We start from the raw sequence: 115,343 nt of genomic DNA on the forward strand, positions 1-115,343 counted from the left end.
TGCCTTGTTTATGCCGATTTGGGCAGCGTCGTGGGTTTTACCGGCTGGGCTGAAAGGCGCGCGTGACGCACGTTACACGATGTACGTCTCTATGTTTAGTATGTGGTGTGCAAGGGTCGTGGCTGGCTATTTGCTGGGCATTGAACTGGGAATGGGCGTCATCGGCGTCTGGCTTGGCATGTTCCTCGACTGGACAGTGAGAGGGCTGTTTTTCTGGGGAAGGTTCACCAGCGGTAAATGGCTGAATAATTACCGTAAAATGATCGCGAAAGCCGGGCCATCCTAATTCCTTTTCCTGATTTGTTATCTCTGTCGCCGCTTTAACCCGGGTGGCGACGATAAATACTGCCATTCAATGCCTGAGTGATTTCAGCCCATACCGCTGTTCACATCGGGCCATTGGCACGTCCTGCGCTTGTGCAATCCACCGCGGCTTAGTCTCTGGCTGTATTAAAATCACTCACATTGCCTTTTATTGATCCAGCTTGCGGCTAAAACCAACACTGCTCCCCGATATATTACTTAAGATAATTCTTAATTTAGCAATACTTAAAATATTTAACTTTTTGTATTTATTGGTTTTTTAATAAATGACACGCTTCGTGTTTTCTAAAAATTTGACTTAATTACGATCTCAGACTTAAGAAAATCAGCTTCAGGGCGCTTCGCTGGCCGTTTTATCCCTTTTTACCATGATTAAATATTCATACTACTAATGTTTAATTATCTAAACGAAGCGGCTGACAGGGCTAAATCGCGGTTTTTTATCGCCTCGATAGCATTTGGTTAACAAGTGCCTGAAGTTTGAGATAATACTATACATTAATATTTTTACTATTTAAGCTCGCTCGGGGCTGTGTTGAATTTTTTAAGGCATTATGTAAAGCTGTGTAAGATGTTAAGAAATGGAAAAGAACTTTACACAGGCGAGCAGGATGTTGAGGCTCGTGCGGTAGCTATGGTGCTGCAGTTTAATTTGTAAGCCATTGATTTATTGCTATTTGTGTGAGATCGACTGGAATTTAAGCAGGATGTTGCCATTCTCCCCACACTTATAACGATTAATCAGCCTTATTAAACTTAACGATTCAGCTTTATGAATCGGTTTTGCGCAACGCTTAACCAGGCTGCCTTAATGACGTTTGCGTTTAGGAATTTGTCAGTTTGCTGAATGTTTAACCGCGAATTCAGCCGTCTTGTTCCGGTCATCAGGTTTCATGGGCAGTTTCACACCTGCTCACTCTCATCGAATAGAAAATTTTAAACTCACTACCTCATCTCATTCAGGCAAATTGTGTTGTTAATCAGTGTATTGGCTCCAGATGGCAGCCAGCATCGCTCGTTCTGCAACAGGGTTTGCTTAACACCGGCCAATGGCCACTTGTTTGGGTATTAATGGAACTAAATATGAAGAAAATGGTGAACTTTCGAATTGCATTAAGCCTGATGTTTGTCTTTGCTGTTGCAGGCTGTAAAACACCGCCAAAAATGACTGATGACACAATGGTGAGCAGCACCGTTGATGGCACAACCCTGATCCATCGTCATGCCGTTGCTGCGCCGGCGCAGTTCTCCGCATTAAATGAATCCTATCGCGCTTTATATCCTGCATCGGTGATGACGCGTCCGGACTTCGGCGGCAAAGTCGTCGAAACCCTGAAAACAGGTGAAACCTACACCGTTGTGGGTCAGGTTGAAAATAACTGGCTGGCATTAGGTGAAGAAGCGCAGGCTGAAGCGCCACCAGCAGCCAGCGATGCCAAAGCCACTGACAGCAAAGCGGCACCGGCTCAGGCCACAACCAGCGCGATAAAAGTTGTTGGTTATGTGCCTTTCCGCGCCGTGGTGAAAAGCGATTTGTACGATCAGACCGTTAAAGCCGATCAGCCGAAACGTCGTGCGCGTGCCGCCGCCAAGAAAAAAACCTGTGTTTCTGTAGATGGAAACAGCCAGGCGTGCCAGAACAAGAATAACGGTACCTGGATCATTAACTAAGTCAGGGGCAGGGAGGGACAGAAATGGCACAAACTTACTTTCGCGTTGGCCTGGCAAAATGGATCTGGCCCTTCCTGCTGCTTCTGCTAACGGCATGCAGTAGCAGTAAGCCTGATATTGCGCGATACAACCTGCACTTCCAGGCACATCCTTCCATCAATTCGGGCGCACCTCTCAAAGTCCGGGTGATGTTGCTGACGTCTGATGCAGAATTTATGTCCGCCGACTTCTTCACTCTGCAGAATCAACCCGCTACCGCACTGGGAAATACGCTGCTCAACAATCAGCAGTTTTTCCTGATGTCCGGTCAGCTCAGTAAAACGCTGAGTGCCAAAAGCCTCCCCGACGCGCGCTTTATCGGCATCATGGCGGAATATCAAAAGCTGGATGGCAAGGTGTGGCGACTTGCGCTGCCTTTCCCAGACAGTGACAGCAGCTCGTTCTGGCAGTTCTGGAAAAGCAATGATGGTGAGTTAAACGCCAACATTATCGTTGACGATGCCGGCATGCGTCCCGTTAAGCAATAAAACCGTCTTCAAAGGATGATTATGAACAGAGCCGAAAAGGTTGTTTGGGCGGAAGGGATGTTTTTACGTCCTCACCATTTCCAGCAGGCAGAAAACTTTCTGCAAAGCTCGCTGCGTGAATGGGGCCAGTCGCAACGCCCTTATGTTTGGGGATTTTTCGATCTCGAATTTGATGAAGCGCTGTTGCGGCAGGGTAAACTGGCACTGAGCGCCGCCAGTGGATGCCTGCCGGATGGAACGTTTTTTGCCTTCAGTCAGCCACAACACGGCCCTGCGCCGCTGGACGTTCCCAGCAATACCGACCGCGCCAAAGTGGTTTTGGCCATTCCCGCTCGCCGCAATGGTCGCGAGGCGGTGACGTTTCAGGACGCGCCTGATTCGCTGGCTCGCTATCTGGCCTGGGAAGCGGAAGTTGAAGATGACAATGCGCAGGCTGTCGGAACGGCCACCGTTCAGTTTGGCAAGCTGCGCCTCCGCTTGATGCTGGAGCAGGATCTCACGGCGGAATGGACGGCGATGGGCGTTGCTCAGATCGTTGAAAAGCGCAGCGACAACCATATCCGTTTAGACAATGATTATATCCCTCCCACGTTAACCCTTGCTGGCAGTCGTCCGCTTCAGAGCATGATGACCGACCTGCACGGCATGATTCAACAACGTAGCCAGCAGCTGAGCCAGCGCGCACCCGGAACGGGCCGCTTTAACAGCGCGGATATGGTTGATTTTATGCTGCTGGCGTTGCTTAACCGCCAGTTGGGCCTTCATGCGCATCTGCAGCATCTGCCGCTATTACATCCTGAAACCCTCTACAGCCACTGGCTGCAGCTGGCTGCTGAGCTGGCAACGTGGACAGAGGCGCGCACGCCGGATGCTTTCCCTCTCTATGACCACGACGACCTGCAGGGCTGCTTCTCGCGCCTGACGCTATTGCTCCGTCAAGGCCTGTCGCAGGTGATGGAAGAGAGTGCCATTCAGTTGCCGCTGACGCAACGCTCACACGGCCTGAATGTGGCGACCGTGCCGGATAACAGCATGGTGCGTGAATTCGGTTTTGTGCTGGCCGTAAAAGCAAACGTCCCGGCCGACGCGCTGAAAACGCATTTCCCGGCGCAGATGAAAGTCGCCCCCGTCACCAAAATTCGCGATCTCGTCCAACTGCAGCTACCGGGCCTTGCCCTGAAAGCCATGCCGGGTGCGCCACCGCAGATCCCATGGCACGCAGGATACAGCTATTTTGAGCTGGATAAGAACAGCGAGCTATGGCAGGAGATGGAGCGATCGGGTGCCTTCGCGCTGCACCTTGCCGGTGAGTTTCCGGGCCTGAACATGGAGTTCTGGGCCATTCGCAGTCAGTCAGAATAATTCAAACTGAGCAGGCATGATGCAGGAACAAAATAAACCGAACAGTGATGCTTTTCAGCAGGATCTTAGCCACCAGAATAGTTTGGTGGCTGCAGCGAATCCGCTGATTAACGCGATTCCACAGATTCGTCACTCCGTCTCCCATGACGATCCCGCACGTTTACGTCAACAGCTGATTGACCAGATCCGCCGTTTCGAGCTGGCCTGCCAGCAGTCCGGACTGAGCTATGAGGTGATCGTTGGCGCGCGCTATTGTCTGTGTACGGCGCTTGATGAAGCCGCAGCACTGACGCCCTGGGGAAGCCGTGGCGTGTGGACCAGTAATGGCTTACTGGTAACCTTCCACAACGAAACCTGGGGCGGGGAGAAATTCTTCCAACTGCTGGCGAAACTGTCGCAAAACCCGCGTCAGCACATCCTGTTACTGGAGCTGATCTATTTCTGCTTACTGCTTGGTTTTGAAGGGCGCTATCGGGTTCTGGATAATGGACGCTCGCAACTGGATACGATTAAACAGCGTCTGTTGCAGATGATCAGGAGCGTCAGGGGCAGCTTTGCCGCCGCCTTGTCGCCGCATCCGACCGATCAGCCGGTTCTGCGTAAACTCTGGCGCCCCATGATTCCGCTGTGGGCCTGTGCGGCTCTGGCGGGCCTGGCTGCCTGCCTGTTCTATATCGTGCTGAACTGGCGTCTGGGGGATTACACCTCGCCCGTGCTGGCCAAAATCTACCAAACGACGCTGCCAGAAGTGCAGATTCGTAATCCGGCACCGCCGCCGCCGCCGTCACTGAACCTGAAGTCATTCCTGAAACCTGAAATCGACGAAGGCCTGGTGGCCGTGCGCGATGAGGCAGATCAAAGTGTGGTGACGCTGAAAGGCGATGGCTTGTTCGCATCCGGTTCGACAGAGGTTCGCGGACGTTATGATGCCGTTATCCAGCGTGTAGCTGAAGCCATGAATAACGTCAGCGGGAAAATCCTGGTGGTGGGCTACAGCGATAACGTACCGATTCGCAGTGCCCGATTTGCCTCCAACTATGAGCTGTCTCTGGCCCGTGCCCAGTCTGTTCAGACGCTGTTACAAAAACAGCTGGCAAAACCATCACGCGTTAAAGCGGAAGGGCGGGGTGAAACGCATCCGTTGGTGCCGAATACCAGTGCAGAAAATCGCGCGCGTAATCGTCGTGTTGAAATTACGCTGCAGGTTGCACCTGATACGACGCAAGCTGAAGTTAACGGCCTGGCGAGAGGGAACTAATCCATGCTGAATGTACTATTTGCGGTACTGACCAGCCGTCTGGCCTGGGGCTTTGTCGGTATCACCGCACTTTCGTTTATTATCTGGGTCATTGGCCCGGTGTTCTCGATTGTGGACTCCCGTCCGTTGGAGTCAGAACAGAACCGCGTAATCAGTATTGCGCTGCTCTATGTTGTCTGGGGCCTGAGCCAGGCGATTCCGCGTGTCTATAACTACTGGCTCAACCGTAAGCTGATGTCCAGCCTGGAAACCAGCAAATCGGATACGCCGGAAGAAGACCGCAAGCGACTGACCAGTGAAGATCAGGTGCTGGCCAGCCGCTTCTCTGAAGCGACTGAGATGCTGAAAAAAGCACACTTCCAGCGGCAGAGCAGCAAAGGTGCGCCTTTCTGGGCGCAGCGCTTCAGTCATCAATATCTCTATCAACTGCCCTGGTACATGATCATCGGCGCGCCAGGTGCCGGTAAAACCACCGCTCTGGTGAATTCTGGCTTGCAGTTCCCACTGGCGGACAAGTTCGGTAAGGCTGCGCTACGTGGGATCGGCGGGACGCGTAACTGTGACTGGTGGTTTACTAACGAAGCCGTGCTGCTGGATACGGCGGGGCGCTATACCACGCAGGAGAGCCAGCAGGAGCGCGATGCCGGCGAATGGCATCAGTTTCTCGACCTCCTGCGTAAATACCGTGGCCGTCAGCCGGTTAACGGCGTCATCGTCACCTTGAGCGTGGCAGACCTGTTATCACAGTCGCCCGAGGCCATGCGCAATCAGGCCGTGGCGCTGCGCCAGCGTCTGATGGAGTTACACGATCGGCTCGGTATTCGCTTTCCGGTGTATGTCCTGGTCACCAAAACCGACCTGTTAAAGGGGTTCCGCAGCTATTTTGCCAGCCTGGATAAGGCACAGCGCGAGCAGATTTGGGGTTTTACCTTTCCGTGGGCCAAAGCATCAACGGCTGAATTTGAACTCAGCAGCCAGTTTCAGCAGGAATATTCGCTGCTGCAACAGCGCCTGGATGCCGGACTGGCCGATGTGCTGCTGGCGGAAAGTGATGCCCAGGCACGTGCCGAAAGCTATCTGTTTCCACAGGAGTTTGCGGCATTGCGTCCTCAGTTGGCTGAGGCACTGGATATTCTGTTTGCGCGTTCCGATTTCGAAACGCAGTTCGCCCCGCGCGGCATCTACTTTGCCAGCGGTACGCAGGAAGGCTTACCCTTTGACCGCGTAATGGGTGAACTGACGCGCGCCCTGCATCTGCCAGGCCAGCAGCAGAGTGAGTCGGGCAGTTGGGACAAAGTGGACAAAGACGCGCCGATCCCTCAAAACAAAGGCCAGAGCTTTTTCCTTAAGGGCGTGCTGGAAAATGTCATCTTCCAGGAGTCCGGTCTGGCCGGCAGTAACCGCTGGTGGGAGCTACGTAACCGCGTGGGCCTGTGGTCGGGTTATCTGGCGTTACTGGTTATCGTACTCATTGCCGGTGCACTGTGGCTGGTGAGCTATAACAAAAACAAAACCTACCTGCAGGAGATGGCGGCGAAAAGCCCCCAGGTTGAGCAGCTCGGTGACAAGTTACAAAAAGAGGTGAACGGCAACCTCTTTGCACTGGTGCCTTACCTCAATACGCTGCTGCACCTGCCTGAAAGCGCCTCCTTTTCTCTTGAGCATCCGCCGCTCACGCGCCGGATGGGGCTGTATCGCGGAACGGAAGTCAGTGATGCGACCCAGGCCTTGTACGAAAGGGCGCTGAAACAGCTGCTGATGCCGCAGGTTGCGCAGAATATCACCCGCTGGTTACGCAATGATACGGGAAGTGACGCTGACTACAGCTATGAGGCGCTTAAGGCTTATCAGATGCTGTACCAGCCAAAACACTATGACGGTAAGTTTCTTCAGGCGTGGATGATGTTAAACATCTCACGTGAATTGCCGCAGGACGTGACTCAGGCTGAGGTGAAACAGCTGGCGTGGCACCTGCAACAGCTACTGGAAACGCAGATTCAGTCCTCGCCCTATGCGAAGGATGATGCGCTGGTAAAGCGCGAGCAGGCGCTGATTAGTCAGATGCCGCTGTCACAGCGCGTTTACGGACGCCTGAAACGCCTGCTGGAACGTGATGGCTCAATGTCACCGGTTACCTTGTCCGCGCTGGGTGGACCGCAAAGTGAACTGGTGTTTTCTCGTAAAAGCGGTAAGTCTGTCAATGAAGGTGTTTCCGGGCTCTTTACGCCAGACGGCTACTGGAACCATGTGGATAAACAGATCGCGCCGGTCACGGATGCGCTCTACAAAGACGATATCTGGGTGCTGGGTGCAGAGACGGCCCATGAAGACAGCAAACAAACCGACCTTGCGGTGCGCCAGCTCTATATTCAGGATTACATCCGCCAGTGGGAGCAGTTTCTCAGCGATATTCAACTCAACAGCAGCGCCGATTTGACCCAACGTATTAATACGGCGCGCCTGCTGTCAGGGAATCATTCGCCGCTGCGGCAGTTAGTGATTAACCTGAGCAAACAGCTCACGCTCACCCGGGCGCAGCCTGAAGACAAGAATGCCAAAGATACGGCCGCGTCATCGGATAACAGCGCCACACGAACGCTGCAGGCACTGTTTACCTCGCCGCGCGCAAACGGCGAGCAGGCGGTGGTGCAGCAAACGCCTGAGCAGGCGGTGACCGCGCACTTTGCACCTGTCATCGAGCTGGCACAGCCGTTACAGCAGGGCAGTAAGGTCCTGGCCGTTGATGATTTTCTTAAGCAGATCGACGATCTCTATCGCTATCTCACCGCCGTGCAGGATGCCGCGAATAGCGGTATGCCACCGCCGGCGAGTGATGCCATTAGCCGTTTGCAGGCCAGCGCCGGACGCTTGCCCGGTTCACTGCAAAATATGGTGTCAGGCATGGCAGTGGGCGCCAGCAGCGATGCACAGCGTCGCGACATGGATAACGTTCGCAAGCGCATCACCATGGAAGTCGGCAGCTTCTGCCGTCAGGCGATAGCAGGCCGTTACCCGCTGGTCCGGAATGCACGCAGCGAAGTCACGCCTGATGACCTGGCGCGCATGTTTGCGCCGGGAACCGGACTGATGGACAGCTTCTTCCGCGATAATCTGGCCAGCAAAGTGGACACCACGCGCGCGGCATGGCGTTTCACGCCCGGCATTGATGGCAAAACCTTGCCAGGCGGCGAAGCCTTGCTGCGTCCTTTCCAGCAGGCGCAGTCGATTCGCGACGCCTTCTTTGCCAATGGGGCCACTACGCCATCCTTCCGCGTCACGTTACGGACGGTGAAGATGGATAACGATATCCTGAATATGACGCTGGATGTCGATGGACAGATTTTGCGCTACAGTCATGGACCACAGGCAGTGCAGTTAGTGAGTTGGCCCGGACCAGGTGGAACCAGTCAGGTGCGCATGCAACTGGGGCTAACGAACGGCACGACCTCAACCCTGACCACCAGCGGCCCATGGGCGCTTAATCGCTTCTTTGATCGCGCACGGGTGACGTCGGTAGGTGGACTGACTCGCGAAGCCAGCTTTAGTGTTGACGGCCATAATGTGACGCTGTCATTCACGCCAGGCAGCATTCGTAATCCTTTCCAGCTACCCGCATTTAGCTGTCCCTGAAACAGGACCTGACTATGACCCATTACGCAGCACCTGGCTGGTACGGCAAACTGCCTAGTTCGGGTGATTTTGTTAAACGACGCTTTCCCGATACCTTGCAGCGCCAGTGGTCTAACTGGTTTCAGGTGGGATTGCACCACTGGAAGAGCAGTGCTGAAGGCGAAAATGCGCCTTCTCGGGCTTTTCTTAAAGCCCCGGTGTGGAATTTTGTGGTACCACCGATGTTGGGTACGCAGCTGATTCAAATGGGCTGTCTGACGGCCGCACGCGATAGCGTGGGTCGCCATTATCCCCTCTGTGCCCTCCGCTATTTTACCCCAGCGGAGTGGATGCCTTTGTTGCTGACGCGTTCAGGCGACTGGTATCACCAGATGGGAAATACCTTATTGCGGGCGGTTCAGGATGGCGGTACGCCCGAACAGTTTGATCAGGCGTTGTTGAGCATTCCACTGCCGCAGCCTCAGCAGGATGAGGCGTCATCAGATATTCTGGCGGTGATCGGCAACGGTGAACAGGATTCAACACTGAGCTGGCATCTGCCGTCTCAAAGCTTTGATCCGCAGTTCCAGACCAGTTTCTGGTGGACGAATCAGAGCGACGGTTTTCCGCTTTATACCCATGTCCACAGTGGAAACTTAACCGCGCAGTTATTTTCCCTGTTGTTTGATCCGGCAGGCGGTGCAAAGCCGGGACGAAACGGACTTTATCCCCCGATGTTTGAATCCTGAGGCGAAGCGGATGAGTATTGATATTGACACGTTGCTGATACCGGTAAGCCATGATAATCCGTGCGGTGAAAACCTGGAGTACGACGCGGACTTTCAGGCGATGGAGCAGGCCAGCGTGGGAAAAGCCGAACAGCAGTTCGGTAACACCATTATTCCGGCTGAGCCAGCGGACTGGAACAAAGTTGAAAAGCTTGCACTGGAACTGATGAGCCGCAGCAAAGACCTGCGTGTCATGCTGACCCTGACACATGCCTGGACGCGCCTGAAAGGGTTACCGGGCTATGCACAGGGCCTGCAACTGATTGAACAGGCGATGTTGCAGTTCTGGGAACCGCTCTGGCCTCGCCTTGAAGAAGACGGTGAGCACGACCCGTTTTACCGCATCAACGCGCTGGCTGTGCTGGGCGACCAGTCGGCACTCACGGCCGCCGTTCGTCAGTCATGGCTCATGCGCTATGCGTCCGACGGTATTACGCTGCGTGATGCTTCGGCGCTGTGTGACGGCAGTAAAACAGAGGTGCCAGATTATCCGGGTGGACTGCCGCGTCTGAATGACGAACTTGCACGAGGGGAACAACCGGGCATCGCAGCGATTCAAAACATTGCTGAGCGTTTGCAAAATATTCGCCGCATCGTGATTGAAAAGCTGGATGAAACGGCCTTGCCGGATATGAGTCAGCTGCAACGCAGCATGGCAATGCTGAATGAGCGCTGTCAGGCCACGGATATGGAATCGTTACACTCCCTGGCGGCGGCGATGCAATCCGCACCCGCAACGGAGCAGCAGCCCAGCGTCGCTGCACCACGTGCGGCTACCGACTGGCGCAGTGCCCAACTGAATTCGCGGGCAGAAGCCCAACTTATGCTGGAAAAGGTCAAACAGTACTTTAGTCAGCATGAGCCGAGCCACCCGGCACCGCTGATGATTGACAGGGTACAGCGCCTTATCGAACTCGATTTTATGGACATCATTCGCGATCTCGCGCCCGATGGTGTGCATCAGTTAGAAAACATTTTTGGACGCCGCGACTAAGCTAACAGTCAAGCCTTTACGCAGCGAGACCTGCGCGCCTCCTGCGAGCCTATACCCGCGCATTATTTATGGAGAGAACCATGCCAACAATGAAGTCCAGTGGGCAGAAATTTATCGCCCGCAATCGCGCGCCACGCGTTCAGATTGAATATGACGTGGAAGTCTATGGCGCAGAACGTAAAATTCAGCTGCCATTCATCATGGGTGTTTTGGCCGATTTAGCCGGTAAACCGCTGGAGCCGCAGGCCAGCGTTGACGACCGTAAATTCATGGAAATCGACATCGACAATTTCGATGAGCGTATGAAAGCCATGAAGCCACGTGCGGCATTCCAGGTAGACAATACGTTGAACGGTGACGGCAAACTGAACATCGATCTGACCTTCGAAAGCATGGACGATTTTTCTCCTGATGCCATTGCCCGCAAAGTCGATCCACTTAACAGCCTGCTTGAAGCACGTACCCAGCTCTCCAACCTGCTGACCTATATGGACGGCAAAAACGGCGCCGAAGAGCTGATCGGCAAGATTTTACAGGATCCGACACTGCTGCAGGCCCTGTCACACGTGCCTAAGCAAACGGATGCCCCTGAAGGTAAGGAGGAGCAGTAATGAACCAGACTTCTCAACAACCACAATCGCAGGGCGGCGCCAGCTTTAGTCAGGATGAGTTCAGCGCGTTACTGAACAAAGAATTCCGTCCTAAAAGCGACCAGGCACGCGAAGCTGTAGAAAGCGCGGTAAAAACCCTGGCGCAGCAGGCGCTGGAAAACACCGTGACCATGTCCAGCGATGCCTACCGCACCATTCAGGCGCTGATCGCTGAGATTGACGAAAAGCTGTCTCAGCAGGTTAACCAGATCATCCACCATGATGACTTTCAGAAGCTGGAAAGCGCCTGGCGTGGTCTGAGCTATCTGGTGAATAACACCGAAACTGATGAGATGCTCAAGATTCGCTTTATGAGCATCTCCAAGCAGGAACTGAGCCGCACTCTGAAACGCTATAAAGGCGTGGGCTGGGATCAGAGCCCGCTGTTCAAGAAAATCTACGAGCAGGAATATGGCCAGTTTGGTGGTGAACCTTTTGGCTGCCTGGTGGGCGACTACTATTTCGATCACAGCCCGCAGGACGTTGAGCTGCTGGGCGAGATGGCGCGTATCGGTGCTGCAGCACACTGTCCGTTTATCACCGGTACTGCACCAAGCGTGATGCAGATGGAATCCTGGCAGGAACTGGCAAACCCACGCGATCTGACCAAAATCTTCCAGAATACCGAATATGCTGCCTGGCGTAGCCTGCGCGAGTCTGAAGACGCGCGCTATCTGGGCCTGGTGATGCCGCGCTTCCTGTCTCGTCTGCCTTACGGTATTCGCACCAACCCCGTGGACAGCTTTGATTTTGAAGAGCAGACCGACGGTTCCGACCACAGCAACTACAGCTGGACCAACGCGGCTTATGCCATGGCGACTAACATCAACCGTTCCTTCAAGGAGTACGGCTGGTGTACATCTATTCGCGGCGTGGAGTCGGGTGGGGCCGTTGAAGATCTGCCTTGCCACACGTTCCCAAGCGATGACGGCGGCGTAGACATGAAATGCCCAACGGAAATCGCCATCAGCGATCGCCGCGAAGCCGAGCTCGCGAAGAATGGCTTTATGCCGTTAGTTCACCGCAAAAACTCTGACTTTGCCGCCTTTATCGGCGCCCAGTCGCTGCAAAAACCTGCGGAGTACCACGATGCTGACGCCACCGCCAATGCGCGTCTGGCAGCGCGGCTGCCTTATCTGTTCGCCTGCTGCCGTTTCGCTCACTATCTGAAGTGTATTGTGCGCGACAAGATTGGTTCCTTCCGCGAGCGCGACGAAATGGAACGCTGGTTGAACGACTGGGTGATGAACTATGTCGATGGTGACCCGGCTAACTCTTCTCAGGAAACCAAGTCTCGTAAGCCGCTGGCTGCTGCAGAAGTGAATGTGGAAGAGCAGGAGGACAACCCAGGCTACTATGCTGCAAAATTCTTCCTGCGTCCGCATTACCAGTTGGAAGGGTTAACCGTTTCGCTGCGTCTGGTATCGAAACTGCCTTCGCTGAAGTCGAACGAAAACTAATCGTTGAAACGCTAAGCACGCTCTTCGGAGCGTGCTTCTTGCGAGCAAATGCACTAAAGCATGAAAACATGCCGTATATAAAACAATGGCTGATGTATGTCGTCCCTCATACTTTGATTATGCTGATGAAGCGGAATAAACCTTTTCCTAAAGTGATGTCTTTGGCGAATGGCTTGAAGCTTTCATCATAGATTTATCAGTATAATGATCGACCTGTGTTTAAAATATAAAAACGTCGACTTTGGCGAGCTGAAAATTATTTGGTCTTCTTTAATCGTTTTTTTTTTGACTTTGTTCCAGCAGAGTAATTTTCTTGAAACAAAGTGCGCAACATAATCGGGTTGCCCCATAATTGTCGTGGCTTTTTGCACAATGACATTAATTTGAAATACGAATACAGCAAAAAAATCTCCTGCTATAGCGGTTAATTGTGGTGGGATACTTCGGAGAGCCTGTAGCAACCTCCCGAGTCGAGGCAAAAGTAAAATATGGACTGTTTTATTCAGCCCCATGCTTTTCTCTTTGCCATATAGATGCTTTTTCGAAAGCGACAACTTTTTCCATAACGAAGAGTAAATATTATGGCTATTGATATGTATTTGAAGGTAGACGGTATTACTGGTGAATCTAAAGATTCAAACCATACCGGCTGGATTGATATTACCTCTTTCTCCTGGGGCGCTAATCAGCCGGGTAATATGAGCGTGGGCGGCGGCGGCGGTGCTGGTAAAGTAAACTTCAACGACCTGCACATTAATGCCAAAATCGACAAGGCTGTCACTGCGCTGTTGAAAAACTGTGCCAGTGGTAAGCACGTCACTAAGGTTGAAGTTTCAGTTTGCAAGGCTGGCGGTACGCAAATCGAGTACACCCGCATCACCCTGGAAGACGTGCTGGTCACCAACGTACAGTTCGTGGGCTCTGAGCACGATGATACGCTGGGCGTAACCTATGCATTCCAGGCTGCGAAAGTGAAACAGCAGTACTGGGAGCAGAGCTCTTCTGGCGGTAAAGGCGCAGAAAGCAGCGCTGGCTGGAATATCAAAGAGAATAAAGAAGCGTAATGGAATGCGCCTCCATCTGGAGGCGCACTTTCATATGATCTGTTAAGGCTGGATCAAGAGGGATTTTACGTGACTACAATACAGATAAGCCAAGGTGTTGGCATAAGACAACCGAATAAACCACAAGATGTTAAAACCGTTCAATCATTACTAAACGCCAATAAGGCTATTACCTCTCCTGGTAATGAATTAAAAGTTGATGGTTTCATGGGCGAAAAAACCATTGCTAAAATAAAAGTTTTTCAGGAGAAGGTTGTTGGACTCCGTAACCCTGACGGTATTATTTCTCCCCAGGGTCCTACGATGCGTAGACTGCACGGAAATATCACTCCAGCCAGCAATATTAAGTTAAATCTTGACACCACGGCATCTGCAGTGACTGATGAAATGTATATCAGTATGGCGAAAGCATTAAATTGTGAGCCAGCAGCAATAAAAGCCGTGGTGATGTCGGAGACGAAGCAAAGTCCATTCGATTCATCTGGTCGGCCGACCATTTTATATGAAAGACATTATTTCAGCAGATTGACCAATAACAAATATGATGCAACTCACCCTGATATATCGGGGAAAAGATATGATCACTACGGTAAATTTAGCGAGCAATACGATAAGTTAAATAAAGCCATAGCACTTGATCGTGCAGCTGCACTTCAGTCAGCCTCTTGGGGAGCATTCCAAATTATGGGAAGTAACTATGTTACTTCAGGTTATGCGAATATTGAAGAGTTTGTTAAGGGAATGAATACTATTCCGGGGCAAGTATACGCTTTTGTAAATCATGTTTCTCATACACCTACGCTCTTGAATGCAATCCGTACTAAAAACTGGGCAAGTTTTGCAAGATATTATAATGGTAGTGATTATAAAAAGAATAACTATGATGTTCACTTATCACAAAATTATGACCGGGCTCTACATAATTAATTAAGGGTTTTATAAAAAATGAAAATTATCAATTTAGTTCTGTCATTACTTGTTATCAGTCCTTTAGCAAATGCTTCAGTAACCCTTTCTAAACCTCATTCCAGTGATTACGAAAAAAGTATTGTTCAAGAGGCTCAGCATGCAGGCCTTGAGCGAGTTGAATTAGATAAAGCTCAAACCTTCGATTTAGTAAAAGATGGCAAAGTATTAGGCACTCTTGTGCAAGGCAAAGGATGGATAAGACAAGTTCAACCTGTGTGTTTTATTGCCTGGACTAAGGATAGCAAAAAATCTGATCAATTTATTCAGACAATCGGTCAGGGGGATTGGGAAACTGTGGGTTGCCATAAAGTTGATTCAGTTGGTCTGATTTCAAAAAAAGACGATCCTGCTACAAAAATCGCGGTTATTTATACAACCGAAGCTCCTGATCACTATGGTAATGATTACTACATCTTGGGATTAAAAGATGATAGTGACAGCGTATACTACGACCAAGGTGCTACTGAGAAGTTTCAAAATTCATATATTAAAAATCTCTCTCAACTTCGTAAGGCTTATCAGAAGTAGATTTTTTAATGAAGCCTCTTTAGCAAACAGAAGGAGGCTTTATACTTATTTAAATGAAGAGGTAAAAAAGAATCTACAAGCTAAAAAAGTTTCTTACAGCCAATTATGAATTTAAAAATAAATGTCTTTTCTGTATCTCACTCTCAGGCGTCCATCATGCAGAGAACCGGCTTTTTTTTACTTTTTATCGCTTCGCTGGTTATGCCGTTACTGTGTTCTGCTGAACAGGGACGTGTTTTAAAACTTGATGGTAATTGGAAAGTTGAACATGTTTATGTTAACGAAGATTCCACTTCTACAAACCTGATGGCACTAATTTCTGATGACCCGACGCTGAGAGAACGTATTTTTGAATTCACTCCGGATATAATAAAAACGTCAATACCAACAGCTAGTCACTGCGACTTGCCAGATTATGATTCCATGGACGCGACATCAATAAACTCTTTGATGAGCAGGACGACAGAAGGGCAGCTCTCCGATCCGTCTAAAAGCTATGCTCTTCCCATCAAAGGAACGTTAGAAATTCGTCCTTATCGCATTCATTGTCAGAATGGAAAAATCACCCTGTCGGGTGAAAATAGCGAACGCTGGCTTGTAAAACTTGATGAAGAGTCAATATTCCTGAACTGGGATAACCAGTCTTATCTTTTACTAAAAAAACTCGCTAACAATGCCAAATTACAACCTTCGTTCGCCTGCGCAAGAGCTACAAACGACAGTGAAAAAACCATCTGTCATGATTCGGATCTGTCCTCCTGGGATGTAAGCGTGGCCGAGGCATACAATGTGGCGTTAAAGCAAATTGTGAATACAGGGGTTGATGTCAAATCACGTTCAGTCGAGCTCCGTCAAACACAGAAACGCTGGCTTGACGAAAGAAATGCGTGTTCTGTTAATCCAGCATGTCTTAAGAAAAAAATGCAAGATCGTGTTGATGAACTCGTTGAGTTGGCAAAGCAATGAAATGATCAGTGCCTGTTTAAGTGAGTCTTTTAAGATAAGCGAGCGCGCTTTCTTTACCTTAATACGCTTGTTGATGAGATGAGATCTGTAACTTTCGGAGTCGAGTGAGTAATGAAAATTTACGCAGCGTTTTTCGTGGCTTCAATCGCTGTTTTTTCAGCTTCCTGCTTCGCAGAAACACCGTGTTCTAAAACAAGTAATGATGTCGAGCTATATCAATGTTCTGTTAAATACAAAAGCCAGGCTGAAAAAGAGTTAAATCACGAATAGGGTCTTGCAAGAGAGCGCATTGTAAAAATGTACGGCTCTCAAAAAAAACTGGGTGAGCAGTATGCCGGGATTGTGGTTGATACGCAGCGTAATTGGCTTAAATTCAGGGATGGTCAATGTCATCTTGAAGCTTTTGCTGCAGAAGAAGGCAGTAATCCATATGCTGTCACAACGAATCTCTGCATTTATCGAATGGATACTGAGCGTACGGCCGTACTTAAACTGCTGCCATACTGATTTTTTAACAGGCTGATATGACGTTATAGTGGTGCAATGATATTTTCACCATTCAAGTGGTCATTACGTCAATGGATACATAAAATATTATGCGCTATGTACTAATGTTTTTATCGCTGTTAACCCCTTTTCACGTATTGGCTGCGCTTTCCCTTGCTCCTATAGCGGATGCGCCCTATCAGAAAAGTATTTATAAATTATCGTCTGATAAAGGCATTCAGGGCGGTTCTCCAGTTCCACACCAAAGTTTTCATCTGGTTAATGAAGGCAAAGTTCTGGGCAGTTTTATTGCCGGGCAGGGTTTCGACTCACAAGATAAGGACGTGTGTTTTGTCGCCTGGTCAAACAACGCTCATCAGGCAGAGCGTGTTTTACCAACAATTGGATTCGGTGACTGGGAAGCGGAAACATGTCATGCGACTCGCTCTGTCGGCATGCTCGATGAAAAAGATAATAAAGTCATCATCGCGGTGATATATGACGTTGCGTCTCCCAATACGACAGCACAGGAAGCCATCATCGTTTCTGTCGACCTGACCAATCACTCGATCACTATCAATGAGCCGCTGACGAGGAAAATTGGAGCTTCAGGAGCAAAATCGATCAAGGAACTGCGAACCCTTTACAGGACAATGCCCTGAGTTGCGCCTTGCCCTGATAGGCGAGTTCCTCACCGTAGTCTGACATCAGTTAAACAATGCGCTTTTACATCTGTAAAACAGGTCAATATAAAAAATGAAGATATCTTTTTTGGGATGTGCGACTTTTATCATGTTTGGTTTTTCTTCCGCCGTTTACGCCCTTGATGACTGCGCTAAAAAGACCAGTGATGCCGATGTGTTTAGCTGTGCCGAGAATAACCGGGCACATGCAGAAGACGATTTAAATCAGGCCTACGGGGCGACGAAAAAACGTATCGAACATGTTTTTCAAAGTGAACCTCAAGCTAAAAAGAACTACCAGAACCTGTTTATTCAATCCCAGCGTCACTGGTTAGCCTACCGTGACGAGCAGTGCCAGTTATATGCGCATCCCGCAGATAAAGGCAGCAATGCGCACACCGTATTTAATAACGAGTGCGTCGCCAGGCTTGATGAGTTACGCACGAAAGAATTATCAGAAATGCCCTACGATTAACTTTCACGGATGGCTATCTGCAACATTAGGGTTGCGTTTATCTTCCGTACCATTGACTACGCTTCTATATCCCGCCTTTCTCCCCGAGAGACGCGCGATATAGATGTCGAACAGCTAACCGCAGGAATCCGTGATGCGCTTTACGATAATAACCGCTAAACCCGGCCATGAACCGCCGCAAATCAGTTTCGATTTTCTTCCTCCAGGCGGCACTATCGGTCGAGGCGTGGATAATAATCTGATATTGCCCGACGACGATCGCACTATTTCTCGCCTGCAGGCTATCGTGCATATTACTGCAGAGGGCGAATGTCGCCTGACCAACCGCGGTAACGTTACGCGCGTGCTGCTGAATGACATCCCGCTTGAGCGTGGACGTCAGGTGGAGTTGCAGGACGGAGATATTCTCGGCATCGACGACTATCGCCTGCTGGTTAACGATCTTAATGGCGAGCAGCAATCGCAGCAGCCTCCGTTGACCGCTGCAGCCGCACCTAAGCCGCAGCCCGTACCCAATGCGGTCCCTGTACAGGCGCCGGCTGCCAGCACGGCTGCCATTCCCAGCGAGATCTGGGACAGCCTTGCCAAAGAGTTTTCAATTTCTGATGACTTATCGAAACGTAAAAGTGCTGCGCCAGAAATGCCGGAGGCAAATCCGTTAACCTCTACAGCGGCAAACCGTAATCCCGAAGATCCGCTGGCTCAGTTAATGAGCGATAAACCGCTGGATATCGGTCAGCAACCTAAGACAAGCAGCCTGTTTGATGAAGAGGATGCGCTGTTTGCTCAGGAAAGCATTTTTGATGACCGCACGCCCAGCACCTTGTCGGCAAAACAAAATGCGCAAGGGCAGCCCAAAATAGAGGAAACCTCCACGGACGTGGACCCGTTAAATCTGTTTGGCAGCCAGGCCACGCCGGACCCGCGTCATCATGACGATCCGCTGGGGTTAATGATGAGCGGTGCAGTGCCGCTGGCTCAGCCAGATATGCCGGTTTCGCAACCTATGGCTGCGCCATCGCAGCCGAAAGAAAACCATCAGTCTGCACCCTTGCAGCAGAAAGAGCTCCATCAAGCGGCGCCATTACAGCCGCAAGAAAATCACCAGCCGATGCCAGATATCCTGGATACTGCACCGGTTGAGTTGGCTGATTTAAGCAGTTCACCGCTGTTTGATCACACTGAAACACAGGCCACTCACGATCCCGCTTTCGATCCTCAACCGCAGCCTGCCCAGCCTGAAGGAGCGCAAAGCCCGATTGATTACGGCGGCATTACCTTGCCAACACCGCAGGCGGTGCAACGCACGCCTTCGCCCACGCCAAAAGGGCGGCTGCGCATCGATCCGGTTGCCTCGCACAATAACAGCGGTGGGACCGAGCAGAGTGGCAATGCCAGTAGCGGTGATGCCTTAAAGGGCGAGTTACTGGATGCACTGCTGGAAGGTATGGGCCTGCAGGATCTGCAACCGACACCGCAGTTCGATCGCGAGCAGATGCGGCAGTTCGGCCAGATGCTCAGCATGTTCTCGCAGGGAACGGTGGCACTGCTGTCTTCCCGGTCGATTTTAAAACGCGGTGTAAAAGCCGACATGACCGTGATCCTGGATGATGCTAACAACCCTTTTAAGCTGCTGCCGTCAGGTAAAACCGTATTGATGCAGATGTTTGGCAGCCGTATGCCAGGTTTTATGCCGCCACGCCAGGCCGTGCGTGACGCACTGATTGACCTCCAGGCGCACCAGTTAGGGATGATTGCCGGTATTCGCGCCATTATTGCTTCCATGCTGCAGTCCTTTAACCCCGATCAGCTCGAAGAAGAAGCGCGTCAAAACGGTTCCGTATCGCGCATTGGACTACCCGGCAGCCGTAAAGCCGCGCTGTGGGAGCATTTTATCCAGCGCTATGGCGAAACTGCCGGTGAAATTGAAGATGACTTCCATACCTTGTTTGGCGAAGCCTTCTTGCACGCGTACGACATGGAAGTAAATCAGTATAAAGACTCACAAACCCACACGGATGACGCATGAATATCTCTACTGCTTCCACGTCGAATCAGGGCGACCGCGCCAGCAATCAGGATCAAACCGGTGAGAGCATCGGCGAGCGTTCGGCTTGCTTTGTGGTGTGTGATGGTGTGGCAGGGTTTCCCGGCGGTGACGTGGCAGCAAAAATTGCACGCAGTAGCCTGATGGAAGCCTTTGATGGCAATGCGCATCTCGATGCGCAAACCATTCGCGATTACGTGAATTATGCCAATGGCGCCATTCGGCAACAGCAAAAGGCAAACAGTCAGCACAGCCGCATGGGCACCACGCTGGTGAGTTTGTTTATCGACAGAGACTATGAACTGGCCTACTGGGCGCATGCAGGCGACAGTCGGCTTTACCTGTTTCGTCGGGGCTATCTCTACCACGTGACCACCGACCACAGCCTGATTCAGCAAATGAAAGATGCCGGGCACCAGACAGAAGGCATTAACAGTAACCTGCTCTATTTTGCATTAGGCATGGGCGATGAACAGCGGGATGCCAGTTACAGCGATGTGGTGCCTATTGAGGATGGGGATGCTTTTTTGCTGTGTACGGATGGTTTCTGGCATGGCGTGACGCTGGAACAAATGCAGCAATCATTGCATATGGTGAATACGCCAGAAGAGTGGCTGACCCTGATGCAACAAATTATCAAAAACAGCCAACCGCAGGGGGGTCAACAGGACAACTTCAGCGCCATGGCTGTGTGGGTAGGTTCACCAGAAGACACCACCTTATTGCACTCGCTGTCTGATGCGGCGCAGTTTTTCCCTCTTCGAGATTGAGAACGCCAACATGAAATATGGATTAGTGGGCCTGACTGCATTGCTGTTGAGTACACATGCCTTTGCAGAGAACTATCGCATTGTGCAGTCGCCAACTCAGAAACTGGATGTCTGGATTGATGATGTAAAAGATAACCAGCTGTCGAGCTGGTGTAAGAGCACCGTAAACCTGCGCATTGTGACGCATGGCGATAAAGATGCGTCGGTGCTGAGTGATTTCCTGCCGCGCGTTGCGGGCTTGATGGCCTCACAATGTAAGCCGTTACAGCAGCTGCACTGGCAATTAACCGATACCGAGGGCGCCGCACTGGCCAATGGTACGGCCGCGAAAGCGCAGCAGTGGAAATCGGTGGTGACTCCGCCTGCCGCTGCACAGCCCGTTCAATCGGTTCAGCCCGCCCAACAGGCGCCGGTGCAGCAGGCGCCCGTCAGCCCGCCCGCCGCGCCTGTCGTGCTGAATTCGCCAGCGGCGGATACCACACCGTGGCTCCAGTTTAGCTTGCTGGACGGTTGCCATTTCCGCACCTGGTGGCATCAGCCCTCGCAGGCCAGCGCCCTGTTTGTGCCGGCTAAGCAGGGCGTCACCTGCGGGAAAGATGGTTGGTTAAGCGGGCACAGCACGCTGACCCAGACGGGCAAAGACGCGACCAAATCCGTTGCCGTGAGTTTTCTGCAGGGGTTCCCGGTAGCGGGCCTGAACGATAAACAGCAGGTTGATGAACTGACCATTACCACGGTTAACAGCGAACGCATGGTGCTGAGTGATGAAAAGTCACCCGACAGCTGGCTGGTGTTGCCATTTAGCCAGCAGTTTAACGGCTGGCAGGCGATAAACCAGGTGGTGGTTGAGATGCCCGCCAGTGAAGCGGCAGACGAAAATGCGCTGCGTGCGCGCCTGCAGGAAGTGCGTAAGATCTGGTCACCCTGGTTAAGTAGCCCTGCATCCATTAAGGTGCAGTTGGTGGAAAAACTGCATCCGGAACTCAAAGATCCGGCCGCAGCCGTGTATCGCACCATCAACTAAGGCATAAGGAGTTTGAATGGACTCATTACAACAGCGACTGGCCAATGCCACCCTGGCGGAAAACCTATCCAGCATCACTGCACAAATCCAGGCGAATCCGGCTGATGCGGATTTACGGGCGGCATTTGTGCAACTCCTGTGCCTTGACGGTAACTGGATCAGGGCGCAGACACAGCTGAAATCCTGGCTGGCCATGCTGCCTCAGGCGCAGCCCACCGTGACCTTGCTGCAACAGGCCATTGAGGGCGAACAGAAACGTGCAGCGGTTTTGCGCGGTGAAGCCGAGCCGCAACTGCCAGGAAGCGCCTGGCCGTGGTGCCAGGTCTTACTGGCCGCGCTGAAAGCGGACATAGCGGGCGACAAGGCCGTCGGTGCGGCATTGCGTGCTCAGGCGTTGGAAAGCGCAGAGGCGAGCGCCGGTACGGCCACAACCCAGGAGGGGGAAAGCCAGTTCGCCTGGATAATGGACGGTGACAGTCGCTTCGGACCGGTCTGTGAGGCCATCGCCAATGGACATTATTACTGGATCCCGTTTGCTGCCATCAGTGAAATAGAGTTTCAGGCTCCGGCAAGCGTCACGGATCTGGTCTGGCGCCATACTCGCCTGCAGTTGGTGGACGGAAGTGAGCAAATTTGTCAGATTCCGGTGCGCTACCCGCTTCAGGACAAGGCTGATGAACGCTTCCTGCGGGCAAGCGTAACGGAGTGGCAGGAATCAGGCAGCGATGACGGTCAGTTTATCGGTCACGGGCAAAAGATGTGGCTCAGCGATGAAGCAGATTATCCCTTACTGACGCTGCAGCAGCTTATTTTCAACGAAACTGAGTTACCTCATGAGTCGTAATGACAATTCGTCCGGTGACGGCTATTCGCAGCTGCATGGCGGCTATCGTGCGCGCAAAAATCGCGACACGCTGACGGCGCGTGACAAACTGCAGTCGTCCCTGCTGGACAGGCTGACAGACGACGCGCCAGATAAAACCACCGAGTCAGGCAACAGTTCGATTATTACCCACAGTACGCTGCGACGTAATGTTCTGCGCGATCTCCAGTGGTTATTCAACACCATCAATAACGAGGCGCAGCACGATCTGAGCGACCTGACGGAGGTCCAGCGTTCCGTGCTGAATTTTGGCGTGGCCCCCCTGGCCGGACAGAATATCTCGGACATCGAATGGCAGGATATGCAACGGAAAATGACCGATGCCATTCTGCACTTTGAGCCACGCATTCTACCCCAGGGCTTACAGGTTCGCTGCGTAAGCGACCTGACCTCTCTGAGTCTGCACAACGTACTATCGATTGAGATTAAAGGCCGGTTATGGTGCGTGCCGTACCCGCTGGAGTTTCTGTTCCGCACTCAGGTTGATTTAGAGAGCGGCCATTTTGAACTACAGGATGCAGGTTAATCATGGACAGCAAGCTGCTTGATTACTACAACCGTGAACTGGCCTATCTGCGCGAGATGGGCGCGGAGTTTGCTGCCCAGTATCCCAAGGTCGCCGGGCGGCTTGGTATGCGCGGCATTGACGTCGCCGATCCTTACGTCGAGAGACTTATGGAGGGTTTCGCGTTTCTGACGTCACGCGTGCAGTTAAAGATGGATGCCGAGTTTCCACGCTTTTCTCAGCGGATGCTGGAAATGGTGGCACCGGGCTACCTTTCACCTACGCCGTCGATGGCCATCGCCCAGCTCACGCCGGACAGCCGCAAAGGCGATATCAGCAATGGTTTCTTAGTGCCGCGCGGCACAATGATGGAAAGCCAGAACCTGAAAAAAACGGGCGTCACCTGCAGCTATACCACCGCGCACGATGTGATGTTACAGCCCCTGCGTATCAGCGATGTGTCGTTAGGTGGCGTGCCAGCGGATATCCCGTTAGGCGAGTTGAAAGCGGGCGGCTCGACGGCGGCGTCCAGCGCCCTCCGTATCCGCATCACCTGCGAAGGCATTTCATCGTTAAGCCAGCTCAGTCTCGATGACGTGATGTTTTTCCTGAGCGGACCCGATATCCAGGCCCTGAAACTGATGGAGCTGCTGATGCAGCATCGTGTCGGAATCATCCTGCAGTCCGTGGAAGCAAAACCGCAACGTCAGGTTCTGCCGGATGACGCGCTTCAACAGGAAGGCTTTTCGACCGAGCAGGCCCTGCTGCCCGACGATCTGCGTAATTTTGACGGCTACCGCCTGCTGCAGGAGTATTTTGCATTCCCGGCACGCTTCCAGTTTATCAGCCTGCGTCAGCTGGCGCCTTTCCTGCAGCGCTGCGATAACGCCCTGTCGTTTGACATCGTCATCCTGCTGGATAAGGCCGATGCGGCGCTGGAAAGCGTTGTCGACAGCGCCCATCTGGCCCTGCACTGCACGCCGGTCATTAACCTGTTCCCGAAAACCGCCGAGCGGCTTAAGGTCAGTGACAGTCAGCACGAGTATCACCTGGTGGTCGATAACATTCGTCCGCTGGACTATGAGATCCATTCGGTGAAGCGCTTGTTTGCCTCTGTCGAAGGACAGCGCGAAGAGCAGATCTTCCGGCCGTTCTGGAGCACCTTCAGCCATGACGGCGGGGATTATGGCGCGTATTTCTCCCTGCGTCGTGAACAGCGCACGCTCTCTGAGCACGCGTTGCGCTATGGCACCCGAACAGGCTATATCGGTTCTGAAGTGTTTCTCTCCCTGGTGGATCAAAATCATACACCGTGGAACAGCGATATCCGCTACTTGTCTGCGGAAGTGATGTGCACCAGCCGTGACCTGCCTTTAATGCTGCTACAGCAAGAGCAGGCCAACTTTGTAATGCCGGATTCCATTCCTGTCGGGCAACTTAAATTGTGCAAAGGCCCGACGCCACCGCGTCCGGCGCTGGCTGAAGGGCTTTCAGCATGGCGACTCATCAGTCATCTGCAGATGAACTATCTGAGCCTGATGGACAGCAGCGATGGCGAAGGGGCTGCGGCACTGCGCCAGATGCTGAGCCTGTATGCCAGCCTGGCCGAAACGCCGCTAACGCGTCAGATTGACGGAATTCGGCACTGCAACCTCAAAGCCGTTCACCGCCGGGTGCCCGAGCCGGGCCCCGTGGTGTTTGCGCGCGGGGTCAGCATTGCGCTTGAGGTGGATGAGCAGGCGTTTTCGGGTGCCAGCCCCTGGCTGTTCGGCAGCGTGCTGGAGCGGGTCTTTTCTCGCCTTGTAGCGCTTAACAGCTTTACCGAATTCACCCTGAGCAGCCAGCAGCGCGGCGAAGTGGGCTACTGGCCGCCGCGCATGGGCAAAAAGGCGCTGCTATGAGTGAGACGGCGCACGTTATTCCCCTACAGCGGGCGGTGCGTCTGCCTGACGGTTTCTGGCAGGCCGTGATGGCCGCGCCCTGGCGCTATGATCTGTTTCAGCTGCTACGCAAGCTGGACGCCCAGAGTGGGCAGCGTTATGCCTTAGGTAAAGCGCCACTGCCCAAATTTGAAGCCGTGCGTCTTGGGCAAAAGCCATCCCTGGCCTTTGCACCATCGACCGTGTCACAGGTTAAAGCGCGTGAGCAGGACGAACGCTACGACGTCTCCATTTACAGCTTTGGGCTGTTTGGTCCCAACGGTCCTCTCCCTACGCACCTGACGGAATATGTACGCGGACGTATCGATCACCATCAGGATAACAGCCTGAGCGCTTTCGCCGATCTGTTTCATCATCGTGCCACGCTGCTGTTCTACCGTGCCTGGGCTAATTCACAGCCAACCAGCTCCCTGGATCGCCGCGACGATCGGCGGTTTCAGGATTATCTGGCCTGCGTGGCCGGTATTGGGTTACCGGCCCAGCAGAAAGCCAGTTCGCTGAGTCTGCATGCGCGCCTCATGCTGTCAGGGCATCTCAGCCGCCACGGTCACGATGCCGAAGGGCTGGTACGCATTTTGCGTCACTACTTTGCCGTTCCGGTTAAGCTGCAACAGAACGTGCCGCAGTGGTTATCCCTGGACAGCCGCGATCAGGCCCGTCTGTCGGCCGGTCGCCATATGCCGCGCCTGGGTGAATCGGCCTTTCTCGGTGTGGCCGTTCGTGATGTCCAGCATCGTTTTCGTCTGCGTATCGGTCCACTGAGCGCCGAGCAGTACGAACGTTTTTTACCCAACGCGCAGGGCGCTTGCGAAGTGCGTGACTGGGTGCGCCACTATCTGGGTATTGAGATGCAGTGGGATCTCAGCCTGATTCTGGCAGCCGATGCCGTTAAGGGCGTAACCCTTGGCGGTCAGGCGCGGCTGGGCTACACCAGTTGGCTTGGACAGCAACCGCAGCCTGTCGATCGTGAAGATTTTGCCTTTGAGGTTGAAGCTACGCCGTCATAGCCCAACCGCTTTCCCCGATAGTTAGCCCGCTTCTTTCAATAAAGAGAACCGATATGTCAGAGATCAGCCGTGCCGTGCTATTCGGCAAACTGGATACGCTGTTATTTACCTCGCTTGAGAGTGCGACCGCCTTTTGTAAACTGCGTGGCAACCCCTATGTTGAACTGGTGCACTGGTTGCATCAGCTCATGCAGCAGCAGGATGGCGATCTTCAGCAGGTGATTAAGCATTTTTCACTGGATGAAAACGCGCTGACGCGGGATATCGTCGCTGCACTGGACCGCCTGCCGCGCGGTGCGGGTGCGGTGTCCGATCTCGCAGAACACATCGACAGCGCCGTTGAGCGCGCCTGGGTTTATGCATCACTCAAATACGGTGCTACCCGTATTCGCGGTGGTCACCTGCTGATAGGTATGCTGAAGACCTTTACGCTCGCCAGCGTCCTGAAAGGCATTTCACCCCAGTTTTCACGCGTGAACGCCGATGCTTTACTGGAGCAGTTCGATACCTTGCTGGCGAACAGTAAAGAAGTTCAGCAGGCGCTGGTTCAGCCCGCAGGCGATGCTGCCGCCCCTCCGGCGGCGGGCGACAGCACGTTAGCGCAGTATGCGCAGGATCTGACCGCGCGAGCGCGCGACGGAAAAATCGACCCGGTTGCGGGCCGTGATGAAGAGATCCGCCAGATGGTGGATATCCTGATGCGCCGTCGCCAGAACAATCCATTACTCACCGGTGAAGCTGGCGTGGGTAAAACGGCGGTGGTAGAAGGGCTGGCGCTGCGCATTGCCGCCGGTGATGTACCGGCACCGCTTCGTGACGTGCAACTGTGGCTGCTGGATATTGGCATGTTGCAGGCAGGCGCCGGCATGAAAGGCGAATTCGAAGCGCGTTTACAGGCCCTGATTAACGAAGTGCAATCCAGCCCTACGCCGATTGTGTTATTCATTGATGAAATTCATACCCTGGTCGGTGCAGGCGGTCAGCAGGGCACAGGCGATGCCGCCAACCTGTTAAAGCCGGCCCTGGCGCGCGGGCAGTTGCGCACGATTGGCGCAACGACCTGGGCGGAATACAAGAAATACATCGAAAAAGATCCTGCATTGACCCGCCGCTTCCAGACCGTTCAGGTGCAGGAGCCGGATGAAGCAAAAGCGATCCTGATGCTGCGCAGCACCGTGAGTGCGCTGGAAAAACACCATCAGGTGCTGTTACTGGATGAAGCCGTCAGCGCCGCCGTTAAGCTCTCTCACCGTTACATTCCTGCCCGCCAGCTGCCGGATAAAGCCGTAGCCTTACTGGATACCGCCTGTGCACGCGTTGCCGTCAGCCAGGGCGCACAGCCTGCCGCGCTGGAAGACTGCCTGCACCGTCTGGCCGCGCTGGAAATCGAAGCGGAGATCGCCGAACGTGAAGCCAAAGTGGGGCTGGGTGATGAAACCCGCCAGGCCACGATTGCCGCCCAGCGCGCTGCCCTGGAAGCAGAGCGCGATGCGCTGGACGCCCGCTGGCAGCAGGAGCGTGAGCTGGTCGAACAGCTGATTGCCCTGCGCGCGCGTTGCGTGACCGAAGGCGAAACTTCCCTGCGCGAGCAGCTCGATGAAACCCGACAGAAGTTGCATGCGGTTCAGGGTGAAGCCCCGTTACTGTTTGCTGCCGTTGACGCCAGCGTCGTTGCCGCAGTGGTATCCGACTGGACCGGCATTCCGCTGGGCCGGATGGTGAAAAACGAAATTGACGCCGTGCTTAACCTCGCGGACACGCTGAATCAGCGCGTAATTGGGCAGCGTCATGGGCTGGATCTGATTGCCAAACGCGTTCGCACCTCACGCGCCCGACTGGACAATCCCAATAAACCGGTCGGTGTGTTTATGCTCTGTGGCCCGTCAGGCGTCGGGAAAACCGAAACCGCGCTAGCGCTGGCCGAATCGCTTTATGGTGGAGAGCAAAACATCATCACCATCAACATGAGCGAGTTCCAGGAAGCGCACACCGTTTCAACGCTGAAAGGTGCCCCTCCAGGCTATGTAGGTTACGGTGAAGGCGGTGTGCTGACGGAGGCCGTGCGTCGTCGTCCTTACAGCGTCGTGCTGCTGGATGAGATTGAAAAAGCGCATCCTGATGTGCATGAGCTGTTTTTCCAGGTGTTCGACAAAGGCTGGATGGAAGATGGCGAAGGGCGCCACATTGATTTCCGCAATACCATTATCATCCTCACCTCTAACGTCGGTACGCAACTGATCAGTGCGCTCTGTGCCGATCCGGAGCTCATGCCGGATCCTGACGCGCTCAGCACCGCTTTACGTAAACCCTTACTGGAGGTGTTCCCGCCTGCACTGCTGGGCCGTCTGCTGGTGGTGCCTTACTATCCCCTCAGTGACGAGATGCTGGCAGAGATTGTTAAGCTGCAACTGGGGCGCATTGTTCGCCGCCTGGAAGAGAACCACGGTATTGAAGCCATTATTGACGATTCGGTCGTCAGCCAGATCGTGCAGCGTTGTACGGAAGTGGAGTCAGGAGGTCGCATGGTCGATGCCATCCTGACAAATACCCTGTTGCCGCAGATGAGCCAGATACTGCTCAGCGCCCATGCTCGTGATGAACGTTATCGTCGTGTGCAGGTCAGCTGTGATCAGGGCGAGTTTGTTTGCCAGTTTGCTGTCTAAAGCCGTTTGTTATCAGAGAGCTTTCGAATATGTCGGAAAATGATAATCACCAGAATGTACCCAATGCCCTCCCGATTGGTTACCGGTTTAATGAGTTTGAAATCAAAGATGTCATCGGCGGTGGCGGTTTCGGCATTGTCTATCGTGCCTGGGATCACCAACTGGAGCGCGATATCGCGATTAAAGAGTTTATGCCCGCGTCGCTGGCCGTGCGCAGCGACGACCTGAACCTGGTATTGCGGAGTGAGCGATTCAGTAAAACTTTCCATGCGGGCCTGAACAGCTTTATTCAGGAAGCCCGTCTGTTGGCACGTTTTAATCATCCGAACCTGCTTCACGTTCTGCGCTTTTGGGTGCAAAACGATACGGCCTATATGGGCACGGTGTTTTACAGCGGCACCACGCTGTCTAACATGCGTGAACGCCATCCCCATCTGATTGATGAGAACTGGATCCGTCGCCTGCTGCCACCGCTGCTGGGTGCCATCAAGACCATTCATGATGCAGGCTATCTGCACCGCGACATCTCGCTGGATAATATTCAAATCCAGAGCAATGGCGATCCGGTATTACTGGATTTCGGCTCCGCGCGCAAAACCATCGGTAACCTTTCTGATGAAAGTGAAACCATGCTGCGTCCGGGCTACGCGCCGATTGAACAGTACAGCGATAACGATGAAAGCGAGCAGGGCGCGTGGACGGACATTTACGCGCTGGGGGCCGTGTTGCACACGTTAATCACCGGCGCACCGCCGCCGGTCAGCGTGGTGCGCAGCATCGAAGATAACTATCAACCCTTGGTTCAGCGTGCACCGGCCGGCTACAGCCAGACCTTACTGGCGGCCGTTGATCGCGCGCTGGCGCTGAAGCCGGAAGATCGTCCACAGAGCATTGATGCCTTCGCGGCCTCAATGGTGCTGCCAGAGAAAGCACCCGAACCGCTGCCTGAAGTGAAGCACAGTGGGCCGGGTACCATGCTGGTACCGGTTCAGGAAGAGGATGAGGCGGCTGCCACTCCGGCAACACCGCTGAAAAAGCTGATGCGTAACCGCTTTGCTCTGCCGGGTCTGGTCGCTGCAGGTGTGCTGGTGGGGGTTTGCGTCGGTGTCCTGATGGCGGGCGGCGACAAAGAAGGTGATGCACCTGCCAATGTCGCACAGACCGAAACGGCCCCAGCCACTCAGGCACCGGCTGAACAACCTGCTGCAACGCCTGTGCAAACCCAGACAGCCCAGGCCGAGCCGGAAAAACCTCAGGAGCCGGTGGCACCACCGCCTGAACCTGTGGCGCAGGTTTATATTAAGCTCCAGCCCGGCGAGCGTGTTCAGGTGAATGGCAAGCCTCAGGCAGTGGTTCCGGCTGCCAATGGCTTTGCGGCGCTGCAGCTGGCACCCGGCAACTACACGTTTTCTGTAACAGGTCAGGGTGGCGAACGTGAACAAACGTTAACCATTAATCAGCAAGGCGTCTGGTTACTTGATCCCCATATTTAACAGGTATGTCTATGTTCTCACGTATTACTGTACAACTTCCCGCACAAGGACTGCTGTTCCGACGTCTGAGAGGCAGCGAAGCGCTGTCCCAGTCGTTCGTGCTGCAAGCGGAGCTGCTCTCCACCGACGCGCGCATTGATCGTAAGTCGTTGCTGGGCAAGCCGGTCACTTTCACGCTGCCGACGGATGGTCTGCTGAGCGCGGTGAATCCGCGCTACATCAACGGCAAAATTACTCAGATAGGCGTGCGCAGCGAGGAGCTGGGCGGCGTGCGCTACGCCGTTTACGGGCTGACGGTGGAGTCGGATCTGTGGCCGATGAAGCGCGACCGCAACCTGCGCATCTTCCAGAGCCAGACGGTGCCGCAGATTGTGCAGACGCTGCTGAAGGAGTACGGAGTGAACGTGGAAACGCGCCTGGCGGGAAGCTACCGGGTGTGGGAATACTGCGTGCAGTATCAGGAGAGCAGCTTCGACTTTATCAGCCGGCTGATGGAGCTGGAGGGGATGTACTACTTCTTCCGTCACGAGGCGGACAAGCACACGCTGGTGCTGTGCGACGCCCCGGACCAGCACCAGGCGTTCCCGGGCTACGAAACGATAGCCTACCACGTGACGCCGTCGGGCGGCAGCGTGACGGAAGAGGGCGTGAGCCAGTGGGCGCTGTCGGAAAGCGTGACGCCGGGGATGTACAGCACGGACGACTACGACTTCCGCAAGCCGAACGCGTGGATGCTGCAGGCGCGGCAGAACCCGGTGTCGCCGACCCCGGGCTCGGTGGACGTTTACGACTGGCCGGGTCGCTTCGTGGAGCACGGTCACGGCGAATACTACGCGCGTATCCGCCAGGAGGTGTGGCAGGTCGAGCACCACATGGTGAGCGGGAGCGGCACGGCGACGGGCATCGCGCCGGGGTACACCTTTTCGCTGCTGAACGCGCCGCACTTCAGCGACAACGGCAAATACCTGGTGACGTCGGCGCACTACGACTTTGAAGAGAACAGCTACGCGAGCGGCGACGCGGGCGCCACGCGGCACAACATCGACTTCACGGTGCTGCCGGCGGCGGTTACTTACCGTGCGAAGCCGGAGACGCCGTGGCCGAGGACGCACGGCCCGCAGACGGCGAAGGTGGTGGGGCCGAAAGGCGAGAGCATCTGGACGGACAAATACGGCCGGGTGAAGGTGAAGTTCCACTGGGACCGTCTGGCGAAGGGTGACGACACCAGTTCGTGCTGGGTGCGCGTATCGAGTGCCTGGGCGGGTCAGGGCTTCGGCGGGGTGCAGATCCCGCGCGTGGGCGATGAAGTCGTCGTCGATTTTATCAACGGCGATCCAGACCGGCCAATTATTACTGGCCGTGTCTACAACGAAGCCAGCATGCCACCCTGGGATCTCCCCGGCGATGCTACACGAATGGGCTTTATGACACGGAGTAAAGACGGACATCAGGCCAATGCCAGCTATCTGTTCTTTGAAGATAAGCCGGGCGGTGAACTGCTGAATATGCATGCTGAGAAAGACATGAATATTTCGGTGGAGAATGATAAGAACGTTAATATTGATGGCAATCGTAATACTATTATAGGTAAAGAACAGAAACATGAAGTTAAAGGTGATGCATCTTTCCACTACAAGCAAAAAAGGACAACAGTGGTAGACGGATCTGAGACTAAGAACTTCAACGATGGCGAGTTTTCCAAGGTAACTAATGGTCGTAGCATGGATATTGTCAGTGGTGGGGAGAAAATAAAAATAAAAGGTGATCAAGATATTAGAATCGCTGGTGATAAAAATTACAATCAAATCGGCAATCAAAATTCCACAGTTGAAGGTAATGTCAAGGAAGATGTTCATGGTAGTTGGGAGAAGAATGTTTTAGGAGGTAAGATTAATATTTTTAGCCCCAATGAAATCAGTATAAAAAGTAATACAAAGGTAAGCATTGAAGCCCCTTCAAGTTGGGTGAAAACTGCAGTTCATTCCTTTTCTATCACTGCATTCAATGAAAGTGTCACAGGGAATAATGCTTCTATTACCGGGAATAGTGTGACGGGTACTGGTATGAGTACTGCATTCACAACAGTAAGTAATAGCCTGACCGCATTGAGTAATACAAGTACACTAGTTAGTTACTCTACTAAAACTATTGATAATAAGCGTTCTCTAACGAAAATTGAGAACTCTCTCCAAAATTTAGTAATTAGTGCAATTCATTTATTTATATGAAGGTGAAAATGGGATTTCTAACTGAGGCGCCATTCATAATTGGCATTGTCGTTACAATCTGTGCTGTTGTTTTTTCTCTATCTATGTTAAAACCCAATAAAGCTCAATTAACCGGGATTAAAGACTGGACTACTCGTGATAGTTGGGCAGGGGAAGTAATAGTTGTTCCAGTAGAAAGTTGGTATCAAAATGATTCAAAATATGGGAATGATTATTTTTATGATTTTTGTTTTTATGCAAAAATCAACGGTGTTGAAAAGAAATATTGCGCGAAAGGTGTTGTGAGGCCTGATGATATACATAAAATAAAAAAAGGAATTAACGTGGCTGTAAAATATAGCAAAGATACACCACCTAAAATGGCCGTACTGAGTATAAGTATTTAGAGAGAAATATGTTATCCCCTTTCTATTAAGTGATTACCTCGGGAGCGCTACACTGGAAATCTAAAGCACTTACCTTATTTCTTTAATTAAGAGATTGATAATGGATTTTTTAACCAGTAAGTGGTTTTATATTTCTCTCACAATATCCGTTGTGGTCTTTTTCGCTATTGCCAAAAATTTCAGCAATAACTTTCTTCCGCTTATAAAAGATGTTTTTTCAAAGTGCTGTTTTAAAAAATGGTATTGCAGTCAATGCTGATATTGTTTCAGCCCAGCAGACTACCATGTGGGGGGGTAATAAACCGATTTATAAAATGACTTCCAGGTTTAAAACACAACAGAATCAAGAAGTAGAAGCCAGTATTCTGAAAGATCTTAGTTTTGAGGAAATTGAACGTTTTAAACCACGGAATGGAGCAATAATTAAGTACGACCCTAAAGATCCTCAGCGTATTACTTTGTATGACAACCCCCTCATTCTGGAACGATAATGTTTTTTTATTGGCTCACCTTTGTTTATCGGTGTCATTCTATCTTAAATAGCTGCGATAACAGCTTTTCCATGTTTAAAGGCTTAACAAGAATGGGGAACTATCAATAAATCGTGAGCCCGGTGCCGCTATTGGTCTGCTTTACATGTTTATAAAAAGAGATTTTTGAGAATGATTCCTGATAATTTGTCTTTGTTAGCCATTGGTGTGACTGTGTTGCTTATTGTTGTCTCACTAAAGGGAATTAAAGGGCAAAAAGAAGATTCTTTAGAAGTTAAATACTGGTTGTCCAGAAATTCATGGCAAGGAGAGTTAGAGAAAGGAACATTACAGTCATGGAGACAGACATCTATAGTTAATAACTATGATCATTATTATTTGCTTGCTTTTGAAGCTGATATCGGTGGGTCTCAAGGAATTTACAAGGCTGCTACTGTATTAAACGCATCAGAGGTAAGTCAATTGAGAAAAGGTCTCAGTTTGACTTTTAAGTACCAAGGAGTGCCACCTAAAAAAATTGCAGTTATTGATATTTATTTTGAAGGTTGATTTTTAGAGTGAAAATTGAATTTTTTGCATTTAATAAATATTGTTGAGAGCGCATATATACAGAAAGAACTTTTTCTCTTCATGTTATTTAATAAAGTTAATTTATGTCAATATTAAGTGTTCTAAATGTCGTTTTAACTGTTTTAATTATTTGTGCATCTTATTATTTTGCGAATAAAATAGTACGAGGCTCTCATCAGCTTGAAAAAGCTGTCATCGAGAATGGCAGTGACGTGCAGATAACTATATTGTCAATGAAGCAAAATGGTCTTTTTCTCAATAATAATCCAGTAGTGGAAATGAGCTTGAGAGTAACGGACTCACATGGGAAAAGTTGGTTAGTCGAAAAACACGAAGAAACAGTATTGCTAATTGCGCTTGATAAATATCAGGTTGGCGATGTGTATGACGGTAAGTTCGATATAAAAACCAGTAGCATTTTATTTGTTAAAGATGAGAGCGGGAAACCAATAAGGGCTAAATAATAATATTAGGCTCTGGTTTTATTGATGCCTTTGTATCTTTACCTGGTCATGTATAAAAGCAGATTATGACTGCTTTTATATGATTTTGCGCTGATGTCTTTAATTTTTAAATGTTATAATCATATTGATTTTTGTTTTTAGTGAATTATACCTTTTGATTAACGTAACGCTCATAATGGCTGAACTAATCAGGTTGTATATATGACTTTTTTAACTGAGGCCCCTTTTTTGATTGGCGTTATCATTACGCTTTGTGCGATTGCGATATCATTCTCTGTGTTGAAGCCTGATAAATCACAATTGAAAGGGATTAAAGAGTGGGTTACTCGTGACGATTGGTCAGGTGACGTGATCATCGTATCTGCGTTAAATTGGTGTCAAAATGATACCAAGTACGGCGATGATTATTTTTATACTTTTTATTTTAATGCTACCATTTGTGGTGTTAAGAAAAGATATTCTGCTATGTGTGCCGTTAAATCCAGTCAAATACATAAAATAAAAAAAGGAATTAAGCTTTCTGTGAAGTACAGTTGTGGTGATCCACTTAAAATGGCTGTGGTTAATCTCGAATAAGATTCATTGCCCTATAATTTTGAGGGCCTTCAAGAATAACCTCCATGCGGTGAATGACTATGTTTGGGTATGAAAATATGCTTCAGAGGTTGTTATTAGTGCATCAGAGAAGGGATGGGCAATTTTGTTTCAGTCGTTGTTCTGTTTCGTATGGTAAACGTTTTCACCAGAATTTTTTTGCCGCTTATTAAAAATGGTTTCGTGCAAGCTAATATTATCAAAACAGGTATTGCCGCTAATGCTGATATTATTTCCACACAACAGACTACGGTTTGGAGTGGTGGTCAACCTGTTTATACAATTTGTGTTAAATTTAGAACCTTAGAAAATAAACAGATTGAGGCCAGTATAATGCGGAGCTTAACGTTTGAAAAGATTGAACGGTTTAAACCAGGAAATGGTACGACCATAAAATATGATGCTAAAAATCCCAAGAGAATTGCGCTCTATGATAAACCTCTCATATTGGAAAGGTAACTTTCATCAGGTTTTAAGAATTTTTTGTAATTCAAAAGTCGCGTTTTTCTCCTAACTTTATAGCATGCTGTGGGATTGGCGTAAATTATGCAAAGACGCATAATGTTAGTGCGAGTTTGCCTTAGGTATAGGAAGTCGTGTTATTTGAGTGGAAAACTAACCGCTATAAAAATTCGGTAATGAATTTAGCCTCATTGTAATGAAAAACAGCCAGGCATCATCAAACTGAATACCGTCGGTTTAACAGAGTAACAAAAATATCTTGATTAGTTTTTGACTGACATCTCGTCCTGTTCTTTGACTGAAATCTTGGCCGGGATAGCCGGGTCTTAGTTCTACACGCTTTATATAAAGGAACCCCAGGCATGAAAATTATTAAACCTCTCCGCCTGAGCGTACTTAATCGTCCTTTTCGCTGGCAGGGTAAAAACCATCTTGGCGTCACCGTGCTGGCATTAGCCGATATGAGTGACAATCCTAAACTCCGCCCGGAAATGGAACTGTGGCAACTCGCCGCCAGCGAATTACACACCAGCGGCGGCGTCCTCGATTTAGCCATGCCAAAAGTGTGCGCCGAATTTCTGGCGACCGGCCATGCCTACACGCATCATCAAAGCGATAAAACCGCGTGTGCAGCAAAGATTGAAGTCGATACGCTAAGCAAGTCGCTGGCGGTATTTGGCGATCGCTACTGGGTTGGCAATAACATCACAGCGCCGCAGCCCTTTGAAGAAATGCGACTGGACTGGAGCCGGGCTTTTGGCGGCGAAGGGCACGATGAAAATCCCTATGGCATTGGCATTCATCCCGAAATACATCAGGGCCATGAGTTCGTCCGCCTACCTAACATCGAAGCGATGAGCGGACGTCTTACGCAGCCTAAACAAAAGCCTGAACCTGCTGGATTTGGTCCGCTGGATATTAGCTGGCCACGACGTTTTAGTCGTATGGGAAAAAAATACGATTCCAGTTGGTTACAAAATGATTTCCCCGGTTTTGCGCGCGATATCGACTGGAAAGTCTTTAATGCTGCCAGTCCTGATCAATGGTGGGCAGATCGCGATACCTTACCTGAACAAGCCGCCTGGCGAATCTGGAATATGCATCCGCAAAAGCCGGTGCAGGAGGGTAAACTCCCTCCCTGGCAGGCACGCTGCTTTATTAATCGTCAGCGCGAAGATGAAACACTGTTTGAGGAAATTTCACTGCGGGCAACCACGGTGTGGTTCTTTCCTCATCTGGAGCAAATGGTTCTGTTATGGCAAGGGAACACGCGCATCAATGAAGATGACGCAGCTGATGTCTTGCAGTTGATGCCCGCGCTGGAAAAACGGGGTTCGCCGCGCTCGGTCAACCATTACCGCAAGGTGCTCACGCAACGCCTGGACAAGGAAAGCGGGGCGCTCTTTTCATTCCGCGAAAAGGATCTTATTCCAGATGACACGATCGGCCCCTGGATTGATAACCAGGTTGAGCAAACACCCAGTCCGATGCGGGATAATATGCAAACGCGGGCAAAACTTCTTCGTGAGCAGCACCGTGCGCGTATTGAGGCATCCGGTGGAGATATAGGTGACTTACTCAACGAACCCGATGAGCCCGAACTGCCGAAGCTGGAAGACCTGCCGGAGTTTATCGAAAAAATGGAGCGCCAGGCCGAGGAGATGAAGGCACAGGCAGAGCAACGTAAACGCGATATTGAGGCTCGTTATCCGCAAAATGAAGGTGACGAACATCAGCCGCGTGGTCCGGAAACGCTTTTTCGTATGCAGGAAATGCTCCAGCGCAACAAAGCGAGCTTAAGTGAGAAAAAGCTTGCACAGATGCGTGATGCTCTTCATCAAATGTACCTCATGTCCGTCAACAGTCAGCCACCCGCCCTGCGCCTGAAGGGCGACCTGGCACAGATCATTCGTCAACGTGCGGAAAGGACGCTTGCTCAGGGTGGAAACTTTAGCGGCATGGATCTGACCGGCGCGGACTTTTCGGGTATGGATCTTCGCGGTGCCGACTTTAGTAAGACGCTGCTGGAATGTGCCGATTTAAGTCACTGCCAACTGGACGGGGCCAATTTCAACAGCGCAATGTTGGCGCGAACCGAATTGCACCATAGTTCGCTACGCAACTGTAATTTTGAACGTGCCAGCTTTGCTTTAGCCCAGTGTTGCCAAAGTGATTTCTCGGGATCGTACTTTAAAGATACACAGTTGCAAGAAACGCTTTTCGATAACTGTACCTTTAATGAAGCGACCTTCTGTGAATTGTTGTTCCGGGAAACCTGGTTTACCCAATGCCGTTTTCAACGCGCCATCCTTCAGGCTTGCGTGTTTATGGAACTCGATTTGCCGGGTCTTGATTTTACAGAGGCGAAACTCAGTAAAACGACATTTATAAAATCCACACTGGAACAGGCTGTTTTTAACCGTGCTGAATTAGAGAGCTGCTCATGGGTGGAAACGCAGGCTGACCATGCAACTTTCAGCGGCTCAATATGGTTGACCTGTGCGGTGGCTTCCGGCAGTTCCCTTAATGATGCAGATTTCACGCACGCCACGCTGCGGCAAAGTAATCTGCGCCAGACACCCCTTAACGCTGCGGTGTTTATCCAGGCAAAACTGGAGAACAGTGATTTGAGTGAGGCAAGCTGTAAAGGGGCTAATTTTCAGCAAGCGAACCTGGCAGGCAGCCTGTTTGTGCGCACGGATTTTCGCGATGCAGACTTCACTGATGCCAATCTGATGGGCGCGATATTGCAAAAAAGCCAGTTAGGTGGGGCATGTTTTCGGGGCACGACGCTTTTTCGCGCCGATCTGTCTCAGGCTTTTACCAGCGAAACCACGGAACTTGATGGCGCCTTTACAAAGCGTATCAAAACGTTGCCGAAGCGTGATGGAGAAATTGTATGACAGCGCTCACTCCAGCGGAGCTGCATCGGCGAATCAAACAAGGTGAGGTCGTCAGCGAGTTAAACCTGAATGGCCTCAATCTGCAGGGATATGATCTTTCTGGTGGGATCTTTCAGGACGTGTCCTTAACAGGGGCGAATCTGCAGGGTGCCAATTTAAAAGAAACGGTTTTTACTGAATGTGAGCTTGACCAGGCTGATTTGCGCCAGGCAATAATTGAGCAGAGTGTCTTTAACCAGTGCGAAATGTCGGGGTTAATGGCAGATGAGACAAGCCTGAGCGAAACCGTATTTAACCAGTGTGCGCTTACCAATAGCAGTTTTGCGCGTAGCACCTTGTTGAGCACGCAGTTTATGCAATGCCCGCTCGCGCAAGCTCAGTTTAAACAGGCTCAGTTTGATCGCTGCGTCTTTTTTGATTCAGTGCTGGATGGAACAGACTTTGAGGGCTGCAAAAGTCTGCTGACGACCTTTTACAGCATTGACCTACGCCAGACAGTCCTGAGTGCGGGTGAGTTTGAACGCACGGTATTTTTTAAATGCGACCAACGCGAAAAGAATTATGCACAGCAACGGTTTATTGGTTGCCAGTTCATGGACTGCGCGCTGGATAAAGCGCTGTTTAATGGTGCTCAACTTTCGCAATGCAATTTTAAAGGCGCTTCGCTTAAAGCCGCTCAGCTTAATCAGGTAAACGCCAGCCAGGCGCTGTTCATGGAAGCCGATCTCACTGGAGCACAATGCAAAGGAAGCCTGTTTGATCAGGCCATTTTCGTTGGTGCCATGCTTGAGCGCACTGATTTTACAGGCAGTCGTTTTTTCCAGAGCATCCTGCACCAGGTAAAGGCCTCTCAGGCGCTCTTCATTCGCTGCGACCTGACATACAGCGACTTTACCGCAGCCGATATCAGCATGGCAGACCTACGCGGTGCAACCTTTTCCCGAACGCGCATGCACCGGGCGCGCCAGGAGAACGCGCAGTTCTCTGGTCGTCAGGGCATTCTTGAATTTGATGAAGAATTACTGGCAGCTGAAGCCTGGAGCGCGCAGCGCCAGAGCCGCAGTTGAGGAGATCAAACAATGAATAATGTCAATCATACGCTGGCAAAAGCCATTTTACCGCCGGTGCAGGCCGCGGGTGTTGTCACGCACTGCTTCGTCGATGGCAGCCTGACAGTTGAATGTGAAGGGCGAGGCTGGCATTGTCGCCGGGCAGCAAGTTGCGTCATTGTGCCGCAAACGGGTGACACAGTATTAGTTACCAGCGTCGAAAACCAGATTTGGCTACTGGCCGTGCTGGAGCGTAGCGATCCGCAAAAGGCCGAACTCAGCGTACCGGGCGATTTACATATCAATAGCGCCGGCGAGCTGAGCTTAAGCAGTGCCGCGCTGCGCGTCAGCGCTGAGCAAGGGGATTGCCATATCAACGAGATGAATTACAGTGGTGACAAACTGTCTGCCTGGGTCAGTCTTTCTCGTATCGTGGGCAAACGTGCAGAATCCGTATGGCAAACCATCACCCAGATTAGCCATAACCTGCTGCGTACCACGCATAACACAGAGCAGGTCCGTGCCGGGCAACTTGATATGAAAGCGGAAGATTACGCACGTTTGCATGCTCACAATACGGTAATCACCTCGAAAGCGATAACTAAAGTGGATTCTGAACAGATCCATATGGGTTAAGGAGAAACGATGTTTGCAAACTGTCAGCTTTTTGGTGTGGATCTGGCTTTCCCGGATGTGTGCCTGACGCCGACGCCCGCACCGGTGCCGATTCCTTATCCCGATATTGCGCTGGGGCCGACGGCAATCCCAAATGCGCTCAATATCCTTTTCATGGGAATGCCTGCGCATAATATGGCAACCGTAACGCCACTCACCAACGGCGATAACCCTGGCGTCGCAACCGGTGTGGCATCGGGAACGGTCATGGGACCTTCGCGTCACCTTACCGGTTCATTCACGGTGTTATTGAAAGGCACGCCGGCAACGCGGCTTACGAGCATGAGTCTGCAAAATTCAACGAATGCGATCGGCATGCGTATTGTTCCCAGCCAGTTCAAAGTATTGATGCTTGCGCCTTAACGCGTTAACCCTTTTTACCAACCCCTTTTCTGACAGGGATGAATTTTATGTTTTCACGTATTACAGTCCAGTTACCCGCACAAGGACTGCTGTTCCGACGTCTGAGCGGCAGCGAAGCGCTGTCCCAGTCGTTCGTGCTGCAAGCGGAGCTGCTCTCCACCGACGCGCGCATTGATCGTAAGTCGTTGCTGGGCAAGCCGGTCACGTTCACGCTGCCGACGGACGGTCTGCTGAGCGCGGTGAATCCGCGCTACATCAACGGCAAAATTACGCAGATAGGCGTGCGCAGCGAGGAGCTGGGCGGCGTGCGCTACGCCGTTTACGGGCTGACGGTGGAGTCGGATCTGTGGCCGATGAAGCGCGACCGCAACCTGCGCATCTTCCAGAGCCAGACGGTGCCGCAGATTGTGCAGACGCTGCTGAAAGAGTACGGAGTGAACGTGGAAACGCGCCTGGCGGGAAGCTACCGGGTGTGGGAATACTGCGTGCAGTATCAGGAGAGCAGCTTCGACTTTATCAGCCGGCTGATGGAGCTGGAGGGGATGTACTACTTCTTCCGGCACGAGGCGGACAAGCACACGCTGGTGCTGTGCGACGCGCCGGACCAGCATCAGGCGTTCCCGGGCTACGAGACGATAGCCTACCACGTGACGCCGTCGGGCGGCAGCGTGAAGGAAGAGGGCGTGAGCCAGTGGGCGCTGTCGGAAAGCGTGACGCCGGGGATGTACAGCACGGACGACTACGACTTCCGCAAGCCGAACGCGTGGATGCTGCAGGCGCGGCAGAACCCGGTGTCGCCGACCCCGGGCTCGGTGGATGTGTACGACTGGCCGGGGCGCTTCGTGGAGCACGGTCACGGCGAATACTACGCGCGTATCCGCCAGGAGGTGTGGCAGGTGGAGCACCACATGGTGAGCGGGAGCGGCACGGCGACGGGCATCGCGCCGGGCTACACCTTTTCGCTGCTCAACGCGCCGCACTTCAGCGACAACGGCAAATACCTGGTGACGTCGGCGCACTACGACTTTGAAGAGAACAGCTACGCGAGCGGCGACGTGGGCGCCACGCGGCACAACATCGACTTCACGGTGCTGCCGGCGGCGGTGACGTACCGTGCGAAGCCGGAGACGCCATGGCCGAAGACACACGGCCCGCAGACGGCGAAGGTGGTGGGGCCGAAAGGCGAGAGCATCTGGACGGACAAATACGGCCGGGTGAAGGTGAAGTTCCACTGGGACCGTCTGGCGAAGGGTGACGACACCAGTTCGTGCTGGGTGCGCGTATCGAGCGCCTGGGCGGGTCAGGGCTTCGGCGGGGTGCAGATCCCGCGCGTCAACGATGAGGTCGTCGTGGACTTCATCAACGGCGATCCAGACCGTCCGTTGATCATTGGCCGCGTTTATAACGAAGCCAGTATGCCGCCATGGGCACTACCGGCTGCCGCCACACAAATGGGCTTTCTGAGTCGCTCGAAAGACGGCACTGCGGATACCGCGAACGCATTACGCTTTGAGGATAAGGCGGGCGAGGAGCATTTGTGGATCCAGGCGCAGAAGAACATGGATACGCATGTTAAAAATGATTCCAGCCATTCCGTTGCCAACAACCACAGCCACTATGCAGGCGGTAACGAACTCTATCGGGTTGAAACCAACCGCGTGCATGGTGTTAAAGGTGGCGAAGAGCGTTTAACGGGACAAGGAAAAATCGACAACGTTGTCGAAACCTACGTTCTTGGGTCAGGAACTAAGTTACGCCTTGAATGCGGCGAAAGTGCTATCGAACTCAATGCTAATGGTCATATCAATATTGTCGGTAAGGGCTTCAATCTTTTTGTTAACGGTGATGGACACATCACTACATCAGGCGGAAAACTCAATTTAAATACATCCGGTGCGCAGCCGGGTACGGGGGCACCTGGTGCTGGCCACAAAGGCAACATCAATCAGGCCGTTGTGAATCTTTTCCCCCCAAAGCAAAAGGGGCAGGCGGCCCCGGCAGCACCTAAAGCTGCGGCAGCACCTGCAAAAGCAACCGCTGCACCGTTAGCAAATTCTGGGGACAAGAAGAGTAAATATAACTACACGGTTGATGAGATGGTTAAAAAACAAAAGGGGCTGAAAGCAAAGCCAGTTAAATGGGATAACGCGACGAAAGGTTTTGTACCCGCAACAGAGGAAGATATTAAGAAATATGTCGATCCTGCTAACCATATGGAAGGTAAAGACAAATATCAATTTGTTGATCTTTCTTCCTCATCTGGGATTAGTAAAGATGAGATGAGCAACTTTCTTAAAGATAAGGGCACGCTTGCTGGTCAGGAACAGACTTACCTGGATGCGGCAAAAAAATACAATGTCAATGAGGCTTACCTCGCAGCGCATTCCGCGCTGGAGACGGGAAATGGCACCAGTGAGTTGGCCAAAGGCGTGATGGTCAATGGAACTAAAGTTTATAATATGTATGGCATTGGAGCGCTGGATGGAAATGCTGTACAAACCGGTGCTAACTATGCCTACAAACAAGGGTGGACAACTCCGGCGAAGGCCATTGATGGCGGCGCAAAATGGATATCTGATAAGTTTGTTGGCTCTGGCCAGAATACTTTGTATAAAATGCGCTGGAATCCGGCCTCACCGGGAACGCACCAGTATGCCACAGATGTCAACTGGGCAACGGCTCAGACAACCAGCATGAAAAAAATGTTCGACAGCTTTCCAAATGCGAATCTTTCTTATGACGTGCCTGAGTATAATTAAAGGATTGATAAATATGATTTTTTCTCTCAAGAAAGCAGCGTTTTTATTTGTTCTGCTATTCCCTGCCACTCAGGTTAATATGGCTGTTGCGGCAGCGACCCTCGCAGCTCCTGCTAAAATCAGTGCAAGTGATTTTAGTGTCAAAATTAACAATCACCTTTTTTCATTAGGTGAAAAATGGAGCGATCAGGTCAAGAAGCAGGCAGGCGAGCAGCTTAGCGAAAATTTTGTAGGCGATGTGCCAGCTGGAGACATGAGCTATAAGTACTATCAGCATCAATTTGACGGTTTTGAAATCTACACTGCGAATCTGTTCTGGCAACAGGAAAAGCGCGACATTGACAGCTACCTTATTGCGCAGATAAGCATTAACACTCCCGCAATTGAAACAGCCAGGGGCATCAAGATTGGCGACACCCAGGCTACGCTGATCAGCAAGTATGGCCAAGGTACAACGGCTGACAGTGATAATCAGCATTGGTTATATTATGATGCTGATAATAAGCGCATCTCTTTTCAGCTTGAACATGAAAAAATCAGTCATGTTATGATGACACTTAACACTGATAACTAAATAAAAGCCTTTATAATTCTTTACGCAGAATTAAATCAGGCAGCTAAGATGATTATTGGTAGCGGGCTGTTAAGCCCGCTACCAAGTTTCTATTCTTTATAAATTTCTTAGTATAAGGCATGTCACCAAAAAAAGAGTTGCTTTCAATTGCTATCAAAGCGCCCTTGGAGAACAACATGCTGCGTAGTCTGGTAAGTTACTATTCAAAAGAATTTTTCAGCCTTAAAGGAAAGTGTCGATGAATATTTAACCGTAAAGTAAATAGAGATGAAGTTATTTATTAATTTGATAATCTTGATGATGTTTACATGTGATGCAGTATGCATTGTAATAGGTTCAGTTGTACAAATACATTCGTCTCATAAGAATAAATTAGATAGCGTTTCAACATTCTTTAACCACCAGATGATTTTCTCAAGCTTAAGATTTTTTAGGTAATGGTTATATTATCTTTAGCGACATTTATATATTATCTCTTACTTGTTCGTTTCTTGATTAAAAGCCTGGAGATGTTGTGGTAATAGTGAAAGTGTCACCACAAAAAAACAGTGCGCAATGGCTTTATATAGACTGCACCAAAATAATTGGTCAGTACAACATTAGAGCAATAGTGTTGCTGTTAAGTGTTTTGGTAAGTGGAGTGGCTGATGCCAGAATACAAGCAAGAGATGTATGGCATTTTATCCCGCAGATGAATCCTGTAGTAAAAAAACTCACTGTAGATGATGTTAATCGTGCGCCGCTAGCGTTCAAATTAATAAATCAGAACGAATACATCAATTTTTATCAGGTTCGCGAAAAAGTAAAGCTTGAAGATGCATCGACCATAACCGATATTGAATTGCGTCTCAGTAAATCGTCGGGAGGTATGGCACCTTTTCTGCGCTTCTCACTTAATGGAAGGTGCTTCACGCTCAGTGATGTCAAGAAGCATTACCATGATGCTAAGTTATCAAATTACCCGCGTGGGGATTCTGAAAATGAGACAACCAGCTATACGAGTTTTTCTGATATGGATAAAAATGAGATCACATTTTCATTTAATCAGAAAAAACCTATTTGCCTGACTAACGTTACTATTACTACCATTCAATAATTAACATAATTATAAGAGAGAAGGTAATTGTCAAAGATAAGCCGTATTGACAACTAAAACCTCCATTGAAGGGTTCTTGTGGAGTGATTAAATAATTAACCAAATGGCAATTATTTTTTGTCTTAAAGTAATTTAATAATCAATTTACTTTTTTAATATGCTTTAATCAATTTCTTGTCCATTATATACATCTTTCTTCATTTCAGCTTTGGTTGAGCCTGGCCGAACAGTTCATTAGTGTAAATTAATTCTATTGTTTAGTGCGTGTTGTTAAAGCTTAGGGTAGGTATGATTAAGATATTAATAATGGTTTTTTTGGTGCTGCCGTGTAAGGTTTTGGCAAATGATTTTTGTGCGGACCTTGATAAACTTGCAAATGCTAAAGGCATAAGTTTTGATAATACTGATAATGTTTTCAAAGTAGGTGGGGAAGGCCGGTTACAGTTTTACTCTGCTCCAGATAAGAAATGTTTGGAAAAAGGAGTTTTCGTCATTCCGGGTAATAGCCTATATGCCTACGTTGAATATCATGGTTATTACAGTGTCATGTATCTTTCTGATGACGGTGACCAAGTTACTGGCTGGGTTGAAAAAGACAGATTAATTGATATGCATAAAGGTATTGCTCCAGACTACAATCAGGATGCTCAGCAAAAAAAGAGTAATTAGCTGTAATTTAATAAACAAGGGTGCTTAAAGTTTAGCACCCTTGTTTTCTTGTTTGGTTTGCTGTGATGATGCTTTTTGATTAATATGAATTTTTATATTTATAAGGATTTAAGTTTTTTATTGATTAATGAAGGCGTTAGGTTTTATGTGACTGGCGCGAACGTGTAGTAATCTGTTTAAAATTTAATCATGATTGATTTTTTTGCTGCCTCAAGTCCTGATAATTCTCAACTTATACGGTGCGTCTTGATAATGCCTCGTTTTTCTTTAATTTTAATTTTTTCTTTATCTGTTTTTCTAATAAGTAGCACCAGCAAGGCTAATGAAAAAAATCACGTCACACTTAATGATGAAGGGCGCATTTTCTTGGTCTGCTTAAGTAAAAGTAGCGCAACGAATGAGAAATTAAGTAATTGCTACCGCAACGAAATCAAGCGTCAGGATGCACGGCTGAACCAAAACTACCAACATTTTTTGGCAACGCGCCGTGAAGATGCCAGGCAGCGTTATGTGGAGGCGCAGCGTCAATGGGTTAAATATCGTGATACTAACTGCAACGCGCAAATTGCTAACGCAGCAAACGAGGATGCTGAATTAATTGCAGGCGATCGCTGTTATTTAAAAATGACAATTAATCGTGCAGATGAGTTAGCTCCTTCAGCACCTTTAACGGGCAGTTGGTATGGAGAGAGCGAAAAGAACGGTACGCTTAATGTGACGCTGGTACAGCATGGCGATGATATTACCGGCACCTACTGTTATATGAATGGTACTGAGCAGATAGATTGTCCTGATGATGATAATCCCCATATATTGCACGGACGCGTGAGCGGTAACACTGCTATGCTTTCATTCCCTTCCTCGTCAGGTGAACCCGACCGCAGGAAAGCCAGAGTCACCTTAAAAGGGGCAAATCTTTCGTGGCAACTTGTTGAAGATCGTGATGGTAACCTAATGCCGACACCGGTTTCATTTGATACTCTCGTGCCTTTACCATGATAAAAGCACAATGTTCATAAATCGTCTTTTCAGCAGCTTATTGTTTGTGGCTGTCCTTATGTTGGTATCGTGCCTTGCCAGGGCTGAATCCACTGCAGAAACCGTAACTCCCGCTTTAAATGAGGGAGATTTTTCCGTTCTGCTCAACGACTACGCTTTCACCCCCGGCGACGCATGGAACAACCAAAGCTTCATACGCGCAGGCAAAGCCCTGAGTTCCGTTGTGGCCGGAGAAGTCGTCATCAATGAGCAACGGTACAACTATTACCAACATACCTATGAAGGCTTTCAGTTATTCAGCGCGACGGCGGTAGGAAACGCCAGCCATGCAATTCTGGCAGAGATCCTATTGGACGGTGACAGCGTGCCGACGGCTCGTAACATAATCGTCGGCGATAGCGTGGAACAGGTTCAGAAAGCCTATGGACCCGGAAAAGAAGATAACAGTGATAATCAGCAGTGGCTTATCTATAAGATGGGTGAGAAGCAGTTGATGTTCGAAATTGACCAGCAAAAAGTCAGCCACATTATGTTGAATACCACCATGAGTGCAGAGCAACATGAAGTCAGCGCTGATCAGGCTATCGCCTTAGCGACGAACGCGATTCATACTTATCACCTCACCGCGCTTGATGATCAATGTCTGAGATACGACCTGGATGACACCAGTGAGAAGGCGTTCTACATCATCACGGTTCGTGAAGACAACCATGACGTCAGTTGCGGCGGGGACCCGGATATTTCTCCCCGGCTTTTTGATATCAAAGTTGCCCGTGATAACACACAGATACTCACAAATGCCGATAACGCGGATGGCGATTATCGTAGCCTGGTTCCACCCGCCACAAACAATCAATAAAACGGACATCCAATGAATTATCAGTTTAATGAAGGCGCTTTTGCGCTGTTTCCTGCCGCCTGGCAGGACACCACCATGAATATTTTGCGGGATGACGCCAGCGGACTGGCATTAGTGGTGAGCCGTGGTGTGATTCCTGAAGACAGCGATGCGGAAAAAGAGTTTCAGCGCCAGTGGGACACGTTGCGCAGCCAGATGGGCCATATTCAGCAGACGGAATTTGTTCGGGTTACGGCTGGCGCGGATAACGCTTTGCGTGCGCTAGAAGTTGAAACCGCCTTCGATCGTAACGGACAAGCCGTGTGGCAGCGACAGTTGGCGACCCGGGTTCCGGATAGCAACATCTTAATGATTTTTACCCTCTCCGCGATGCGCGCTTTCAATGAAGAAGACGGCCAGCGTTGGAATGCCTTCAAACAAAGCCTGAGTCTGAACAACCCACGGAAAGCATAAGCTATGGATAACCGTGCGGCCCGCGTGGGCGATGAGATCATTCATTCCAGCATTTTCGCTGATATCACCAGTATTGTCGCTGAGGGCGCAGCCTACGCGGTGATCGGTGCGGCGGTCGGTGCGGCGGCTACAGCAGCAGCACCATTGCTGGGGGCAGGAATGGCTGCGGCAGGCGTCGCAGCCATTGGTTCCAGCTGTCTGCTCAGCGGCATTATTGGCGGTGTATTAGCGAATGCTGCGGGCATTTCGGATGACATCACTAAAGCGGCCGATGGGCTGGGAGACATGATATTCCCGCCTTCTCCAGCCGGTGTGATCGCCAGCGGATCAGAGAATGTTCACGTGAATGGTCTTTTAGCTGCACGCGCGGCCGGGATGCTTACGCCCGGAGATACGCCGCCACCGGAACCGCAATCGCCCAAGAGTTTCGCAGACTATGGCGGCATGCTGCTCTCTGCGGTGGGTCAGTTTGGCAGTGCAATGTGGCAACCCACGGTAGCTTCCGCCGACGCTGGCACCTCTCCGCTTGAACAGGACAAAGTGGCCTGTGAAAAGCACAGCGCACCGCAATATCTGGCGCAGGGATCGAAAAGCGTCTTTATCAATGGCCAGCCTGCGGTGCGCGCAAAGGATAAAACCACCTGTGATGCCACCGTGAGTGACGATGTTTCCCCCAATGTCATCATTGGTGGTGAAACCGTCACAGTAAGAGAGATTAAAAGTGGCAAGGTGCCAGGTCTGGCCGTGATGATGATCGGCCTTTCCCTGATTCGTGGTCGGCCCAGCCAGATTCTGAAAAACATGCCCTGTGCGCTGGCGAGCGCCGTGGGCGGGATGATGGCGGATATGGCCATCAACGCCGCCTTCTCATCGCTGTTTCCGGTTCATGCCTCCACCGGCGTCAAAGTGCTTAACGATGATGCCGAGCGCGATTTCTCCCTTCCTGGTCGCTTCCCGCTCAGTTTCCAGCGTAGCTATAACAGCCTGACCCATCGCAGCGGATTATTTGGTCTGGGCTGGGCGACGGTGTTTGACAGCTATTTAACGCTGGATGGCAATCAGGCGACCTGGTTTGATGACAACGGGCGCGAGCTGAGCTTTGCGGTTCCCGGTGAAAAAGAGGTGCTCTACAGCATCAGCGAAGGGCTGATGGTAAGGCGCAACGAACTGGGTGATATCGCCATTGCCGACGACGACGGTGCGGTATGGCGTCTGTACAGACGTACGGCCGCTGATCCGCAAGTGCTGCGGCTGGCTTCACTGAGCGACGAATACGGCAATGCGCTGGAGATGGGCTGGGATGAGCAGGCTCGCCTGATACGCATTCATGACGCGCCGCTGGCTATTGACGTTACCCTGCATTACGACGACAAACAGCATGCAGAGCGCCCGACCTCGGCCAGTCACTTTGATGGTGAGCAGCACTGGCCATTAACGCACTGGACTTACAATGAACAGGGCCAGCTTGCCAGCGTCACCGATGCCGCAGGCGTTGTCTCGCGTCGTTTCCGTTACAACGATGACGGGTTAATGGTCTGGCATCAACTGCCGGGCGGGCTGGAAAGCGAATATCGCTGGCAGAAGCTGGATCACTGGCGCGTCGTTGAAAACCGCACCAATACCGGTGACGGCTGTCACATGCATTATGATCTTGATGCTGGCATCACGCGCGTATCGACCTATGACGGTCAGCAGCGCGAACATCACTGGAATGCTGCAGGGCTTATCACCTGCTTTATTGATGAGCGGGGCGAGACCTGGCGCTATGAGTGGGATGAAAACGAACTTCTGACGCGCCGTATCGATCCGCTGGGTAATGCGGTGAGCTTCACCTATGACGATCTCGGCAACCGTGTAGAAGAGAAAGATGCGGACGGCGGTGTACAGGCGGTGCAATGGCTGTCACACCGTTCTCTGCCCACGGTCGTTGCCGGGGCTGACGGTGCCACCACGAAATACTATTACGATCCCCATCATGGCCTTGAGCGCGTGGTTGATGCGCTAGGGCAGAGTACCTTCTATAAGCGGGATGAGTTTGGGCTGGTTGTCGAAGAGATTGACGCGGCAGGCAACAGCTACCGTCGTGAATTCAATGATGCCGGCCAGGTTATCCGCGAGACAGACTGTTCAGGGCTGACGACGCGCTACCGCTATCATCCCCTTGGCTGGCTCAGTTGTGTGACTGCGCCGGATGGTGAAGAAACCCGGTATCACTATGATGCTGCGGGCCGTCCTGTTCTGCTGGAGCGGGCAGAGGGCTGGGAAGAGCGATTGCGTTGGAGCGACAACGGCCTGCCACTGGCCCACGAGTCAGCGGATGGTAAACGTAGTGAATTCCGCTACGACAACGTCGGGCGCTTAATCTCCAACCGTAATGCCCAGGGCGAGACGGTTCAGCGCAGCTGGGACAGCCGTGGTCGGTTGACAGCGCTGCAAAACGAGAATGGCGAGCAGTATCAGTTCGAGTGGGGCGCAGATTCCCTGTTGCTGGCCCAGGTTGGGCTGGATGGCGTTGCCACGCGATATGACTATGATGCGGCGGGCCGTACGGTATCACGCACCTTTGCCGCCGGACATCCTCAGTCCATTACCCATCGCTATCACTGGAGCCGTGCGGGGCAACTGCTGGCGCGGACCACGCCGGAAGGCCAGACGCGCTATCACTACAGCGGTGGTGGGCAGTTAAGTAAAGTGTCGCAGCATCTGCCGCTGTCTGACACCGAGTGGAGCCAGCAGGCCGAGCAGGAGATTGCGTTTACCTATGATGCGCTGGGCCGTATCGTAGGTGAGCAGGGTGAACAGGGCGCGCTGGCCTGGGATTACGACGCGCTGGGTAACTGCACGGCCTTAACCCTGCCGGATGGTCGCAACCTGAAGCAGCTTTACTACGGCAGCGGCCATTTACTGAGCATCGCGCTGGACAACCTGCCGGTCACTGAGTTTACCCGTGACACATTGCATCGGGAACTCAGCCGCACGCAGGGCGGCCTGACCACGCGCAGTGAGTATGACCGGTTGGGCAGGCTGCGCCGCCGTGACGTTTTCAAAGGTGAAGCACAGCGTCCTGCGCCGCGGTTCTGGTCCCGTCGGCGGGACTTCGATTACGGCAACAACCTAATCCGTGAAGAGCGCGACGATAACCCGTTCAGCCAGACATTATGGCACTACGATAACGCCGGTCGGCTGCTGTCTCAGGAAGGCGCGCAGCCGGGTAATGAGCAGTGGCGCTGGGATGGCGCAGGCAACCCGCTGGATCGCCATGCCGCTTCCCACATCATGCATAACCGCGTCACTGAACTGAATGGTATCCGCTGGCAGTACGACATTCATGGACGCACCACCGAAAAGGATGACGGCCAGACCCGCTGGCGCTACCGTTACGATGATGAACACCGCCTGACGGATGTGATCAGCGAACCGCGGGACCGCAATAAGCCACGTACTAAGGTGAGCTTCCGCTACGATCCGCTGGGGCGTCGCATCAGTAAAACCCGCCAGCAACTGTTACAGGGGAGACCATCTGGCAAGGCCATCACAACGCGCTTTGTCTGGGAAGGCTATCGTCTGCTGCAGGAGATCCACGACGATACTCCACTTACCTATGTGTACAGCGACAGCCAGAGCTATGAGCCGCTGGCCCGTATTGATGGCGTGGAAAGCCCGGAGATATTCTGGTTTCACTGCGCCGCGAATGGTACGCCCGAGCTGCTGACCGACGTTGAAGGCCAGAAGACCTGGGAAGGTGTGAACAGCCCATGGGGCAAACTGCTGCGCGAGTCTAACCAGCGAATTCCGGTGGTGGAGCAGAACCTGCGTATGCAGGGCCAGTACCTGGACCGTGAAACCGGGCTGCACTATAATCTGTTTCGCTACTATGACCCGGACAGCGGCCGGTTTACGCAGCATGACCCGATAGGGCTGGCGGGCGGGATTAATTTATATAGCTACGCACCAAATGCTTTAAGCTGGACTGATCAATTAGGTTTAAATCGATGTAAAAATGATTATAAATATGACATGGTTAACAACCCTGGTCCTTTGGCAAAAATAAATGGGAATCCAGCCGCAAACTTTGCGGGTGGGAAATATAACGTTCATGTTTTGGAACATGATTTAGTACTTTACAGAGCAGGTAAAGCTGGCGGTGGTAAAAATGCTTTAGGACAATGGTTTACTAGAAATCCTGCTGATTCTGTAGCAAAAGTACATATAGACTTAGCTGTAAAGCCGCAGTGGATAGATAAGAATGGTACATTGACAGGTACTTCTCCAATCGAGTCTGTATATAAGATAGTTATTCCTAAAGGAACTACTATTTATGAAGGACCTGTCGGCTATCAAGGTGGGGCCTATCTCGGTGGGCAAAATATAACTCAAATATTTGTTGAGCAACCATGGCGACTAAGTGGAGTAGAAGTGCTTGATAGTTGGCCGTTGAGGTAATTATATGGATTATAGAAAGATATCTGCCGATTTATTGATTGAATTTGGAATTCTGAAAAAAATCCTTGAGAAAGAACATGAAAAAAATTGGATGAGAGGAGTGTTGGCAATAATTGAAAAACTTGATATTTGCTTAAACAAGGAAGGTGCTTCTGAAAAAGAGAGCTTAGAGGAAGCTTGTGATACATGGAAAACAATGGAACAGGGGAATGGTTCTTTTACTGATTTTTATATTTGGCGCGATGATGAAAAAGAAAGGAGTGAAGCTAATAAATTTTTGGATTCTGTAAAGAGCAAAATATGGAAAATAATAAATGATAATAATCTTTAAGTTTTAAATGAGTAAAAAAATTGTAAAGCCTAAAGTCAGACGTAAGTTATTATTGTGAGTGCTGATAGTGAGGAATACCCAGCAATATTAAAATGTTATTTGGCTATTTTCTCAGGATGGCGTGCAACTTGGTAAAGGTCACTGCTGCTGGGACAGTGCTGGCAACCCGCTGGATCGCCATGCCGCTTCCCACATCATGCATAACCGCGTCACTGAACTGAACGGTATCCGCTGGCAGTACGACATTCATGGCCGCACCACCGAAAAGGGTGACGGCCAGACCCGCTGGCGCTACCGTTACGATGGTGAGCATCGCCTGACGGATGTGATCAGCGAACCGCGGGACCGCAATAAGCCACGCACTAAGGTGAGTTTCCGCTACGATCCGCTGGGACGTCGCATCAGTAAAACCCGCCAGCAGCTGTTACAGGGCAGGCCGTCTGCCAGGGCCGTCACAACGCGCTTTGTCTGGGAAGGCTACCGCCTGCTGCAGGAGATCCACGACGACATTCCGCTGACCTACGTCTATAGCGACAGCCAGAGCTATGAGCATTTGGCCCGTATTGATGGCGTGGAAAGCCCGGAGATATTCTGGTTCCACTGCGCGGTTAACGGCACGCCAGAACTGCTGACCGATGCTGAAGGTCAAAAGACCTGGAAAGGCGTGAACAGCCCGTGGGGCAAACTGCTGCGCGAGTCTAACCAGCGAATTCCGGTGGTGGAGCAAAACCTGCGTATTCAGGGCAAGTATCTGGACCGGGATTAATTTGCTTAAGCAAATTTGAATATCGCTTCAGTGATGGCCCCAAGGGATGAGGCACCGCAGGTGCCGATTTCAAGGAGTTTACATTTTATTTTTTGATATTAATCTACAAATCATAGAGTTATATCAGATTTAGGGGGGTGATACGTTGCAATTTTTTGGAAACTGCGTGCCACAAGTGCGTCATCCTCGAATGTTTGGTGATAGAGAGGGAGCCCCCTCTTGACCATTCATCTAAGCGTCCTCAGAATATGGTGCTGGAGAAATCAAAAAATGCATGCTAATTCAAGTGTAATAGAGTTTGATAAAGTTGATATTTTATAGGGGAGAGAATGATAGATTTATTTTCCTATAATGAAGTTTTAGATTTTCTTGAGGTCTTTTTCCAAAAAATGATTAAAGATGAAGAATATCGCGATAAGATGAAATTTATCATTGATGGGAGCCGTAAGAATAAAACAGTTTCAATTCGGGCCATTGACGTTTGTTTCATGAATTATCGAAAGGTTACTGGCGATTATAGTCTTGCTACAGATGAAGAGATGGAAATCTGGAAACAGTTATTTAATATTTGGCAGTGAAACTTGAATTAATTAAATTTAATTTGAATTATGCATTGATTTTACGGTGGATATTATGACGAACTTAATAAAGGCAAAAAGTATGGGAAGGTGTTAAGAGCCCGTGGGGCAAACTGCTGCGCGAGTCTAACCAGCGAATTCCGGTGGTAGAGCAGAACCTGGGCATGTAAGGCCAGTACCTAATTTGCTTAAGCAAATTTGAACATCGCTTTAGCGATAGCCAAAGGGGTGAGGCGCCACAGGTGCCGAATTAACCGGGCTCCACTATAATTTGTTCCGCTATTATGACCCGGACAGCGCTCGGTTTACCCAGCAGGACCCGATAGGGCTCACATGCGGGATAAACTGTTCAAAGAAATTCGAAATTAATAATATCAGCGAACTCACATTTCTGGTTTATATGAGCATTAAGGTCTGTGGTTATTTTGCGGTTTATTATCAATAACAATGGAATGTTAAATTCTAAATGGCGATTAAGAAATTCACTAGAGAGTAGCGAATAAACTTCACAGGTGATGAGTATCAAAGAGGCACCAAAAACGCCATGAGTATAGATAAAACTAGTTTGAAAATATACGAAGCATTGATGTTTGCTTCTTACGTAGATGAAGCGAATGAAATAAAAAGTCTAATGGGTAAGGTATTGACATTAAGTAAAAGCGACTCTGAGAGGTTGAGCGCTATCGAAAGTTTACTTTCACGTTGCCATTCAAAATGGTTGGGTGATTGTTATGTTAAAAATAATTCATATAACGAATGGATTGAGTTGATAGCAAAGTTTAAAAAGGAGTTATCTAATCTTAAGTAAATATTGGTGAAAATAAGCTGATTGAAATTATTTAAGGAGTGAAATGTTAAAGGCTATTGTTGTGACTATATTGGAAGATAAAATAGTTGTGATTAAATCAGTAGGTTGCGGTCATGATATTTCTATTTTATCGATGCGTGGTTATCTTGAGGCGGGATGTTCTTACTGTGTTAATTTTAAAGATGGAAATGATAAGATTACTGTATTGAAAAAACTTATTGAGATGGGAGCATTGTTTTCATACGGACAGGGGTGGGCTCCATCTCAGGTTATGGATTACCTTAAGGAAAGAGGTGAAATTAATATGCCTTATAAGGAGATAGCCTGGAATGGCCCGGGAGATTTCGTAGTGAGGGAAAGGTAAGAATTCAGTTGCCAACTTTTGATGGCGCTATTTTAATTGAATTTTTTGAAGGGGTTTTTGAAATATTTTTTTCCTTGAGGTTATTAGCGCGCTTTCAAGTGGTGTGCGAAGAGGGTAATTGCGGGTGCTGTAGTTTTAATAGCTAAATAATTATGGATTTTCCGGTTGTATCAGGAGGTTAGAGTGTATGCTCTCTAATGATAATTTCAAGAAAGAATCTATAAAGTTGGTATTTAAGACTTCTTTATCTATATAGGGTTTCAATCAATCTTGATTGTAAGTACTACTTCAATTTTGTATTACCTTTCAGGGGCTTCTACATAAGATTATTTAACATATAACAAAACACCATTCCCTCTTGCCATAATCACTCAGCTGAATTCTTTTATTCCCTCCAACCTCCTTTTCAAATATCCCTATTCTTTACCACCTTACAAACACCTCTAAAACCTGTCCTTATTCCTCCACGTGATCCATATCTCAAAGAAAGTTATTATTTAGACCTGCCTCCCATTTCTGGCCCGCTCTGCCGCAGACATCTTCCGCACCATACCGGAAACCGCTTGTGTTTACATACCTTAGGTTTCCGTTAGGATTTTCATCAAGGTACGGAACAATCCGGCAAGAGGGAAAACATGCTTATTGATCGCGAAAGCATATTCTTAAATAAAGCATTTACCAGCAAAGACGAGGTCTTTGATTTTATTGCTTCGCACGCGGTTGCACAGGGATGGGCGCTGAGTGCAGATGACATTAAAACGGATCTCTGGCAGCGCGAGCATGAATATTCCACGGGTTTTGAAAGTCAAATCGCCATGCCTCATGCCAAAACGGACAACGTAATAAAAGCCGGCGTGATTTTTATTCGGCTGAATGACGCAATTGAATGGCAAAGTCTGGATGGCGAACCCATCAAAATAATCTTCGCACTTTTGGTACCAAAATCTGGCGCCAGTCTTCTGCATTTAAAAATCATAAACGCGCTGGCAAGCCAGATTGTTGATGATGATTTCAGGCGAGCCTTATTTACGCTCGAAAACAGGGATGCCCTGTTCCAGTTTATGGTGCAACGAATCCAGTTTAAGGAGGAAGCATGAATATCGTAGGCGTCACGTCCTGTATTGCGGGCTTAGCCCATACGCCAATGGCAGCCAAATCGCTTGAGAAAGAGGGAAGAAAGCTGGGCCATCAGGTGCATATCGAACAGCAAGGGGCGATGGGGATGATCGATAAATTAACCCCGCAACATATTGCTGAAGCGGACTTTGTGCTGATTGCCGCCGATCGCTCGATTGAAGAAGAAGAGCGCTTTGCCGGTAAGACAGTCATTAGGGTGAAAATCAGTCAGTGCGTCGGACATGCAGCCGAGGTCATTGCAAAATGCGTGGCGGCTGTCGAGGCGCGCCGTAACCCGTGATATTGGTGACACTATGAAAAAAACTATGGTCAATATCAAAAACCATTTAATGACAGGGATCTCTTTTGCGCTGCCCGTCATTATTGCCGGCTCGTTAGTCGTCGCCGTGGCCAAGATTATCGGCATCATCCTGGGTGAACCCAATCTGGACAGCTTTGCCCACAGTAGCGGGCTGGAAAAATGGCTGTATCTTGCCCAGGATATCGGCTTCAAAATCATTGGATTAATGAATTACGTATTAGGTGCTTACGTTGCCTATTCAATAGCCGGGAAAAAAGGGCTGGCGCCAGGTTTTGCGGCGGGGCTGATTGCCTCTGTTACCGGATCCGGTTTTCTGGGAGCGGTACTGGGCGGCTTACTGGCGGGTTATTCTGCGGAATGGGTATCACGAAAAATCCGCATCACCGGTTCTGCCGCTTCGTCCGTGCCCCTAATCATCCTGCCGTTTATTACCGTTGGGCTGCAGGTTGTCGTGATGCTGTTGCTGCTGGGCGATGTCCTGCACTGGCTCAACAGTTCGCTGATGGCCTGGGTGCAGCGCATGACCGAAGACGGCACCAATACCGTTGTGCTGGCTGCGGTACTGGGCGGCATGATCTGTTTTGACCTTGGCGGGCCGGTTAATAAAGCGGCATGGGGCACGGGAAATGTGTTGTTTATGAGTGGCGTTTATTTACCGGCTATTTTGGTCAATGTCGCGATTATTATTCCGCCATTAGGCTATGCCGCTGCCCGCTTTATCCGGCCAAGTAACTTCAGTGAAACCCTAAAAGAAGCCGGTAATGGCTCGGTGATTATGGGCATTCTGGGAATATCCGAAGGGGCAATACCGTTTACGTTAAAAAATCCCGCGCGATTAATTCCGTTAAACATACTGGCGGGCGCCATGGGTTCAATGACGGTGGCGCTGTTTAAAGCTTATCCCATTATGCCGCCGTTGGGGGGCTTGTACGGTGGTTTTACCGTCGGGAATCCGTGGGCCTATTTTCTTGGCGCGCTGGTGGGCACCTTGGTGATCGCAATAGGCGCTAACGTTTTAGTGAATTTTAATGAGACGGATGCGAACAGCGAGAGCATCAATACTTCCCCGGACGATATTGAAATTAAATTCGACTAAAGCGGTTTTTAGTAAGGTTAATAATATGAAAAAGCGGACAGTTCATCTCTATACGCACACGCACTGGGATCAGGAGTGGTATTTTACGTCTTCACGCTCGCGGATTTACCTGTACAACCATATTAAAAATCTTATTCAGGTACTGGAAACCCATCCTGAGTTTCCCTGCTATTTATTAGACGCACAAAGCTCACTTATCGAAAGCTATCTTCAGTGGGCTCCTGAGGATCGAGCCAGACTCACGAAACTGATCGCCGATGAACGTTTGCTGACGGGGCCGTGGTTTACCCAAACGGATCAGTTGGTGATTCATCAGGAGTCTGTTGTCAGGAATTTGTTTTACGGTATGGAAGTGGCTCAACGCCATGGCAACGTAATGATGCTGGGCTATGTTCCGGACTGTTTTGGCCAGGGCGGCAATATGCCGCAACTCTATCGCCAGTTCGGTATCCATCACGCCTTATTCTGGCGCGGCATCGCCGACAATACGCTGCACGAAACAGAATTTTTCTGGCAGGGTGATAACGGTGACCGGGTTTTTGCCCTGCAGATGCCGTGGGGTTATCACTACGGCGGCTTGCTGGATGAAACGCCTGAAACCATGAAAGCCTTTCTTGATGAGAAGATGGCTGCAATAGAAGCGCGTAGTCATCGCCAGCACCTGCTGTTTCCTCATGGCTTCGACCAGGCTCCCGTGCGCCGCAACTTGCCAGAATTAGTCGAGCAGTTTAATGCCCGTGATGATAGCCGCGAGTACCTCATCAGCAATCCGCTGACTGTCGTTAAGATGCTGGAACAGGAAGCCGGTGCAGAGGTTCGAACGCTAAAGGGTGAACTGACCGAAGCTAAGCATTCGCGCGTGCACAAAACGATCTTCTCCTGTCGTGCCGACCTGAAACTGTTAAACAATGAAGTTGAATCGCTGTTGGTGGATACGCTTGAGCCTGTGCTGGCGATAAGTCAGAGCCTGGGCAATGCCTATCCCAAACATATTGTCGCAACGATATGGAAACTGATGTTTTACAACGCCGCCCATGACAGCATCGGCGGATGTAACAGCGATGATACCAATCAGGATGTCTTCTTCCGCTATAAAGAAGCCAAAGGGCTGGCGCAGAATTTACTGGAGTTACATACCCGACTGATCACACAGCGCATTCCACGCCAGCATGATTTTACCTTCACCGTATTCAATCCACTGCCGTGGAGTGTTGCTCCTGGCATAACCTTTGAGGCCTGGCTGCCGGGGCTGCCGTTTACCTTGCGTGACGGCAACGGCAAAGCAATCCCCTGTGTTATCGAGTCTGAAGAAGATCTGACGCAATACGTACTTAATCAGACGATTCGCCTCGATCCGGGCAAAGCCTGGCATAAACCTGAAAAAGTCTGCCGTACGCGTCTGACCGTTAACAGCCCGGTATTACCGGCACTGGGCTATGACCGCTGGTACATTGATTTCAGTGAGGATAACGCCGCGAGGCCAGCGCTGAGCCAGGAGACAACGGCTGAAAATGACGTTTACCATATTCAGGCGGAAGCCGATGGCCTGTTAACCATTACCGATAAACGGAGCGGTAAACGCTATCCGCGGCAAATGCTGTTTGTGGAAAACGGTGATGATGGGGATTCATACAATTATTCGCCGCCTCGGGCCGACTGGATGATTACGTCTGAGGGTGCCATGACGACCGTTCAGAAACAAAAGAGTACCGTCAGCCAGGGCCTGATACTTCGCTACGCGCTCAAGGTCCCGGCTGATTTAGCCGAAAGGGCGGCAGGCACTGCCACGACAACCCTGAACCTCAAGGTAAAAGTCGTTCTGCAGAATGACGATCTTATTCGCTTTAATGTGGAAGTGGATAACAACGTTCTGAGTCATCGTCTTTGTGTGCACTTTGCCACTGATATTGCGGCCCGGGTTTCCTGTGCCGATCAGCTGTTTGGCGCGGTCACCCGACCGGTGCAACTTGGCAAGGCGCTGCAGTGCTGGGAAGAAGAGCGCTGGCAGGAAAAACCGATCTCGATTGAACCGATGCAAAGCTACGTCAATCTCCACGATGAGCAGCACGGCTTTACGCTGCACACCAATGGTGTGCGTGAATACGAAATCGTCGGGGATGATTTCAATACGCTCTCGCTGACGCTGTTCCGCACATTTGGCTTTATGGGTAAAGAAAATCTGCTTTATCGGCCGGGCCGCGCGTCAGGTGAAAGTATCGTAGAAACGCCCGATGCCCAGCTGTTGAAAACTATGACCTTCTCATTTGGCTGGCGAACTTACCTCGGCACATTCGATGAGGCCCAACATGCGCGCGTGTCGAAAACCTGGCTGACCGAGTTTCCCGTTTATCAGGACAGCGACTTCCTGAACGGACGACTGCGTTTTTGTCTGAATGACGAGGTGCGGGATTATCCCGAAACTTATAGCGCGCTAAGCCTGCCAGCAACACATCGCGATGCCCTGGTCAGTGCGGTGAAATGTGCGGAAGACCACAGCGGAATCATCATCAGATTTTATAATCCCCATCTGGAAACCGATGTCGTGATTCCGCCTCTGCAGGACGCGCGCTGCGTAATGCTCGATGAGATGACGCCCATGCAGGCACGGCAGACGCTCAAGCCTAACGACGTGCAGACGGTGCTGATTAAACGGATATAACCATGAGACTGTTCACCAGCAAACGGGTCAGGGACATCTTCATGACACTCGCGCAGGGCGATATCACGCAGGCCGCCCTGGCAAAAGAGATGAAGGTGTCAACAAGAACCATCCGTACTGACCTCAAAGAAGTGGGTGACATCGTCAGCCAGTCTGGTAACCGTCTTATCTATTCGCGAAAAAACGGCTTCTCATTACAGATTAGCGAGCCTGAGGCTCTGCAGGTTTTACTGGATCAGTGCCAACGGCCATGGAATGAAACACGTTCGGGGGCACAACGTCGCGCTGCCATGCTGGAGGCACTGCTGTTTGATGAGCAGGGCGTGAGGCTTGCTGAGCGGGAAGCCGAGTGGTTTATCAGTATCTACAGCTTAAGAAATGATATTACGTTGCTGAAGCGTCACGTCTCTCTCTATCAATTGCGTATTGTGTCGGAGGGTGAGGACATCTTTACGCTTAAAGGTAGCGAAATTGCCTTTCGGCGTTGCATCTACGACCACCGACTGCGCCTGACTCAGGCAACTGACGAGGACAGTTATGTCGGCCCGGTTACGGCATACCCGGACTGCAAAAACGCATTGAGCCAGTGCCTTGCAGAGAAAAGGATTGCGATAAGTGACGCGAATCTTCGCTTTTTAAGCCTGATCACAGGGATTGCGCAAGAGAGGATGGCGCGAGGCAAATGGCTACGGGATTTTGAATTTTGCGATGCGGAACCTGGCTGGAAAACGCTGGCTGAAGCCGTACTCCAGTCTTTGTGCGCTAACCCGGCGATGCCGTTTTCGCAAAGTGAAATTGACTTCATGGCCATGAATCTTGTCGCCTTTTGTACCACAACCTCCAGCCACAATCTGGTCTCTGAACAATACGCTGTTGAACGCACGATAATGAATCACTTCCTGAGCTACGTGAGTACATCGTGGTTTATTCATGTCAATTATGACGCGCTGTCCCAGGCGACGCTGCTAAGCCATATCAGAGCCATGCGCATTCGCGTCAACAACGCGATTACCATTGTTAATCCCTTACTGGAACAAATAAAACGCCACTATCCGTTAATGTATGAATTAACGCTTAGTGCATTCAGCGAACTGGACCAGTTCTTCAAGGCGACCATCAGTGCCGATGAAATCGGTTACCTGGTCATGCATATTGGCGCCATTCTGGAAGACAGTATCAGCCATCAGAGTGGTCAGGGGATGCGGGCGCTGGTGGTTAGCGATCAGGGGATGGCCTCGACGCGAGTCGTGTGTCAAAAAATCCTTAGCATGTACCCGGGGTTAGATATCGTCAGGCAGATCTCCGTTGAGCAATATAGTCTGCTGCCTGAGGTTTACGAAGATATTGTCATCAGCCTGGTCAATATCGTTGAGAAGAATAAACGTATTATTCTATTGCCCCCGTTTCCAGAGAGAGGGCAGCTCGAAAATATAAAATATTATTTGGTGTCTGAAACACAGCCTGTCAACGCGATGCTAACGTATTTTTCTGCTGATAATTTTTTTGTATTAAATGCGAGAGATTATACCCGTTCATCATTAATTACGTTTCTTTGCGACAGGTTAACCGCGCAAGGGCGGGTTACCGATCATTTCTTATCGTCGGTATTAGATCGTGAAGCGCGGGCGTCAACGCTGCTGGATGATAAAATCGCCATCCCGCATCCGTTAGGGCCTGTTGCCCTACGCACCACAGTCTCTGTCGCCATCTTTCCCGAGGGCATTGAGTGGGATCGCGGTAAACAGGTAAAACTTGTTTTCATGTTGGCCATCAGTGAGGACCAGTTCATTGACAGTATGCTGATATATGACTTCCTCACCAATATTCTGGACGACGATATTATAGAAAAAATAAGTCAGTGTAAAAATTATAACGAATTTATTACAGCCTCAAAAAAGCACTTCCTTTAAGAAATTTATTCACTCAGGGTTATTTAGCATAAGGAGTTGGTTATGAAATACCGGCATTATGTCTGGGGACTGGTTTTTATCTCTTCCGCTTCATTTTCCTCGATAACGTTTGATACAGAACAAGGCGCGCTGAAACTCTATGGTGATGTTGAGTTCAATCTCGATGGTGCAAGCAGAACGGGCCAAATTACCTCATTAAAAACCCGTGCTGATAAAAACTGGAAGGCAGGAGAAGCGGAACGCTGGGACGTCAATGGCCGAATTTTAATCGGGCTGGACGGTTACCGAAGCATGGCGGATCAATCCTTTGCAGGCTTTACCGTGCAACCGCTTGCCGATCTCTCTGGCGGGCTTGAGTTAGACGACGCGGCTTTCTTCTTTGGTCAGGAAAAAGACTGGAAAGTGCAAGTAGGCCGCTATGAAGCCTTCGATATGTTTCCGCTCAATCAGGACACGCTTATCGAATATTCCGGCAACACGGCCAACGATCTCTACGAAGATGGCTATGGCTATATCTACATGATGAAAGAGGCGCGCGGACGGGGATCGGCGGGGGCTATTCAGCTAAGTAAAACATGGCAACGTTTTTATTTTGAATTAAATGCCATGGCGAATGACGGAACGAGGTTGTTCCAGAATGGGGAATACCATGGGAATACAATGGAGCATAAAAAGAATGTTATTTATTTGCGCCCGGTTATCGCCTGGCGCCATAGCGACGTCACGGCGGCTGTCGGCATGGAAAGCAACGTGGTGAACAATGCCTATGGTTATACCGATAACCGGGGGCAGTTTAAGGATCAGTCTAAGCGCAATGGATATGGCGCCACGCTGAGCTGGGACGGGCAACGTGCGAATCCAGATTCAGGGGCGGTCATCAATCTCAGCACGGCCTATATGGATGCGACGGAAGAACAAAACTTCAGTGCTGGGCTGAATGGACTATGGCGCGACTTTCAGCTTGGCTATATCTACGCGCGTAACGATGTGAAAGCCTTTACGATACAGTATATCAGCGGAGCCAGCCTGAGTGACTTTATCTTAGGCAAGTATGATATCCATACCATCCACTCCTCTTACCGTTTTCGCAATGTCATGAAGATGCAAAATTTCGATATTTACCTTGGCGCTTACTGGTCGCAGATTAATGCCGAAAGGCACAGTGGCGATAACGAACGTTACGGGGCACGCGTCCGGTTTAAATACCATTTCTGATAGGCAATAAGCCGCTCCCGGTTGAGATGACATGGCATTTTTACAGGGCGCGGCGCGTCACTCAACATCGTCAAAAAGGCACCAGGTTCTGGCCCGCCAGCTGCCAAAAAAATTTCGTTTTCATCCCTTGAAATCATCCAAAAAGATCCTATAAATTTTTGTGAGAAACGGGGAGGGTCCCCACTCAGATGAGCTTTTGAATGAACGATTAATTCAGGAGGTTATCACCATGGCATTACGTAATTTTCCACTGTTTCCTTCTGTTGCAGATTCTGCATTCTCAGACCGGTTCAACCGTATCGATCGGCTTTTCAGCCAGTTGACCGGTGATGCGCCCGTGTCGGTTTCACCCTCTTATGACCTCAGACAAACGGATAATGAGCACTATGAGCTCACCGTCAGTGTCCCCGGCTGGCAAGAACACGAGCTGGAGATCGAGGTGGCGGGCGGTCGCCTGACGGTTACCGGCCAGAAAGAGGTGGTTACAGATAAAGAGGCGGACAAAGAAGGCCAGAACAGCGGCTGGCTGCATCGGGGCATCAGTCGTTCAGACTTCCGTCTGAGCTACAGCGTGCCTGAACATATGAAAGTCACCACCGCACGGCTTCAGGATGGACTGCTGCGGGTCGGTTTGCATCATGAGGTGCCAGAAAGCGAGAAACCTCGCCGCATTCCGATTGAACACCGCACCTCAGAGGCGATTGAACATCAGGCTTAATGGCAGTTTGACCCGACAGCGGGGAGCGTGAACAGCGCTCTCCGCACTATGTTATCAAGCGGAGAATCAGGAGGCTGTTATGAGAGTCATCAGCGTGCCCGAAGATCGTAGCCTGTATCCTAAACTGGTCGGCGAGACCGTCATGGCTGCCAAACTGCAGCTAGGCAGGACCCGCTTGTCGGTGAATTACAATAAAGTGCCAGGCGGAATTCTGCCTGTGCTGGTGGTGGATTTTTACAACGAGAAGGGCAAGCTCTACACCCTGCGCTACAACCTGCCACCGGATACCCCAGAGCGTACCGATCGCCGGGTATCGTTGCTGATGCGCTTGATTGAGAAAGAGGCCAACGAGGAAAAGTTGGCTGAGGCAGTGTGACCGCTCAGGACAGCGGTAAACGCGAGGAAGTCGTTATGTTGAATACCTTTATGCTGCATAGCGCTCTGGGGGCAGGCATGTTAGCGATGACGGCCAGCCTGTTGCATAACCGATTTAAATAGCCTGTTCCGTCATTCGTTATCCCTGTCTTTAAGTGCCGCGTCGTCGGCACTTTTTTTCATGTCAACTGGGCGCTTGTTATTCTACCTTGCCATTGTTATGTTATAACGTAACAAAAACAGATGGGGTGATATGATGCAGCCAGAGACATTACATGCCAGTGAATCGATATTGCGGGTGAACATTGGGGCGCTGCACAAACCCGATGGCGGCTGCCTGCTCAATGACATCACATTCGGCATCGGGACAGGGGAGCGCCTGGCGATCATTGGGCCGAACGGCAGCGGCAAAACCTCATTGCTGCGGGCGATGAGCCGTGAGCTGGCGGTACAGAAGGATGAGATAACGCTAAACGGTCGCTGCATCAAAACTTACACACGGCAGGAGTTAGCCACATGTATCGCCGTCATGGCGCAAAACGACGTGCCTGACCTGAGGCTGTCGGTTGAGGATTACGTTGCACTGGGTCGTCTTCCTCATGTGCGCGCCTGTCCACATTCTGTCAATCAGCGCGTTGTGAGTGAGGTGCTAGAGGAAACAGGGCTGGCGGCGTTACGGCGACGTTCACTAGATGCGTTATCAGGCGGTGAACGGCAAAGAGCGGCCCTGGCGCGCGTTCTGGCCCAAAAGCCACAGCTGATTCTGCTGGATGAACCGACCAATCATCTTGATCCCCTTGGCCGACATGCGCTGCTGACGTTAATCAAAAACAAAGGCATCACGGCCGTGGCGGTCTTGCACGATTTATCACTGATAGATACGTTTGCCGACCGCGTGCTGATTCTGTCACAGGGGGAGCAGGTAGTATGTGATACGCCTGCTCGCGCCCTGTCATCCCGCTATCTCCGGCCGGTATTCGGTTTAAATAGTTTTACCGTAGCGCATCCCGCGAACGGGAGTCATTTACGCATTTTCGAGGTGCCAGACTGTGCCTGATTCGTTGTTAAGGCTCTGCTGCGCGGCATGGCTGGCGAGCATTCCTGTTGGACAAACCCTCGCGGCCGATTTCCCGGTCACCATTGAGAGCTGCGGTCAGCCGGTTACCTTTAATGCACCGCCTGAGCGGGCGGTCATTAACGACCTCAATATGTCAGAAATGGCCTTTGCGCTTCATTTGCAGGATCGCATCGTCGGGCTGACGGGCATCAGTGGCTGGTACAAGATGACACCGGAATTTAAGCAGGCGATGGGGGCCATTCCTGAGCTGGCGCCTAAGTATCCCTCTCTGGAAACGCTGGTGGCGGTGAATCCTGACTTCTTTTTTGCCGGCTGGAATTATGGCATGAAGGTGGGCGGCGACGTGACGCCAGCCTCGTTAAGTCAGTACGGCATTAAGACGCTGGTGCTGAGTGAAAGCTGCGTTTTTACCCAAAAAGAAAAGCATAAAGCCAGCATGGATCTGCTTTATCACGATGAGCTGACGTTAGGTAAAATCTTTGGCAAACAGGCTGAGGCGCAGGCTTTAGTTAATCACTGGAAGGAGCGCCTGAGAATGATTCCTCAACGACCCAGCGCGGTCCGGCCGTTAAAGGTCTTTGTCTACGACTCCGGGGAAGATAAGCCGTTTACCAGCGGAAAATATGCCATGCCAACCGCCATCATTGAAGCCGCCGGCGCAACCAATGCGCTGGAGGGGCTGGATATCAGTTGGGGCACCACGTCATGGGAAAGTGTGGCGGCAACCGAACCTGATTTCATTATCTTGCTGGATTATCAAACCGGCGGCGGGGCGGATGCCCTTCGGCATTTCCTGGAAAGTCATCCGCTGATGAAACTCACGCCAGCCGTCAAACATCATCGTTATCTGAAGCTGCAGTATGCTGAGCTGACGCCAGGCCCGGCTAATATTGCCGCGGTGGAGAAACTGGCGCGCGCCCTGTATTCAGGAACCGCGCCGTGAATGCTACACCTTACCGTTTTTATTGCATCTTGTGCTTTTGCGTCCTTCTGCTGGCAGTGCTGATGTTAATCAGCGTTGCCAAAGGCACGGTCGCGTTATCCCTGACGCAGGTGTTGGGCGCACTGGAACTGATCGCCATGCCTCAGTCTGAAATGATCAGCCGGATTGTGATCGATCTCCGCCTGCCGCGCACGTTGCTTGCAGCCCTGACCGGTGCCGGGCTGGCGATGGTGGGAGCGCTGCTGCAAACCACCACCCGCAACGATCTGGCCGATCCTTTTCTTTTTGGTCTCTCTTCCGGTGCTTCGGCAGGTGCGGTGCTGGTCATCACCCGTTTTGGTAACGAGTTAGGTGAGCTGACCTTGCCGGTTGCCGCCTTTGCGGGCGGGCTCTGTTCTGCCGCTGCGGTCATGTTGCTTTTCTACTTCAAAAAACTGCGCAGCCCAGCACACCTGATCATCTGTGGGCTGGCTGTGTCTTTTCTGTTTGGCGCGCTCACCAGCTATTTTATTTTCTCTGGCGATCAGCGAGCGGCCAGTTCGGTGATGTTCTGGTCGCTGGGTGGCCTGGGGCTGGCCAGCTGGCAGAATCTGCCTGTTGCGCTTGCCGGTGTTGTCCTGCTGAGTGGCTTTGCTCTGATGCGTCACCGCTCGCTGGACGGTCTGCTGGCGGGCGAACAAACGGCGCTGTCGCTGGGGATTAACGTCAGTCGTTTGCGGATTGAAGTCTTTCTTTGTTGCGCGCTGACGACCTCAATGCTGGTCGCGCTCACCGGGGTGATTGGTTTTGTCGGCCTGATGGTACCGCACCTGTGTCGACCGGTCACAGGGGTAAAGCACCGTCTGCTGTTACCGCTGTGTGGCCTGGGCGGCGCGGTTTTGCTCTGTGGCGGGGATATCATCAGCCGAACGCTGCTGGCACCGCAGGAGCTGCCGATCGGGATTATTACGGCAGGCATCGGGGGGATTTTTGTGATTCTGCTGCTGACCCGTGCATCGAATACCTGAAGCAAAACGAGGCCAGTTCAGCCCGGAACATACGGATGCTCACCGCCTGTCACTATGTAGCAAAATTTCACTCTTCTCTCAGGTGTGACAATTGGCCCCTTTGCGGTATTAAATGAATTAAAAGCTGTAAACCTCTTCGAATCAAAGATAACGAATGCTGATATGTCTTATTCGAAAGTGTCAGGAAGTATTAATAATAGTATTCTGACAAATGTAGACTTTGAAAACGCGTGTTTAGATAGCGCTCTTTTATGCAAAGCAGAAATAAAAAGATGCAATTTTTCAAAAAGTAAATCAGTAATCAATATGGATGATGCAGTGTGTGAAGAAAGTCATTTTGTCAAAGCAAAGTTTGTGGCTGGATCCTCCGGAATTGAGTACGGTGGTCGTCGCGTAAGATTTGTAGACTGTGATTTTACCGGTGCTGTTTTTGATCGCGTTGAGTTTAGAGCAACGAAATTTATTAATTGCACCTTTACTGATGCGAAATTAAAAAAATGTGACTTTCGTGGACTTAAGTTTGAGGGTGGTATTTTACCAATAACAACCCAGTTTGAAAATATGTATATACCTTCTCAGTTTATTTGATTTCTCAAATAAAGCCGAGAAAGAGAAATCAGCCTTACTCGGTTTTATTATTTAGTGTGGTTGGATCCTTTGAATATACCTGCACTTAATCTACCTAATCATCTGCTTAGTAAAATTAAAATACTCGCGCACTTCGTTGTTATCTGTCACTACACAGTGTATCTGCTAATATTTTAGCCGTACTTGCGGTGGGGCTATAGAGATATAGCCTGCAGAATTCAATCAATATTGCAGCCAAGCTTTGCCAATCAATAAGCGCATTTCTCAGTGCTGCAGCCTTCAACATCGCAATCACCCCAACGTTTCATTCTCAAGCTTCTGCCTTTTGCGCAGATTCGGAAACAGCGTCATCCAGAGCCCGACCACTACCAGCGTCCCGACGCCGCCAATCACCGCGGCAGGCACCGCGCCCATCCATGCCGCGAGCAGCCCCGACTCAAACTCACCCAACTGGTTTGAAGTATTGATAAAGATGGCGTTAACCGCATTGACGCGGCCGCGCATCGTATCCGGTGTATCCAGCTGAACCAGTGCGCCGCGAATGACCATGCTCACCATATCGAAACCGCCCAGCGCCGCCAGCGCCAGCAGTGAAAGCCACAGTTTGGTGGAAAGGGCAAACAGCAGCGTCGCCAGGCCAAAACCCGCAACGGAGCCAAACATAATCATGCCGACGTGCTTTTCCAGCTTGTTGCGGCTCAGCCAGACGCCGACCAACAGCGCCCCTACCGACGGCGCACCCCGCAACAGGCCAAGGCCCCATGGCCCGGTGTGCAGAATATCCTGGGCGAAGATAGGGAGCAGTGCGGTAGCACCGCCCAGTAGCACGGCAAACAGGTCGAGCGATATCACGCCGAGCACGTCTTTGCGTTCGCGAATAAAGCGCACGCCCATAAACATGTTCGACAGGGTCATCGGCATACGTTCCTGAGGAGGACGTTCGTAACGTAGGCGACTGACTAAGATTAGCGACAGCAAATAAAAGAGCGCTGAAACCCCGTAAACAACCTCGGGACCGGCCACGTAAAGCAGTCCGCCTAACGTCGGCCCGACAATCACCGCGGCCTGACCGCCGACGGAGCTGGCCGCCATGGCGCGCGCCAGAATCGATGGCGGGACCAGCGCAGGTAGCATTGAGGTAATAGCAGGCCACTCAAGTGCTTTAGCCAAAGCGATCAGGAAGACCAACCCCCAAATTTCAATCTTATCTGCCCAGTGCAGTAGCGTCAGCGCCACCAGGGCGAGCAGGGCGGCCCATTCAATGAGTTGCCCAATCACCACGATACGACGACGGTCGAATTGATCTGCCAGATGCCCTGCGGGCAAGGCTAACAGCACCGAAGGCAGAAACTGCATCAGGCCAATCATGCCCAGTGCCATGGCGCTGTGGGTAATCGCATAGATTTGCCAGCTGACGGCCACGGAAAACATCTGAAAGCCAAACGAAGAACAGGTACGGGCCAGCCAGAAGGCCACAAATGACCTGTGTTGCAGCAACGCGTCTTCGCCTGTAGAAACCCCTTTATGCATAATGATTCCTGTCCCGAACCGCCTGTTGGCGAAAGTGGTTGCATCAGTCTGATTCATGACCGTATTCGGTCTTATTTTGTCCTGGCTGAAGCACAGTGAGTGTGCTGTATGATCCGACTCGCTCGCCATAAGCGGAATCGGGCAGCACGAGCATAGACGTCTAAATATTAGCATGCTCAATATTCACTTTGATAAATCGAAATATCGACAAGATGTGATAGTTCCCCCTGAATAGTCAGGGGATTATCCGATCGTCTTGTCATCAGTTATGGCGATAAAAAGCACGAACCGGCTTGGAGGGCGACAGGACTTATCAGAGCTATTGGTCGTTTGCCAGCAGGGCGATGGTAAGATACGACCCACTGTTTTTGACTCCTCAGATAACGCAGAGTTAAAAACTAAAAAAGGCGGTGTCGCTGCGCGTGGTGGTATTCACTGCCTGAAAATGTATTGAAGCGCGGCGAGCCAGATTTACTTTTTTGCAAACTGTCAGGTGCGCTTGCGTGTTTTCATTGATGGCCTGTACCGACAGCCCGGGGCATATGGCCGTGTCGGAGACAGCAAAGGGCGTTGAACGTTGACTCAGCGGTCGGTGCCGATCCGAAGGCTGAGTTAAGCCGGTTTTCGTTTCGCCTCCGCGCACGCCAGCGGCCAGGACGGAGGTGATGGTGTCCTTGAGTGTGCTACAGTGTTCAGGCACTTTTTTTCCATGGGTTTTCAGAGGTCCCAGCTAATGACGAATAAACAGGGTGTTTTAATTGTTAACCTTGGAACACCAAAAGAACCCACAACTGCTGCGGTTAAAACGTTTTTATCTAAATTTTTGCACGACTACAGAGTGGTCGATTTACCCAGGATCCTGTGGTGCCCAATCCTGCATGGTGTGATTATTCCGCTGCGCGCCAAACGCGTGGCCAAACTGTACTCCTCTATCTGGATGGACGAAGGTTCACCGTTGATGGTTTACAGCGTTCGCCAGGCTCGCGCACTCGAAGCGCTGACGGGCATGCCTGTCGAGTTAGGAATGAGCTATGGCGAGCCCAGCATTGGCGGCGCCATTGACAAACTGCTGGCTAAAGGTGTCGATAAAATTATCGTCATCCCGTTGTATCCGCAGTTTTCCTCGTCCACCGTCTCTTCCGTCTGGGACAGCGTCAGCCGTCACCTGCAGACGATGAAAAACCGTTACACGCCGGCGATCAACTTCATAAACGATTATGCCGATCATCCTGCCTACATCGAGGCGTTAAAAGCCTCTGTGCTGGAATCATTCGAGGCCAATGGCGTGCCGGATACGCTACTGGTCTCCTACCATGGCATACCGGTCAGGTTTTCTAACGAAGGGGATAAGTACCAGGATCGCTGTGCGTTGACCACCAAATTGCTCACCGAAGCCCTTAACATGCCATCGTTGAAGATTGTAATGACCTTCCAGTCACGATTTGGCAGAGAGCCCTGGTTAACGCCGTACACCGATGAAACCATCAAAAATCTTCCTGCGGAAGGTGTAAAAAGCCTGCAGGTGATTAGCCCGGGTTTTGCGGCAGACTGCCTGGAAACGCTGGAAGAACTGGATGAGCAGAACAGAGAAATCTTCATGCATGCAGGGGGAACGTCCTTTACCTATATCCCTGCGCTCAACGATAAGCCTGTTCATATTGAGATGCTGCGACAGCTGGCAGAGGGCGCGAAATAGCCTCCGGCGCGTGCTGACATCAGCCATCCGGCTCATAACGCCAGCCGTGACGGGGCCAGAATGTGTGCATTCTGGCCCCGTTTTTTAGACGCGCAATGCTGACCGGATGCAGGCCGCCGGTTCGCACCGGAAATGCAGTGCTGGACGGTTCGTAACAAACCAGAACTTGAGTTTAGTGCGTAACGTTTCTACCGGTATTTTTTGTATAGGTGTTTTATAACGCGTGGCAAAACCTTCGATGGTTTCTTGTAACTGGTTGAAAGCCTGACCGTTGACACTCTCCATGCGACCACTCCCCGTTTCGAGCCTGAATGTACGGAGCTTTGTCGTTACTGCCTTGCTATCACGCAAACTCTGTCGGGGCTGGGATTTGCCTCTGAAACGGAGAAGCACCTTAGCTGCCTGCTGTATGAACTGATCAACTATTTCGCTGCGGAAATGAAAGCCCCGCGCTGGCTCCGCACAGCCGACGGCGTGAAGTTTATCGACGAGGTGACGGCATGACGCAACAGGACTGGCATCCCGCCGACATTATTGCGGCCCTGAAAAAACGGGGAACGTCGCTGGCGGCGGTTTCCCGTCAGGCAGGGCTGGCGTTCTCCACGCTGGCTAATGCGCTTACCCGCCGCTGGCCCAAAGGCGAAAGATTGATTGCTGAAACGTTAGACGTCGAGCCTGAAAAAATCTGGCCTTCGCGCTATCGCTGATGTTCCTCCGGCGCAGCCCTGATACGGAAGCTGCGCCGCATTTCGTTTATCTGATCCGTCATAATCCTTTGAACCGCAAAAACAGTTTTCTATTATCGGCCTTCTTACCACGAACTAAGTTCCTGACTGCACGAAGTGCTTCATGATCTAAAAGAAGCACCTGATGTATCAGGATGGTCGCCGTTTTACCGGCAATGCCGCCTTTGAAAACTGCCGGATCTGTCCTCTGATAGATTAAGGCTTTCTTCACGCTTTACTACGTTAAGGAAATCACAATGAATCTGATGAATAATTGTGCATCGCCTGCCGCAGATGTTATATTAAAATATAATATTCGGAGGTGCTCTATGTATACCACTCGTCTGAAAAAGGTTGGCGGATCTGTCATGCTGGCGGTCCCTCCCGCCGTGCTGAAAACGCTGGGGCTGTCGACGGACAGCGAAGTGGGCATGACCATTGATAGTGGCTGCCTCATAATTGAACCTCAAAAACGTCCCCGCTATTCACTCGAAGAACTACTGGCGCAGTGCGATCCGCACGCTGAAATAAGCGAAGAGGGTCGGGAATGGATTGATGCGCCTGCGGTGGGCAAGGAGCTCCTGTAGATGGAAAGAGGGGAAATCTGGCTCGTTTCACCAGATCCGATTGCCGGGCATGAACAAAGCGGAAGGCGTCCAGTACTGATTGTTTCTCCGGCGTCTTTTAATCAGTTTACGCGGCTACCTGTGGTTGTTCCCGTGACCAACGGCGGAAACTTTGCCCGCGCAGCGGGGTTTACTGTTTCACTGGATGGCGCAGGAACGAAAACAACGGGGGTAATTCGTTGTGACCAGCCCAGAACCCTTGATATGGAAGCCCGGAACGGCAAATATCTTGAACGAATACCTGAAGTTATTGTGAATGAAGTGGTGGCCAGACTGGAGGCCATTCTGAGCTGAGAGTTTAGATGTAAAAGGTAAACGCAGAAAAGCAAAAAACCTGCTCAGTTTCCTAAGCAGGCTTCTTAAATCTGGCTCCTCTGACTGGACTCGAACCAGTGACATACGGATTAACAGTCCGCCGTTCTACCGACTGAACTACAGAGGAATCGTGTGAACGAGGCGAATAGTAACGAGGTCGCCTCAAGGTGTCAACTGTAAAAAAGCGTTTAGCATTCAACTGGCTAGCTTTAATGCAAAGCGTTCGCGAAGTAAACAAATCACCGATCAGTCATCTGGATTCTGCTTAACGGATCCTGCTGGTAAAATTGCTGGAGATGCCCATACATCGCGGGAAAGCGTTCAGCTAACAGAACCGGCGCGGTAAAAAAATACTCGGATAACACCGCGAAGCATTCCGCAGGATCGCTGGCGGCATAAGGATCGATACTGGCGGCCTGTTCCCCGACCAGCTCAACCTCATTTTCAACCTCGGCCATGGCCTCACGCAGGTCTTTTTCCCACTGGGCGACGCCACGCAGAGGAATCAGCGGAACGCCGCTGGTGTAGCCGCTACCGCGGGCATCCAGCTTGTGTGCCACTTCATGAATGACCAGGTTATACCCTGACAGATCGAAGGAATCCTGAATATCCAGCCAGTTAAGGATCACCGGGCCCTGCGTCCAGCTCTGGCCCGCATGAACGGCAGGCGCGTGATGCACTAGGCCGCTTTCATCCTGCCACTCATCCGCCACATTAAAGGGCTCAGGATAGATGAGCACTTCATGAAAGCCATCCAGCCAGTCGAGACCCAGTTTCAACACGGGTAAGCAGAACAGCAGGGCAATACGCGTGCTACGCAGCGCATCAAGTTGGCAGCCTTCAAGCGGAACCAGCTTTTTTTGCTGCAGAAAGCGCTGGGCCAGTTCTGTCAGCGACTGCTGTTCATCCTGTGTGAGAAGGGTAAAGATGGGCTGTGCCAGACCGGCCTGCCAGGGCAATTCGGTGACGGCGGTATCGCTATGCGTTTTCCATGGCCATTTTAACATCGTAAGTTCCGCACTGAATGCTGCTGTCGCAGAATCCTGAGAGACCAGACAGGAAAATGCCAGCATCGAAACGTCATGCTGGCATTGTCGGGCTTCAGGGATGAAGACGGTATATTCAACCCGTTAGCGAGGAGATTGTCTGTGATTTAGCCCGCAAAGCGCAGGCTAAATTTACTCACGCCCGGCGCGCTCAAACTCAATGACCCACACCCACGGGTTTACCTGCCAGCTGGTTGCACCGTACTGTTTCTGCCATGCCTTGCGATAGGCTTCTTTTGGCATTTCTGAATTCACATTCATGGTGAAAAAGTTATTCAGAAAGTGCGAGTCGGTTTGGACCCCTTCAGCCATGATGTCATCTTCACTGATATCCTGAATCTGCTCCACACGCACATCGGTAATGAGCAGATTGATACGGCTGGCCCAGCGCGGCATATGAATGGCCGTCTGCCAGCCAAACTGCTCGTCATCCGGGCCGCTCAGCGTATGCTGACCCAGTTCATTGCTGTCAGCACGGTACTGGCAAAATTCCGGCGTGCGGAACGGTACGGGATCGCGCTCGTAATCCGCCAGGGCATCCTGCGGCACAATCGGCCCACGCCAGGTTTCGCGCACCCAAAGCACGTCGCCCGGCATACCGTACGGGCAGTGATAGCGAATGTCATTCATCGACATCATTTTATCGCCATGCAGGTGGTTAGCCTGAACGTCAAAAGCATGAACCCCCTCGTGGTGATCCTGCCCCGGGCCAAAAGCCTGCGTTTTCATTATGCGCCGGGTTTGCGTTTGTTGGCCAACTAACAGGGCACGAACCCGCTGTTCGGAAAAAAGAATCGGCCGCTCTTTCATGGATTACCTCTTTTTATTAGTAGAACCCGGTTACTGCTAAAACAACAAGGGCATCTAAATGGTGGCAATATCATAAAAACTATAAATCATTACCCTTAACAATTTGCCGTCTCATAGTCATCTGAGCATTGGTGATTTTTGTCCCGAAAAACGGGGGCGGATAAAAAATCAACAATGCTGTTGTCAATGCGCGTTCCGGGACATCTGATAGTGAGAATACAGTACGTTATATCGGCAAAAATAGGAACCTTTTCAGATTTATCTGTGTGTAACTTTTGCCGATTTTAATGATAAGTGCGAACAGGTTATGTCATGTTTTTTGTTACTCCCCGAGAAAATGCCTATCATTAATCATTACATTTATTAAACTAATTAACCTGCCCGCAATTAAATCAGTCAAGGCTGAAAAAGCAGCAAACTGACGTTTTAATTACGGCAAAATGCTATAAAAATGATCAGCGTCGCATTTTTTTTCGAAATTATCCTGGGGCAAGGGCGATATTCCTCTGCTGTGTAAAGAAAATGTCATTAGCCATTCGCTATGATGGTCGGCCCTGAGCGCGTAATTCATCGTCAGTCAGGACGGACGTCAACCCAACAGGAAAGAGAATATGTCACTTACGCTTTGGCAGGCTCGCTATGAGACCTGGTTTGAAAACAACTGGATTCATGATGATGGCGCGCACGATATCGCACATTTACGCCGCGTATGGATGAGCGCTCAACGCATTATGGCCGGCACCCAGGCCGATCCGCTGGTGGTCCTGACCGCGTGTTATTTTCACGATGTGGTGAATTTACCGAAAAACCACCCTGAGCGTCACAAGGCATCCACCTATGCCGCCAGTGAAACGCAGCGCATTTTACAACAGGATTTCATCGATTTTCCTGAGGAATTGATCGAGCAGGTCATGCATGCGGTTCAGTCGCACAGCTTCAGTGCCGCCATTACGCCAAAAACGCTGGAGGCAAAAATTGTGCAGGATGCCGACAGGCTGGAATCGCTCGGTGCTATCGGTCTGGCGCGGGTGTTTTATACGGCAGGTTCCATGAATCGCCCCTTGTTTAACAGCGAGGATCCGCTCGGTAAAGATCGGGAACTCAATGATGTTAAGTGGACGCTGGATCACTTTCAGACCAAGCTACTGCGGTTGCCAGAAACCATGCAAACCGAAGCAGGGCGCAGGCTGGCAGAACACAATGCGGACTTTCTGGTGCACTATATGGCCAAGCTGTGTGCGGAACTGCAAGGCAACTTAGTCAGTCTGGATGAGTCAGTACTCCACGACTTTAGCCCTATACACGCTGAATATTAAATTTTTATGACAGTATAGGAATCGATACAGTCATCCGGTAGCGTGGCAGTAATAACAATAAAGGAGTGATGAAATGACCGAAACTGTTAATTTAACGATTAAAATTGATCCTGCACTGAAAGAACACATCAAACAGTTGGCGCTGGAAAATCAGGTGTCAATGAGTCAGGAAATCGTGCAACGGCTTCAGTCCAGCCTCAATGCGCCTGCTCAGCCTGTCATTGACAGCCAGAATACAGAGGAAGACACATCGGATGCATTAAGCTCCAGCGAAATCAAGCAGCTGCGCACGCTGCTGAAGAAGCAGAGCAAGAAAAAGAAATCGTAAAATTCGGTGTTTGTCCCCGCAAAACGATCAAAAGCCGCCTTTAACACTGGCGGCTTTTTTACATCCCAAGCTTAACGGCTACAGGGTGATACGGAACTGCTGCACGCTTTCGGCCAGGCGCGCTGCCTGCTGCTGCAGCGTATCGACCGTGCGGCCCTGGCGGGCGGTGAGGCTTTCGTTCGTCTGAAGCTGTTTATCCAGCGCAACCACTTCTGCAGCAATGCCCGAAACGCGGCGGCTTTGTGCGGTGGCGTTTTCCTGCAGCTCTTGCAACTGTGTCACAACGGCGCTGACCGACTGGCTTATCTGGTTAAACAGCGCCTCAAGCGATTTCACCTTATTGAAGCCCTCTGAAATGTGCAGTTGCGTATGATTAACGAGACCGTTGATCTGCTGCGCCGATTCGCCACTCTTGTTTGACAGGTTGCCCATCTCTTTCGCGACCACGCCAAAACTTCGTCCATACACGCCCGCATGAGCGGATTCGATGGCGGCATTGAGCGCCAGCAAACGCGTTTGCAGTGACAGGCCGTCCAGCATCTCAACGATACCCGCGATTTCGCCGGAGGAGGCGACGATATGGCGCATCTGAACCTCCATCTCATCCACCTGAAGCGTACATTGCTGCATCAGATCGTCGGCGAAATGCGCCTGTTCAGAGGCCTGCTGAGAAAACAGGGTGCTGTTTTCGACTTCTTCAGACACGCGATGCAGGCGCTGGGAAATATGGCTAAAGCTGCTGTTTTGCGCTTGATACTGTTCGCTGACCTGCTCATTAGTATGCTGCATTTCACGCGTACCTTCGGCCACGCTTGCCGCAATCGTGTTAATTTCAGCCACGATGGTGCGCAGCCCCTGGCGCATCTCCGCCACTGCGTTGAAGAGTCTGGACGTTTCCAGCGATTGCAAACGCGGTGGAACCGGGCAGTTGATTAAATCACCGGTTGCGATGTCCTGTAACTGTCGACTGGCCAGACGTAAGGGGACGATCACACCACGCAGCAGCAATATGCCGCCGGTCAGCAGCAGGACAAACAGCAGTCCTGTCACCATTAGCGCCAGGTTGCGGCTTTCCATGAGTGTCTGAAGGGTCAGGCTGTTAACCGCAGTGAGCTGTTTATTGGTCTGCGTAATCTCGTTAAACCAGGCGCTATTGAACTGCTGCTGGTAAGCCTGCATCGGTACCATAAAGAAGGCGTCAATGTTATTCCCCTCCAGACCTTTTAGCTGCTCCTCCAGTCCCTGTTTCAGCAACGTAAAGCCCTGCTGCAGTTCGCCGCCGGGTGCGGCGTGATAGCGAGCAAAAAGCTGTTCAGCATGAAGCAAAGACGATTTGGCTGTTTCTGCCAGACTTTTCCAGCTGTCAACCGATCCACTTTTCTGATCTTCCATTAAATACAGCCCGGCGCGGTGGCTGTTATCACTGGCCGTAAGCAGCTCGACGCGTGCGCGGTCCAGCAAGGCCAGCCGGTCACGCATGGCGCTGGCCTGGGTGAGGTTGACTTTGTTCTGGCTCACCTGAGCGGTCAGCAGAACAATCCCGATGGACTGCAGCAAACAAAACAGCACCACGAACAAAATAAAGTTCCCGCGCAGGCTGGTTAGCCAGGTGGGGATCGCCGGAAACCTAAAGCGGGAACGTCTTTTCAGCACGTGCCGCGACAACAAAGTGAGAGGTGACATCATTCTACCCATCCATTGAAAAAGCAGCAGTATTCTGGGCTTGCATGACGGCGTTGTGACAATCCCGCCGGACGGCAGGAAAAGAGAGGAATTGTTGCGCCTAAGCGCAACTTTTAGCGGAAATTATGCGTTCAACTGGCGGATATAGGGCGAAAGCAACTGTGCCACGGCGGCAAACACCGGTACCACCACCGAATTGCCAAACTGTTTATAGGCCTGCGTATCGGATACCGGGATGCGGAAGGGATGGCTGTCTGCACTATCAAATCCCATCAGTCGCGCGCATTCTCGCGGCGTTAACCGACGGGGGCGCCGCGCCATATTGGCGGCATCAAGAAAATCGGCTTCCCCTTTTTCCCGATCCCAACCGCGATCGATTAAAATTTCTGAGCCATCTTTATAGTATCGGGCTGACAGGGTGCGCACGCAGCAATGCACATTGTGTGGATCATTCAGGCCAAAGCCGAACCCGTTACCCCGTGCTTTATGCTTCTTAGCGTACTGGTAGAGGTAACGCCACAATACGGGCGACAGGATGTATTTGTCATCGGGCTGCGGCTCCAGCAGGCTCTGTAGGCTGGGCACCTGGGCGGGGAAAAATTGGCGAATGTCGCGCAGGCTAAACTGCGCTGAGCCAGCAATATCCCGCCGGATGCCGACCAGAACGATACGTTCACGATGCTGCGGCAAAAAAAAGCGTGCATCAATCACCTTCGGATCGGGCGCGCCAGCCTGGGCATCCGCCACGTCATAGCCCAGCTCGTCCAGGGTTTCCATAATCACCGCAAACGTGCGGCCTTTATCATGGCTTTTGAGATTCTTCACGTTTTCCAGGACGAAGAATGGCGGTTTCTTTGCCGCCAGAATGCGGGCGACGTCAAAAAACAGTGTGCCCTGCGCCTGACATTCAAAGCCATGAGCCCGGCCCAGCGCATTTTTTTTACTGACGCCCGCCAGAGAAAAGGGCTGGCAGGGAAAGCCCGCCAGCAGCACCTGATGGTCGGGAATGGCCGCATCAATCGACTGATAGATCGCCTGTTCGTCAGTAAGGCCGGCTGGCTGCGTGACCTGGCGAATATCCGTATTAAAGTGGTGCTCTGCCGGATCGCTGTAGTGATTCGCCCGATAGGTGCGAATCGCCTCTTTATTCCACTCACTGGTAAATACACATTTACCGCCGATGCGCTCGAAGCCACGTCGAATACCGCCGATGCCGGCAAACAGATCGATAAAGCGGAAATCGGGAGAATCATAATGGGCAGGACGTGCAGGCAACAAATCCTGCAACAGCGACAGTTCTGCGGCGGCCAGCGAGGGTAACGCGCGCTTGCCCTGACGAATAGCGTTCAGCAGTGGCGGCGTCCAGTGCGGAAAGCCTGCCTGATGCAAACGTGCGACAACGTCCTTAACGGAATAGATCGACAGCACCTGTTGTAACATGTTCAGTTCATCGGAATGCAGAGCAGCAGGGAGAAGAGGTTCAGCGGTTGCGACAGCGTGCATGCAAATATCCTTAACAGTGAAGCGCGTATGCTAACACTCCTTGCCCGAGGAGGAAATCTGCGGGCGCAGGTCAGAATAGTGTTTCAGTGTGCGCCAGCGTCAAAAAGGCACAATTGCCCGGGTCAGATCTAAACGGCGCGGTCTGGCGGTGAAAATATTTTCTCTGCTTTTATCTGGCCGACTTTCACTTTTCAGGGTGACGACTAAAGTTGAATAAGTCGCTATTAAGGAGGTGCTATGGCCGACGTTCACTCCAGCGAAACGCGCAGTAAAAATATGCGCGCAATTCGTCAACAGGACACTGCCATAGAGCAGCGAATCGCCTTGCTGCTCAAAGATCGTGGATTCAGCTATCGGGTACAGGACAAAAACCTGCCAGGCCGCCCTGACTTTGTCGTGACCTCGCATCAGGCGATTATCTTTGTGCATGGCTGCTTCTGGCACCGCCACCACTGTTATTTGTTTAAGATCCCCGCCACGCGCACCGAGTTCTGGACGGGCAAAATAAACAGTAATGTAGAACGGGATCGGCGTTATGTCCGGCAGCTGCGGGAGAATGGCTGGAAGGTGCTGATTATCTGGGAATGCGCGCTACGCGGTAAACTCAAACTGGACGATGAAGCCCTGCTTGAACGTCTCGAAGAGTGGCTGCTGGCGATGAATGACAGCGCTGAAATCGATCATCAGGGAATTCATCATTACCGAGAGGATGAATGATCCCACCTTGCTAATCAGTAACATAAAATGTTAGATAGACGCTTTTCCGTGACCGGGAGCCCGCAATGAGCAGCATAAAACTGACGGTTAAACGCCTGTATCAGATTCGTGATGAGCGCATGGTGAATACCAAAGCGACCGCCAGAATCTATGCTGGGGAAACGCTGGTGGCCACGGAAGAGATAACCGGCATGACGGAAAGCCCGGTCAGTAAATATCTGCACATGGATGGACTCGCAGGACAAGCGGTGCGCGTCGAATGGGATTGTGAGGGCATCGCTGATATGACCGTGACAGAAATTGAACGATGCCCATGTTGTCAACATAACGAACCGGAATAGGCACGACGGGCTGCACTGTCACGCGCTTCGTCGAGGATGACGCGTTGCGGCTGATGCAGACATAACCCGTTGCTGATGACCGAATAAGGGAAATACTTTGGCAGGAACCAGTTTATTAACGTTGCTCGATGATATCGCCACGCTGCTGGACGATATCTCGGTAATGGGAAAAGTCGCCGCGAAGAAGACGGCAGGCGTGCTGGGTGACGATTTGTCACTGAATGCGCAGCAGGTGAGTGGCGTGAAAGCCAATCGCGAACTGCCGGTCGTATGGGGCGTAGCCAAAGGCTCGTTCCTCAACAAACTGATACTCGTGCCGCTGGCATTGATTATCTCTACGTTTGCCCCCTGGCTGATTACGCCACTGTTAATGATTGGCGGTGCGTACCTCTGTTATGAAGGGGTGGAAAAGGTCCTGCACAGTCTGCAGCATGATAAACAGCAGAACTCGCCAGAGGCGCGTCAGCAACGCCTGGATAAGCTGTCAAAACAGGACCCGCGCGATTTCGAAAAGAAAAAGATCAAAGGCGCAGTGCGCACCGATTTTATTCTGTCGGCTGAAATCGTGGCCATTACCCTCGGTATCGTCTCCGAAGCGCCCTTGCTGAATCAGGTGCTGATCCTGTCAGGTATTGCGATTCTGGTCACGATTGGCGTATACGGCATTGTCGCCGGCATCGTTAAAATCGATGATTTAGGGTTCTGGCTACGTGATAAATCGTCACGCGTGGCCCAGGCGCTGGGCGCAGTATTACTGGCCGCAGCCCCCGTATTGATGAAAGTGTTGACCGTTGTCGGTACGCTGGCCATGTTCCTGGTCGGGGGCGGCATTATCGTCCACGGCCTGACGCCGTTGCATCATCTGATTGAAAATGCGATCGCACCCTTCAGCGGCCTGGTTGCTGGCCTGCTGAGCAACGGCGCAAACCTGGTGATTGGTTTTATCATTGGGTCGATCGTGCTGTTAGTGGTTAACCTTATTGCCAAACTGCGTGAGTAATCGGTATAAAAGCGCATTCTTTAACGCGTTCAGGGGAGAAAACGATGAGCGATGACATGTTTGAATTTGATATTGATGCTCAGTTAGAGCAGGCCGAAGCGAAGGCAGAAAAAAAGGCGGGCGAAGTGCCAGAAGACCTGATTGATGATGCCGATTGTGAAGGCTGCAAAATCTAATCCACTCAGCGCCCCAGGCGGATAATTCTTATCCGCCTGATTTGTTTTCGACATATCTCTCTACGTTATTCTGAATTCGCCATTTTTATGCGCGTCTTAACAGCAGCAACTCTTTTACCATGCTATAAAGAAATGGTTTCAATGACAGTCATTTCTCAAAGAGGGCGCAACATGGTTTTTGCAATCAGTGATGAAGTACAGCATAAGGAAGGCGGGCAAACGATGGTGGTGACCGGACATGCCAGCGGCATGGTTGAATGTCGATGGTACGATGGTTATGCGGTCAGGAATGAGGCTTTTCGCACCGATGAGCTCAGCCATTCCAGCGAATCGCAGCCCCAGTTTACTTCCTGATTTCTGTCAGTCAGGCCGTAAACGACGGCGGCCTGACTGGATTTATCACACTCTCCATCCTCACTGGCGCGATGCCTGCAGCGTTATACGTTGCCGTCGTTGTCCTCTTCTACCGCTTTATAAATACGCTGCAGGATATCCGGAAAAGCCGACTGAACCCGACTCCAGCTGGGAATAAACGGCTTGTCGTTCGGGCGCTCGATAAAGGACTGACCGGCATCCAGAATCGACTGGGTGAACATTTCGACGGCCGCTTCTTCAACATGCTGGTCGAATTTCAGGCCGTTCATTGCCGCCTCATGGTTATAGATTTCCATCATATCCAGCGCATTACGGTAATAGGTCGCTTTCAATACCCGGAATGAGTCACTGGTCAGCGGCACGCCCATGGTTGCCAGCTTACGCAGCAGCGACTGGACAATATCGTTGCTCATGCGCTTAAGGCCACCGGTGCCATCATCTTCTGCCAGCGGCTGATGCTTGTGATCATAGTGATCTGCAATCTCCACCTGACACGACTGGCGCGTGGTGTAGTTACGGTAAATTTCAGAGAGCACGCCAATTTCCAGTCCCCAGTCGCCGGGGATTTTAATGCCGTTGAGCACGTGCGTGCGCATCGCAAACTCGCCCGAGAGCGGGTAACGGAAGCTGGACAGGTAATCAAGGTATTCGGAGTGGCCATAGACTTTTTGTAATGAGCGCAGTAGCGGGCCTACCAGCAGGCGGCCCACGCGGCCATTGAGTTTACCGTCAGCGACGCGCGCGTAAAACCCTTTGCAGAATTCATACTGAAAAGCGGGGTTAGCCAGCGGATAAAGCAGGCGTGCCAGCATGCCGCGTTCGTAGGTGACAATATCGCAGTCGTGCAGCGCAACACAGCTGGTGCGATCTGAGGCCAGCGTATAACCGGTACAAAACCACACGTTGCGTCCTTTGCCCGGATGGGTGGGCGACAACCCCTCTTTATCCAGTTCCGCGTCAATGGCTTTGAGTCTGGGGCCGTCATTCCACAGGATGCGGTGCCGTTGCGGCAGTCGGGAAAAAAACTCGCGGGCATGCAGAAACTGGTCACGGTCAGCCCGATCTAACCCGATAACGATTTCATCCAGATAGGGGACCTTAGCCAGTTCATCAACAATTTTTGTCAACGCCGGACCTTCCAGCTCGGAAAAGAGGGAAGGCAGGATCAATCCCATTTTGCGCTTACGGGCAAAACGCACCATTTCTTTTTCCAGCGACTCAACGCTGCGGTGCGTAAGATTATGAAAGTTAGTAATTACGCCATTCTGAAAGAAATCACTCATTGCATCATCCTTATGGTTTTGCGAGAGGAACAACAGCCTTTCATGGCTGAGTCAAAAAATGGTCCAGCCCTTCACGCCAGCCTTCAGGGCCGTGATGTGTCGTGCGGAATACGTTGGCATCCTCCGCGCGCTGTAAGGTAACCGGTGTTTTACTGAAGCCTTTGATCACCACGGCATAGTCAACTGCATCCAGCATCGGGGCATCGTTCGGGCCATCGCCCAGGCCAAGGGTGGTAACGCCTTCCCGGTCGGTGTGAGACAGTAGCCAGCGCAAGGCTTCTCCTTTGCCGCTTCTGGCAGGCATGACATGCCAGAAGCGGCCGCCCTGTGTCAGGGAAAGATGATAGTCGGCCAGCGCCGTGCGAAAGCGGCCAAAGGCCTCATCGGTATCCCGCCAGACAATCACCTCTGAGGCATCACGCTGACGGGCGAGGGCGGCATCCGCTTCACTCAGGCCGGTCATGGCGGAAACATCGACATCGCTGAAGTCATGGAAGCCGGTAAAGCGAAACTGCTGTTGTAACGCTGCCAGCACCCGGCAGATTGCGGCATAGTTCATCTTGTCGTCCGGAATGCGCACGCTTTTACTCTCGTTGAGGTACAGCACGGCGCCGTTTTCAGCAATAAAGGCGGTGCCGGCAATACCGAGCTTACGCTGCAGTGGCAGAATCTCAGCGGCGGTTTTGCTGGAGCAAATAATTAAGGGAATGGCGTGCGCGTTGAGTGTATCAAGCCACTCTGCTGCGGCATCCCAGTTATAGTCGTGGTGGTCAAGCAGCGATCCATCGAGGTCGGTCACTATCATTAGCGATTCATTCAGATTCGGCATCCTGATCTCCTTCACTCCAGTTCGACATTAGTTTTAGTGTAGTTGAGTCTACAGCAGGCTTAGCATTGCGCACCGCAACCCCTATAACCAGGAGGATTCCTAAAACCCGAAGGATAAAATCGGCGATGCCGTCATTTCGTGCAGCGAATATCGCTGAAATAACAAGGCTCAGGGTGAAAGTGGCCAGTTTGAGATAGGGCGAAATGAGTGAAACGCGCACGGGAAAGGCTTGTTTTGGCGAACGGGAAGCGTACTCTGAACGAGCAATATGAATTCCCTGGTGTAACGAATTGACTGCTTACCTGGCTCGCGCCGGGTATTTTTTTGCGCCGAATTCAGTGCGGCTGCGCTGCCTATCGGTTTATCTCTGTATAACGACAATCATGAATATCCATTTCACACTGCTCCGCAGGTTCACGGCACAGCCCTGGCCGAGGGGCATCCGCCCCCGTCACTGACTGCGAGTGTGGGGAAAAGTAGTCCTGCAGTTCACCGGTGCTACCGGGTTCAATAGCCTGCAGCAGGGCGTCCATTTCTTTATCCCGCTCATGCTTTTCGGCTGGGTGGGGAAGCGACATCGCAAACCTCCATCGGCTGGATTGGGTAATAAATATACAATTTAGCGGAAAATGAGAGGGCGGGACAGAAAAAAAAAGCCCGCGCTGCGCGGGCAAATGATCCTTGTTACTTTGGGTGTGTTGTATTTCCTGGGGAGGAAAGCAACGAAAAAAAGTTTACCTGTTGTTCCTGTTAAACGTCTCGCAGTGAAGTGTCAGGAAACTGAAAATGCGTATTACTCAGATTTACCTGACTTTCTCAGTAATCTGCTAAAAAGGGACTATATTTGATAACAAAACGGTTTTTTATCAATACCTAAAGGAATGGTTATGGACTTACTTCGAATTCTAATCGCAATCTTACTCCCCCCGCTTGGTGTTTTTATGCAGGTAGGTTTTGGGGGAGCATTCTGGCTTAACATCCTGCTGACCCTGTGTGGATACATTCCAGGCATCATTCACGCCGTGTGGGTCATCGCGCGTCGCTAACGCCTGCATTACCCAGGCTCTTCGATTAAACTGTTAACAGGAATGTATCGGGAGAGTGGTAAATGAAGGTAGACGATCGCGTCAGTGTGAAAACGGATGGTGGGCCCCGTCGTACAGGCACCATCCTGGCTGTTGAGCCATTTAGTGAAGGCACCATGTTTCTGGTGGCCCTGGAAGATTACCCGCAGGGCATCTGGTTCTTTAACGAGAGCGGTCATCAGGACGGTGTGTTTGTCGAGCCTTATCCTGCCGACTGACCTTCATATTTAACTGCCAGACCATCACAAAATCGCCCTCTGGCCTGTTCGGCTCAGAGGGCGAGTGTTATTGACAGCGCCGTCAGGCAACGCGCTTCAGCGACGTCGCTGACTCACCGGTCTGCTTTGGCTAAAACGTTTCCCAGTTCTCATTGCCGCTTGTGGCGGCAGCGGGGCGCAAGACAGGCGCAGGCGCCTTAGGTGCGCTATCGGACTGATGAACAGGTTTTGCTGCTGGCGTATCCTGCAAACGGAAAGCCGCAACCGCCTTGGTCAACTTACCAGCCTGATCTTCCAGAGAGGCAGCCGCAGCCGAGGCTTCCTCAACCAGTGAGGCGTTTTGCTGCGTCACGTTATCCATCTCTGTAACGGCCTGGCTGACCTGCTGGATACCGCGGCTTTGTTCGTCGGACGCGGCGGCAATTTCCGACATGATATCGGTCACGCGACGCACGGCCTCAACAATTTCGCTCATGGTCGTCCCAGCTTCACCTACCTGATGTGAACCGCTGCTGACTAACTTCACTGATTCAGCAATTAGTGATTCAATTTCTTTTGCCGCCTGCGCACTGCGCTGAGCCAGGTTACGGACTTCGCTGGCGACCACGGCAAAACCGCGGCCCTGTTCGCCCGCGCGGGCAGCCTCGACGGCGGCATTTAGCGCCAGAATGTTCGTCTGGAAGGCAATACTGTTGATCACGTTAGTGATCTCAGCAATTTTCTTCGAACTACCGGAAATATCGTTCATGGTTTTCACCACGCCGCTTACCATATCGCCGCCGCTGCGCGCCTTGCCGGACGCATCTGCTGCCAGTTGGCTGGCGTGATGGGCGTTATCTGCGTTCTGTTTCACCGTCGCGGTGAGCTGTTCCATGCTGGCCGCAGTCTGCTCAAGCGCGGCTGCCTGTTGCTCGGTACGCGATGACAGGTCGGTGTTACCCGCAGAAATCTCACTTGAGCCCTGGTAAATGGCGATAGCCCCTTCGCGGACGGTACCTACCGTTTTGATTAGCGACTGCTGCATACGTTGCAGGTTGTCGAGCAACAGACCTATTTCGTTACGGCCGTGCGGGACAGTGGGTGCCGTTAAATCCCCTTGAGCAATACGTTCTATGTGCGCCACTGAATTGCGCAGTGGGTTAATGACGACACGACGTAAAAACACAAAGGTGAGCAGCACCAGCACAAGAGCGGCAACAAACGCGGAGCCCATTGCGATAAATCCAATCCGTGACTGCTCTGCCGCCTGATCGTTGATCTGAGCGGAGCGAACATCACGAAGCTTAATCGCCTCCATCAGAACGGCTTTATAGGCGTTGTCCAGTTTGCGTGTCGTATCGGTTTCCTGAGCAATAATGCTTTCGAAGCTGCCCTGTTTACCCGATTCGATCATCGGCATCAAACCCTTCGTCACATACTCTTTGAAACGCGCCTGTAACTGCTCATCCAGCTTGATGCCTTCTGGTGTTTTGCTTTTACGATTCAGATAGATTTTAAGGCCGGCTTCAGCCTGCTTGATACGATCGGCCGTAGCCGCAAGATTGGCGTTGAATTCATCCATCTCACCGATACGCGCGGCGGCGCCTGCCTGAATGATATTCAAACGGGCAGAGCGCATGTGCGATGAGCTGTCGATAAGCCCGTTTCTAACCTGGATCTCATCGGTAGCATCTTTAAGAGACTGATTACTGAGAATAAGAAAGTAGCTTGAGATAGCAATACAGAGTGCGAACAGAAACAATATCCCGCCGAATATTAAACTAAACAGAGGAACGAGGCGGATGTTTTGCCAAAGACTAAGTTTGGGATGCCCTTCATTAACCAGCGTTGTGTTCATTTCCTTGCTCTCTTAGGATGTTATTCTGTTGAACAAAACATCGGCAAAAGAAGAGAAAGGTTTACACCCGAAAGTGAGATCTGGATCGCTAATCCATAAAAAAACCGGCCTTTTGGGCCAGTTCTTAGAGGGGAGGAGGTTACCTTACGTTGACATAGATACCGGACGTCACGTTATCGGTTAAACGCACCACATGATAGATCACTTGCTTGTTATGCGTTTTAATTTTTCGCTTTATATTGCCTTTATGCGAAGAAACGGTTTTCGCTTTGATTTGCATTTTATCTGATATCTGGATGGTATCATGGCCTGACATCCACATTTTCAGCATATTTGACTCTGTCTGGCTTAGCGTAAGAGGGTGGACATCAAGACCCGAAGAAATACGCGGCGACATATTGAGTTTTTTCTGCAAATAAGTACTTAACAATGAATCCAGCGTCGAAGGCTTAATTGCTTTGGATGTAATAATCAAATTTTTCCGAACATACAAATATTCTTCAAAATGAATATTACTAATGGCCATAAAAATAAAAAACAATGTTTCGGGATGCTGGTTAATAACGCTGCGAATGCGCTCGCTGGAGTCGGTTTCATGAATGAAACAGTCTTCGTTAATAAAGACGACGCCAGGTTTTAACTGCTCACATCTTTGCTGTAATTGCTCAATGTCAGATACAGAAGTAATATTTTTCTTCTTAACTCCCTTAGAAGACATATAATCTGATAATCCCAGGCGTGTGTAGTTGCAGGAATCCATAATAATCGTTGGCATGTTAGCGACCCTCACCAATTTGTTATCCGTTTAAATCAACGATGAATTACGCGTTGCGGTACGAGAAGATTTCCAAAGCGCTTTTTTTTATTCTGCTGATGCAGCGTGGCAATGGGCAATAGCCCATAAAAGTCCTCTTCCCTGACCCGGTCTGCAAAAAATTTGTGTTGCTCTGACCTCACACCTGACCTGATATCAACATGATAAGTCGATACAAAGTCGGACTGAGCGAAATGCAGTTTTTTGGGAGCGCTGTCACTATCGCTGAAAACCCAGAGTTTTCTGATAGGACAAATCTTAAAAACATTTATTTCACGAAAGTGTGAAGTCGGTTAGCGAGTTGACAATGCCGGAAAAAACATTTTCTGACAAGAAAAATCACATAAAAATTTTTCTTTAGTAATTTCAATGCATTGCCGATTTTGTCACCAAAACAAGCTTGTTGATGACTCGGTTAACCGCCTGACTAAAATACGCGAAGCGCGGTTTAATAAGAATAATTTTAAGACTTTCCGCACGTTTATCAGAATATCCTTAGTTGATTTCTGGGAAATGTGGTTTGAAAAATGTGCGGATAGTTATGCGTTTCTTAAGTATCAAATCAGGATAATAGTTAGATACTTAATGTTCAGGCAGGGGACAGTTCTGTCAGGAACTGGGCCAGAAGATCAAATATTTCGCCGAACAGGTGCTCGCAGAAGGGGGCAAGGAGAGGCATCAGCAGGCTGATGGTCAGAATGCCTACTGATAAGGTAATCGGGAAGCCGATCGCGAAGATTGATAACTGTGGTGAAAGACGGTTTAACAAACCCAGGACCATATTTATCGTGAGTAGCAAAACGATCAACGGCAGCGCTAACATCATGCCATTAAGGAAAATCATGCTGCCGGATTTCACCAAAGCCATAAAGGCATTTGCCTGAAGAGGCTCGCCGCCGATAGGCAACGTATGAAAACTGTCCGACAGCAGGGAAATAAGCCACAGGTGACCGTTGAAAGTCAAAAATAAAAGCATCGCCAGCATGTCGAGAAAGCGCGCAAGAACGGGCATATTCAGTCGACTGGCGGGATCGAAAAAGGTGGCGAAAGACAGACCCATCTGCAATCCAATCAGTTCACCGGCGGTACGAACCGCGGCAAAGGCGAACTGCATGGTAAAACCAATGGCAATCCCAATCAGCATCTGCTGAATCAGCAGCATAAAGCCGGCAGGTGAAAACAGCGTCACATTCACCGGGGGTAAATTTGGGATCAGTATCCAGGTGATCATGGCGGCAAGACCAATCTTCACGCGTTTACTCACCGCTTTTTCACTCAGTACCGGCGCGGTAGCAAGCAGTGCCAGAATACGCACCAGTGGCCAGAAAAACTGACTGACCCAGTGTACGAGTTGGCTACTGTCGAGAGTGATCATCAGCCGATGATATAAGGCAGATTAGAAAAGACGGTGCGGATGTAATCCAACAGCACGTTCAGCATCCAGGGGCCGGCAATGATACCCGTGGTGGCCACTGCAATAATTTTTGGAATGAAAGACAGCGTTTGTTCGTTAATCTGGGTCGCTGCTTGCAGCAAACTCACCAGCAAACCGCTGACCAGCGCGGCCAGAAGCATAGGGGCAGCCAGCAGCAGGGCAACGCGCATGGCTTCCTGTCCCATTACCATTACCGATTCAGGTGTCATGAATTTCTCCTGTGCAATAGAGAGGTCAGGAATAGAAACTTTGTGCCAGCGAGCCAACCAGCAATTGCCAGCCGTCCACCAGAACAAACAACATTAATTTAAACGGCAGCGCAATTGTTGCCGGGGGAACCATCATCATCCCGAGAGCCATTAACACGCTGGCAACCACCAGGTCGATAATTAAAAAAGGAATAAATACGGTAAAGCCAATCTGGAATGCGGTTTTTAATTCACTGGTCACGTAAGCCGGCAACAGAATACGCATAGGTACGGCTTCCGGACCCGCAATCGGCGCTGTATTTGCCAGGCGGGCAAATAACGCTAAGTCAGCCTCACGGGTTTGCCGCAGCATAAATTCCCGCAGCGGCTGTGCGCCTTTATCGATCGCCACATCCATGCTGATTTTATCCTGGCTAAATGGCAGGTAGGCATCCTGATAAATTTTATCGAAGGTTGGCGCCATAATAAAAAACGTTAAAAATAAGGTCAGGCCAAGTAATACCTGGTTAGGCGGTGCGGAAGGCGTGCCCAGCGCATTACGTAGCAGGCCGAACACAATAATGATGCGGGTAAAGCTGGTCATCATTAACAGAATGGCTGGCAGGAATGTTAACGAGGTAATAAAGACCAGCGTTTGTACCGGCAGTGACCAGCTTTGGCCACCGTTAGCTAATGGCTGACTAACCAGGCCCGGCAACTGGGCATGGGCAACCGGTGCCAGCAACAGCAGCGGCAGAAGAGGGAGCAGTCGACGCATCATGGATTTTTTCCGGGACGTTTAACCAGATTTTGTAATAGCTGACGAAAATCCTGCGGCGCAGCTTTTACCGGTGCGGTTTCATCAGGTGCAGCTGGCGGCAACGTATGCAGGTGAGTAATTTGCTGAGCTGTCACGCCCAGTACCAAACGCGCATCCGGCGTATCAACAATCACAACGCGTTCGCGCTGGCCGACCTGCACACTGGCCGTGAGTGTCAGCTCACGGCTGCCCACTTTCTTAGGGGCAAAACCCATGCGGCGTGCCAGCCAGGCACATGCCAGAATCAACAGAATAATGACGACCAATACGCCACTGACCTGGGTCAATACTGAACCTGCCGAAATGGGCGGTGCCTGAGGTGTGGCAGGTTGCAGCGTATGATTCTGGTTATTCATCTTAACGGCTCAGACGACGCATACGCTCTGACGGCGTAATGATATCGGTGATGCGAACGCCATATTTATCGTTGACCACGACGACTTCACCCTGTGCGATCAAATAACCGTTGATCAGGATATCCAGCGGTTCACCCGCCAGCCCATCCAGGGATACCACGGAGCCCTGTGTCAGACGCAGCAGTTCTTTAATGGTCATTTTGGTGCGGCCAAGCTCGACGGTGAGCTTCACCGGGATATCCATAATCAGGTCGATATCCTGTAACGAACCTGACGCATTACTCGTTTCAAAGCTTTTAAAAACGTCATCACTCTGTGAGGCAGTCGTAGCGGAGCCAACCTGCTCATTCATTGCTTCAGCCCACAGATCGTCCGCAGAGATAGTATCATCGGACGGTTTCTTGCTGTCAGTCATGGGGCTGTTCCTCGTTAAGCGAATTCAAAATCGGGTTAATCAAATGTTCAACACGCAGGGCATACTGGCCGTTAAGCGTGCCATACTGACTGGTTAAAACGGGCACACCGTCCACATGGGCAATAATGCGCTCTGGCTTTTCAATCGGCAGAACATCACCGGGTTTCAGCTGTAAAACGCGCGACAGGCGCAGCGACGTTTCGGCGAAATGGGCAATCAGTTCCAGCTCAGAGTGCTGAACCTGCTTCACCAGATTGTCGCGCCAGTGTGTATCTTCTGACCGCGAGTTTTCCAGCGGTGGATTCACCAGCATTTCACGCAGCGGTTCAATCATCGAAAACGGAATACAGATGTTGAACTCACCCACAAGGTTACCGATTTCAACCTGGAAAGGCGTATTCACAACAATATCGTTAGGTGATGTGGTGATGTTGGTGAATTTCACCTGCATTTCCGAACGCACATACTCCACATCCAACGGATAAATGGCTTTCCACGCATCGCTGTATCCGTCAAGCGCCAGCTTCAGCATGCGGCGAATGACACGTTGCTCGGTATGGGTAAACTCCCGTCCTTCAACTTTAGTCGGAAAGCGGCCATCACCGCCAAAAAGGTTATCGACCGCAATAAACACCAGGCTTGGCGAAAACACGACTAATGCCGTACCGCGCAGGGGCTTCAGATGGATCAGGTTCAGGTTGGTTGGCACCGGCAGATTGCGTGCAAACTCATGGTAAGGCTGAATCTTGATCGCGCCTACGCTGATATCCGGGCTACGACGCAGCAGGTTAAACAGCGCCATACGGAAACTACGGGCAAAACGCTCGTTAATAATTTCCAGCGCCTGCAGACGCTCGCGCACCACGCGACGCTGGGTATTCGGATCATAAGGGCGAATATCGCCCTCAGGTCCGTTTTGTTTCTTTTCTTCTTCCGCGCTGCCGCTGTCGCCGTTAAGTAGCGCGTCAATTTCAGCCTGGGAGAGAATGCTGTCGCCCATTGATTCACCTCAAAATGAAGGCAGTAAACAGTACGTCGTCTACGACCTGCGGAGGTTGACCTTTTACCAGTGGTGGTGCCAGCGCCTGTTTGATTTGATCAACAAGCGCTTGCTTTCCTTGCTCCGTCGCCAGTGCAGCTGCGTTCTGACGAGACAGCAGCAGTAACAGACGACTGCGAACCTCAGGCAGGTAGTCACTCATCCGACGACGCGTTTCTTCATCCGGCAGACGTAGCGTAAAGCCTACGTACAGTACGCGGTCTGGGTCGTTGTCGGGATTGACCAGGTTAACCGTAAATGTATCAAGTGCAAAAAAGACCGGGGCGGGAGGCGGTTCAACTTTCGCGACCTCCGGCTTATCACCCTCATGTTTATTCATCATTCGCCAGACTGCATAGCCTGCCACGCTGCAAGCGGCCAGCGCGACAATCAGTAACACTGGTATTAAAAGTTTTCGTTTGCGGCCTTTGGCTTTCGCGTTATCAGACATTTTTGCAGTAACTTCCTGTGAATTATGGGCAAGCCTCTCGGCTTGCCTGAACAGATTATCGCGTGTCTTAAGTCAAACAATGGCAAGAAAAGACACGGGTTTTACGCTTACCTTCAGCGTTTGTCGCTGTCAGGCAAATGTGTCGACTGCGCCTTTGCCGGTTAACCGGGCCTGAAGAGACTGCGGTACGGCAATGGGCGTAATGTCGTTATCACTGTCCTGGGTGAGGGAGAAGCTGCCGTGCTGTCCGTCGCGACGCGCCTCCTGTTGCTGCTGGAAGCTCTGTCCCTGCGAGAAACTCTCACTGCTTACCTGACTCTCACCCAGGTTAATCCCGCTTTCCGCCAGGGCATGACGCAACTGGGGAAGCGCAGCTTCCAGCGCGGCCCTGACATGGCTATGGCTGGAAACCATATTTAACTGTGCCTGATCGTTATTCAGTTTCAGGCTGATCTGAATCGCCCCCAGGTCTTCAGGATGCAATCGCAGTTCTGCATTCTGCTGGCCATTACGGCTGAACATCACAATTTGCTGCCCCAGTGCCTGCTGCCATTCGTTGCTGCCCAGGTGGGCATTCAGCGTCGGCGTTGACGGTGAGTTCATCGTCGCTGAGGCGCCAGATGACTGCAGCAAGCTACTGGTACTGCTCACCGGCGCGCTGAGAATGACCTGGTTATCGCTGGCTGCCGCTAACGGACGATCGTCCTGCTTACTGACGCTGCTCAGTATCTGCTGAAAACTGCCGTCGGTGGTCAGAGCCGCAGGCGTCACCGCGGTGTTATGACTTGTCGCGGCGGTTGAGCCGGTCACGCTCTGGCTAACCAGACTGGCTTTATTGGCCAGGTTGCCGTCCTGCACCCTCGTGTTTTGGCTCTCTTTGCCATCACCTGTTAGTGCCGTAGTGACCGCCTGCGTCAGCGCTGACAGCGCTGAACGGGGCGCATCCCCTTGCAAATCCGCACCACGGTTCGCTGCGTTGTCTTTCACCGCCTGCTGCAGTCCCGTCGCGGGTAGCATGGCAAAGAGCGCCTGTATATTCTGCATGTCGCTATTGTTAAGGACGGTGGCTGTCAGCTCATCTTTATCATCGGCTGATTTTGTGCCGGCTTTAATCTTTTCCGGTGTAAACAACGCACTAAGCGCAGTCGGCGTTTCCAGCGAAGAGAGTAATGCATTCAACGAGGTGGCCGTTTTATTCTCGGTCTCTGTCGTGACATTTTTATCTGTAGCCGCAGGGGTTTTACCGTGCAGCTTCGCCAGGGAAAGCAGCTGATTTCCCAGGGCGGTGATAAAGTCCTGTGGCAGCGTCTCACCACTGCTTAACAGGTCTGTGGAGCCTGATGTGTCAGCAGTGCCGATGGCTTTCGTCGTCAACGCGGTGTTTGGCAGCGTAATCATTCGCCTTTCCTCAGTGCGGCCCGTTGGGCAAATTCATCCATCCGTTTCTGGTCGAGACGGTTTTCTTGTCGTAATGCATTTTCCTCTGCCCGGGTGATCAGAGTTTGATAGGCGTTCAGGCGCTGCTGTTTCTCACGCCAGTTGACCAGCGCCTGTTCCAGCCGTTGGTTCCATTGCTGTAGCTGGCTGCGGTGTTGCTCAATCGCCTTCTCCAGCGTCTGGATAAACTGGTGATAGTTGGTCCAGCGATTGCTGGCAATTCCGCTGGACATGTCACTGTTCAGCTTATTGCGGTACTCGTCCTGGTAATCGAGCAACATGGAGAGCTGCTCGTTAGCCGCCTGCTGACCCCGGCGCATATCGCCCAACAACACGGCGGCGCGCTCCAGGTCCTGCTCCGCTAAATCGCGAAGCGTGTCAATAGCATTGGCTGTTTTCATTACGATGTCCTCGTATCAAACGCGCTGACTAGCCAAACAAGGCGTGCAAATGCAGGCAGGCGTCGTCGTACTCACTGCGTTCAAAAATGCCTTGTTGCAGGAAGGCTTCCATCTGCGGGTAAAGCTGAATAGCTTTGTCCAGCATGGGATCGCTGCCTGCGGCATAGGCGCCGACGCTGACCAGGTCACGGTTGCGCTGAAAACTTGAAAGCAACTGCTTGAACTGGCGTACGCGTGCATAGTGATTTTCATCAATCAGTGATGTCATGGCACGACTGATTGACGCTTCAATATCAATAGCCGGATAGTGTCCGGCCTCCGCGAGGCGACGTGACAACACGATGTGTCCGTCGAGGATTGCGCGGGCAGAGTCTGCAATCGGATCCTGCTGGTCGTCGCCTTCGGTCAGAACGGTATAAAAAGCCGTAATGGAGCCGCCGCCATCGATACCGTTACCGGCGCGCTCAACCAGGGCCGGGAGCTTAGCGAAAACAGACGGTGGATAACCTTTAGTGGCCGGTGGCTCACCGATTGCCAGGGCAATCTCACGCTGGGCCATGGCGTAACGCGTCAGGGAGTCCATGATTAACAGGACGTGCTTACCGCGATCGCGGAAGTCTTCTGCAATACGTGTAGCATAGGCTGCGCCCTGAAGACGCAACAGCGGGGAGACATCGGCCGGCGCCGCAATCACCACGGAACGGGCACGGCCTTCCGCGCCTAAGATATTTTCAATAAAGTCTTTAACTTCACGACCACGCTCACCGATTAACCCGACAACGATCACATCGGCCTGGGTGTAACGCGCCATCATGCCGAGCAGCACGCTTTTACCCACGCCTGAACCGGCAAACAGGCCCATACGTTGACCACGGCCAACGGTGAGCAGGGCGTTGATAGCCCGAACGCCCGTATCCAGGACATCAGTGATGGGCGTGCGCTGTAAGGGGTTAAACGGCGGAGTATTTAGCGCCGCACGGTAGCCAGTTTCCGGTGACGGTAAGCCATCGAGCGGCCGTCCGCTGCCGTCAAGGACACGGCCAAGCAGTTGTGGTCCGAGTAAAAGCTGCTTTCCGGCCTGCGGGTTTTCACCGGTAGCCCGGGCATAAACGCGCGCCCCCGGCAGAATGCCGTCCACTTCTTCCAGCGGCATCATCAGCAGTTTCTGACCGTTGAAACCGACGACTTCACTTTCGATTTCGCTGATGCTCTTCCCGTCGTTGCGCTCAATCACACAGGTTGAACCCAAGGGCAGCTGCAGGCCGGTCGCCTCCAGTACCAGGCCGGTGGCACGGGTCAAACGCCCATAACGACGAATCGGTTGTACCTGAGAAATACGACTCTCAAAGGCATCAAGCGAGCCAAGCCAGCGGTTCAGACGTGTGGTCATTAAAATTCTCCCGGCGCCGCCAGGCGACACAGTTCCTGCCAGCGAGTGGCGACGCTGGCGTCGAGATCGCCATCTTCGGCGCTGAGCTTGCAGCCGCCAGGGTGCAACGTGTTATCTGCCAGTAAACGCCAGCCGTGAAGATCAAGCGTCGGTCCTAAGGTTTGTTCGATTCTCAGCAGATCGTCCGGATGAACGCGCAGTTGAGGTTTACCGCTAAACATCGGCTCCTGCTGAAGCAGGCCCTGGATCTGCCGAAGCAGGGCGCTGCCATCCACCGTTGTTGCCTGCCCAATGACTGAGCGTGCGGCTTCCAGCGCCAGCTGCATCAGACGGGCGGCGATCACGCTGTCCAAAGATTCCAGCGTGTTCTGGAATTCGGTGACCAACTGCTGCATGCGTGCCTGTAAAGGCGCCTGCTGCTGCTGTGCATCGGCCAGACCTTGCTGAAAGCCCGCGTCGTAACCTGCCTTCTGGCCTTCAGCAAACCCCTGCAGATGACCTTCGCTATAGCCTTGCCCGTGCGCCTCTTTACGCAACTGCTGCTGCATATGTTCAAACTGCTGCTGTTGCTCATCTTCTTCAGATTCAAAGATGGTAACCTCGGCTGGCTCTGCTGACATGGCAACGGGCTCTTCTGGACGCCCCAGCTCAACCGGCTGCCACAGCTGCCATGGACGGGCAGAAAATGCATCAGACATAGGTTTCCTCGCCACCACCGATTACCATCTCGCCGGACTCTGCCAGGCGACGAACCACCAGCAGGATCGCTTTCTGTTCGTTCTCGACCGCAGACATACGCACCGGGCCACGGTTGGCAAGGTCGTCGCGCAGAATATCTGCTGCACGTGCCGACATGTTTTTGAGGAACTTCTCGCGCAGAGGCTGCTCTGCACCTTTCAGGGCGATCAGCAACTGCTCGGACTCCACTTCCTGCAACAGACGCTGGATACTGCGATCGTCCACTTCCACCAGATTTTCGAACAGGAACATCTCGTCGATGATTTTCTGTGCCAGCTCGCCGTCGAAGTCGCGAACCGCTTCGATGACCGCTTCTTCCTGCTGCGTTTTCATCAGGTTGATGATTTCTGCCGCCGTTCTTACGCCGCCCATCTTCGCGCGCTTGAGGTTGGTGCCGTCGAGCAGGCTGTTCAGCACTTCGGTCAGTTCTGCCAGTGCGGCAGGCTGTACGCCACCAAAGGTCGCAATACGCAGCATGACGTCATGACGCAGGCGTTCATCAAACAGCGCCAGGATATCTGCAGCCTGACCGCGTTTGAGGTGTACCAGAATGGTCGCGATAATCTGGGGATGCTCGTCGCGAATAAGGTCGGCAGCCGCCTGCGGCTCCATGAAGTTGAGCGTTTCCATCCCGCTGGTGGTATCACGGGTTTCAAGGATATCTTCCAGCAGGCTTGAAGCACGTTCTTCACCCAGCGCACGGGTCAACACGGAGCGCAGGTAGTCGTTGGAGTTCAGGCTCAGCGCCGCGAACTGCTCGGCATCGGCTTCGAACTCTCGCAGCACTTCAGTCAGCTGCTTATGGGATACCTGACGCATGCTGGCCATTGCCGAGCTCAGATGCTGCACTTCGCGTTGGTTCAGATGCTTAAACACTTCCGCCGCGCGTTCTTCGCCAATGGTCATCATCAGAATGGCGCTTTTTTCAGTACCGGTCAGACTCATAGTTCGTTACCCATCCATTCACGAATAACCAGCGCCACGACGCGCGGATCGTTTTCAGACATGTCGCGGATACGCTGGCTCATGACTTCAGCGCTCATGCGGTTATTAGTTTTGCGTTCCTGCTCCATCTCATCTTTGCTGAGCTGGACGCTGTAAGCTTCCTGATCGTTTTGCTGTGCAGCACGGGCAGCCATCGCTTCTGCAGCCGCTTTCTCAGCTTCTTTCTTACGCAGTACATGTGGACGAACCGTTTTGCGGTACAGGATGAAGGCAACCAGTGCCACCAGCAGCCACTTACCTGCACTTATCAGCTGGTCAAAGAAGGACTGCTGTTGCCAGAAGGGCAGTTCGCTGACAGTAGGTTCGGTGGTATTGAACTGCGAGTTCACCACGTTGACGCTGTCACCACGTTGTTGTGAATAGCCCATGGCTTCACGCGTCAGGTCTTCAATCTGCTTCAGCTGCTGCTCGTTAAGTGCAAGCGCTTTGCCTTTATCATCTTCGCGATAGTTCACCACCACGGCGACGGACAGACGCTGCACATCTCCCACATTCATTTTGGTATGGCGAATGGTGCGATCCAGCTCATAGTTCACCGTGTCATCGCGGCGAGAGTTGGTTGGCACGCTGCTGGCCGAGGCGGTACTGGTACGCTGACCATTCGCGGCATTGTTCTGGCCATTCGCATTCTGCCCGTTGGCCGCGTTGGTGTTCGGCGCATTGACCGGCGCAGTATTCGCGGGCGCTGGCTGATTAGACAGCGCGCCAGGCACGCCGCCAGGATAAGGGCTGCCAGACTGCTCGCTGGTGCTTGTCTGCTGTGAGCGGATTGACGCATTTTTGGGGTCGCCATTTGGCTGATACTTCTCGTCTGTCTGCTCGCTGGTATCAAAGTTAATCTGCGCGGTAACCTGTGCATGCACGTTGCCCTGGCCCAGAATCGGATTCAGGATAGCTTCAATGCGTTGCTGATAACGGGCTTCCACTTCGGCAGCGTATTTAAGTTGTGCGTCATTCAGGTCACGACCCACCGCATCAGAACGCGTTAACAGATGACCGCTCTGATCCACGACGGTGACGTTGCCCGGAGGTAAACCCGCCACGCTGCTGGAAACCATGTGGGTAATCGCCTGAATCTGACCCTCGTCCAGTGCGCGACCCGGTTGCAGCGTTAAGGTTACGGACGCAGAAGGGGCCTTTTGCTCACGCACAAACAGAGTAGGTTTAGGCATGGCCAGATGCACGCGTGCGGTTTTAACCGGCCCCAGTGATTCGATGGTACGTGCCAGCTCGCCTTCGAGTGCGCGCTGGTAGTTAACCTGCTCACTAAACTGGCTGATACCGAACTTCTCTTTATCCAGCAGCTCAAAGCCGACGTTGCCACCTTTAGGCAGGCCCTGTTCAGCCAGACGCAGACGCAGTTCATGCACTTTGTCTTCAGGGACCATCAATGCGCCACCGTTATCGGCAAAACGATAAGGTACATTCATCTGCGTCAACTGCGTGACAATGGCGCCGCCATCCTCGTTTGAGAGATTGCTGAACAGCACGCTGTAGTTAGGTGTCTTGGCCCAGAGGACCAATGCAAACACCACTGCAATAGCAGCGGCGGCGGCGACGATTAAAGGTATGCGTGGATTAGCACGCAGGCGAGCGAGAAGGTCACCGAAGCCTTTCTTGTCTTGATCTTGTGTGGCGGCTGCACTCGCATTCATGACCGATTCCTGCCTGACGTAATTGACCGGGTTAGTTGTGATGGCAAAACAGACTCCCTGACCTGCATAAATAAAATTTCCACTTCAATGCCTGGCATTATTTGATGAAACGCAAAATTCGATGGGTGAATAAGCCACGGTTTTTAGCGCCATTTAGGGGCTTTGTCTTATTGACAATGTGTTAACTTCTCCGCACATCAAAAATCTTCATCTCTTTTCAGTGAGGTAACAGCCATGTCAGTGCAGGCAATCGAGGGTGTTTTACAGCAGTTACAGATGACGTCGCTCCAGGCCAACAACAAGAGTAACGACGTCACCAGCCATATCGACTTCGGTGCGACCATGAAGGCCGCGCTGGATAAAATCAGCGAAACGCAGACTTCTGCACGCACCCAGGCGCAGGATTTCGAAATGGGTAAGCCCGGGATCGCGCTGAATGATGTGATGGTCGATCTGCAAAAATCATCCATCTCAATGCAGATGGGGATTCAGGTCAGGAACAAGCTGGTTTCGGCTTATACCGACATCATGAATATGCAGGTGTAGAAGCCAACTTATTTAAACAAAATGAATGATTGAGAAGCCACTTAACAAAGAAGGGCGGTAGCTCGAGATCGTTCATTTTCACCTTAAAAAAGAAGCTGGTTTGAGGTATAAAAAACTTTTGTGGCTTAGAGCCAGCCGAGTGCAAGACAATCTGATTAAGACTGTTCTTACTCATGTTAACTCCGAATGTTTAATCGCCATCAGTAATGACAGGCTATAGTATGCATGAGTAAACATATAGCCACAGACTGAATAACGTTTTTATAACTTCTGTTATCAAAAATCTGCTGGTTAAGACTCTATAACCATAATCGTTATCAGCCTATATAGGCTTCAATTTTACATTTGTTAACTCTCTCTTGAAATGTAACAAGCTTCGTCTAAGTATTCTTGGCACAAATTTTTGTAAAATAAGTCTTCTATGGCATCACGCTGTAAGAACATGTTTTTTAGTTCCACACACTTTTTGAGATTTTTGGGTTTTCAGCGATCAGCGGGTACTCTTCCGGCGTCAGATTATTCAGGGATTCATGAGGTCGCTCGCTGTTATATTCACCTAGTCAGCGTTCCGTAATCTCCTGTGCTTCATTCAGTGTCCTGAACAGATAAAAATTCAGGATTTCTGTCCGGTACGTCCGGTTAAACCGTTCGATAGAGGCATTCTTCATTAGTTTGCCCGGCTTAATAAATTCTAGCATCATGCCATGCTCAGCAGCCCATTGAGTCCGCGCCAGTCAGACCTCTTCCGGCCCGTTGTCTATTCGCATCTTCAGCGGTTAGCCGCGGTTTGCCACGGTTTGCCACGATACTGTCCGGTAGCATGATGACGCGTTGAGTCGGTATGCAAGCAAGCACACCCGTTTTAGTTCCAAGTACTTTTTGAGATTTCCGGATTTTCAGTCATAAGCCAGAATTCTTCCGGCGTCAGGTTATTCGGGGATTCATGGGGGCGCTCGCTGTTATATTTAGTCAGCCAGCGCTCTGATTTCCCGTGCTTCATTCAGCGTTCTGAACAGATAAAAATCCAGTATTTCTGTCCGGTACGTCCGGTTAAACCGTTCGATAAAGGCATTCTGCGTGGGCTTGCCTGGCCTGATAAATTCCAGCATCACACCATGCTCTTCTGCTTATTGTGCAAGCGTCAGCGAGATCAGCTCCGGACCGTTATCCATCCGCATTTTCAGTGGATATCCGCGGTTTGCCACGATCCTCTCCAGCACTCTCACGACCCGCTGAGCCGGGATATTCAGGTCAATTTCAATCGCCAGTGATTCGCGGTTAAAATCATCCACCACGTTGAAGGTCCTGAAGCGCCTGCCGAACTTCGCTTTCCAGTTCTAGTACGAGGCCTCAGAGATCACGGCCTCGCGGCAGACATCCTTAACGGTGCGTCCGGTTTCGATGGACTTCAGAACGGCGATGATCTGGTGTTCGGTGAATCGTGCTTTACGCATGGCGGGCTCCTCTTGGGACATAGTCAGTATGTCGGAAGGTCTCTAAATGTGAATGTTCCGGTTTGCCGGGATACTTACAAATAGTTCGGATTGCAGAGATAATTACACGACAATCCTGTTCATAAAAATAAATGCTTTGAATTTTATGTTTGTTGTAGAAAGTTAAAATAGTAGGGGGTGATCAGGATGCGTTCTTTAATGTAAAGCATGTGCGATGCTTTTATTTAAATTGTATGAATAAAAATGACAAGGATGTGTTAATTTTAAAAGGTACAACATAATTGTTGTACCTTTTACACTTTTAACTACTGTAATCAGGGCAGTCAAGGAAGGCTTCACATACGGGATAAATCTTATTTTCATTAAGATCGATGAATGTATCAAGTGGCATGTCAGGCAATCCTTTCACGGAAAAACTTTTTCCTTCATTGATAATTCCGATAATTTGCTGTCGGAATGCAAGGTTTTTGAAATTATTATCTGCCAATAGCGAGCTAAGCTCATTACTTGTTTTATTATCTCTACAATTAATTGAATCATTAGAAGTGTAAATTAAATCATTATTTGTTTTCAGAAGAGAGTTGATTTTACCCTTATCCAAAGATTCATTATGACAAGTTTCGAAGTTTAGCGCTACGTTAAAATCATTGTCCTTTTTTATTAGAAAGGAAAAGCCAAAAGGTGTAGCCATACGCTTACCAGAGCTTGAGGAAATCCCACTATCAATAAAGTACGGTCCTGAAGAAACACCTATTATTTGCTCTTTGTATAATATGCTCGTTGCATCTTTTTCGTAGATAGATTTTAAGCCCGTTGGTGTTACTAAGTTTTTTTTAATTTTTTCTGGAGTAACAATGTATGTACAGATCATTTCACTTTTAATACCAATATTTTTACACAGATTTGCGTAAAAAACAGATTTACCTTTAGACGTAAACTGTATTACATTTTTTGCAAACCCTTCAAACCAAACTGAACCCAGTTTGTCATTTGATAACTCAGCAAAAACAGGCAGTGAATAAGTTTCTGTTCCTATCTGAATGCGATCTCCGGATTTAGATAAACCTTCATTTAATGATGGTAAGTTCCATAGTTTTGAAGAAAAACTGGTATAATCATAAGCATTATCTATTGATAAATTTTTGTAAAAAGAACTTTCATTTTTGGAAAGCAGGCTCACTCCAAATCCAAGTGAACTTTCTTTTATTCCTGAAACTTCAAGAACGGTTGGCCAAACATCAATTAAAGAACCAGGTTTGTCATTTTTATAACTATTCAACCCTTTTTTTATTACAATGAAGTTGTTTCTACGTTCGCTTGAGTTTGCATCAAGAAGTTGGCTAGCGCTATTACGCATCATCAAGTGATCAGAAACTAAAACTATAATTGTATTATCAAAATGTTCACTGTTAATTATTTTTTTGATAAAGTTAGAAATAAGATAGTCCGCACATCGTACTGCAGATAGCATCTTAACTTCTTGTTCTTTTTCAATTTTATTATCACATATTGCTAAGGTGTTACCATCAGGCGCATGGGTCCCAACAGTAAGCAGAGACAATATAAAAGGTTGTCTGGCATTAGATAAATTAAGATACTTATCCCATGCGTAGTCTAACAAGACATCATCATGGACTCCCCACCCACTTATTTTTTCAGGTCCAGCAATTTTATTTTCAATGAAAAAACTTAAATCATCTTGACGACTCCATCCATGCTGAGAGAAGAATTTATCAGCGCCAGCAAACTGCTTATTGCTGCCTCTTATAAAGTGAGTTCGGTAACCGTTATTTTTAAGCCATGAGGCTACACAATTAGCCTTCGGTAAAAAATTAGCCGTGTTTCCTCCTGTGTTTCCTTGGGCCATCACTAATGGCACGCCGCATTGTGTATTTACCATCCCAGCCATAGTCCAGCCAAAGCCGCCGTTTGTTGGTTGTACTATGTTAGTGAATTGCGCATAGTTGTTTGCGATTTTCGATAGTTCTGGTAGATAATTTTTTCCGTTTAGATTTTCAAAACTTTTTTCAAGGCTTTCAGCATATATAAAAACATAGTTTTGTTTTTTATTTATGTTAGAATTTAAATTTTTATATTCAAGTGAGACGCGATCTGCATTGCCTTGAGGCAATAAAGTGTAAAAAATTGAAGATGAGATATTTCTTGAAAAAGGCATTGCAAGTGTTAAAATCAATGAAAAAACAAAAAAATAATTTGCCTTTTCATTATTCACTTTTTTTATTTTATTTTTTTTAAACAGAAAGCAACCGATGATAAGTATTAACGAAGCAATTATGAATGGGATTGCTAATTCTATCTTCGGGTATAAGTCTTCAAATGATGTCCCCTGAGTGCTGTTGAATAAATGATAAAAAACCGCATCTGTTATGCCATTACCTGTAAACATATTGCACACAGACCAGAAACAAAATAGCAATAATATTGCGCATGTGATAATTGTTTTGCAAATTATAATTCTATTAGATAAAAATGTTGATACAATCAATGCCATCAATAAAAAATATGTCATATTTCTTAATTAAATCAAAAGTGTTAGGACTGCAAATTATTACATTTTTTTTCCTGCATAAAAATACTCTCGTTGATTTTTTAATGTTATTTGATTCCGAAATTTTTTAGAGTTAATGCTTATTGTTAATTTTTTACGTCCAAGTGTGATATATGCTGTTTTTTTGTTATAATATTGAATCATTTTTGTGAGGGTTTTTTATTTATTAGCTTGTGTTGCGTTATAATATTAGAATAAACTCCATTAATTGCACTAACTGATATATAAAATGAGGTATGCCTGCCCCGTTGATAAGGGCAGGGTGTTATGTTCTAAGATGCCTTGAAAGGGTCTTTTTTATCATCCTGACTGTCATCATTTTTTCTCGGGACTTCCCCGTGATCTTTAGGTGCATCCTTAGCGGGATGATCGTCTTCCTCATAGGCATTGCCTGCATGAGGTGCCGCTTCGGGTAAACCTTTGCTGACATCGCCCTCATGTTTACGCTGTTCGTTACTGTGATGTGTATGCATGCTTCGCTCCTTTTTGAGTCTGTTAAGTCTAGTCCAGCTAAACCAGACCGTCACAATTCCCCTCAATCAGTGGGGCTCGCTCAAAAATGGGCACCCTTACTGATAGCGACTAAGCTTACGCATTGACGCTTTGCTTTTATGGTGCTTACTCATCCTACCGTTTTCCGCTCATGTCACTCACGCTAGTGAGTTCCGATTATTCCTAATGCAAAGTCGCTATATTGTTCTACCTTTAAATCTCCAGGCGACATTTTCATTGGATAAACAACCATAAGGAAACACAGCATGACTGATTCAATCGAAACCAAAAGCAAAACAGATTATCTGCGTGACGTGGCATCTCAGCTGAAAGAAATGCGTCACTATGCACAGACGAACACTGAGACGCTTTCTGCACATTGGTTAGCCTTTGACGCCGGCGAGTATAAAGATGAAGGAAACGCAGCCCGCATTGACGCGCTGCTGAACAAACAGGGTACGTTACTGGAAGATCTGGAGACGGCCATTCAGGATATCGAAATCGAAATTAACCACAGCGAGCAGGAGAGTTAAGCGATCTCCTGCTGACTGAGGCGGTGGCGGTTAACGGATTAATCAGCCACCAGCCAGAATTCTGCGTCATCAAACATCTCTTCCACGAGGCGCGCTATTGTCGCCTTCTCGTTCTTACTGAGATCGGTCTCTATCGCATTCCGCTCCATAGGCTTGACCTTAACCTCGATGTCAGGGAACACGCGATGCACCCGTTTCTCTAATTCTGCTAAAATCATCTCACGCGCTCCTGGCAGGCCCGCGACATTACGTTTATCGTAAATTAACTCTACAAACATGTTAACAATCCCTTAAGGGCAAAATCGCTTCGCCATTTTACTGTAAATAAAAACAGTATCAAGCTGATGTTTATCTTAATTCGTTTTTTCCGCGTCGCGTAGAAAAGCACCGTCATCTGGTTTACTCTGAGTGCGTTCACAACACTAAGTGCGCTCACTCACCAGGAGAAGTGCAATGCGACAATTGGTTATAGATATTCTGCTCAAACTAGCAAAAATGGATGTCGACGCTAAGGAACTGACTGCGCAGATAGAAGCACAGTCATTGTTGGTGGCAGCTTTATTGGTCCAGGCGAAACAAGATAACGCATTAACCATCTCCGAAACGGTTCAGGATGCGATAGTGACGGCTTCACGTTCATCATCTGAATTCATGCAGTCGGATATTGATTTACTGCTTACTCACATTAACCGGCTGCTGGCCGTCGCTAAGTATGTTGAAGTGAGAGGCAAAATGGCGCAGGAAGAGTAATGGCAAACGCTGGCGATAAGTGTGTTGTCTGTCGCCAGCGACGCCGGAAAAAGGAGAGGCTCAGCGAACCCATCCTGATGGTTAACAGGGCGATGACATCAGCGGTATTTTCATTGTCCCGCCAGGACCTGCTTACTACAGTTCATTTTTAATACAGAATTCTTCCCAGCTCATTCCCAGTGATTCCGCATGCGATCTGAGATAACGTTCTATGGCCTCGGCAGCGACGGCTTTATCCGGCTCAGCCAGCTGGATCGAGAAAATCATACCATCAAGGTTCTTCTGGCGTAAAAAAGCCGCGTAGATGCGTTCAGCATGCCATTCACGTAGTTCACGCAGTGACATATTGGCGGCGCGGGCATCGCTCTCTGTGAGTTCGTCTAATGCTGCCTGGAAATCCGCGTGGGCGGTAAAAAACAGGGCGCGAGCCTCGGCGTAATAAGCTTCTGGAGTTTTCATTGCAGGTTTCCTGATAGGTAGTGCAGGGCGACAGTGTAGCCTGTTGCGTCTGGCTTGTCAGGCTAAGCGGGGCAGGATGAAAAACGGTCAGTTCGCGGTGCTGATATTGATAAATGTTGCCCGTGTGCGATGAAAGCGTCAGAAAATGCAGTTTTACGCTTAGGGCAGCATTCAGATAGCTTGCGCACCTTACCGTAAAAATTATAACGTAGCCGCCATTGACCGGATTTTAGGGATTAAAAAATGAAAAACTGGATGCTGATTGCCACTCTGGCGCTAAGTGGCTGCGCACAAATCAATAGTTATGAGAGTGCGGTGCAAACGCCTGCTCCGGCAAATTTGCAGGGTAACTGGCAGACAGTAGGGCCACAAAGCGATCTGATTAGCGATAAGGCGATTGCCAGTCTGATCGTCAATGCCGATGGCAGCACTCTGGATTGCCGCCAGTGGCAGCGTGTCATTGCAAAACCAGGCAAGCTGACCCAACTCAATGGCGATTATGTCAATGTGACGCGTCAGGTGCGGGTGATGACGCTGGACGTCGATAACGGTGAGCTGGAATACGACGGTCTTACCCTGCGCAAGGTCGAAAAGCCGACCGTTGAATGCCAGAAAGCAGAGCAGGAAGTGGCAAAACAGCCTAATGCCGACGTTATTCAAAATATCGAGCCTGAGAGCATGCGTCCAGGCCTGGCGAAATAAAAGATAAAAGCGGTCCTTTTGGACCGCTTTTAATGTGCAGTAGCCACGATGTGATTAGCGCTTTTGCAATAAATAGCTGTTTTCAAATCCAGGTAAGCTACCAATAACATCAAAATCTTTAAAATAGCCGCCAGCACGCAGCAGATCCACCGCAGGACCAACCTCGGGTGAATACTGATGATCGCGGTAGTCATCGAACACGATAAATCCGCCTTTAACAACGGTGGGAGAATAGAGCAAGAAGTCGAGTAAGACATGGCGGCCTTCGTGACCCCCATCAATATGAAGCAGTACCGTTTTTGGATTTAATGCCCGCACCCGCTCAATGCTGACCTCAGAATAACCACGAACCAATGTGACTTCCGGGAAAAGACGTTGATGATAAAAACGGAGTTCATTTTCCTGATTTGGCAGTTCCATCGGATCGATACTGATAATTCGACGCTTATGCTGACAAATCTCATTCATAAACGATGTGGACTTGCCTTTCCACACGCCGATTTCAATAATGTCGCCTTCAACATTATTATGTTGCAACAACCAGCAAAGGTAACCGAGACATTTTACCTGGTTATGAAAAGAAAGCTCTCTACGTGGCATTGCTAAATCGGCAGGCAGTTGTGCTTGTGCCTGAGCAAGCGATTCGCCGACTTTATCCCATGTATGGTCGATCAAGTTCTTAATTTCGGGTTCTTCAAAAAATACCCTTAAGTCTGCAAGCTCAAGCATGTTATTACCTTTCTGGAAATTATCACAATGAACAGCCATGCTGACTGGCTATTATCCTGCTCTCAATTTGCCATAGATGAGTTATATCTAGCCGATAAACATGCCATGTTTTGCTATCTAAATTTGGGCTTTATTACTGTCCAGTGGAGTTCGACGGTCCAGAAGACCGCCGATATGTCGCTATTCGCTAACAACCCAGACGCACACGCTGCCACCATTACAGCTAAACAGCGCGCTGCCATTATCATCGGTGGTAATGGTCTCTGACTTATGCCCGAGATAGTCACGCCACACTTTTCCGGCATAGCCTTCGCCCATCGCAATGTGTTTTTCTCCCGCCTCACCGTTTGACATGATCACCACGCAACCGGGCTTTTCCGCCGTGCCGCTTCGGCTAAAGGCTACACAGTTTGGATGATCGAAATAATCGGTTTGTGCGCCCCAGCCAAATAGCTGGCGGGCTCGGATCAGACCTTCGAGTTCGGGAATAACGGGCATATCGACCTGGTGAACGTCGCCATCACCGCCCTCATCCTGATAGCTGGCACCGAAAAGATCGGGATAGAACACCGTCGGTACACCTTGCTCGCGTAACAGAATAAGCGCGTAAGCGAGCGGTTTAAACCAGGCTTCAACAGGGGCTTCCAGCGACTGTAACGGTTGCGTATCGTGATTTGCGACGATGGTTACGGCATGCCAGGGATCGGCCAGAACCAGTGAGTTATCAAAGATTTTGCTCAAGTCGTAGGCGCTGCCCGCTTTAGAGGCCTGATGAAAGTTCATATGCAGTGGTGCATCAAAGAGCATCGTTTTGCCGTCAACCTGGTGGATATACTCCTGCAGTTTGTCGGTTTCAAAAGACCAGTATTCCGCCACGATAAATAAAGGTTCGTTAGCGACTTCCTGAACGTGGTCGATCCACGCTTTATAAAACCACGCCGGGATATGTTTTACGGCATCCAGTCGGAATCCGGTGCAGGGCACCTGTTCCATCACCCAGCGCGCCCAGTATTTAAGCTCTTCGCTTACAGCATTATTACGGAAGTCAATATTGGCACCCATCAGGTAATCGAAATTACCGAGCTCGCTGTCTACCTGGTCGTTCCAGCCCTCTGCGGTGTAATCGTTGATGATCTTAAAAACGCCGTTTTCATCGGGGTTTTCAATATGATCGACACCGCTGAAACATTTATAGTCCCAGATGAATTTAGAATACTGTCCTGCCCGGGCAGGGAAGTTAAATCGTGTCCAGGCTTCACACTCTATAACATCAGGGTATATTTCATCGCGATTATCGGGATTAACCCGATTGACCCGAATCTGCTCTTTTTCGTCAGCGCCCATTTTATGGTTCACCACAACATCCAGCAGTACGCCGATATCGTGACTGCGTAACGCATTTACCGCATCCAGTAATTGCTGTTTATCACCGTATTTTGTGGCTTTGCTGCCTTTTTGTTCGAACTCGCCTAAATCGAACAAATCATAGCTGTCATAACCCACCGAATAGCCACCGGATTCACCCTTATAACAGGGGGGGAGCCATACCATGTTGATGCCTATATCATTGAGCAGTGAGGCTTTTTCCGTAACTTCCGGCCACAGTTTGCTGCCATCGGGATAATACCAGTGGAAAAACTGCAATAGGGTTGGGTTGTGCATGACGCGTTTCCAGTCAGAGGAGAGGGAACTGGAAGTATGGGATAAGAGTGGAGAAATTACGCGGGTGAATTAAAAATATAGTTTCCACCCGCTAAAGCCGGGCTTTACTGCTCTTTAGGATAAAGAATATTGCCTGCCATATTACCGTAAGAGGTCATGATGTTCTGTTGCTGCGTCGACGTCGTGACCAGAGAGCGCAGCTCTTGCATGCGCTCACCTAATAAGGTTTTCAGCGTAGTTTCGTTATTGAGAATTTGCTCAAGTACGGGGCGAATCTGTGCCCGTTGTAACGCCGAAAGCACACCGGCATCGTTATCACGAGCCACACGCTCGACGCTGCTAACATAGGTGGATTCACAACTCAGTAATGCCTCCCATTGCCCTTGTCTGGCATTTTCCAGCATAGCATTACTGAGCGTGAGTAATTCCTGATACTCTTTTAGCAGCGCGAGTGGGTGACTCATTAAAACGTATCCTGCTGTGGCTGATAGTTAGGGCCAATCTGTTTCCAGGCATCGGCGATGTTATTCAGCAAGCCTTCGACTTCCGCAATGGCTTCGACGTCATTATTGAGGTTGGCCTGTAACAAACGGCGGGTCATATATTCATACAGGTTATCAAGGTTGGCAGAAATCTCACCGCCTACTTCATGATTCAGGCCTGCACGTAAGCCATTAGTGATGATATTAATGGCTTTAGATAAGGCGTTTCCTTTACCCGGGATATCGCCTTGCTCAATTAAGATAGCTGCTTTTTTCATGGCGCTCAGCGCGCCATCAAACAGCATCACAACCAGCTGGTGCGGGCTGGCGCTTAACACCGCGCTCTCCACGCCGACTTGGGCATAGGCCTGGGTACCGGACTTAGCGTACATGCTTACCACTCCTGTTATAGTTTAGCGAACTGCTGGGTCAGATAGTTGCCGGTCTGCGTCATAGAGCTGACGAGCGTTGACAGGCTGGTGAACTGCGTTTTATAACGCGCCATCGTTGCAGCGATTTGGCTGTTCACATTGTCATATTGATCCGACAGCTTTTTCAGTGACGTATTAATGCCGTTGGTGGCATTTTGTACCTGTCCGTCGCTGGCCAGAATTTGTGTCAGCTTGTTATTGGTTTGGGTTGCAAAACCAGTGGTTTTACCGTCACCCGTCAAAAAGTTCAGAACATCTGTTGGCTGATTGGTCAGGGCGTTGTTCAGCTTAGTGCTGTCTACGGTCAGCTTGCCGTTGACATCCTGCGTGATGCCCAGCTGTGACAGGGTGGTCAGGCTGCCGCCAGACTGTGCGCTGGATAACTGACTGCGCAGGCTGGTCTGAATATTACGCAGCGTGTTATCCCCTAACAAATCCCCATTGCCCGTACTCTGCGTCTCACCCGCTTTAACGGCAGTATATTTCGTTTGGTTACCGATCGTGGTCTGCAGCGAATTGTAAGCATCAACGTAGGCCTGAATCGCCGCGGTCATGGGCTGATTATCCGTGGCCACCGTTAAGGTTTCTGGCGTATTCGCTGCGGTGGTTTTCGTCAGGTTGAGCGTGACGCCTTCGGGGGCATCAGTAATGGTATTGCTGCTGCGTGTGATGGACACGCCATTAATCTTTAACTGTGCATCTTTTGCGGCAACCTGTTCGGTCATCGCGTTACTGCTGCCGCCCTGACTGTAATTAATATACTGCGACAGACTGCCATCATTTGAGCTTACCGTCATAGCATTCGCCGTGCCGCTGTCACGCGCAGTCAGGGACAGATAATAGGTATTATCATCGGCTTTAATGATGCTCGCGTTGACGCTGCCTTGCTGCTTATTAATCGCATCGCGAATATCAGCCAGGCTGGTTTGATCCTTCGTCAGTGTCACGGTTAGCGGTGATTTTTGACCGGACTGCGAGATGGTAATGGTGCGCGAAGCCAGGCTCTGATCGCCCAGATCGGTATCTTTACTGGTGGCAGCTTTAGATAGCAGGGACTGAGAAGAGGCCAACTGGCTCACTTCTACAGAATAGTTACCTGCGGAGGCTTTACTCGCCAGCGTGGCAGTAAACGCGGTGTTTGTGCTGGTCACTTTAGTGGCGGCAATAGTCGATGCATTTTGCAATGCCGCAGCAGCGGTCTGGAATTTTGACAGGCCTGTTTTCACCACGCCCCAAGCGGTAAGCTGGGCATTGTAAGAGGACTGTTGCTTAGTAATTGGCGTCAGCTTAGTCTGTTCAGCTGTTTCCAGACTATTGTACAGAGTATTGAGATCGAGGTTAGTACCAGCACCGAGTGAACTTATACTTGCCATGGGTTAATCCTTTACGGGTTATACGCTAAGTAGATTGGGTATCGGCAGCGAGTGGCAAAAGATTAGCCTGTTTTTGATAAATTTAATGCGCCAATAAAGAACGCTTCTTTAATTGTCTTCGCGGGTTTGCCTGCCAGAAAATTCCTGAAATTTTTCCCTAAAGGTTGCTCAGAGGCTGACGATAATCAGGTTGTCGGTGAGCAAACCGAATTCAGACGCCTTAATCTGGCTCAATTTTTAAAGGAAAAACATCATGGCAGTGATTAACACTAACACCCTGTCTCTGGTTACTCAGAACAACCTGAGCAAATCTCAGTCTTCACTGGGTACTGCGATTGAGCGCCTGTCTTCCGGCCTGCGCATCAACAGCGCGAAAGACGATGCAGCCGGTGAAGCGATCGCTAACCGCTTTACGTCTAACATCAACGGCCTGACCGTTGCTGCCCGTAACGCCAACGACGGTATCTCTCTGTCGCAGACCGCTGAAGGCGCGCTGACCGAAGTCAACAACAACCTGCAGCGCGTACGTGACCTGACCGTTCAGGCGCAGAACAGCTCTAACTCAGCGTCTGACATCGACTCGATTCAGGCTGAAGTTAACCAGCGTATGCAGGAAATCGACCGCGTCACCAAGCAGACCGACTTCAACGGCATCAAAGTCCTGAACACCGGTTCAGGTAACAGTACTTATAACTTCCAGGTTGGCGCCAAAGACGGCGAAACGATCGGCATCACTATCAGCTCAAGCGACAGCTTTGACCTGGCAGCAGCAGGTAACGCCTCTACTGGTACTACTCAGAACACCCGTGCTATGGGCACTGGCGACACCGTTAACGGTAACGCGCGTACCACTTCAGCGATCGGCTTCGACGTGCTGAAAGGCGCCGTAACCGGTGGTGCTACTGGCTCAGCATCAGGAACCACGCCGCTGGCTGATATCGATAAAGCGATCAAAGCGGTTGATAACCAGCGCAGCCTGCTGGGTGCGTCTCAGAACCGTTTTGAGTCCACCATCAGCAACCTGAACAACACCGTAACCAACCTGACCGCAGCCCGCAGCCGTATCCAGGATGCGGATTACGCAACGGAAGTGTCGAACATGTCCCGCGCGCAGATCCTGCAGCAGGCTGGCTCTTCTGTTCTGGCCCAGGCCAACCAGGTACCACAGACCATGCTGTCTCTGCTGCGTTAATCGCCGCAAAGCCTGTATTAATAAAAACGCCTTCAGCAATGAGGGCGTTTTTCATTTATAGCCTGCCAGAATCATTTTCAAACGCGTATTCATTCCTTTGGCATTCAACCCAAACCTCTGCTTTCAAAGTATCAAAGATTCAAGGGCAAATGCGGAAGGGCGCAATGGCCTTACGACCTTTAGTGATGTTTTCTGACAGAACGCTCGAACCCCGTGTTCCAGCAGATGAAAAAAAACAGGCATCTCGCGTAAAGTTTTGCTCACTACGGACGATAACAATATTGAAGGCGATAAAGCCGCAGGCCAAATACCTGACCCTGACTTTCTTATTAAAGGATATTCATCATGGCAGTCATTAATACCAATACCCTGTCTCTGGTTACGCAGAACAACCTGAGCAAGTCTCAGTCTTCACTGGGCACTGCCATTGAGCGCCTGTCTTCCGGCCTGCGCATCAACAGCGCCAAAGATGACGCAGCGGGTCAGGCTATCGCCAACCGCTTCAGCTCTAACATCAACGGTCTGACCGTTGCTGCCCGCAACGCCAACGACGGTATCTCTCTGTCACAGACCGCTGAAGGCGCGCTGACCGAAGTCAACAACAACCTGCAGCGCGTACGTGACCTCACCGTTCAGGCGCAGAACAGCTCTAACTCAGCGTCTGACATCGATTCGATTCAGGCTGAAGTTAACCAGCGTATGCAGGAAATCGACCGCGTCACCAAGCAGACCGATTTCAACGGCATCAAAGTCCTGAATACCGGTTCCGGCAGCACCACTTACAACTTCCAGGTTGGCGCGAAAGACGGCGAAACGATCGGTATTGCGATCAGCGCAAGCGATGGTTTTGATCTGGCCTCAGCCGGTCAGTCTGGCACCACTCAGAACACCCGTGCTATGGGCACTGGCGACACCGTTAACGGCAACGCGCGTACCACGTCAGCCATCGGCTTCGACGTGCTGAAAGGCGCCGTCACCGGCGGTTCAGGCGGAACAGCATCAGGAACCACGCCGCTGGCTGATATCGATAAAGCGATCAAAGCGGTTGATAACCAGCGCAGCCTGCTGGGTGCGTCTCAGAACCGTTTTGAGTCCACCATCAGCAACCTGAACAACACCGTAACCAACCTGACCGCGGCCCGCAGCCGTATCCAGGATGCGGATTACGCGACGGAAGTGTCGAACATGTCTCGCGCGCAGATCCTGCAGCAGGCTGGCTCTTCTGTTCTGGCCCAGGCCAACCAGGTACCACAGACCATGCTGTCTCTGCTGCGTTAATCGCCGCAAAGCCTGTATTAATAAAAACGCCTTCAGCAATGAGGGCGTTTTTTTATTTTATAAAAGCATATACCAGGCTAATCACAGTTTTACGACGGCCGAATATTAGCTGAAGTGAAGCAGTACTTTTTTAAGGCTTTCAACCGTTCTGACTATGCTAAGTGGCTTTTAGATAGGGTCCTGCGTGTAGGAAGCTGCAAAACGTTAGCTCCGTCTTCTGGCGCTTGAAACCTCACGCAGCTATCTCATATTCCCATCAGTGGATTTATTACCGCGGCAAAGATTTTTCAGCGGATAGATTGCTACTGTCATCCTGTGGGTTACTATCGTTGATTCTTTTTATAATTTCGTAAAGATAGCTTGTTTTAATTAACTGGCAGAACCGCATTTATTAACCTGGTGTGATTATAACATGCATAAAAAAGGTGATGCGTAGACGGAACTGGGGGTGAGTGTTTCAATTGCGCGATTAAGTATTATTGCGACTGTTTCATTATTAATACTATTAGATTCTTATGGTTTTACGGTAATTCAATGGCTTAGCATCTTTCTCTTCTACAGAAATGCGGTAGTGTAAGAGGTTTACATACTGGTCAGATACAGTGATTTTTCTTTATGTGTTTTTTTAATAATCATCTATAAAACATAAGGTTATGAGTTTTTGGTGAGGTGGATCTGACTGCCAGTAAGGATGATTTTAAAACTCGGTCAATTAATTTTTCGCAAACCTGTTTTTTCCTTTATTAAGATAAAAAATCACCAGTAAGGCTTAAAGTTTTGCGCATAGCGGGCGATAACATTATTGAAGGCAATTAAGCCGCAGGCCAAAAACCAAACCTAAATCTCTTTATGAAGGATACTTATCATGGCAGTTATTAATACCAATACCCTGTCACTGGTTACCCAGAATAACCTGACAAAATCTCAGTCTTCATTAGGTACTGCTATTGAGCGCCTGTCTTCTGGCCTGCGTATCAACAGCGCCAAAGATGACGCAGCGGGTCAGGCTATCGCTAACCGCTTCAGTTCTAACATCAACGGCCTGACCGTT

General features: G+C 50.5%; 114 protein-coding genes, 1 tRNA gene and 5 pseudogenes (2 of these 120 only partly in view). 84 read left to right on the forward strand and 36 right to left on the reverse strand.

Features of this window, described 5'->3' with window-relative positions; translation table 11 throughout:
* The 63 genes and pseudogenes from QLG08_RS02670 to QLG08_RS02980 form a co-directional block, all read left to right on the forward strand.
* Window positions 1-286, forward strand: partial view of an EmmdR/YeeO family multidrug/toxin efflux MATE transporter gene (locus QLG08_RS02670; RefSeq protein WP_024470994.1) — the final stretch only. 1,130 nt of this gene lie to the left of the window's left edge; 286 of the gene's 1,416 nt are visible here — the last part of the coding sequence; its start codon lies beyond the left edge, outside the window; its stop codon occupies window positions 284-286.
* Between the two features lie 1,109 nt (window positions 287-1,395).
* Window positions 1,396-1,995: a hypothetical protein gene (locus QLG08_RS02675; protein ID WP_014593989.1), complete on the forward strand. Its 600-nt coding sequence runs from the start codon at window positions 1,396-1,398 to the stop codon at window positions 1,993-1,995.
* A gap of 23 nt (window positions 1,996-2,018) precedes the next feature.
* Window positions 2,019-2,522: a type VI secretion system lipoprotein TssJ gene (gene tssJ, locus QLG08_RS02680; RefSeq protein WP_013026251.1), complete on the forward strand. Its 504-nt coding sequence runs from the start codon at window positions 2,019-2,021 to the stop codon at window positions 2,520-2,522.
* Between the two features lie 21 nt (window positions 2,523-2,543).
* Window positions 2,544-3,884, forward strand: coding sequence for a type VI secretion system baseplate subunit TssK (gene tssK / locus QLG08_RS02685; protein WP_014605520.1), 1,341 nt, complete (start codon window positions 2,544-2,546; stop codon window positions 3,882-3,884).
* 16 nt (window positions 3,885-3,900) lie between these two features.
* Window positions 3,901-5,142, forward strand: coding sequence for a DotU family type VI secretion system protein (locus QLG08_RS02690; RefSeq protein ID WP_013026249.1), 1,242 nt, complete (start codon window positions 3,901-3,903; stop codon window positions 5,140-5,142).
* A 3-nt stretch (window positions 5,143-5,145) separates the two neighbouring features.
* The gene (tssM, locus tag QLG08_RS02695) at window positions 5,146-8,772 is read left to right on the forward strand and encodes a type VI secretion system membrane subunit TssM (protein WP_013026248.1); all 3,627 of its coding nucleotides are present in this window, start codon (window positions 5,146-5,148) and stop codon (window positions 8,770-8,772) included.
* Window positions 8,773-8,786: 14 nt separating this feature from the next.
* Window positions 8,787-9,500, forward strand: a complete 714-nt coding sequence (tagF, locus tag QLG08_RS02700) for a type VI secretion system-associated protein TagF (protein WP_210494352.1) — start codon at window positions 8,787-8,789, stop codon at window positions 9,498-9,500.
* A gap of 10 nt (window positions 9,501-9,510) precedes the next feature.
* Window positions 9,511-10,533 carry a type VI secretion system protein TssA gene (tssA, locus tag QLG08_RS02705; RefSeq protein WP_014593987.1) on the forward strand — a complete coding sequence of 341 codons (1,023 nt, stop codon included), beginning with the start codon at window positions 9,511-9,513 and terminating at the stop codon, window positions 10,531-10,533.
* Between the two features lie 80 nt (window positions 10,534-10,613).
* The gene (gene tssB / locus QLG08_RS02710) at window positions 10,614-11,144 is read left to right on the forward strand and encodes a type VI secretion system contractile sheath small subunit (RefSeq protein WP_014605521.1); all 531 of its coding nucleotides are present in this window, start codon (window positions 10,614-10,616) and stop codon (window positions 11,142-11,144) included.
* On the forward strand, window positions 11,144-12,643 hold the full coding sequence (gene tssC / locus QLG08_RS02715; RefSeq protein ID WP_014593986.1) for a type VI secretion system contractile sheath large subunit: 1,500 nt from the start codon (window positions 11,144-11,146) through the stop codon (window positions 12,641-12,643). The genes tssB and tssC overlap by 1 nt, the downstream gene beginning before the upstream one ends.
* A 581-nt stretch (window positions 12,644-13,224) precedes the next feature.
* Window positions 13,225-13,707, forward strand: a complete 483-nt coding sequence (locus QLG08_RS02720) for a type VI secretion system tube protein Hcp (RefSeq protein ID WP_013026243.1) — start codon at window positions 13,225-13,227, stop codon at window positions 13,705-13,707.
* 69 nt (window positions 13,708-13,776) lie between these two features.
* On the forward strand, window positions 13,777-14,634 hold the full coding sequence (locus tag QLG08_RS02725) for an N-acetylmuramidase domain-containing protein (protein ID WP_015700016.1): 858 nt from the start codon (window positions 13,777-13,779) through the stop codon (window positions 14,632-14,634).
* A gap of 18 nt (window positions 14,635-14,652) precedes the next feature.
* Window positions 14,653-15,204 (forward strand): hypothetical protein, encoded by a 552-nt coding sequence (locus QLG08_RS02730; protein WP_022623337.1) that lies wholly within the window; start codon window positions 14,653-14,655, stop codon window positions 15,202-15,204.
* Between the two features lie 156 nt (window positions 15,205-15,360).
* A complete protein-coding gene (locus QLG08_RS02735; protein ID WP_041455862.1) occupies window positions 15,361-16,170 on the forward strand; it encodes a lysozyme inhibitor LprI family protein in 810 nt (269 codons plus the stop codon).
* A 297-nt stretch (window positions 16,171-16,467) separates the two neighbouring features.
* Window positions 16,468-16,677, forward strand: coding sequence for a lysozyme inhibitor LprI family protein (locus tag QLG08_RS02740; protein ID WP_228225659.1), 210 nt, complete (start codon window positions 16,468-16,470; stop codon window positions 16,675-16,677).
* Between the two features lie 89 nt (window positions 16,678-16,766).
* Window positions 16,767-17,318 carry a hypothetical protein gene (locus tag QLG08_RS02745; protein ID WP_015700018.1) on the forward strand — a complete coding sequence of 184 codons (552 nt, stop codon included), beginning with the start codon at window positions 16,767-16,769 and terminating at the stop codon, window positions 17,316-17,318.
* A 94-nt stretch (window positions 17,319-17,412) separates the two neighbouring features.
* Complete coding sequence (locus QLG08_RS02750) at window positions 17,413-17,814, forward strand: lysozyme inhibitor LprI family protein (protein WP_015700019.1); 402 nt, start codon at window positions 17,413-17,415, stop codon at window positions 17,812-17,814.
* Between the two features lie 133 nt (window positions 17,815-17,947).
* Window positions 17,948-19,843, forward strand: coding sequence for a type VI secretion system-associated FHA domain protein TagH (gene tagH / locus QLG08_RS02755; protein WP_015700020.1), 1,896 nt, complete (start codon window positions 17,948-17,950; stop codon window positions 19,841-19,843).
* Entirely contained in the window at window positions 19,840-20,631 is a 792-nt protein-coding gene (locus tag QLG08_RS02760) for a protein phosphatase 2C domain-containing protein (protein ID WP_013026239.1), read from the forward strand. The genes tagH and QLG08_RS02760 overlap by 4 nt, the downstream gene beginning before the upstream one ends.
* A gap of 10 nt (window positions 20,632-20,641) precedes the next feature.
* A complete protein-coding gene (locus QLG08_RS02765; protein ID WP_233266598.1) occupies window positions 20,642-21,655 on the forward strand; it encodes a hypothetical protein in 1,014 nt (337 codons plus the stop codon).
* A gap of 16 nt (window positions 21,656-21,671) precedes the next feature.
* A complete protein-coding gene (locus tag QLG08_RS02770; RefSeq protein WP_238493175.1) occupies window positions 21,672-22,499 on the forward strand; it encodes a type VI secretion system accessory protein TagJ in 828 nt (275 codons plus the stop codon).
* Window positions 22,489-23,064: a type VI secretion system baseplate subunit TssE gene (gene tssE / locus QLG08_RS02775; protein ID WP_013026236.1), complete on the forward strand. Its 576-nt coding sequence runs from the start codon at window positions 22,489-22,491 to the stop codon at window positions 23,062-23,064. The genes QLG08_RS02770 and tssE overlap by 11 nt, the downstream gene beginning before the upstream one ends.
* Window positions 23,065-23,066: 2 nt before the next feature.
* Window positions 23,067-24,944: a type VI secretion system baseplate subunit TssF gene (tssF, locus tag QLG08_RS02780; RefSeq protein WP_013026235.1), complete on the forward strand. Its 1,878-nt coding sequence runs from the start codon at window positions 23,067-23,069 to the stop codon at window positions 24,942-24,944.
* Window positions 24,941-25,990, forward strand: coding sequence for a type VI secretion system baseplate subunit TssG (gene tssG, locus QLG08_RS02785; protein ID WP_116219944.1), 1,050 nt, complete (start codon window positions 24,941-24,943; stop codon window positions 25,988-25,990). The genes tssF and tssG overlap by 4 nt, the downstream gene beginning before the upstream one ends.
* 53 nt (window positions 25,991-26,043) lie before the next feature.
* On the forward strand, window positions 26,044-28,653 hold the full coding sequence (tssH, locus tag QLG08_RS02790; protein WP_176017504.1) for a type VI secretion system ATPase TssH: 2,610 nt from the start codon (window positions 26,044-26,046) through the stop codon (window positions 28,651-28,653).
* Window positions 28,654-28,682: 29 nt separating this feature from the next.
* The gene (locus tag QLG08_RS02795; RefSeq protein WP_024471006.1) at window positions 28,683-30,146 is read left to right on the forward strand and encodes a serine/threonine protein kinase; all 1,464 of its coding nucleotides are present in this window, start codon (window positions 28,683-28,685) and stop codon (window positions 30,144-30,146) included.
* A gap of 11 nt (window positions 30,147-30,157) precedes the next feature.
* Window positions 30,158-32,374, forward strand: a complete 2,217-nt coding sequence (tssI, locus tag QLG08_RS02800) for a type VI secretion system tip protein TssI/VgrG (protein ID WP_282472798.1) — start codon at window positions 30,158-30,160, stop codon at window positions 32,372-32,374.
* Between the two features lie 8 nt (window positions 32,375-32,382).
* Window positions 32,383-32,760 carry a hypothetical protein gene (locus QLG08_RS02805; RefSeq protein ID WP_028715268.1) on the forward strand — a complete coding sequence of 126 codons (378 nt, stop codon included), beginning with the start codon at window positions 32,383-32,385 and terminating at the stop codon, window positions 32,758-32,760.
* A 209-nt stretch (window positions 32,761-32,969) separates the two neighbouring features.
* A complete protein-coding gene (locus tag QLG08_RS02810) occupies window positions 32,970-33,251 on the forward strand; it encodes a DUF3592 domain-containing protein (RefSeq protein WP_327203931.1) in 282 nt (93 codons plus the stop codon).
* Between the two features lie 171 nt (window positions 33,252-33,422).
* Window positions 33,423-33,800: a hypothetical protein gene (locus QLG08_RS02815; RefSeq protein ID WP_028715267.1), complete on the forward strand. Its 378-nt coding sequence runs from the start codon at window positions 33,423-33,425 to the stop codon at window positions 33,798-33,800.
* Window positions 33,801-33,904: 104 nt separating this feature from the next.
* Complete coding sequence (locus QLG08_RS02820) at window positions 33,905-34,285, forward strand: hypothetical protein (protein ID WP_028715266.1); 381 nt, start codon at window positions 33,905-33,907, stop codon at window positions 34,283-34,285.
* A 201-nt stretch (window positions 34,286-34,486) separates the two neighbouring features.
* A complete protein-coding gene (locus tag QLG08_RS02825; RefSeq protein WP_019104991.1) occupies window positions 34,487-34,861 on the forward strand; it encodes a hypothetical protein in 375 nt (124 codons plus the stop codon).
* Window positions 34,862-34,975: 114 nt separating this feature from the next.
* On the forward strand, window positions 34,976-35,338 hold the full coding sequence (locus QLG08_RS02830) for a DUF3592 domain-containing protein (protein WP_041455864.1): 363 nt from the start codon (window positions 34,976-34,978) through the stop codon (window positions 35,336-35,338).
* A 365-nt stretch (window positions 35,339-35,703) separates the two neighbouring features.
* Entirely contained in the window at window positions 35,704-38,244 is a 2,541-nt protein-coding gene (locus tag QLG08_RS02835; RefSeq protein ID WP_282472799.1) for a DUF2169 domain-containing protein, read from the forward strand.
* Window positions 38,241-39,311 carry a pentapeptide repeat-containing protein gene (locus QLG08_RS02840; protein WP_014605533.1) on the forward strand — a complete coding sequence of 357 codons (1,071 nt, stop codon included), beginning with the start codon at window positions 38,241-38,243 and terminating at the stop codon, window positions 39,309-39,311. Before QLG08_RS02835 ends, QLG08_RS02840 begins: the two co-directional genes overlap by 4 nt.
* A 12-nt stretch (window positions 39,312-39,323) precedes the next feature.
* Window positions 39,324-39,929, forward strand: a complete 606-nt coding sequence (locus QLG08_RS02845; protein WP_014605534.1) for a DUF3540 domain-containing protein — start codon at window positions 39,324-39,326, stop codon at window positions 39,927-39,929.
* A 9-nt stretch (window positions 39,930-39,938) separates the two neighbouring features.
* Complete coding sequence (locus QLG08_RS02850; protein ID WP_014605535.1) at window positions 39,939-40,331, forward strand: DUF4150 domain-containing protein; 393 nt, start codon at window positions 39,939-39,941, stop codon at window positions 40,329-40,331.
* 47 nt (window positions 40,332-40,378) lie between these two features.
* Complete coding sequence (gene tssI, locus QLG08_RS02855; RefSeq protein WP_015700027.1) at window positions 40,379-43,090, forward strand: type VI secretion system tip protein TssI/VgrG; 2,712 nt, start codon at window positions 40,379-40,381, stop codon at window positions 43,088-43,090.
* A 13-nt stretch (window positions 43,091-43,103) separates the two neighbouring features.
* Window positions 43,104-43,664: a hypothetical protein gene (locus QLG08_RS02860; RefSeq protein WP_015700028.1), complete on the forward strand. Its 561-nt coding sequence runs from the start codon at window positions 43,104-43,106 to the stop codon at window positions 43,662-43,664.
* Window positions 43,665-44,178: 514 nt separating this feature from the next.
* Window positions 44,179-44,760, forward strand: a complete 582-nt coding sequence (locus QLG08_RS02865; protein ID WP_227022854.1) for a hypothetical protein — start codon at window positions 44,179-44,181, stop codon at window positions 44,758-44,760.
* Between the two features lie 288 nt (window positions 44,761-45,048).
* Window positions 45,049-45,429 carry a hypothetical protein gene (locus QLG08_RS02870; protein ID WP_041455865.1) on the forward strand — a complete coding sequence of 127 codons (381 nt, stop codon included), beginning with the start codon at window positions 45,049-45,051 and terminating at the stop codon, window positions 45,427-45,429.
* A gap of 189 nt (window positions 45,430-45,618) precedes the next feature.
* Complete coding sequence (locus QLG08_RS02875; protein WP_231858603.1) at window positions 45,619-46,428, forward strand: lysozyme inhibitor LprI family protein; 810 nt, start codon at window positions 45,619-45,621, stop codon at window positions 46,426-46,428.
* A gap of 10 nt (window positions 46,429-46,438) precedes the next feature.
* Window positions 46,439-47,287, forward strand: a complete 849-nt coding sequence (locus QLG08_RS02880; protein ID WP_022623327.1) for a hypothetical protein — start codon at window positions 46,439-46,441, stop codon at window positions 47,285-47,287.
* 12 nt (window positions 47,288-47,299) lie between these two features.
* Window positions 47,300-47,740 (forward strand): DcrB-related protein, encoded by a 441-nt coding sequence (locus QLG08_RS02885; protein WP_022623326.1) that lies wholly within the window; start codon window positions 47,300-47,302, stop codon window positions 47,738-47,740.
* Between the two features lie 3 nt (window positions 47,741-47,743).
* Entirely contained in the window at window positions 47,744-52,183 is a 4,440-nt protein-coding gene (locus tag QLG08_RS02890) for an RHS repeat-associated core domain-containing protein (protein WP_210494359.1), read from the forward strand.
* A gap of 4 nt (window positions 52,184-52,187) precedes the next feature.
* Window positions 52,188-52,514, forward strand: a complete 327-nt coding sequence (locus QLG08_RS02895; RefSeq protein ID WP_024472462.1) for a hypothetical protein — start codon at window positions 52,188-52,190, stop codon at window positions 52,512-52,514.
* Between the two features lie 148 nt (window positions 52,515-52,662).
* Window positions 52,663-53,277, forward strand: a pseudogene (locus QLG08_RS02900) (RHS domain-containing protein); the annotation flags it as partial.
* 332 nt (window positions 53,278-53,609) lie between these two features.
* Window positions 53,610-53,858, forward strand: a complete 249-nt coding sequence (locus QLG08_RS02905; RefSeq protein ID WP_041930831.1) for a hypothetical protein — start codon at window positions 53,610-53,612, stop codon at window positions 53,856-53,858.
* Between the two features lie 259 nt (window positions 53,859-54,117).
* Window positions 54,118-54,303: pseudogene (locus tag QLG08_RS02910) on the forward strand (RHS repeat-associated core domain-containing protein); the annotation flags it as partial.
* A gap of 99 nt (window positions 54,304-54,402) precedes the next feature.
* Window positions 54,403-54,666, forward strand: coding sequence for a hypothetical protein (locus QLG08_RS02915; RefSeq protein ID WP_029568941.1), 264 nt, complete (start codon window positions 54,403-54,405; stop codon window positions 54,664-54,666).
* Window positions 54,667-54,709: 43 nt separating this feature from the next.
* The gene (locus tag QLG08_RS02920) at window positions 54,710-55,030 is read left to right on the forward strand and encodes a hypothetical protein (protein ID WP_029568940.1); all 321 of its coding nucleotides are present in this window, start codon (window positions 54,710-54,712) and stop codon (window positions 55,028-55,030) included.
* A gap of 635 nt (window positions 55,031-55,665) precedes the next feature.
* Entirely contained in the window at window positions 55,666-56,127 is a 462-nt protein-coding gene (locus QLG08_RS02925; protein WP_013026224.1) for a fructose PTS transporter subunit IIA, read from the forward strand.
* Complete coding sequence (locus tag QLG08_RS02930) at window positions 56,124-56,447, forward strand: fructose PTS transporter subunit IIB (protein WP_014593971.1); 324 nt, start codon at window positions 56,124-56,126, stop codon at window positions 56,445-56,447. The genes QLG08_RS02925 and QLG08_RS02930 overlap by 4 nt, the downstream gene beginning before the upstream one ends.
* Before the next feature lie 13 nt (window positions 56,448-56,460).
* Window positions 56,461-57,564, forward strand: a complete 1,104-nt coding sequence (locus QLG08_RS02935) for a PTS fructose transporter subunit IIC (protein ID WP_029568939.1) — start codon at window positions 56,461-56,463, stop codon at window positions 57,562-57,564.
* A 25-nt stretch (window positions 57,565-57,589) separates the two neighbouring features.
* Complete coding sequence (gene mngB / locus QLG08_RS02940) at window positions 57,590-60,223, forward strand: mannosylglycerate hydrolase (RefSeq protein ID WP_041457691.1); 2,634 nt, start codon at window positions 57,590-57,592, stop codon at window positions 60,221-60,223.
* Between the two features lie 2 nt (window positions 60,224-60,225).
* On the forward strand, window positions 60,226-62,133 hold the full coding sequence (locus QLG08_RS02945) for a PTS sugar transporter subunit IIA (protein ID WP_024472301.1): 1,908 nt from the start codon (window positions 60,226-60,228) through the stop codon (window positions 62,131-62,133).
* A 42-nt stretch (window positions 62,134-62,175) separates the two neighbouring features.
* Window positions 62,176-63,348, forward strand: coding sequence for a carbohydrate porin (locus tag QLG08_RS02950; protein WP_029568936.1), 1,173 nt, complete (start codon window positions 62,176-62,178; stop codon window positions 63,346-63,348).
* A gap of 229 nt (window positions 63,349-63,577) precedes the next feature.
* Window positions 63,578-64,066 (forward strand): Hsp20 family protein, encoded by a 489-nt coding sequence (locus QLG08_RS02955; RefSeq protein ID WP_014593966.1) that lies wholly within the window; start codon window positions 63,578-63,580, stop codon window positions 64,064-64,066.
* Between the two features lie 79 nt (window positions 64,067-64,145).
* Complete coding sequence (locus QLG08_RS02960) at window positions 64,146-64,442, forward strand: hypothetical protein (protein WP_013026217.1); 297 nt, start codon at window positions 64,146-64,148, stop codon at window positions 64,440-64,442.
* Between the two features lie 252 nt (window positions 64,443-64,694).
* Window positions 64,695-65,498, forward strand: a complete 804-nt coding sequence (locus QLG08_RS02965) for an ABC transporter ATP-binding protein (RefSeq protein ID WP_014593965.1) — start codon at window positions 64,695-64,697, stop codon at window positions 65,496-65,498.
* A gap of 31 nt (window positions 65,499-65,529) precedes the next feature.
* Window positions 65,530-66,462, forward strand: coding sequence for an ABC transporter substrate-binding protein (locus QLG08_RS02970; protein WP_176138163.1), 933 nt, complete (start codon window positions 65,530-65,532; stop codon window positions 66,460-66,462).
* Complete coding sequence (locus tag QLG08_RS02975) at window positions 66,459-67,469, forward strand: iron ABC transporter permease (protein WP_210494361.1); 1,011 nt, start codon at window positions 66,459-66,461, stop codon at window positions 67,467-67,469. Before QLG08_RS02970 ends, QLG08_RS02975 begins: the two co-directional genes overlap by 4 nt.
* Before the next feature lie 162 nt (window positions 67,470-67,631).
* A complete protein-coding gene (locus tag QLG08_RS02980; RefSeq protein WP_105079415.1) occupies window positions 67,632-68,057 on the forward strand; it encodes a pentapeptide repeat-containing protein in 426 nt (141 codons plus the stop codon).
* 291 nt (window positions 68,058-68,348) lie between these two features.
* On the opposite strand, the gene QLG08_RS02985 is transcribed toward QLG08_RS02980, so the two are convergent.
* Window positions 68,349-69,587, reverse strand: a complete 1,239-nt coding sequence (locus QLG08_RS02985) for an MFS transporter (RefSeq protein ID WP_105079416.1) — start codon at window positions 69,585-69,587, stop codon at window positions 68,349-68,351.
* Between the two features lie 733 nt (window positions 69,588-70,320).
* Between QLG08_RS02985 and hemH the strand changes: the two genes are divergently transcribed.
* Window positions 70,321-71,283, forward strand: a complete 963-nt coding sequence (gene hemH, locus QLG08_RS02990) for a ferrochelatase (RefSeq protein ID WP_041930826.1) — start codon at window positions 70,321-70,323, stop codon at window positions 71,281-71,283.
* An 84-nt stretch (window positions 71,284-71,367) separates the two neighbouring features.
* Here hemH and QLG08_RS02995 read toward each other — a convergent pair whose 3' ends face one another.
* Window positions 71,368-71,568, reverse strand: coding sequence for a hypothetical protein (locus QLG08_RS02995; RefSeq protein WP_210523691.1), 201 nt, complete (start codon window positions 71,566-71,568; stop codon window positions 71,368-71,370).
* On the opposite strand from QLG08_RS02995, the pseudogene QLG08_RS03000 reads away from it, so the two are divergent.
* The 4 genes and pseudogenes from QLG08_RS03000 to QLG08_RS03015 all read left to right on the forward strand — a co-directional run.
* Window positions 71,536-71,787: pseudogene (locus QLG08_RS03000) on the forward strand (hypothetical protein); the annotation flags it as partial. The gene QLG08_RS02995 and the pseudogene QLG08_RS03000 overlap by 33 nt on opposite strands.
* Window positions 71,784-71,990, forward strand: coding sequence for a helix-turn-helix transcriptional regulator (locus QLG08_RS03005; RefSeq protein WP_210523690.1), 207 nt, complete (start codon window positions 71,784-71,786; stop codon window positions 71,988-71,990). The pseudogene QLG08_RS03000 and the gene QLG08_RS03005, both read left to right, overlap by 4 nt.
* A gap of 347 nt (window positions 71,991-72,337) precedes the next feature.
* Window positions 72,338-72,595, forward strand: coding sequence for an antitoxin (locus QLG08_RS03010; RefSeq protein WP_014605554.1), 258 nt, complete (start codon window positions 72,338-72,340; stop codon window positions 72,593-72,595).
* Window positions 72,596-72,928: a type II toxin-antitoxin system PemK/MazF family toxin gene (locus tag QLG08_RS03015; RefSeq protein WP_282472800.1), complete on the forward strand. Its 333-nt coding sequence runs from the start codon at window positions 72,596-72,598 to the stop codon at window positions 72,926-72,928.
* 72 nt (window positions 72,929-73,000) lie between these two features.
* Here the strand turns inward: QLG08_RS03015 and QLG08_RS03020 are convergent.
* The 3 genes from QLG08_RS03020 to QLG08_RS03030 all read right to left on the reverse strand — a co-directional run bounded on the left by QLG08_RS03020 (window position 73,001) and on the right by QLG08_RS03030 (window position 74,805).
* Window positions 73,001-73,076 (reverse strand) — tRNA-Asn (locus QLG08_RS03020).
* Window positions 73,077-73,188: 112 nt separating this feature from the next.
* A complete protein-coding gene (gene mtfA, locus QLG08_RS03025) occupies window positions 73,189-73,956 on the reverse strand; it encodes a DgsA anti-repressor MtfA (RefSeq protein WP_246874316.1) in 768 nt (255 codons plus the stop codon).
* A 171-nt stretch (window positions 73,957-74,127) separates the two neighbouring features.
* Window positions 74,128-74,805 (reverse strand): hypothetical protein, encoded by a 678-nt coding sequence (locus QLG08_RS03030; protein WP_013026204.1) that lies wholly within the window; start codon window positions 74,803-74,805, stop codon window positions 74,128-74,130.
* A gap of 611 nt (window positions 74,806-75,416) precedes the next feature.
* Here QLG08_RS03030 and QLG08_RS03035 point away from each other — a divergent pair.
* Entirely contained in the window at window positions 75,417-76,121 is a 705-nt protein-coding gene (locus tag QLG08_RS03035) for a phosphohydrolase (protein ID WP_014605556.1), read from the forward strand.
* A 73-nt stretch (window positions 76,122-76,194) separates the two neighbouring features.
* Window positions 76,195-76,449 (forward strand): Arc family DNA-binding protein, encoded by a 255-nt coding sequence (locus tag QLG08_RS03040; RefSeq protein WP_013026202.1) that lies wholly within the window; start codon window positions 76,195-76,197, stop codon window positions 76,447-76,449.
* Between the two features lie 78 nt (window positions 76,450-76,527).
* On the opposite strand, the gene QLG08_RS03045 is transcribed toward QLG08_RS03040, so the two are convergent.
* Window positions 76,528-78,144, reverse strand: a complete 1,617-nt coding sequence (locus tag QLG08_RS03045) for a methyl-accepting chemotaxis protein (RefSeq protein WP_041455866.1) — start codon at window positions 78,142-78,144, stop codon at window positions 76,528-76,530.
* 111 nt (window positions 78,145-78,255) lie between these two features.
* Window positions 78,256-79,635 (reverse strand): DNA (cytosine-5-)-methyltransferase, encoded by a 1,380-nt coding sequence (gene dcm, locus QLG08_RS03050; protein WP_014593957.1) that lies wholly within the window; start codon window positions 79,633-79,635, stop codon window positions 78,256-78,258.
* 237 nt (window positions 79,636-79,872) lie between these two features.
* On the opposite strand from dcm, the gene vsr reads away from it, so the two are divergent.
* The 5 genes from vsr (at window position 79,873) to QLG08_RS03075 (ending at window position 82,223) form a co-directional block, all read left to right on the forward strand.
* Window positions 79,873-80,352: a DNA mismatch endonuclease Vsr gene (gene vsr / locus QLG08_RS03055; protein ID WP_013026198.1), complete on the forward strand. Its 480-nt coding sequence runs from the start codon at window positions 79,873-79,875 to the stop codon at window positions 80,350-80,352.
* Window positions 80,353-80,417: 65 nt separating this feature from the next.
* The gene (locus tag QLG08_RS03060; RefSeq protein WP_013026197.1) at window positions 80,418-80,693 is read left to right on the forward strand and encodes a hypothetical protein; all 276 of its coding nucleotides are present in this window, start codon (window positions 80,418-80,420) and stop codon (window positions 80,691-80,693) included.
* Window positions 80,694-80,790: 97 nt separating this feature from the next.
* On the forward strand, window positions 80,791-81,693 hold the full coding sequence (locus tag QLG08_RS03065) for a DUF808 domain-containing protein (protein ID WP_013026196.1): 903 nt from the start codon (window positions 80,791-80,793) through the stop codon (window positions 81,691-81,693).
* A gap of 44 nt (window positions 81,694-81,737) precedes the next feature.
* A complete protein-coding gene (locus tag QLG08_RS03070; RefSeq protein WP_014605559.1) occupies window positions 81,738-81,869 on the forward strand; it encodes a hypothetical protein in 132 nt (43 codons plus the stop codon).
* A gap of 171 nt (window positions 81,870-82,040) precedes the next feature.
* Window positions 82,041-82,223, forward strand: coding sequence for a DUF2158 domain-containing protein (locus tag QLG08_RS03075; RefSeq protein ID WP_019106597.1), 183 nt, complete (start codon window positions 82,041-82,043; stop codon window positions 82,221-82,223).
* Window positions 82,224-82,306: 83 nt separating this feature from the next.
* Here QLG08_RS03075 and QLG08_RS03080 read toward each other — a convergent pair whose 3' ends face one another.
* The 3 genes from QLG08_RS03080 to QLG08_RS03090 form a co-directional block, all read right to left on the reverse strand.
* Window positions 82,307-83,527, reverse strand: a complete 1,221-nt coding sequence (locus tag QLG08_RS03080) for a glycosyl transferase (RefSeq protein ID WP_014593955.1) — start codon at window positions 83,525-83,527, stop codon at window positions 82,307-82,309.
* Between the two features lie 40 nt (window positions 83,528-83,567).
* Window positions 83,568-84,356 carry a mannosyl-3-phosphoglycerate phosphatase-related protein gene (locus QLG08_RS03085; RefSeq protein ID WP_072404023.1) on the reverse strand — a complete coding sequence of 263 codons (789 nt, stop codon included), beginning with the start codon at window positions 84,354-84,356 and terminating at the stop codon, window positions 83,568-83,570.
* 353 nt (window positions 84,357-84,709) lie between these two features.
* On the reverse strand, window positions 84,710-84,934 hold the full coding sequence (locus QLG08_RS03090) for a DUF2525 domain-containing protein (RefSeq protein ID WP_013026191.1): 225 nt from the start codon (window positions 84,932-84,934) through the stop codon (window positions 84,710-84,712).
* A gap of 309 nt (window positions 84,935-85,243) precedes the next feature.
* Between QLG08_RS03090 and QLG08_RS03095 the strand changes: the two genes are divergently transcribed.
* Window positions 85,244-85,402 (forward strand): YqaE/Pmp3 family membrane protein, encoded by a 159-nt coding sequence (locus QLG08_RS03095; protein ID WP_014605562.1) that lies wholly within the window; start codon window positions 85,244-85,246, stop codon window positions 85,400-85,402.
* 62 nt (window positions 85,403-85,464) lie between these two features.
* On the forward strand, window positions 85,465-85,659 hold the full coding sequence (dsrB, locus tag QLG08_RS03100) for a protein DsrB (RefSeq protein WP_014593953.1): 195 nt from the start codon (window positions 85,465-85,467) through the stop codon (window positions 85,657-85,659).
* Window positions 85,660-85,789: 130 nt separating this feature from the next.
* Here the strand turns inward: dsrB and QLG08_RS03105 are convergent, their stop codons facing one another.
* The 15 genes from QLG08_RS03105 to fliF form a co-directional block, all read right to left on the reverse strand.
* Window positions 85,790-87,496, reverse strand: coding sequence for a methyl-accepting chemotaxis protein (locus tag QLG08_RS03105; protein WP_015700052.1), 1,707 nt, complete (start codon window positions 87,494-87,496; stop codon window positions 85,790-85,792).
* A gap of 139 nt (window positions 87,497-87,635) precedes the next feature.
* Window positions 87,636-88,271, reverse strand: coding sequence for a transcriptional regulator RcsA (gene rcsA / locus QLG08_RS03110; protein ID WP_014593952.1), 636 nt, complete (start codon window positions 88,269-88,271; stop codon window positions 87,636-87,638).
* Between the two features lie 628 nt (window positions 88,272-88,899).
* Complete coding sequence (gene fliR / locus QLG08_RS03115; protein WP_015700054.1) at window positions 88,900-89,685, reverse strand: flagellar biosynthetic protein FliR; 786 nt, start codon at window positions 89,683-89,685, stop codon at window positions 88,900-88,902.
* Window positions 89,685-89,954 carry a flagellar biosynthesis protein FliQ gene (gene fliQ, locus QLG08_RS03120; RefSeq protein ID WP_014605563.1) on the reverse strand — a complete coding sequence of 90 codons (270 nt, stop codon included), beginning with the start codon at window positions 89,952-89,954 and terminating at the stop codon, window positions 89,685-89,687. Before fliQ ends, fliR begins: the two co-directional genes overlap by 1 nt.
* A gap of 25 nt (window positions 89,955-89,979) precedes the next feature.
* Window positions 89,980-90,711, reverse strand: coding sequence for a flagellar type III secretion system pore protein FliP (fliP, locus tag QLG08_RS03125; protein ID WP_033765984.1), 732 nt, complete (start codon window positions 90,709-90,711; stop codon window positions 89,980-89,982).
* Window positions 90,711-91,109, reverse strand: coding sequence for a flagellar biosynthetic protein FliO (gene fliO / locus QLG08_RS03130; protein WP_015700055.1), 399 nt, complete (start codon window positions 91,107-91,109; stop codon window positions 90,711-90,713). The genes fliP and fliO overlap by 1 nt, the downstream gene beginning before the upstream one ends.
* A gap of 1 nt (window position 91,110) precedes the next feature.
* Complete coding sequence (fliN, locus tag QLG08_RS03135; protein ID WP_013026182.1) at window positions 91,111-91,524, reverse strand: flagellar motor switch protein FliN; 414 nt, start codon at window positions 91,522-91,524, stop codon at window positions 91,111-91,113.
* Entirely contained in the window at window positions 91,517-92,524 is a 1,008-nt protein-coding gene (fliM, locus tag QLG08_RS03140; RefSeq protein ID WP_013026181.1) for a flagellar motor switch protein FliM, read from the reverse strand. Before fliM ends, fliN begins: the two co-directional genes overlap by 8 nt.
* A 4-nt stretch (window positions 92,525-92,528) precedes the next feature.
* On the reverse strand, window positions 92,529-93,014 hold the full coding sequence (gene fliL, locus QLG08_RS03145) for a flagellar basal body-associated protein FliL (protein ID WP_013026180.1): 486 nt from the start codon (window positions 93,012-93,014) through the stop codon (window positions 92,529-92,531).
* A 129-nt stretch (window positions 93,015-93,143) separates the two neighbouring features.
* Window positions 93,144-94,412 (reverse strand): flagellar hook-length control protein FliK, encoded by a 1,269-nt coding sequence (locus QLG08_RS03150; RefSeq protein WP_282472801.1) that lies wholly within the window; start codon window positions 94,410-94,412, stop codon window positions 93,144-93,146.
* Window positions 94,409-94,852, reverse strand: coding sequence for a flagellar export protein FliJ (gene fliJ, locus QLG08_RS03155; protein ID WP_013026178.1), 444 nt, complete (start codon window positions 94,850-94,852; stop codon window positions 94,409-94,411). The genes QLG08_RS03150 and fliJ overlap by 4 nt, the downstream gene beginning before the upstream one ends.
* Window positions 94,853-94,880: 28 nt before the next feature.
* Window positions 94,881-96,242: a flagellar protein export ATPase FliI gene (gene fliI, locus QLG08_RS03160; RefSeq protein WP_014593947.1), complete on the reverse strand. Its 1,362-nt coding sequence runs from the start codon at window positions 96,240-96,242 to the stop codon at window positions 94,881-94,883.
* Window positions 96,242-96,940: a flagellar assembly protein FliH gene (fliH, locus tag QLG08_RS03165; protein ID WP_014593946.1), complete on the reverse strand. Its 699-nt coding sequence runs from the start codon at window positions 96,938-96,940 to the stop codon at window positions 96,242-96,244. Before fliH ends, fliI begins: the two co-directional genes overlap by 1 nt.
* Window positions 96,933-97,925, reverse strand: coding sequence for a flagellar motor switch protein FliG (gene fliG / locus QLG08_RS03170; protein WP_013026175.1), 993 nt, complete (start codon window positions 97,923-97,925; stop codon window positions 96,933-96,935). Before fliG ends, fliH begins: the two co-directional genes overlap by 8 nt.
* Window positions 97,922-99,640, reverse strand: coding sequence for a flagellar basal-body MS-ring/collar protein FliF (gene fliF, locus QLG08_RS03175; RefSeq protein ID WP_014593944.1), 1,719 nt, complete (start codon window positions 99,638-99,640; stop codon window positions 97,922-97,924). Before fliF ends, fliG begins: the two co-directional genes overlap by 4 nt.
* Window positions 99,641-99,874: 234 nt before the next feature.
* On the opposite strand from fliF, the gene fliE reads away from it, so the two are divergent.
* Window positions 99,875-100,186 (forward strand): flagellar hook-basal body complex protein FliE, encoded by a 312-nt coding sequence (gene fliE, locus QLG08_RS03180; RefSeq protein WP_013026173.1) that lies wholly within the window; start codon window positions 99,875-99,877, stop codon window positions 100,184-100,186.
* 449 nt (window positions 100,187-100,635) lie between these two features.
* Here the strand turns inward: fliE and QLG08_RS03185 are convergent.
* From QLG08_RS03185 to QLG08_RS03200, 4 genes and pseudogenes are all read right to left on the reverse strand, one after another.
* Window positions 100,636-100,977: pseudogene (locus tag QLG08_RS03185) on the reverse strand (integrase core domain-containing protein); the annotation flags it as partial.
* A gap of 71 nt (window positions 100,978-101,048) precedes the next feature.
* Window positions 101,049-101,640, reverse strand: a pseudogene (locus QLG08_RS03190) (integrase core domain-containing protein).
* 301 nt (window positions 101,641-101,941) lie between these two features.
* Window positions 101,942-104,047 (reverse strand): sulfatase-like hydrolase/transferase, encoded by a 2,106-nt coding sequence (locus tag QLG08_RS03195; protein ID WP_282472802.1) that lies wholly within the window; start codon window positions 104,045-104,047, stop codon window positions 101,942-101,944.
* 434 nt (window positions 104,048-104,481) lie between these two features.
* The gene (locus QLG08_RS03200) at window positions 104,482-104,682 is read right to left on the reverse strand and encodes a hypothetical protein (protein WP_019106602.1); all 201 of its coding nucleotides are present in this window, start codon (window positions 104,680-104,682) and stop codon (window positions 104,482-104,484) included.
* A 285-nt stretch (window positions 104,683-104,967) separates the two neighbouring features.
* On the opposite strand from QLG08_RS03200, the gene QLG08_RS03205 reads away from it, so the two are divergent.
* Entirely contained in the window at window positions 104,968-105,234 is a 267-nt protein-coding gene (locus QLG08_RS03205) for a hypothetical protein (protein WP_013026170.1), read from the forward strand.
* Between the two features lie 38 nt (window positions 105,235-105,272).
* On the opposite strand, the gene QLG08_RS03210 is transcribed toward QLG08_RS03205, so the two are convergent.
* A complete protein-coding gene (locus QLG08_RS03210) occupies window positions 105,273-105,512 on the reverse strand; it encodes a DinI-like family protein (RefSeq protein ID WP_238493447.1) in 240 nt (79 codons plus the stop codon).
* A gap of 175 nt (window positions 105,513-105,687) precedes the next feature.
* Here QLG08_RS03210 and iraP point away from each other — a divergent pair, with 175 nt between their 5' ends.
* Window positions 105,688-105,984 (forward strand): anti-adapter protein IraP, encoded by a 297-nt coding sequence (gene iraP, locus QLG08_RS03215; protein WP_014605567.1) that lies wholly within the window; start codon window positions 105,688-105,690, stop codon window positions 105,982-105,984.
* Between the two features lie 135 nt (window positions 105,985-106,119).
* Here the strand turns inward: iraP and QLG08_RS03220 are convergent, their stop codons facing one another.
* Window positions 106,120-106,443, reverse strand: coding sequence for a DUF6388 family protein (locus tag QLG08_RS03220; RefSeq protein ID WP_014605568.1), 324 nt, complete (start codon window positions 106,441-106,443; stop codon window positions 106,120-106,122).
* Between the two features lie 243 nt (window positions 106,444-106,686).
* On the opposite strand from QLG08_RS03220, the gene yedD reads away from it, so the two are divergent.
* Window positions 106,687-107,145 carry a lipoprotein YedD gene (yedD, locus tag QLG08_RS03225; RefSeq protein ID WP_042678225.1) on the forward strand — a complete coding sequence of 153 codons (459 nt, stop codon included), beginning with the start codon at window positions 106,687-106,689 and terminating at the stop codon, window positions 107,143-107,145.
* 54 nt (window positions 107,146-107,199) lie between these two features.
* On the opposite strand, the gene QLG08_RS03230 is transcribed toward yedD, so the two are convergent.
* From QLG08_RS03230 to fliD, 5 genes are all read right to left on the reverse strand, one after another.
* The gene (locus QLG08_RS03230; RefSeq protein ID WP_015700068.1) at window positions 107,200-107,874 is read right to left on the reverse strand and encodes a class I SAM-dependent methyltransferase; all 675 of its coding nucleotides are present in this window, start codon (window positions 107,872-107,874) and stop codon (window positions 107,200-107,202) included.
* Between the two features lie 180 nt (window positions 107,875-108,054).
* Window positions 108,055-109,536, reverse strand: a complete 1,482-nt coding sequence (gene amyA, locus QLG08_RS03235; protein WP_210450722.1) for an alpha-amylase — start codon at window positions 109,534-109,536, stop codon at window positions 108,055-108,057.
* A gap of 104 nt (window positions 109,537-109,640) precedes the next feature.
* Window positions 109,641-110,000, reverse strand: a complete 360-nt coding sequence (gene fliT / locus QLG08_RS03240; protein ID WP_013026163.1) for a flagellar protein FliT — start codon at window positions 109,998-110,000, stop codon at window positions 109,641-109,643.
* Window positions 110,000-110,410 (reverse strand): flagellar export chaperone FliS, encoded by a 411-nt coding sequence (gene fliS, locus QLG08_RS03245; protein WP_014605569.1) that lies wholly within the window; start codon window positions 110,408-110,410, stop codon window positions 110,000-110,002. The genes fliT and fliS overlap by 1 nt, the downstream gene beginning before the upstream one ends.
* Before the next feature lie 14 nt (window positions 110,411-110,424).
* Window positions 110,425-111,822: a flagellar filament capping protein FliD gene (gene fliD, locus QLG08_RS03250; RefSeq protein WP_014605570.1), complete on the reverse strand. Its 1,398-nt coding sequence runs from the start codon at window positions 111,820-111,822 to the stop codon at window positions 110,425-110,427.
* 253 nt (window positions 111,823-112,075) lie between these two features.
* Here fliD and QLG08_RS03255 point away from each other — a divergent pair, with 253 nt between their 5' ends.
* The 3 genes from QLG08_RS03255 to QLG08_RS03265 all read left to right on the forward strand — a co-directional run.
* Window positions 112,076-113,014 (forward strand): flagellin, encoded by a 939-nt coding sequence (locus QLG08_RS03255; RefSeq protein ID WP_015700072.1) that lies wholly within the window; start codon window positions 112,076-112,078, stop codon window positions 113,012-113,014.
* Between the two features lie 345 nt (window positions 113,015-113,359).
* A complete protein-coding gene (locus QLG08_RS03260) occupies window positions 113,360-114,292 on the forward strand; it encodes a flagellin (protein ID WP_015700074.1) in 933 nt (310 codons plus the stop codon).
* A gap of 865 nt (window positions 114,293-115,157) precedes the next feature.
* Window positions 115,158-115,343, forward strand: partial view of a flagellin gene (locus tag QLG08_RS03265; protein WP_015700075.1) — the 5' portion only. It continues 720 nt past the right edge of the window; 186 of the gene's 906 nt are visible here — the first part of the coding sequence; its start codon is at window positions 115,158-115,160; its stop codon lies off the right edge, out of view.

Origin of the sequence: Pantoea sp. V106_11 (assembly GCF_029967885.1) — a bacterium.
Taxonomy (GTDB): Bacteria; Pseudomonadota; Gammaproteobacteria; order Enterobacterales; family Enterobacteriaceae; genus Pantoea; species Pantoea ananatis.

Bases quoted from the DNA above. Each gene is read 5' to 3' on its own strand.
- QLG08_RS02675 (WP_014593989.1), top strand. From the start codon at position 1,396: ATGGAACTAAATATGAAGAAAATGGTGAACTTTCGAATTGCATTAAGC.
- tssJ (WP_013026251.1), top strand. From the start codon at position 2,019: ATGGCACAAACTTACTTTCGCGTTGGCCTGGCAAAATGGATCTGGCCC.
- tssK (WP_014605520.1), top strand. From the start codon at position 2,544: ATGAACAGAGCCGAAAAGGTTGTTTGGGCGGAAGGGATGTTTTTACGT.
- QLG08_RS02690 (WP_013026249.1), top strand. From the start codon at position 3,901: ATGATGCAGGAACAAAATAAACCGAACAGTGATGCTTTTCAGCAGGAT.
- tssM (WP_013026248.1), top strand. From the start codon at position 5,146: ATGCTGAATGTACTATTTGCGGTACTGACCAGCCGTCTGGCCTGGGGC.
- tagF (WP_210494352.1), top strand. From the start codon at position 8,787: ATGACCCATTACGCAGCACCTGGCTGGTACGGCAAACTGCCTAGTTCG.
- tssA (WP_014593987.1), top strand. From the start codon at position 9,511: ATGAGTATTGATATTGACACGTTGCTGATACCGGTAAGCCATGATAAT.
- tssB (WP_014605521.1), top strand. From the start codon at position 10,614: ATGCCAACAATGAAGTCCAGTGGGCAGAAATTTATCGCCCGCAATCGC.
- tssC (WP_014593986.1), top strand. From the start codon at position 11,144: ATGAACCAGACTTCTCAACAACCACAATCGCAGGGCGGCGCCAGCTTT.
- QLG08_RS02720 (WP_013026243.1), top strand. From the start codon at position 13,225: ATGGCTATTGATATGTATTTGAAGGTAGACGGTATTACTGGTGAATCT.
- QLG08_RS02730 (WP_022623337.1), top strand. From the start codon at position 14,653: ATGAAAATTATCAATTTAGTTCTGTCATTACTTGTTATCAGTCCTTTA.
- QLG08_RS02735 (WP_041455862.1), top strand. From the start codon at position 15,361: ATGCAGAGAACCGGCTTTTTTTTACTTTTTATCGCTTCGCTGGTTATG.
- QLG08_RS02740 (WP_228225659.1), top strand. From the start codon at position 16,468: ATGTACGGCTCTCAAAAAAAACTGGGTGAGCAGTATGCCGGGATTGTG.
- QLG08_RS02745 (WP_015700018.1), top strand. From the start codon at position 16,767: ATGCGCTATGTACTAATGTTTTTATCGCTGTTAACCCCTTTTCACGTA.
- QLG08_RS02750 (WP_015700019.1), top strand. From the start codon at position 17,413: ATGAAGATATCTTTTTTGGGATGTGCGACTTTTATCATGTTTGGTTTT.
- tagH (WP_015700020.1), top strand. From the start codon at position 17,948: ATGCGCTTTACGATAATAACCGCTAAACCCGGCCATGAACCGCCGCAA.
- QLG08_RS02760 (WP_013026239.1), top strand. From the start codon at position 19,840: ATGAATATCTCTACTGCTTCCACGTCGAATCAGGGCGACCGCGCCAGC.
- QLG08_RS02765 (WP_233266598.1), top strand. From the start codon at position 20,642: ATGAAATATGGATTAGTGGGCCTGACTGCATTGCTGTTGAGTACACAT.
- QLG08_RS02770 (WP_238493175.1), top strand. From the start codon at position 21,672: ATGGACTCATTACAACAGCGACTGGCCAATGCCACCCTGGCGGAAAAC.
- tssE (WP_013026236.1), top strand. From the start codon at position 22,489: ATGAGTCGTAATGACAATTCGTCCGGTGACGGCTATTCGCAGCTGCAT.
- tssF (WP_013026235.1), top strand. From the start codon at position 23,067: ATGGACAGCAAGCTGCTTGATTACTACAACCGTGAACTGGCCTATCTG.
- tssG (WP_116219944.1), top strand. From the start codon at position 24,941: ATGAGTGAGACGGCGCACGTTATTCCCCTACAGCGGGCGGTGCGTCTG.
- tssH (WP_176017504.1), top strand. From the start codon at position 26,044: ATGTCAGAGATCAGCCGTGCCGTGCTATTCGGCAAACTGGATACGCTG.
- QLG08_RS02795 (WP_024471006.1), top strand. From the start codon at position 28,683: ATGTCGGAAAATGATAATCACCAGAATGTACCCAATGCCCTCCCGATT.
- tssI (WP_282472798.1), top strand. From the start codon at position 30,158: ATGTTCTCACGTATTACTGTACAACTTCCCGCACAAGGACTGCTGTTC.
- QLG08_RS02805 (WP_028715268.1), top strand. From the start codon at position 32,383: ATGGGATTTCTAACTGAGGCGCCATTCATAATTGGCATTGTCGTTACA.
- QLG08_RS02810 (WP_327203931.1), top strand. From the start codon at position 32,970: ATGTTTTTTCAAAGTGCTGTTTTAAAAAATGGTATTGCAGTCAATGCT.
- QLG08_RS02815 (WP_028715267.1), top strand. From the start codon at position 33,423: ATGATTCCTGATAATTTGTCTTTGTTAGCCATTGGTGTGACTGTGTTG.
- QLG08_RS02820 (WP_028715266.1), top strand. From the start codon at position 33,905: ATGTCAATATTAAGTGTTCTAAATGTCGTTTTAACTGTTTTAATTATT.
- QLG08_RS02825 (WP_019104991.1), top strand. From the start codon at position 34,487: ATGACTTTTTTAACTGAGGCCCCTTTTTTGATTGGCGTTATCATTACG.
- QLG08_RS02830 (WP_041455864.1), top strand. From the start codon at position 34,976: ATGGGCAATTTTGTTTCAGTCGTTGTTCTGTTTCGTATGGTAAACGTT.
- QLG08_RS02835 (WP_282472799.1), top strand. From the start codon at position 35,704: ATGAAAATTATTAAACCTCTCCGCCTGAGCGTACTTAATCGTCCTTTT.
- QLG08_RS02840 (WP_014605533.1), top strand. From the start codon at position 38,241: ATGACAGCGCTCACTCCAGCGGAGCTGCATCGGCGAATCAAACAAGGT.
- QLG08_RS02845 (WP_014605534.1), top strand. From the start codon at position 39,324: ATGAATAATGTCAATCATACGCTGGCAAAAGCCATTTTACCGCCGGTG.
- QLG08_RS02850 (WP_014605535.1), top strand. From the start codon at position 39,939: ATGTTTGCAAACTGTCAGCTTTTTGGTGTGGATCTGGCTTTCCCGGAT.
- tssI (WP_015700027.1), top strand. From the start codon at position 40,379: ATGTTTTCACGTATTACAGTCCAGTTACCCGCACAAGGACTGCTGTTC.
- QLG08_RS02860 (WP_015700028.1), top strand. From the start codon at position 43,104: ATGATTTTTTCTCTCAAGAAAGCAGCGTTTTTATTTGTTCTGCTATTC.
- QLG08_RS02870 (WP_041455865.1), top strand. From the start codon at position 45,049: ATGATTAAGATATTAATAATGGTTTTTTTGGTGCTGCCGTGTAAGGTT.
- QLG08_RS02875 (WP_231858603.1), top strand. From the start codon at position 45,619: ATGATTGATTTTTTTGCTGCCTCAAGTCCTGATAATTCTCAACTTATA.
- QLG08_RS02880 (WP_022623327.1), top strand. From the start codon at position 46,439: ATGTTCATAAATCGTCTTTTCAGCAGCTTATTGTTTGTGGCTGTCCTT.
- QLG08_RS02885 (WP_022623326.1), top strand. From the start codon at position 47,300: ATGAATTATCAGTTTAATGAAGGCGCTTTTGCGCTGTTTCCTGCCGCC.
- QLG08_RS02890 (WP_210494359.1), top strand. From the start codon at position 47,744: ATGGATAACCGTGCGGCCCGCGTGGGCGATGAGATCATTCATTCCAGC.
- QLG08_RS02895 (WP_024472462.1), top strand. From the start codon at position 52,188: ATGGATTATAGAAAGATATCTGCCGATTTATTGATTGAATTTGGAATT.
- QLG08_RS02905 (WP_041930831.1), top strand. From the start codon at position 53,610: ATGATAGATTTATTTTCCTATAATGAAGTTTTAGATTTTCTTGAGGTC.
- QLG08_RS02915 (WP_029568941.1), top strand. From the start codon at position 54,403: ATGAGTATAGATAAAACTAGTTTGAAAATATACGAAGCATTGATGTTT.
- QLG08_RS02920 (WP_029568940.1), top strand. From the start codon at position 54,710: ATGTTAAAGGCTATTGTTGTGACTATATTGGAAGATAAAATAGTTGTG.
- QLG08_RS02925 (WP_013026224.1), top strand. From the start codon at position 55,666: ATGCTTATTGATCGCGAAAGCATATTCTTAAATAAAGCATTTACCAGC.
- QLG08_RS02930 (WP_014593971.1), top strand. From the start codon at position 56,124: ATGAATATCGTAGGCGTCACGTCCTGTATTGCGGGCTTAGCCCATACG.
- QLG08_RS02935 (WP_029568939.1), top strand. From the start codon at position 56,461: ATGAAAAAAACTATGGTCAATATCAAAAACCATTTAATGACAGGGATC.
- mngB (WP_041457691.1), top strand. From the start codon at position 57,590: ATGAAAAAGCGGACAGTTCATCTCTATACGCACACGCACTGGGATCAG.
- QLG08_RS02945 (WP_024472301.1), top strand. From the start codon at position 60,226: ATGAGACTGTTCACCAGCAAACGGGTCAGGGACATCTTCATGACACTC.
- QLG08_RS02950 (WP_029568936.1), top strand. From the start codon at position 62,176: ATGAAATACCGGCATTATGTCTGGGGACTGGTTTTTATCTCTTCCGCT.
- QLG08_RS02955 (WP_014593966.1), top strand. From the start codon at position 63,578: ATGGCATTACGTAATTTTCCACTGTTTCCTTCTGTTGCAGATTCTGCA.
- QLG08_RS02960 (WP_013026217.1), top strand. From the start codon at position 64,146: ATGAGAGTCATCAGCGTGCCCGAAGATCGTAGCCTGTATCCTAAACTG.
- QLG08_RS02965 (WP_014593965.1), top strand. From the start codon at position 64,695: ATGATGCAGCCAGAGACATTACATGCCAGTGAATCGATATTGCGGGTG.
- QLG08_RS02980 (WP_105079415.1), top strand. From the start codon at position 67,632: ATGTCTTATTCGAAAGTGTCAGGAAGTATTAATAATAGTATTCTGACA.
- QLG08_RS02985 (WP_105079416.1), bottom strand. From the start codon at position 69,587: ATGCATAAAGGGGTTTCTACAGGCGAAGACGCGTTGCTGCAACACAGG.
- hemH (WP_041930826.1), top strand. From the start codon at position 70,321: ATGACGAATAAACAGGGTGTTTTAATTGTTAACCTTGGAACACCAAAA.
- QLG08_RS02995 (WP_210523691.1), bottom strand. From the start codon at position 71,568: ATGGAGAGTGTCAACGGTCAGGCTTTCAACCAGTTACAAGAAACCATC.
- QLG08_RS03005 (WP_210523690.1), top strand. From the start codon at position 71,784: ATGACGCAACAGGACTGGCATCCCGCCGACATTATTGCGGCCCTGAAA.
- QLG08_RS03010 (WP_014605554.1), top strand. From the start codon at position 72,338: ATGTATACCACTCGTCTGAAAAAGGTTGGCGGATCTGTCATGCTGGCG.
- QLG08_RS03015 (WP_282472800.1), top strand. From the start codon at position 72,596: ATGGAAAGAGGGGAAATCTGGCTCGTTTCACCAGATCCGATTGCCGGG.
- mtfA (WP_246874316.1), bottom strand. From the start codon at position 73,956: ATGTTAAAATGGCCATGGAAAACGCATAGCGATACCGCCGTCACCGAA.
- QLG08_RS03030 (WP_013026204.1), bottom strand. From the start codon at position 74,805: ATGAAAGAGCGGCCGATTCTTTTTTCCGAACAGCGGGTTCGTGCCCTG.
- QLG08_RS03035 (WP_014605556.1), top strand. From the start codon at position 75,417: ATGTCACTTACGCTTTGGCAGGCTCGCTATGAGACCTGGTTTGAAAAC.
- QLG08_RS03040 (WP_013026202.1), top strand. From the start codon at position 76,195: ATGACCGAAACTGTTAATTTAACGATTAAAATTGATCCTGCACTGAAA.
- QLG08_RS03045 (WP_041455866.1), bottom strand. From the start codon at position 78,144: ATGGGTAGAATGATGTCACCTCTCACTTTGTTGTCGCGGCACGTGCTG.
- dcm (WP_014593957.1), bottom strand. From the start codon at position 79,635: ATGCACGCTGTCGCAACCGCTGAACCTCTTCTCCCTGCTGCTCTGCAT.
- vsr (WP_013026198.1), top strand. From the start codon at position 79,873: ATGGCCGACGTTCACTCCAGCGAAACGCGCAGTAAAAATATGCGCGCA.
- QLG08_RS03060 (WP_013026197.1), top strand. From the start codon at position 80,418: ATGAGCAGCATAAAACTGACGGTTAAACGCCTGTATCAGATTCGTGAT.
- QLG08_RS03070 (WP_014605559.1), top strand. From the start codon at position 81,738: ATGAGCGATGACATGTTTGAATTTGATATTGATGCTCAGTTAGAGCAG.
- QLG08_RS03075 (WP_019106597.1), top strand. From the start codon at position 82,041: ATGGTTTTTGCAATCAGTGATGAAGTACAGCATAAGGAAGGCGGGCAA.
- QLG08_RS03080 (WP_014593955.1), bottom strand. From the start codon at position 83,527: ATGAGTGATTTCTTTCAGAATGGCGTAATTACTAACTTTCATAATCTT.
- QLG08_RS03085 (WP_072404023.1), bottom strand. From the start codon at position 84,356: ATGCCGAATCTGAATGAATCGCTAATGATAGTGACCGACCTCGATGGA.
- QLG08_RS03090 (WP_013026191.1), bottom strand. From the start codon at position 84,934: ATGTCGCTTCCCCACCCAGCCGAAAAGCATGAGCGGGATAAAGAAATG.
- QLG08_RS03095 (WP_014605562.1), top strand. From the start codon at position 85,244: ATGGACTTACTTCGAATTCTAATCGCAATCTTACTCCCCCCGCTTGGT.
- dsrB (WP_014593953.1), top strand. From the start codon at position 85,465: ATGAAGGTAGACGATCGCGTCAGTGTGAAAACGGATGGTGGGCCCCGT.
- QLG08_RS03105 (WP_015700052.1), bottom strand. From the start codon at position 87,496: ATGAACACAACGCTGGTTAATGAAGGGCATCCCAAACTTAGTCTTTGG.
- rcsA (WP_014593952.1), bottom strand. From the start codon at position 88,271: ATGCCAACGATTATTATGGATTCCTGCAACTACACACGCCTGGGATTA.
- fliR (WP_015700054.1), bottom strand. From the start codon at position 89,685: ATGATCACTCTCGACAGTAGCCAACTCGTACACTGGGTCAGTCAGTTT.
- fliQ (WP_014605563.1), bottom strand. From the start codon at position 89,954: ATGACACCTGAATCGGTAATGGTAATGGGACAGGAAGCCATGCGCGTT.
- fliP (WP_033765984.1), bottom strand. From the start codon at position 90,711: ATGCGTCGACTGCTCCCTCTTCTGCCGCTGCTGTTGCTGGCACCGGTT.
- fliO (WP_015700055.1), bottom strand. From the start codon at position 91,109: ATGAATAACCAGAATCATACGCTGCAACCTGCCACACCTCAGGCACCG.
- fliN (WP_013026182.1), bottom strand. From the start codon at position 91,524: ATGACTGACAGCAAGAAACCGTCCGATGATACTATCTCTGCGGACGAT.
- fliM (WP_013026181.1), bottom strand. From the start codon at position 92,524: ATGGGCGACAGCATTCTCTCCCAGGCTGAAATTGACGCGCTACTTAAC.
- fliL (WP_013026180.1), bottom strand. From the start codon at position 93,014: ATGTCTGATAACGCGAAAGCCAAAGGCCGCAAACGAAAACTTTTAATA.
- QLG08_RS03150 (WP_282472801.1), bottom strand. From the start codon at position 94,412: ATGATTACGCTGCCAAACACCGCGTTGACGACGAAAGCCATCGGCACT.
- fliJ (WP_013026178.1), bottom strand. From the start codon at position 94,852: ATGAAAACAGCCAATGCTATTGACACGCTTCGCGATTTAGCGGAGCAG.
- fliI (WP_014593947.1), bottom strand. From the start codon at position 96,242: ATGACCACACGTCTGAACCGCTGGCTTGGCTCGCTTGATGCCTTTGAG.
- fliH (WP_014593946.1), bottom strand. From the start codon at position 96,940: ATGTCTGATGCATTTTCTGCCCGTCCATGGCAGCTGTGGCAGCCGGTT.
- fliG (WP_013026175.1), bottom strand. From the start codon at position 97,925: ATGAGTCTGACCGGTACTGAAAAAAGCGCCATTCTGATGATGACCATT.
- fliF (WP_014593944.1), bottom strand. From the start codon at position 99,640: ATGAATGCGAGTGCAGCCGCCACACAAGATCAAGACAAGAAAGGCTTC.
- fliE (WP_013026173.1), top strand. From the start codon at position 99,875: ATGTCAGTGCAGGCAATCGAGGGTGTTTTACAGCAGTTACAGATGACG.
- QLG08_RS03195 (WP_282472802.1), bottom strand. From the start codon at position 104,047: ATGTTTACAGGTAATGGCATAACAGATGCGGTTTTTTATCATTTATTC.
- QLG08_RS03200 (WP_019106602.1), bottom strand. From the start codon at position 104,682: ATGCATACACATCACAGTAACGAACAGCGTAAACATGAGGGCGATGTC.
- QLG08_RS03205 (WP_013026170.1), top strand. From the start codon at position 104,968: ATGACTGATTCAATCGAAACCAAAAGCAAAACAGATTATCTGCGTGAC.
- QLG08_RS03210 (WP_238493447.1), bottom strand. From the start codon at position 105,512: ATGTTTGTAGAGTTAATTTACGATAAACGTAATGTCGCGGGCCTGCCA.
- iraP (WP_014605567.1), top strand. From the start codon at position 105,688: ATGCGACAATTGGTTATAGATATTCTGCTCAAACTAGCAAAAATGGAT.
- QLG08_RS03220 (WP_014605568.1), bottom strand. From the start codon at position 106,443: ATGAAAACTCCAGAAGCTTATTACGCCGAGGCTCGCGCCCTGTTTTTT.
- yedD (WP_042678225.1), top strand. From the start codon at position 106,687: ATGAAAAACTGGATGCTGATTGCCACTCTGGCGCTAAGTGGCTGCGCA.
- QLG08_RS03230 (WP_015700068.1), bottom strand. From the start codon at position 107,874: ATGCTTGAGCTTGCAGACTTAAGGGTATTTTTTGAAGAACCCGAAATT.
- amyA (WP_210450722.1), bottom strand. From the start codon at position 109,536: ATGCACAACCCAACCCTATTGCAGTTTTTCCACTGGTATTATCCCGAT.
- fliT (WP_013026163.1), bottom strand. From the start codon at position 110,000: ATGAGTCACCCACTCGCGCTGCTAAAAGAGTATCAGGAATTACTCACG.
- fliS (WP_014605569.1), bottom strand. From the start codon at position 110,410: ATGTACGCTAAGTCCGGTACCCAGGCCTATGCCCAAGTCGGCGTGGAG.
- fliD (WP_014605570.1), bottom strand. From the start codon at position 111,822: ATGGCAAGTATAAGTTCACTCGGTGCTGGTACTAACCTCGATCTCAAT.
- QLG08_RS03255 (WP_015700072.1), top strand. From the start codon at position 112,076: ATGGCAGTGATTAACACTAACACCCTGTCTCTGGTTACTCAGAACAAC.
- QLG08_RS03260 (WP_015700074.1), top strand. From the start codon at position 113,360: ATGGCAGTCATTAATACCAATACCCTGTCTCTGGTTACGCAGAACAAC.